Annotated in this window: 102 protein-coding genes, 4 tRNA genes and 1 pseudogene (1 of these 107 running past the window's edge); 83 read left to right on the top strand and 24 right to left on the bottom strand. The window is 34.8% G+C overall.

All coding sequences use genetic code 11. The features are described 5' to 3' along the window. From ACFX5D_RS08255 to hemL, 5 genes are all read left to right on the top strand, one after another. Nucleotides 1-1,560: the 3' portion of an ice-binding family protein gene (locus tag ACFX5D_RS08255; RefSeq protein ID WP_379857758.1), read on the top strand. Its footprint begins 36 nt before the window's first position; only the last 1,560 of its 1,596 coding nucleotides appear in the window; its start codon lies off the left edge, out of view; the stop codon is at nt 1,558-1,560. Nucleotides 1,561-2,036: 476 nt separating this feature from the next. Beyond that, the gene (locus ACFX5D_RS08250; protein WP_379857757.1) at nt 2,037-3,872 is read left to right on the top strand and encodes a T9SS type A sorting domain-containing protein; all 1,836 of its coding nucleotides are present in this window, start codon (nt 2,037-2,039) and stop codon (nt 3,870-3,872) included. Nucleotides 3,873-3,981: 109 nt separating this feature from the next. Beyond that, complete coding sequence (locus ACFX5D_RS08245; RefSeq protein ID WP_379857906.1) at nt 3,982-4,860, top strand: 1-aminocyclopropane-1-carboxylate deaminase/D-cysteine desulfhydrase; 879 nt, start codon at nt 3,982-3,984, stop codon at nt 4,858-4,860. Further along, entirely contained in the window at nt 4,853-5,791 is a 939-nt protein-coding gene (locus tag ACFX5D_RS08240; RefSeq protein ID WP_379857756.1) for a glucosaminidase domain-containing protein, read from the top strand. The genes ACFX5D_RS08245 and ACFX5D_RS08240 overlap by 8 nt, the downstream gene beginning before the upstream one ends. A 69-nt stretch (nt 5,792-5,860) precedes the next feature. Then, entirely contained in the window at nt 5,861-7,147 is a 1,287-nt protein-coding gene (gene hemL / locus ACFX5D_RS08235) for a glutamate-1-semialdehyde 2,1-aminomutase (protein WP_379857755.1), read from the top strand. A gap of 66 nt (nt 7,148-7,213) precedes the next feature. On the opposite strand, the gene ACFX5D_RS08230 is transcribed toward hemL, so the two are convergent. Then, nucleotides 7,214-7,681: a hypothetical protein gene (locus ACFX5D_RS08230; protein ID WP_379857754.1), complete on the bottom strand. Its 468-nt coding sequence runs from the start codon at nt 7,679-7,681 to the stop codon at nt 7,214-7,216. A gap of 183 nt (nt 7,682-7,864) precedes the next feature. On the opposite strand from ACFX5D_RS08230, the gene ACFX5D_RS08225 reads away from it, so the two are divergent. The 8 genes from ACFX5D_RS08225 to ACFX5D_RS08190 all read left to right on the top strand — a co-directional run bounded on the left by ACFX5D_RS08225 (nt 7,865) and on the right by ACFX5D_RS08190 (nt 14,910). Then, nucleotides 7,865-8,362, top strand: a complete 498-nt coding sequence (locus ACFX5D_RS08225; protein WP_379857753.1) for a c-type cytochrome — start codon at nt 7,865-7,867, stop codon at nt 8,360-8,362. A gap of 78 nt (nt 8,363-8,440) precedes the next feature. Beyond that, nucleotides 8,441-10,420, top strand: a complete 1,980-nt coding sequence (nosZ, locus tag ACFX5D_RS08220; protein ID WP_379857905.1) for a Sec-dependent nitrous-oxide reductase — start codon at nt 8,441-8,443, stop codon at nt 10,418-10,420. 61 nt (nt 10,421-10,481) lie between these two features. Then, nucleotides 10,482-11,501, top strand: a complete 1,020-nt coding sequence (locus tag ACFX5D_RS08215; protein ID WP_379857752.1) for a nitrous oxide reductase accessory protein NosL — start codon at nt 10,482-10,484, stop codon at nt 11,499-11,501. Between the two features lie 35 nt (nt 11,502-11,536). Then, complete coding sequence (locus ACFX5D_RS08210; protein WP_379857751.1) at nt 11,537-12,766, top strand: nitrous oxide reductase family maturation protein NosD; 1,230 nt, start codon at nt 11,537-11,539, stop codon at nt 12,764-12,766. Beyond that, nucleotides 12,763-13,476 carry an ABC transporter ATP-binding protein gene (locus ACFX5D_RS08205; protein ID WP_379857750.1) on the top strand — a complete coding sequence of 238 codons (714 nt, stop codon included), beginning with the start codon at nt 12,763-12,765 and terminating at the stop codon, nt 13,474-13,476. Before ACFX5D_RS08210 ends, ACFX5D_RS08205 begins: the two co-directional genes overlap by 4 nt. Beyond that, entirely contained in the window at nt 13,469-14,236 is a 768-nt protein-coding gene (locus tag ACFX5D_RS08200) for an ABC transporter permease subunit (RefSeq protein ID WP_379857749.1), read from the top strand. The genes ACFX5D_RS08205 and ACFX5D_RS08200 overlap by 8 nt, the downstream gene beginning before the upstream one ends. Beyond that, nucleotides 14,236-14,529: a cupin domain-containing protein gene (locus ACFX5D_RS08195; RefSeq protein ID WP_379857748.1), complete on the top strand. Its 294-nt coding sequence runs from the start codon at nt 14,236-14,238 to the stop codon at nt 14,527-14,529. The genes ACFX5D_RS08200 and ACFX5D_RS08195 overlap by 1 nt, the downstream gene beginning before the upstream one ends. Nucleotides 14,530-14,538: 9 nt before the next feature. Beyond that, the gene (locus tag ACFX5D_RS08190; RefSeq protein WP_379857747.1) at nt 14,539-14,910 is read left to right on the top strand and encodes a group III truncated hemoglobin; all 372 of its coding nucleotides are present in this window, start codon (nt 14,539-14,541) and stop codon (nt 14,908-14,910) included. A gap of 74 nt (nt 14,911-14,984) precedes the next feature. Here the strand turns inward: ACFX5D_RS08190 and ACFX5D_RS08185 are convergent, their stop codons facing one another. The 5 genes from ACFX5D_RS08185 to nadA all read right to left on the bottom strand — a co-directional run bounded on the left by ACFX5D_RS08185 (nt 14,985) and on the right by nadA (nt 20,046). Further along, nucleotides 14,985-15,539 (bottom strand): fasciclin domain-containing protein, encoded by a 555-nt coding sequence (locus ACFX5D_RS08185; RefSeq protein ID WP_379857746.1) that lies wholly within the window; start codon nt 15,537-15,539, stop codon nt 14,985-14,987. Between the two features lie 66 nt (nt 15,540-15,605). Continuing rightward, a complete protein-coding gene (locus ACFX5D_RS08180; RefSeq protein ID WP_379857745.1) occupies nt 15,606-16,838 on the bottom strand; it encodes a hypothetical protein in 1,233 nt (410 codons plus the stop codon). A 1-nt stretch (nt 16,839) separates the two neighbouring features. Next, the gene (locus ACFX5D_RS08175) at nt 16,840-17,433 is read right to left on the bottom strand and encodes a Crp/Fnr family transcriptional regulator (protein WP_379857744.1); all 594 of its coding nucleotides are present in this window, start codon (nt 17,431-17,433) and stop codon (nt 16,840-16,842) included. A 160-nt stretch (nt 17,434-17,593) separates the two neighbouring features. Beyond that, complete coding sequence (nadB, locus tag ACFX5D_RS08170) at nt 17,594-19,117, bottom strand: L-aspartate oxidase (RefSeq protein ID WP_379857743.1); 1,524 nt, start codon at nt 19,115-19,117, stop codon at nt 17,594-17,596. Then, nucleotides 19,117-20,046: a quinolinate synthase NadA gene (gene nadA / locus ACFX5D_RS08165; protein ID WP_379857742.1), complete on the bottom strand. Its 930-nt coding sequence runs from the start codon at nt 20,044-20,046 to the stop codon at nt 19,117-19,119. The genes nadB and nadA overlap by 1 nt, the downstream gene beginning before the upstream one ends. A 368-nt stretch (nt 20,047-20,414) precedes the next feature. On the opposite strand from nadA, the gene ACFX5D_RS08160 reads away from it, so the two are divergent. After that, a complete protein-coding gene (locus ACFX5D_RS08160; protein ID WP_379857741.1) occupies nt 20,415-22,229 on the top strand; it encodes a hypothetical protein in 1,815 nt (604 codons plus the stop codon). A gap of 172 nt (nt 22,230-22,401) precedes the next feature. Here ACFX5D_RS08160 and ACFX5D_RS08155 read toward each other — a convergent pair whose 3' ends face one another. The 8 genes from ACFX5D_RS08155 to ric form a co-directional block, all read right to left on the bottom strand. After that, nucleotides 22,402-23,358, bottom strand: a complete 957-nt coding sequence (locus tag ACFX5D_RS08155; protein ID WP_379857740.1) for a hypothetical protein — start codon at nt 23,356-23,358, stop codon at nt 22,402-22,404. A 135-nt stretch (nt 23,359-23,493) separates the two neighbouring features. Then, complete coding sequence (locus ACFX5D_RS08150) at nt 23,494-23,928, bottom strand: RrF2 family transcriptional regulator (RefSeq protein ID WP_073203605.1); 435 nt, start codon at nt 23,926-23,928, stop codon at nt 23,494-23,496. 64 nt (nt 23,929-23,992) lie between these two features. Continuing rightward, nucleotides 23,993-24,382: a hemerythrin domain-containing protein gene (locus ACFX5D_RS08145; RefSeq protein WP_379857739.1), complete on the bottom strand. Its 390-nt coding sequence runs from the start codon at nt 24,380-24,382 to the stop codon at nt 23,993-23,995. A gap of 86 nt (nt 24,383-24,468) precedes the next feature. Then, nucleotides 24,469-24,918 carry a CopD family protein gene (locus ACFX5D_RS08140; RefSeq protein WP_379857738.1) on the bottom strand — a complete coding sequence of 150 codons (450 nt, stop codon included), beginning with the start codon at nt 24,916-24,918 and terminating at the stop codon, nt 24,469-24,471. A gap of 55 nt (nt 24,919-24,973) precedes the next feature. After that, nucleotides 24,974-25,663 (bottom strand): anaerobic ribonucleoside-triphosphate reductase activating protein, encoded by a 690-nt coding sequence (locus ACFX5D_RS08135; protein ID WP_379857737.1) that lies wholly within the window; start codon nt 25,661-25,663, stop codon nt 24,974-24,976. Further along, nucleotides 25,647-25,811, bottom strand: coding sequence for an anaerobic ribonucleoside-triphosphate reductase (gene nrdD / locus ACFX5D_RS08130; RefSeq protein ID WP_131477748.1), 165 nt, complete (start codon nt 25,809-25,811; stop codon nt 25,647-25,649). Before nrdD ends, ACFX5D_RS08135 begins: the two co-directional genes overlap by 17 nt. Before the next feature lie 102 nt (nt 25,812-25,913). Further along, a complete protein-coding gene (locus ACFX5D_RS08125) occupies nt 25,914-28,025 on the bottom strand; it encodes a ribonucleoside triphosphate reductase (RefSeq protein ID WP_379857736.1) in 2,112 nt (703 codons plus the stop codon). 39 nt (nt 28,026-28,064) lie between these two features. Continuing rightward, complete coding sequence (gene ric / locus ACFX5D_RS08120; RefSeq protein WP_379857735.1) at nt 28,065-28,796, bottom strand: iron-sulfur cluster repair di-iron protein; 732 nt, start codon at nt 28,794-28,796, stop codon at nt 28,065-28,067. Between the two features lie 306 nt (nt 28,797-29,102). On the opposite strand from ric, the gene ACFX5D_RS08115 reads away from it, so the two are divergent. The 31 genes from ACFX5D_RS08115 (at nt 29,103) to ACFX5D_RS07965 (ending at nt 59,364) form a co-directional block, all read left to right on the top strand. Beyond that, nucleotides 29,103-29,537 carry a c-type cytochrome gene (locus tag ACFX5D_RS08115; RefSeq protein ID WP_103999634.1) on the top strand — a complete coding sequence of 145 codons (435 nt, stop codon included), beginning with the start codon at nt 29,103-29,105 and terminating at the stop codon, nt 29,535-29,537. Between the two features lie 11 nt (nt 29,538-29,548). Next, a complete protein-coding gene (locus tag ACFX5D_RS08110) occupies nt 29,549-30,976 on the top strand; it encodes a cbb3-type cytochrome c oxidase subunit I (protein ID WP_379857734.1) in 1,428 nt (475 codons plus the stop codon). Nucleotides 30,977-31,108: 132 nt separating this feature from the next. Continuing rightward, the gene (locus ACFX5D_RS08105) at nt 31,109-31,888 is read left to right on the top strand and encodes a CbbQ/NirQ/NorQ/GpvN family protein (RefSeq protein ID WP_379857733.1); all 780 of its coding nucleotides are present in this window, start codon (nt 31,109-31,111) and stop codon (nt 31,886-31,888) included. Between the two features lie 11 nt (nt 31,889-31,899). Beyond that, entirely contained in the window at nt 31,900-33,675 is a 1,776-nt protein-coding gene (locus ACFX5D_RS08100) for a nitric oxide reductase activation protein NorD (protein ID WP_379857732.1), read from the top strand. Between the two features lie 8 nt (nt 33,676-33,683). Further along, entirely contained in the window at nt 33,684-34,649 is a 966-nt protein-coding gene (locus ACFX5D_RS08095) for a DUF438 domain-containing protein (RefSeq protein WP_379857731.1), read from the top strand. Between the two features lie 22 nt (nt 34,650-34,671). Continuing rightward, nucleotides 34,672-35,253 (top strand): cytochrome c oxidase subunit 3, encoded by a 582-nt coding sequence (locus ACFX5D_RS08090; RefSeq protein WP_379857730.1) that lies wholly within the window; start codon nt 34,672-34,674, stop codon nt 35,251-35,253. A 3-nt stretch (nt 35,254-35,256) separates the two neighbouring features. After that, nucleotides 35,257-35,499, top strand: a complete 243-nt coding sequence (locus ACFX5D_RS08085; protein ID WP_379857729.1) for a cytochrome C oxidase subunit IV family protein — start codon at nt 35,257-35,259, stop codon at nt 35,497-35,499. A gap of 102 nt (nt 35,500-35,601) precedes the next feature. Next, the gene (gene nirK, locus ACFX5D_RS08080; RefSeq protein WP_379857728.1) at nt 35,602-37,071 is read left to right on the top strand and encodes a copper-containing nitrite reductase; all 1,470 of its coding nucleotides are present in this window, start codon (nt 35,602-35,604) and stop codon (nt 37,069-37,071) included. Between the two features lie 83 nt (nt 37,072-37,154). Next, the gene (locus ACFX5D_RS08075) at nt 37,155-37,595 is read left to right on the top strand and encodes a c-type cytochrome (RefSeq protein ID WP_379857727.1); all 441 of its coding nucleotides are present in this window, start codon (nt 37,155-37,157) and stop codon (nt 37,593-37,595) included. Nucleotides 37,596-37,614: 19 nt separating this feature from the next. Beyond that, nucleotides 37,615-38,397: a formylglycine-generating enzyme family protein gene (locus ACFX5D_RS08070; protein ID WP_379857726.1), complete on the top strand. Its 783-nt coding sequence runs from the start codon at nt 37,615-37,617 to the stop codon at nt 38,395-38,397. A gap of 29 nt (nt 38,398-38,426) precedes the next feature. Then, entirely contained in the window at nt 38,427-39,023 is a 597-nt protein-coding gene (locus ACFX5D_RS08065; RefSeq protein ID WP_379857725.1) for an SCO family protein, read from the top strand. A 2-nt stretch (nt 39,024-39,025) separates the two neighbouring features. Further along, nucleotides 39,026-40,288 (top strand): alginate export family protein, encoded by a 1,263-nt coding sequence (locus ACFX5D_RS08060; protein WP_379857724.1) that lies wholly within the window; start codon nt 39,026-39,028, stop codon nt 40,286-40,288. A gap of 205 nt (nt 40,289-40,493) precedes the next feature. Further along, nucleotides 40,494-41,663, top strand: a complete 1,170-nt coding sequence (locus tag ACFX5D_RS08055; protein ID WP_379857723.1) for a molybdopterin molybdotransferase MoeA — start codon at nt 40,494-40,496, stop codon at nt 41,661-41,663. 53 nt (nt 41,664-41,716) lie between these two features. Beyond that, complete coding sequence (locus tag ACFX5D_RS08050; RefSeq protein ID WP_379857722.1) at nt 41,717-42,046, top strand: winged helix-turn-helix domain-containing protein; 330 nt, start codon at nt 41,717-41,719, stop codon at nt 42,044-42,046. Continuing rightward, the gene (locus ACFX5D_RS08045) at nt 42,043-42,792 is read left to right on the top strand and encodes a sulfite exporter TauE/SafE family protein (protein ID WP_379857721.1); all 750 of its coding nucleotides are present in this window, start codon (nt 42,043-42,045) and stop codon (nt 42,790-42,792) included. Before ACFX5D_RS08050 ends, ACFX5D_RS08045 begins: the two co-directional genes overlap by 4 nt. Before the next feature lie 120 nt (nt 42,793-42,912). Continuing rightward, nucleotides 42,913-43,482 carry a molybdenum cofactor guanylyltransferase gene (gene mobA, locus ACFX5D_RS08040; protein WP_379857720.1) on the top strand — a complete coding sequence of 190 codons (570 nt, stop codon included), beginning with the start codon at nt 42,913-42,915 and terminating at the stop codon, nt 43,480-43,482. Next, nucleotides 43,479-43,721 carry a MoaD/ThiS family protein gene (locus ACFX5D_RS08035; RefSeq protein WP_379857719.1) on the top strand — a complete coding sequence of 81 codons (243 nt, stop codon included), beginning with the start codon at nt 43,479-43,481 and terminating at the stop codon, nt 43,719-43,721. Before mobA ends, ACFX5D_RS08035 begins: the two co-directional genes overlap by 4 nt. A 10-nt stretch (nt 43,722-43,731) precedes the next feature. Beyond that, complete coding sequence (locus tag ACFX5D_RS08030) at nt 43,732-44,787, top strand: ThiF family adenylyltransferase (RefSeq protein ID WP_379857718.1); 1,056 nt, start codon at nt 43,732-43,734, stop codon at nt 44,785-44,787. A 54-nt stretch (nt 44,788-44,841) separates the two neighbouring features. After that, complete coding sequence (locus ACFX5D_RS08025) at nt 44,842-45,288, top strand: molybdenum cofactor biosynthesis protein MoaE (protein WP_379857717.1); 447 nt, start codon at nt 44,842-44,844, stop codon at nt 45,286-45,288. Nucleotide 45,289: 1 nt separating this feature from the next. Beyond that, nucleotides 45,290-46,204: a bifunctional molybdenum cofactor biosynthesis protein MoaC/MoaB gene (gene moaCB, locus ACFX5D_RS08020; RefSeq protein ID WP_379857716.1), complete on the top strand. Its 915-nt coding sequence runs from the start codon at nt 45,290-45,292 to the stop codon at nt 46,202-46,204. Then, nucleotides 46,194-47,198 (top strand): GTP 3',8-cyclase MoaA, encoded by a 1,005-nt coding sequence (moaA, locus tag ACFX5D_RS08015; RefSeq protein WP_379857715.1) that lies wholly within the window; start codon nt 46,194-46,196, stop codon nt 47,196-47,198. Before moaCB ends, moaA begins: the two co-directional genes overlap by 11 nt. A gap of 426 nt (nt 47,199-47,624) precedes the next feature. Then, nucleotides 47,625-49,100, top strand: a complete 1,476-nt coding sequence (locus ACFX5D_RS08010) for an MFS transporter (protein WP_379857714.1) — start codon at nt 47,625-47,627, stop codon at nt 49,098-49,100. Between the two features lie 82 nt (nt 49,101-49,182). Next, a complete protein-coding gene (locus tag ACFX5D_RS08005) occupies nt 49,183-50,775 on the top strand; it encodes a magnesium transporter MgtE N-terminal domain-containing protein (RefSeq protein ID WP_379857713.1) in 1,593 nt (530 codons plus the stop codon). A gap of 121 nt (nt 50,776-50,896) precedes the next feature. Then, entirely contained in the window at nt 50,897-51,946 is a 1,050-nt protein-coding gene (locus ACFX5D_RS08000; protein ID WP_379857712.1) for an MFS transporter, read from the top strand. Nucleotides 51,947-52,025: 79 nt separating this feature from the next. Further along, the gene (locus tag ACFX5D_RS07995; protein WP_379857711.1) at nt 52,026-54,242 is read left to right on the top strand and encodes a molybdopterin oxidoreductase family protein; all 2,217 of its coding nucleotides are present in this window, start codon (nt 52,026-52,028) and stop codon (nt 54,240-54,242) included. 18 nt (nt 54,243-54,260) lie between these two features. Further along, nucleotides 54,261-54,830, top strand: coding sequence for a 4Fe-4S dicluster domain-containing protein (locus ACFX5D_RS07990; RefSeq protein WP_291249667.1), 570 nt, complete (start codon nt 54,261-54,263; stop codon nt 54,828-54,830). 11 nt (nt 54,831-54,841) lie between these two features. Next, a complete protein-coding gene (locus ACFX5D_RS07985) occupies nt 54,842-55,354 on the top strand; it encodes a QcrA and Rieske domain-containing protein (RefSeq protein WP_379857710.1) in 513 nt (170 codons plus the stop codon). Between the two features lie 28 nt (nt 55,355-55,382). Beyond that, nucleotides 55,383-55,628 carry a DUF6755 family protein gene (locus ACFX5D_RS07980; RefSeq protein WP_379857709.1) on the top strand — a complete coding sequence of 82 codons (246 nt, stop codon included), beginning with the start codon at nt 55,383-55,385 and terminating at the stop codon, nt 55,626-55,628. A 291-nt stretch (nt 55,629-55,919) separates the two neighbouring features. Next, on the top strand, nt 55,920-56,294 hold the full coding sequence (locus tag ACFX5D_RS07975; RefSeq protein ID WP_379857708.1) for a hypothetical protein: 375 nt from the start codon (nt 55,920-55,922) through the stop codon (nt 56,292-56,294). Nucleotides 56,295-56,430: 136 nt separating this feature from the next. Then, the gene (locus ACFX5D_RS07970) at nt 56,431-57,279 is read left to right on the top strand and encodes a hypothetical protein (protein ID WP_379857707.1); all 849 of its coding nucleotides are present in this window, start codon (nt 56,431-56,433) and stop codon (nt 57,277-57,279) included. Between the two features lie 87 nt (nt 57,280-57,366). After that, a complete protein-coding gene (locus ACFX5D_RS07965) occupies nt 57,367-59,364 on the top strand; it encodes a TonB-copper family protein (protein ID WP_379857706.1) in 1,998 nt (665 codons plus the stop codon). Between the two features lie 80 nt (nt 59,365-59,444). On the opposite strand, the gene lysS is transcribed toward ACFX5D_RS07965, so the two are convergent. Then, nucleotides 59,445-61,154, bottom strand: a complete 1,710-nt coding sequence (lysS, locus tag ACFX5D_RS07960; RefSeq protein WP_379857705.1) for a lysine--tRNA ligase — start codon at nt 61,152-61,154, stop codon at nt 59,445-59,447. 268 nt (nt 61,155-61,422) lie between these two features. Here lysS and ACFX5D_RS07955 point away from each other — a divergent pair, with 268 nt between their 5' ends. The 4 genes from ACFX5D_RS07955 (at nt 61,423) to lipB (ending at nt 64,488) form a co-directional block, all read left to right on the top strand. Further along, nucleotides 61,423-61,683 (top strand): hypothetical protein, encoded by a 261-nt coding sequence (locus tag ACFX5D_RS07955; protein WP_379857704.1) that lies wholly within the window; start codon nt 61,423-61,425, stop codon nt 61,681-61,683. A gap of 18 nt (nt 61,684-61,701) precedes the next feature. Beyond that, nucleotides 61,702-61,956: a hypothetical protein gene (locus ACFX5D_RS07950; protein WP_379857703.1), complete on the top strand. Its 255-nt coding sequence runs from the start codon at nt 61,702-61,704 to the stop codon at nt 61,954-61,956. Nucleotides 61,957-62,376: 420 nt separating this feature from the next. Continuing rightward, nucleotides 62,377-63,534: a glutathione-independent formaldehyde dehydrogenase gene (locus ACFX5D_RS07945; protein WP_379857702.1), complete on the top strand. Its 1,158-nt coding sequence runs from the start codon at nt 62,377-62,379 to the stop codon at nt 63,532-63,534. A gap of 222 nt (nt 63,535-63,756) precedes the next feature. Then, on the top strand, nt 63,757-64,488 hold the full coding sequence (lipB, locus tag ACFX5D_RS07940; RefSeq protein WP_379857700.1) for a lipoyl(octanoyl) transferase LipB: 732 nt from the start codon (nt 63,757-63,759) through the stop codon (nt 64,486-64,488). Here the strand turns inward: lipB and ACFX5D_RS07935 are convergent. Next, nucleotides 64,485-65,144: a ribonuclease HII gene (locus ACFX5D_RS07935; RefSeq protein ID WP_379857699.1), complete on the bottom strand. Its 660-nt coding sequence runs from the start codon at nt 65,142-65,144 to the stop codon at nt 64,485-64,487. The two genes, lipB and ACFX5D_RS07935, sit on opposite strands and share 4 nt — an antisense overlap. Nucleotides 65,145-65,304: 160 nt before the next feature. On the opposite strand from ACFX5D_RS07935, the gene ACFX5D_RS07930 reads away from it, so the two are divergent. The 7 genes from ACFX5D_RS07930 to ACFX5D_RS07900 all read left to right on the top strand — a co-directional run bounded on the left by ACFX5D_RS07930 (nt 65,305) and on the right by ACFX5D_RS07900 (nt 76,027). After that, complete coding sequence (locus ACFX5D_RS07930) at nt 65,305-68,373, top strand: SusC/RagA family TonB-linked outer membrane protein (protein WP_379857698.1); 3,069 nt, start codon at nt 65,305-65,307, stop codon at nt 68,371-68,373. 17 nt (nt 68,374-68,390) lie between these two features. After that, nucleotides 68,391-69,920 (top strand): RagB/SusD family nutrient uptake outer membrane protein, encoded by a 1,530-nt coding sequence (locus tag ACFX5D_RS07925; RefSeq protein ID WP_379857697.1) that lies wholly within the window; start codon nt 68,391-68,393, stop codon nt 69,918-69,920. Between the two features lie 266 nt (nt 69,921-70,186). Then, on the top strand, nt 70,187-72,145 hold the full coding sequence (locus tag ACFX5D_RS07920) for a putative porin (protein WP_379857696.1): 1,959 nt from the start codon (nt 70,187-70,189) through the stop codon (nt 72,143-72,145). A gap of 240 nt (nt 72,146-72,385) precedes the next feature. Beyond that, on the top strand, nt 72,386-73,747 hold the full coding sequence (locus ACFX5D_RS07915; protein WP_379857695.1) for a pyridoxal-phosphate dependent enzyme: 1,362 nt from the start codon (nt 72,386-72,388) through the stop codon (nt 73,745-73,747). 99 nt (nt 73,748-73,846) lie between these two features. Then, entirely contained in the window at nt 73,847-74,329 is a 483-nt protein-coding gene (locus ACFX5D_RS07910) for a 3'-5' exonuclease (RefSeq protein WP_379857694.1), read from the top strand. 133 nt (nt 74,330-74,462) lie between these two features. Beyond that, on the top strand, nt 74,463-75,734 hold the full coding sequence (locus tag ACFX5D_RS07905; protein ID WP_379857693.1) for a DUF2851 family protein: 1,272 nt from the start codon (nt 74,463-74,465) through the stop codon (nt 75,732-75,734). 65 nt (nt 75,735-75,799) lie between these two features. Next, nucleotides 75,800-76,027, top strand: a complete 228-nt coding sequence (locus tag ACFX5D_RS07900; protein WP_379857692.1) for a PspC domain-containing protein — start codon at nt 75,800-75,802, stop codon at nt 76,025-76,027. Nucleotides 76,028-76,107: 80 nt separating this feature from the next. Here ACFX5D_RS07900 and ACFX5D_RS07895 read toward each other — a convergent pair whose 3' ends face one another. After that, complete coding sequence (locus ACFX5D_RS07895) at nt 76,108-77,745, bottom strand: amino acid permease (RefSeq protein WP_379857691.1); 1,638 nt, start codon at nt 77,743-77,745, stop codon at nt 76,108-76,110. A 279-nt stretch (nt 77,746-78,024) separates the two neighbouring features. Here ACFX5D_RS07895 and ACFX5D_RS07890 point away from each other — a divergent pair, with 279 nt between their 5' ends. The 20 genes from ACFX5D_RS07890 (at nt 78,025) to ACFX5D_RS07795 (ending at nt 96,350) form a co-directional block, all read left to right on the top strand. Then, nucleotides 78,025-78,912, top strand: coding sequence for a ComEA family DNA-binding protein (locus ACFX5D_RS07890; protein WP_379857690.1), 888 nt, complete (start codon nt 78,025-78,027; stop codon nt 78,910-78,912). A gap of 197 nt (nt 78,913-79,109) precedes the next feature. Next, the gene (locus tag ACFX5D_RS07885) at nt 79,110-80,279 is read left to right on the top strand and encodes an acyl-CoA dehydrogenase family protein (protein WP_379857689.1); all 1,170 of its coding nucleotides are present in this window, start codon (nt 79,110-79,112) and stop codon (nt 80,277-80,279) included. Nucleotides 80,280-80,520: 241 nt separating this feature from the next. Continuing rightward, nucleotides 80,521-80,715: a 30S ribosomal protein S21 gene (gene rpsU, locus ACFX5D_RS07880; RefSeq protein ID WP_035670421.1), complete on the top strand. Its 195-nt coding sequence runs from the start codon at nt 80,521-80,523 to the stop codon at nt 80,713-80,715. A gap of 71 nt (nt 80,716-80,786) precedes the next feature. After that, complete coding sequence (locus ACFX5D_RS07875) at nt 80,787-81,680, top strand: tyrosine-type recombinase/integrase (protein WP_379857688.1); 894 nt, start codon at nt 80,787-80,789, stop codon at nt 81,678-81,680. A gap of 33 nt (nt 81,681-81,713) precedes the next feature. Beyond that, nucleotides 81,714-82,016 (top strand): ribosome hibernation-promoting factor, HPF/YfiA family, encoded by a 303-nt coding sequence (gene hpf / locus ACFX5D_RS07870; RefSeq protein ID WP_103999765.1) that lies wholly within the window; start codon nt 81,714-81,716, stop codon nt 82,014-82,016. Nucleotides 82,017-82,106: 90 nt separating this feature from the next. Continuing rightward, nucleotides 82,107-82,180 (top strand) — tRNA-Thr (locus tag ACFX5D_RS07865). Between the two features lie 33 nt (nt 82,181-82,213). After that, nucleotides 82,214-82,294 (top strand) — tRNA-Tyr (locus ACFX5D_RS07860). A gap of 85 nt (nt 82,295-82,379) precedes the next feature. Beyond that, nucleotides 82,380-82,451, top strand: a tRNA-Thr gene (locus ACFX5D_RS07855). Nucleotides 82,452-82,505: 54 nt separating this feature from the next. Then, nucleotides 82,506-83,693, top strand: a complete 1,188-nt coding sequence (tuf, locus tag ACFX5D_RS07850) for an elongation factor Tu (RefSeq protein WP_131477776.1) — start codon at nt 82,506-82,508, stop codon at nt 83,691-83,693. Between the two features lie 56 nt (nt 83,694-83,749). Further along, a tRNA-Trp gene (locus ACFX5D_RS07845) sits at nt 83,750-83,820 on the top strand. Between the two features lie 18 nt (nt 83,821-83,838). Continuing rightward, nucleotides 83,839-84,036 (top strand): preprotein translocase subunit SecE, encoded by a 198-nt coding sequence (secE, locus tag ACFX5D_RS07840; RefSeq protein ID WP_103999661.1) that lies wholly within the window; start codon nt 83,839-83,841, stop codon nt 84,034-84,036. 10 nt (nt 84,037-84,046) lie between these two features. Beyond that, nucleotides 84,047-84,598, top strand: a complete 552-nt coding sequence (gene nusG, locus ACFX5D_RS07835) for a transcription termination/antitermination protein NusG (RefSeq protein WP_103999662.1) — start codon at nt 84,047-84,049, stop codon at nt 84,596-84,598. A 67-nt stretch (nt 84,599-84,665) separates the two neighbouring features. Further along, on the top strand, nt 84,666-85,103 hold the full coding sequence (gene rplK, locus ACFX5D_RS07830) for a 50S ribosomal protein L11 (RefSeq protein ID WP_035619182.1): 438 nt from the start codon (nt 84,666-84,668) through the stop codon (nt 85,101-85,103). Between the two features lie 13 nt (nt 85,104-85,116). Continuing rightward, nucleotides 85,117-85,806 carry a 50S ribosomal protein L1 gene (gene rplA, locus ACFX5D_RS07825; RefSeq protein ID WP_379857687.1) on the top strand — a complete coding sequence of 230 codons (690 nt, stop codon included), beginning with the start codon at nt 85,117-85,119 and terminating at the stop codon, nt 85,804-85,806. A gap of 22 nt (nt 85,807-85,828) precedes the next feature. Further along, a complete protein-coding gene (gene rplJ, locus ACFX5D_RS07820) occupies nt 85,829-86,341 on the top strand; it encodes a 50S ribosomal protein L10 (protein WP_073203487.1) in 513 nt (170 codons plus the stop codon). Between the two features lie 90 nt (nt 86,342-86,431). Then, complete coding sequence (gene rplL, locus ACFX5D_RS07815; protein ID WP_039109063.1) at nt 86,432-86,800, top strand: 50S ribosomal protein L7/L12; 369 nt, start codon at nt 86,432-86,434, stop codon at nt 86,798-86,800. Between the two features lie 271 nt (nt 86,801-87,071). Continuing rightward, a complete protein-coding gene (gene rpoB, locus ACFX5D_RS07810; protein WP_103999665.1) occupies nt 87,072-90,884 on the top strand; it encodes a DNA-directed RNA polymerase subunit beta in 3,813 nt (1,270 codons plus the stop codon). A gap of 245 nt (nt 90,885-91,129) precedes the next feature. Beyond that, complete coding sequence (rpoC, locus tag ACFX5D_RS07805) at nt 91,130-95,443, top strand: DNA-directed RNA polymerase subunit beta' (RefSeq protein WP_379857686.1); 4,314 nt, start codon at nt 91,130-91,132, stop codon at nt 95,441-95,443. Between the two features lie 3 nt (nt 95,444-95,446). Then, nucleotides 95,447-95,758, top strand: coding sequence for a DUF3467 domain-containing protein (locus ACFX5D_RS07800; protein ID WP_379857685.1), 312 nt, complete (start codon nt 95,447-95,449; stop codon nt 95,756-95,758). Nucleotides 95,759-95,996: 238 nt separating this feature from the next. Further along, entirely contained in the window at nt 95,997-96,350 is a 354-nt protein-coding gene (locus ACFX5D_RS07795) for a hypothetical protein (RefSeq protein ID WP_379857684.1), read from the top strand. Nucleotides 96,351-96,431: 81 nt separating this feature from the next. Here the strand turns inward: ACFX5D_RS07795 and ACFX5D_RS07790 are convergent, their stop codons facing one another. Continuing rightward, nucleotides 96,432-98,021: a peptide chain release factor 3 gene (locus ACFX5D_RS07790; RefSeq protein WP_379857683.1), complete on the bottom strand. Its 1,590-nt coding sequence runs from the start codon at nt 98,019-98,021 to the stop codon at nt 96,432-96,434. 182 nt (nt 98,022-98,203) lie between these two features. Beyond that, nucleotides 98,204-99,643, bottom strand: a complete 1,440-nt coding sequence (locus ACFX5D_RS07785) for an alpha-amylase (protein ID WP_379857682.1) — start codon at nt 99,641-99,643, stop codon at nt 98,204-98,206. 729 nt (nt 99,644-100,372) lie between these two features. On the opposite strand from ACFX5D_RS07785, the gene ACFX5D_RS07780 reads away from it, so the two are divergent. From ACFX5D_RS07780 to ACFX5D_RS07760, 5 genes are all read left to right on the top strand, one after another. Beyond that, a complete protein-coding gene (locus ACFX5D_RS07780) occupies nt 100,373-101,800 on the top strand; it encodes a peptidylprolyl isomerase (RefSeq protein ID WP_379857681.1) in 1,428 nt (475 codons plus the stop codon). A gap of 79 nt (nt 101,801-101,879) precedes the next feature. Further along, a complete protein-coding gene (locus ACFX5D_RS07775; protein ID WP_379857680.1) occupies nt 101,880-102,833 on the top strand; it encodes an AAA family ATPase in 954 nt (317 codons plus the stop codon). 391 nt (nt 102,834-103,224) lie between these two features. After that, the gene (locus ACFX5D_RS07770) at nt 103,225-105,996 is read left to right on the top strand and encodes a bifunctional aconitate hydratase 2/2-methylisocitrate dehydratase (RefSeq protein ID WP_379857679.1); all 2,772 of its coding nucleotides are present in this window, start codon (nt 103,225-103,227) and stop codon (nt 105,994-105,996) included. 122 nt (nt 105,997-106,118) lie between these two features. After that, complete coding sequence (locus tag ACFX5D_RS07765) at nt 106,119-108,386, top strand: aconitate hydratase (protein WP_379857678.1); 2,268 nt, start codon at nt 106,119-106,121, stop codon at nt 108,384-108,386. Between the two features lie 781 nt (nt 108,387-109,167). Beyond that, nucleotides 109,168-110,643, top strand: a complete 1,476-nt coding sequence (locus tag ACFX5D_RS07760) for a LysM peptidoglycan-binding domain-containing protein (RefSeq protein ID WP_379857677.1) — start codon at nt 109,168-109,170, stop codon at nt 110,641-110,643. Nucleotides 110,644-110,917: 274 nt separating this feature from the next. On the opposite strand, the gene ACFX5D_RS07755 is transcribed toward ACFX5D_RS07760, so the two are convergent. Both ACFX5D_RS07755 and ACFX5D_RS07750 read right to left on the bottom strand, forming a co-directional pair. Further along, nucleotides 110,918-111,370, bottom strand: coding sequence for a VOC family protein (locus ACFX5D_RS07755; RefSeq protein ID WP_379857676.1), 453 nt, complete (start codon nt 111,368-111,370; stop codon nt 110,918-110,920). A 145-nt stretch (nt 111,371-111,515) separates the two neighbouring features. Further along, nucleotides 111,516-111,791 carry a T9SS type A sorting domain-containing protein gene (locus ACFX5D_RS07750; RefSeq protein ID WP_379857675.1) on the bottom strand — a complete coding sequence of 92 codons (276 nt, stop codon included), beginning with the start codon at nt 111,789-111,791 and terminating at the stop codon, nt 111,516-111,518. 114 nt (nt 111,792-111,905) lie between these two features. Between ACFX5D_RS07750 and ACFX5D_RS07745 the strand changes: the two genes are divergently transcribed. Further along, nucleotides 111,906-112,133, top strand: a complete 228-nt coding sequence (locus tag ACFX5D_RS07745) for a CDGSH iron-sulfur domain-containing protein (protein ID WP_379852078.1) — start codon at nt 111,906-111,908, stop codon at nt 112,131-112,133. A gap of 94 nt (nt 112,134-112,227) precedes the next feature. Here ACFX5D_RS07745 and ACFX5D_RS07740 read toward each other — a convergent pair whose 3' ends face one another. Continuing rightward, complete coding sequence (locus ACFX5D_RS07740) at nt 112,228-112,839, bottom strand: hypothetical protein (RefSeq protein WP_379857674.1); 612 nt, start codon at nt 112,837-112,839, stop codon at nt 112,228-112,230. A gap of 2 nt (nt 112,840-112,841) precedes the next feature. Beyond that, the gene (locus ACFX5D_RS07735; protein ID WP_379857673.1) at nt 112,842-113,333 is read right to left on the bottom strand and encodes a sigma-70 family RNA polymerase sigma factor; all 492 of its coding nucleotides are present in this window, start codon (nt 113,331-113,333) and stop codon (nt 112,842-112,844) included. A gap of 653 nt (nt 113,334-113,986) precedes the next feature. Between ACFX5D_RS07735 and ACFX5D_RS07730 the strand changes: the two are divergent. Then, a pseudogene (locus tag ACFX5D_RS07730) lies at nt 113,987-114,214 on the top strand (IS91 family transposase); the annotation flags it as partial. 227 nt (nt 114,215-114,441) lie between these two features. On the opposite strand, the gene ACFX5D_RS07725 reads toward ACFX5D_RS07730, so the two are convergent. Further along, the gene (locus ACFX5D_RS07725; RefSeq protein ID WP_379857671.1) at nt 114,442-114,984 is read right to left on the bottom strand and encodes a hypothetical protein; all 543 of its coding nucleotides are present in this window, start codon (nt 114,982-114,984) and stop codon (nt 114,442-114,444) included. Between the last annotated feature and the right edge of the window lie 359 nt (nt 114,985-115,343).

The following is a 115,343-nucleotide window of genomic DNA, read 5'->3' as shown; positions in this document are numbered from 1 at the left end:
CTTATAATTTCAGAAATGAGCAGTGCACAAGTAGGAATAGGTACTAGTAATCCCGACGCTTCATCAGTTCTGGATGTTAATTCTACCGATAAAGGATTTTTGATGCCGCGTATGACTACAGTGCAGCGAGATGCTATTAGTTCGCCTAGCACAGGACTTCTTATTTACAACACTACCACATCAATTGTTAATTTTTATGATTTGGGTTGGAAAGATTTTATTACAGGTTTAGTTTTGCCAATAAATGGGGGAACTGGAATAGCCAATAGTAACTCGTCAACGCTCACTTTACCAGGAGCATTTGCAACTACAATTACAACTACTGGATTAACAGACGTTGCGTTGCCTCGTTCTGGAACTTTATATGGAACAGAAACAGGAAGTACAACTTCAGTACAAATACAGAATTCATTGACTGATGAGACTGGAACCGCAAAGTTAGTTTTTTCAGATTCTGCAACCTTTACAGGAATACCGTTGGCTCCAACTGCAGCAATTGGGACAAATACGACACAATTAGCAACTACAGCCTTTGTACTGGCCAATTCAGATAATTTTAATTCGGTTAGTGCAACGGAGGAGATAGAAACTAATTCAAATACTGCTGTCGTAATCCCAAGAATGTCGTTAACTCCTGTGGCTGGAACTTATCTGGTTATGTTTAATGGTCAATATAGTATACCTTCCAGCTATACTTCCAGATCAGTAAATACGGCACAAGGCAAATTAGATTTAAAAACGGCATACGATCAGTTGATAGTTGTTCCTACCACTAATGCCATTCATGCACCTTCTTTTGGTAGTGGCGAGATTTTAGTAGCCGGAGTGTATGCAATTGGAGCTGCAGCATCTGTTGCAGGAACTTTAACTTTAGATGCTGAAGGAAATCCCAATGCAGTGTTTATTTTTAAAATTGGAGGAGCTTTAACTACAGGATCAGCAACTAATATTGTATTGGCTAACGGAGCCTCAGCATGTAACGTATTTTGGGTTGCAGAAGGAGCCGTCTCGATGGCCGCTTCCACTGTAATGAAAGGAACGGTTATTGCTAATAATGGAGCCGTTTTTATGGGCGCTAATGGAACTTTTGAAGGTAGATTATTCTCAACAACTGGGGCCATTAGTTTTGGTCCCGGAACAGCGTATATGCCCTTAAGCTGCTCTTATCTTAATTTAGGGACATTAGCTACTTTTGTTATATTCACTAGTAATGGTGCAGTTAGTAACACTGCAAATTCTTATTTGACTGGGGATATAGGTACGAATTTAGGTGATATTTCAGGTTTTGAATATTCAAGCGTGAATGGTTCTCTAATTAAACCTGGTATTACTTCTATAGCGACTACCAGCAAAGCATTAGCAACGCTTAGTATATATCAAAATGGAGTTGTAGTGCCTAACTCGAGTAGAACTTGCGCAAGTAATTTGAATACTGGATCAATTTCTTTACAGGCAATTGCAACAGTTTCCTCGGGGCAAAATATTGACATTAGATGGGAAATTGATTCAGATGCAATAATTCTGAAAAATAGAATTTTAACCATAATGAGTATTAGATAATAGTGTTGCAAAAAAAGATAAATTTGATTTTAGATTTTAATAAAAAAGATTTATAAACAAATTTAGCAGTGTCTATAAAAGTATTTGAAAATATTTGGTGTTTTGCCAGTTTTTATTTTTAGTTTTTAATATGAAAGTAAAGCTAGATTTTTGCGGTAGTTTTATTTTTACGTTTCGCTGTTTTTTATTTATTTTGTAGTTATAAAAATAACGTAAGAAATTATATATTTTAGGATAAAAAATACGTAGTTAAACGTTATATTGAGCTTTTTGAAGGTATTTGTCCCGGAGGTAATACTAATTTTTTTAACTTTAACTAAAATATTCAGATTGTGGTTTTAGTTTTCTGAAAATTGGGATTATAAACAAATCTGAATTTAGTTCGTATTCTAAAACGTTCATTGTTTATTACTGCGAATAGTTTACATGTAATTGAATTACTTTTAAAATTATAAATTAATTAAATGCACTTGTCTATGAGCTCAAAAATACATAATCGATTATCCCTGTTCATTGCGGTGTTTTTATTTCAGAGCTACGCCAATGCCCAACTTTTTGTAAGTGCAAATACAAATGTCTTTGTAAACAACGAAGTAGTGTACGTAACGCAAGATGTGGAGTTAGATGCTGCAACCAGTAATTTTTATTTACGGCAAGATGGGCAGTTACTTCAAGGTACTACAACAGCTGGTACGAATAAAGGACTGGGTAACTTATCGGTTTTTCAGGAAGGAACAACTAATAATTTTCAATTTAATTATTGGTGTTCCCCAGTCGGAGGGAACATTGCCGCTGCAGGGAATTCTCCTTTTGGGATTACCCAACTCAAAGATATTGTAAATTTGACAGAAAGCAATAATCCTACTATTTTAGCGATGAATAATTACAATGGTACAGCTAGCCCCTTTGCAATTGCGCCCTACTGGATAAATAAATTAGTAACTTCATCCGAATATTCCAGTTGGATTCAAGTGGGTTCCGCTTCTAGTATAAATGCAGGAGAAGGATTTACCATGAAAGGAACGTCTGGAACTAATTTAATCACCGTAAATGGGGTTCAAAACAATCCTGGTACTGCGCAACGCTACGATTTTAGAGGAAAACCAAATGATGGAACAATATCGATCCCTGTTGCCTTTCAGCAATTTACCCTAACAGGGAATCCATATCCTTCAGCTATTGACTTGTCCGCTTTTTTAACTGATGCGACTCATTGTACTGGGATTGCTTATTTTTGGGAACAGGATAAAACGGTAAATTCACATTATATCGCAGATTATAAAGGAGGCTATGGCGCTTTTTCTCCAGGTGCTCCGGATAGCAAAGGACTCTATGTACCTGCGACTTTTTATTCGTATGATGGTTCAGGAAATGAGGGAACGGCTACAGGGACGGGTGGAACTTATGAAAGACGATTTTGTCCTGTTGGACAAGGATTTATGATTGATGGAAACGCTAATGGAACAGTAGAAATGAAGAATATTTACCGAGTTTTCGTTAAAGAAGATAAAGTAAATTATTCTCAATTTGAAAAAAACGCAAATCAAAACAAAACAAAAAACACTTCTGGTTATTCCGCTAAAATTCAATCTGTTTCTGGATATGATTATACAAAAGTAAGTGTTGCTCCTACACCCCAAATTCGATTTAATACGTTGTTGAATAACCAAGGGGTCCGTCAATTAGCTTTGGCATTTATTCCCGAAGCTACCGATGGTGTGGATCATGCAATGGACGCTATGTCTTCAAATGATGATTCGGCCGCAGATGTATATTTTGTGCTGGAGGATTCCGAATTTGTGATTAATGCTTTAAAATTTGATATCGATAAAAGTATTCCTATCGGTTTTAGAAATACCGGAGAAGCGAATTATAAGATTACGGTTAAAGAAATTTTAAATTTTACTGATGCTTCCAACGTTTACTTACACGACAAGGTTAAAGATTTATTTTATGACATCAAGAATAGTTTTCACGAGTTGATTTTGCCTTCGGGAGTCAATAATAAACAATATGAAATTACTTTTAAGACTAAAACGTCTTTAGGTTTGGAAGAAAAAGCAATTCAAAATTTTGTAGTTTATCAAAATAACACCGAAAAAAGTCTAACAATAAGTAATACATTATTAATGGATCTTGCTACTTGCAGTTTGTATGATGTAGCTGGGAAGATACTTTTCAGCAAAAAAGATTTAGGTACAGAGGCCTCGTATAAATTTCCTACCTCGGGCTTAAGTGACGGTATCTATATCGTTAAGCTTGCAACAAAGGATAAAATCGAAGTAGGAAAAAAAATTGTCATCAAAAACTAAATTCGTTTTAAAACTAAAAACTAAAGTGCAATCTGTTAAGGTTGCACTTTTATTATTTATAAATTTTATCTTTGTCCAAAATTTTTTTGGTTTGAATCAACAATTAACAATGCAATTTCCAAACGCAATCACCGTACATGTCAAACGGGAAGATTTGCTTCATCCCTTTGTTTCTGGAAATAAGTTTAGAAAGTTAAAGTATAATTTACTTCAGGCAAAAGAAGAACAGCAAGAAACCTTGCTCACTTTTGGCGGTGCCTATTCTAATCATATTGCGGCAGTAGCTTTTGCTGGAAAAGAAAAAGGTTTTAAAACGATTGGGATTATTAGGGGGGAGGAACTACGAGATAAATTTTCGAAAAATCCAACCTTACAATTTGCCCAAAACTGTGGAATGAAATTCGAATTTGTAAGCAGAGAAACCTACCGTTTAAAGCAAGAAATTTCATTTTTAAATATATTAAAAGAAAAATTCAGCGATTTTTATCATATTCCTGAAGGAGGAACTAATAAGTTGGCAATCAAAGGGTGCGAAGAAATTTTGACTGAGGAAGATAGCGCATTTGACTATATCGGCTGTTCAGTAGGAACAGGTGGGACTATTTGTGGAATTATAAACAGTATTTTCTCACATCAAAAAGTTTTAGGATTTCCAGCGTTAAAAGGGGATTTTTTAAAAGAGGAAATTCGTAATATTGTAAATAATAATAAGTGGGATTTAGTGACTGATTATCACTTTGGTGGATACGGGAAAGTTACTATTGAGTTAATCGCATTTATTAATCAGTTTTATGCAGAAAATGGCATTCCTTTGGATCCTATTTATACTGGAAAGATGGTTTTTGGCGTTATAGACTTAATACACAAAAACTATTTCCCGCCAAAATCAAAAATTTTACTTATTCACACCGGTGGCATACAAGGAATTCAAGGAATGAATTTGAAATTAAGGAATAAACAATTACCAATAATAGATATCAATGTTTAAAAAATATGTACTGATTGCAGTAATACTGACCTTGGTTGGCTGTAATGCCACCAAGTCCGTTATTATAACGACGAAAAAAACACCTTCAAAGCCAAAAACGGAATTAGTTCGTACCGCTAAAAAGCCAATTATCACAAAAGTACTAGTTTCAAAACCAGTTCCTGCTAAACCTCCAGTAAAAAAGCCAGTTGTAGCTAATACATCCAAACGTGACCATCCTAATCAAGTAACGGAAGTAATAGTTTCAACGTCACAAACAGTTGTAAGTAGTGATGTTGTAGTTAATTATGTAACTCAATTTAAGAATGTCGCCATGGATAACATGAGGACTTACGGTATTCCGGCAAGTATTGTATTGGCTCAGGGAATTCTGGAATCTGGAGCGGGAAGAGGAGATTTAGCAGTAAATGCCAATAATCATTTTGGAATAAAATGCCATGAAGACTGGACCGGAGAAACTATCAAGCATGATGATGATTCCGCGCAGGAATGCTTTAGGAAATATGATAATGTAGCGGAATCTTTCAAGGATCACGCTTTGTTTTTAACAACCAGAGGACGATATTCTAATTTATTTGCTTTGCCAAAAGGTGATTATAAAGGATGGGCAAGAGGATTAAGAATAGCGGGTTATGCTACAGATTCAAAATATCCTAATAAATTGATTTCTTACATCGAACGTTATAATTTAAATCAATACGATGATCAGGTCTTAGGGAATGAGAATATAGTATTAGAAAAGCAATTAACCGGAAAAATCCCTTTGGAGACGATAAAAAATACAACTCGTGAAGTATCTTTTTACCAAGTTCAAAAAGGCGATACGTTATATTCTATTTCCAAAAAATTCAATTTAGGAATTAATGAGTTAAAAGAAAAAAATAATCTAGTAGTCAATACCCTTTCGGTTGGGCAACAGTTGAAAATTTAACTGTAGTTATTTGTTAAATTTATCAATCCATTCTTCATAAGAAGTCAAATATAAAATCCAAATTTTAAAATGTTATATACAAGAAGTAGTCAGCTTTTTGCTGAAGCAGAAAAAGTAATTCCAGGAGGAGTAAATTCGCCCGTAAGAGCCTTTAGAGCCGTTGGTGGAACCCCTATTTTTGTCAAAAGTGCCAAAGGTGCTTACTTATATGATGAAGATGGAAATCGTTTAATCGATTATATCAATTCATGGGGGCCAATGATTTTAGGACATGCTTATGAACCGGTGGTGCAAGCCGTGATTGAAAAAGCCAAATTAGGAACTTCGTTTGGGATGCCCACCGAATTAGAAACGCAAATTGCTGCTTTAGCCGTTTCTATGGTGCCAAATATTGATAAGATAAGATTCGTAAATTCCGGGACTGAAGCTTGTATGAGCGCCGTAAGACTGGCTCGCGGATTTACTAATAAAGATAAAATAATAAAATTTGCCGGTTGCTATCACGGCCATTCTGATTCTTTCCTAATTCAGGCGGGAAGTGGTGCAATTACTTTCGGGTCACCAAACAGTCCTGGAGTTACTGCTGGTACTGCAAAAGATACTTTGTTGGCAAAATACAATGATCTCGAAAATGTAGCGGAATTAATTGATGCCAATAAAAATGAAATTGCAGCGATTATCGTAGAACCTGTTGCAGGAAATATGGGTTGTATTCCGCCAAACAGCGGTTTCTTGGAAGGATTGCGTCAGCTGTGTACTGACAATGGAATTCTATTGATTTTTGATGAGGTAATGACTGGTTTCAGACTTGCTGCTGGAGGTGTTCAGGAATTATTTAATATCAATGCCGATATCGTTTGCTTCGGAAAAGTAATAGGAGGAGGCTTGCCGGTAGGAGCATTTGCTGCCCGTTCAGAAATTATGAATTATCTGGCTCCATTGGGTCCAGTTTACCAAGCAGGAACTTTGTCAGGAAATCCTTTGGCAATGGCTGCAGGATTGGCAATGTTAAAAGCATTAGATGCTGACCGTGCGATTTTTCAAAGATTAGAAGAAAAAACAGCTTATTTAGCTGCTGGAATGGAAAAAGTATTGAAAGCTAATAATGTGGTTTTTACAATCAATAGAATAGGTTCTATGGTTTCAGTTCATTTTGACGCTGATCCTGTTGTTGATTTTCAAACGGCTGCTAAAGGGGATAATGAAACCTTCAAAAAATTCTTCCACGGATTATTACAGGAAGGGATTTATATTGCACCATCGGCGTACGAAACTTGGTTCATAACGGATGCATTATCCTATGAAGACTTAGATTTTACCATTCAAGCGGTAGACAAAGTATCTAAAACATTTTAAACGAAAAAAAGACCCACATTTGGGTCTTTTTTTATGAAATAAGATGAAGTACTTCAAGTAAACGGATTATTTTTTGTCATCCATATTTGCTGGTTTTCCGTCATTATGGCGCATCATTCTGTTTTTCATTCCGTGATGTCTTTTCCCTTTCATGTCTTCCCATTTTTTAAATTGTTCTGGATTAAGAATTTTTTTCATTCTTTCTTTCATAGCAATTTGCTCATCCAGCATTCTGTTTTTTCTTGCAAACATTTCATCAGATGTGGGTTTTGTACTAGAATCTTCGTTAGCTTTAATTTCCTTTATTCTTGCTTCTCTTTTGGCACTTTTTTCAGAAATGATTTTACTCATTTCTTTCTGTTGTGATGCATTCAAATCTAATTCTAACGTCATTTTTTTTAACATCAATTGATTTTGTTGTTCCGGCGTGAATTTTTCCATTTCACCTCGATGGTGTCTTCCCATTTCTTTTTTGTCTTGAGCGAAGCTTGTCATTCCAACAACCAATAATGTGGCAATTATTAATTTTTTCATTTCTATTGTTTTTAAGTTATAGTTATAAGATGCGGATAGCTGACAAAGGTTTAACTGTTAACAAAAATTTGTCACGTAATTATTTAAAAAAAAAGAAAAGAAACAAATATAAGTATGATTGAAGTCATATTCAGTACGTTAATATAATTGGAAATTTGTTAAAGAAATTTTAAACTGATTCTTATGTACAAATTATCTTTTTTTGTAGTTGCATTTGTAATGCTAACTTCATGTGGTGATAAAAAAACCAAATCCGAGGAGAATGATCCAACAACCACTTCATCTGATGAAGGAATGCCTGCTGCTCCAGAAGCTGCTCCAGACGCTTCCACTTATGACCCAAATAGAGGTCTTGGAAAATTCACCACTGTTGATTTAGGCGATAAACTAGATGTGGCTATGGCTGCGGAAGGGGATAAAATTCAATCCGTAAAATGTTCTTCTTGTCACAAAATGACGGATGAAAAATTAGTTGGACCAGGTTGGAAAGGGGTTACTTCTCGTCATAAACCAGAATGGATTATGAATTTCATAACTAATCCAGACCCGATGATTGATAAAGATCCAAAACTTCAAGCTCAGTTGGAAATTTGTTTAGTTCGTATGCCGAATCAAGCCCTTAGCGATAAAGATGCGAGAAACTTATTAGAGTTTATGCGTAAAAATGATGGTGTAAAATAGTTTTTGGCAAACAATTTAATTATGTAATAGTAAATATGAAATCAAAGATTCATGAACACAATAAAAGCAATAGACACCATGAGTAAAAATAAATTAGTAAAAGTAACTTTTGCAATTATTTTAGCAAGCGCATTCTTTACTTCTTGCAAGCCCAAAGATTCCAGTGATGCCGTAAGTGGTGATGCTGCACAAAAAGTATATGTTGCTCCGGGTAAATACGATGAGTTTTATAATTTTGTTTCCGGAGGTTTTAGTGGTCAAATGAGTGTGTATGGTTTACCAAGTGCCCGTTTGTTAAGAGTTGTTCCTATTTTTTCCGTAGATCCGCAAAGTGGTTATGGATATAGTGAGGAAACAAAACCGATGCTGAATACTTCAAATGGATTTGTGCCTTGGGATGACCAACACCATTTAGATATGTCACAAACCAACGGTGAAGTAGATGGTCGCTGGATTTTTGCCAATGCGAATAACACTCCCAGAATCGCACGTGTGGATTTAAAAACGTTCAAGACAGCAGAGATTATAGAGTTGCCAAATAGTGCAGGAAATCACTCCTCTCCATTTATTACGGAAAACACAGAATATGTGGTGGCAGGAACTCGATTTAGCGTCCCTCCCGATAATGCCAATGGAGACGTTCCTATTAATACCTACAAGAAAAATTTCAAAGCTTATTTGAGTTTTGTAAAAGTAGGTGCAAAAGGAGAAATGGATATTGCCTTTCAAATTGAGGCTCCAGGGGTGAATTTTGATTTGAGTCATGCCGGAAAAGGTAAATCTCATGGTTGGTTTTTCTTCTCGTGTTACAACACAGAACAAGCCAATACGCTTTTGGAAGTTAATGCTTCTCAAAAAGATAAAGATTTTATCATGGCAGTGAATTGGAAAAAAGCAGAAGAGTATATCAAAGCTGGTAAAGGTAAAAAAGTAGCTGCGAAATATGCCCACAATACATGGGATGAAAAAACACATACTGCAAAATCAGAAATTAGAACGTCAGTTTTAATGCTTGATTCAAAAAAGTTGAAAGACATTTGTTACATGATTCCATGTCCTAAATCGCCTCATGGTTGTGATGTTGATCCTACTGGTGAATATATTGTAGGTAGTGGAAAATTAGCCGCTTTGATTCCTGTGTTTAGTTTTAATAAAATACAAAAAGCGATCGCTGCTAAACAATTTGATGGACAATATGAAGGTATTCCAGTCATTAAATACGAAGCTGCTTTACATGGGGAAGTTAAAAAACCAGGTTTAGGACCATTGCATACTGAATTTGACGGAAGAGGAAATGCGTACACTACTTTCTTCGTTTCTTCAGAAGTGGTGAAATGGGATATCAAGACATTGAAGGTTTTAGATCGTGCACCAACCTATTATTCTCCGGGTCACCTTTGTATCCCTGGCGGAGACAGTAGAAAACCATTTGGTAAATACATGATTGTTTACAATAAAATTACCAAAGACCGTTATTTACCTACTGGACCAGAATTGGCTCAAAGCGCACAGCTATTTGATATTAGTGGTGACAAAATGAAATTGCTATTGGATTATCCGACTATTGGAGAACCTCATTACGCTCAGGCAGCGCCAGCTGATTTAATCAGGAATAATGGACAATTGAAGTTCTATAAAATTGAAGAAAACAGCAATCCTTTTGTTACCAAAGGAGAGAAAGAATCAAAAGTGGTTAGACAAGGGAATCGAGTAGATGTGTACATGACTTCCATCCGCTCTCACTTTGCACCTGATAATATTGAAGGAATTAAGTTGGGTGACGAGGTTTATTTCCACGTTACCAACTTAGAGCAAGATTGGGATGTTCCACACGGATTTGCTATAAAAGGCGCTGATAATGCTGAACTTTTGATTATGCCCGGTGAAACTGCCACCTTGAAATGGACACCTAAAAAAGTCGGGATTTCTCCTTTTTATTGTACTGATTTTTGTAGTGCATTGCACCAGGAAATGTCAGGATATGTGAGAGTTTCTCCTGTAGGAAGCAATGTTCCGCTAACTTTTAGTCTGGGAACTAACTTGCCTGCTACTAAGTAATTATTAATTTTAAATAAAAAGGGAACATAATTATTATGTTCCCTTTTTTAAATCAATAAACATGAACAATTTAAAAATTTCAACACTTTCAAAAGGCGTACTTTTGCTAGTGATGGTACTATTGGTGTCTTCTATTTTTGTTCCAATGTGGCGAATTGAGTTATCCGCACCGCAGTATCCTGAAGGATTAGTGCTCAAATTACATGCTGATAAAATTGCGGGAGATGTTGATATTATCAATGGATTAAACCATTATATAGGAATGAAAACTCTGCATAAAGAAGATTTTTTTGAGTTCACAGTTTTGCCCTATATATTTGTGTTTTTTGGTGTTTTTGCTTTGGCAACAGCACTTATTGCAAAGAAAAAAGTACTTTATATTTTATTTGTTTCTCTTGTTCTTTTTGGAGTCTTAGCAGCTGTCGATTTTTACAGATGGAATTATGAATATGGCCATAATTTAGACCCGAATGCAGCGATACAAGTGCCCGGAATGTCCTACCAGCCACCATTAATCGGATACAAACAGCTCCTTAATTTTGGTGCTTATTCTATTCCTGATATTGGCGGATGGTTATTGGTTGTTTCAGGATTTTTGCTGTTTATTATTGTTGTTAGAGAATCGAATCTTTTGCAAAAATTTAGAAAAGCGAAAACAGCAACAGTTCTGTTATTCTTATTGTCTTTGTCCTTTTTATCTTGTTCGAATAATACTAAAGCGGTTCCCATAAAATTAAATGTAGATAATTGCGATTTTTGTAAAATGAGCATTGCCGATGGCAAATATGGAGCAGAAGTTTTAACCGAAAAAGGAAGGACTTACAAATTTGACGATATTATGTGTATGATGAATTATTGTAACGAAAATTTAAACACAAAAATCAGTGCTTACTATGTTAATGATTTTGCTCAGGATAATGTTTTAATTCCCGCTTCATCGGCTCATTTTATTTCAGGAGGCACTATTGAAAGCCCAATGAGAGGAGGAGTTATTGCTTTTTTGTCAGAAAATAATGCGAAAGAATTTGCAACTAAATTAGACGCCAAACGCATTGCTTGGAATACTATTTTGAAAAAATAAATGCATTATTATTAAAACAATTTCGACAAAGAATTATGAAAATAGTACTCTATATCTGTTTGTTGTTTTCTTCTTTACTTCAAGCTAATGTGATTGAAGTAGGTCGCAATAAACCTATAAAATCCATTAAAAAAGCCATATCTTTTGCTAAAGCTGGAGATACGGTTTTGGTTCATCAAGGATTGTACAAGGAAGGAAATATAATCATCAATAAAAGAATTGTATTTCTGGGTCAAGGTTTACCTATTTTAGATGGTCAAAAAAAATACGAAGTCCTTTCTATTAAAGCGGATAGTGTCGTTGTTAATGGTTTTAAAGTAATAAAATCGGGTTATGCTACACTAGAAGATCCTTGTGGAATAAAAGTATACAACAGGACTAATGTAGTGATTCAAAACAATATTCTGGATGATAATTTCTTTGGGATTTACATTCAAAACGGAAGTCGTTGTATGATCAAAAACAATAAACTTGCGGCTTATGGAACAGAAGAACAACAGTTAGGAAATGGAATCCATTGTTGGAAAAGTGATAGCCTGCAAATTATTGGCAACACTATTTCGGGACATCGGGATGGAATTTATTTTGAATTTGTAACCAATTCGATAATCTGGAGAAATATTTCAACCAGAAATATACGCTACGGATTGCATTTTATGTTTTCGAATGATGATGCGTACATTACCAATATTTTTAAGAATAACGGAGCCGGTGTAGCTGTAATGTTTACCAAAAATGTGAAGATGTTCAATAATTTTTTTGAAGAAAACTGGGGCGATGCCGCTTACGGATTGTTCCTTAAAGAAATATCAGACAGTTATATTATTGGAAATAAATTCAGCAAAAATACATCAGGAATTCACATGGAAGGAACCAACCGAATTCAAGTAGAAAAAAATGTTTTTGAAGCCAATGGTTGGGGAATGAAAATCCTGGCGAGTTGCTCCGATAATGAAATAAAAAACAATAATTTTTTAGGCAATACTTTTGATATAAGTACCAATGGAAGTTTGGTCCTCAATACATTCAATAATAATTATTGGGATAAATATGAGGGCTATGATTTAGACAAAAATGGAGTGGGCGATGTCCCTTTTCATCCCTTGAGTTTATTTGCCGTGCTTACCGAAACCAATCCTTCGGCCATGTTGCTTTTTCGAAGTTTCATGATCACACTTTTAGATAAATCAGAAAAGATTTTGCCCAGTATCACACCGGATAATTTCATTGATAATTCTCCTTTAATGCATTCTTTAGCTTTATGATTGAAATAAAAAATTTAAACAAAAAATTCGGAAAATTAGAAGTCTTAAGCGATGTGAATCTTACTTTCAAAAAAGGAGAATGCATCGCACTAATTGGACCTAATGGTTGTGGAAAAACGACATTGATAAAAAGTGTTTTAGGAATGATAATCCCTACTAGAGGTGATGTTTTATTTAATGAAAAGTCTATTCTAAAAGAATATCTGTATCGGGAACAAATAGGGTATATGCCTCAAATAGGACGTTATCCGGATTATATGACTATTGGTCAAATTATCGAAATGATTAAAAAGATTCGAAATTCAAATCAGACTTTAGATGAAGATTTATTAAAGGCTTTTGATCTCGAAAAAATATTCGACAAACAAATGCGAACACTTTCTGGTGGAACAACGCAGAAAGTGAGTGCTACATTGGCTTTTTTATTTAATCCTGAGGTATTGATTTTAGATGAACCAACAGCAGGTTTAGATCCTTTGGCATCTGAAATATTAAAAGATAAAATTATAAAAGAGAAAGAAAAGGGAAAACTTATTTTGATTACGTCACATCTTTTAAGCGAATTAGACGATATGATTACGCAGATTATTTTTATGCAAGACGGAAAAGTGCATTTTCATAAAACGATTGCTGATTTACTGGAATCGACTAATGAACAAAAAATATCGAAAGCAATTGCAAAAATTCTAAAAAACCAAAGCAATGAATAGAATTATTAGAATTATTTTTTTAGATATTTTAAAAAATAAAATTGTATTGGCTTACACTATAATTTTAGGCATACTTTCATGGAGTTCATTTGGGTTAGAAGATAATTCTGCCAAAGGATTGCTTACCATTTTGAATATAATTTTATTCACTGTTCCTTTAGTTTCGATCCTTTTTGCGACCATTTATTTATACAATAGTTCCGAGTTTATAGAACTATTGTTGAGCCAGCCTATTAAACGAAAAAAGATATGGTTCAGTTTATTTTTTGGATTGTGTTTGTCAATGATTTTGGCCTTTTTTATTGGTGCTGGAATACCGCTGTTAATTTATGCGCCAGATTCCGTTGGTATAATGATGTTAGTTGTAGGATGTTTAATCTCTTTGGTTTTCGTGGCATTGGCGTTCTTGAGTTCTATTGTTACAAGAGATAAATCAAAAGGAATTGGGATTGCTATAATGAGCTGGTTGTATTTTGCTTTGCTTTTTGATGGAATTGTATTGTTTTTATTATTCCAATTTTCAGATTATCCCATAGAAAAAGCAATGGTTGCCGTAACTGCGTTAAGTCCAATTGATTTAGCCCGAATTCAAATTCTATTACAGCTTGACGCATCGGCAATGATGGGTTATACAGGCGCTATTTTCAAAGATTTTTTTGGTACTTCATTGGGATTGTTAATTTCATTTCTGCTATTGTGTTCCTGGGTAGTTGTTCCATTTTTTGTTTCATTAATAAAATTTAAAAACAAAGATTTATAATGTTTAAAGAAATTTTTCAGAAATTAGAAAAGGCCGTAAATCCGGTAGCGCAGGTTGTACAGAACACCGCTTGCAGCAAAGTGATGGTTATTGCTTTCAAAAAAGGAATGATACTCAAAGAACATAAAACTGATGTTCGCGCTAAATTAGTGGTGATAAAAGGTAATGTGATCTATAAAGAGCAAAATCAACACGAAGAACTCTTTTTATACGATGAAATAAATATTCCGGTAGCAGTTCTTCATTCCGTTGAAGCTATCGAAGACAGTTTATGTTTATTATTTAAAGGATAAAATCTCCAAATGAAAACTGATATAAAAAACAGAACCGACATTGAAATACTCATAAATGCATTTTATGATAAAATAAAAACGGACTCCAAAATTGGTTATTTTTTTACTGAAATTGCTCATGTGAATTGGGAAAAACATTTGCCTAAAATGTATGATTTCTGGGAAAATGTTATGTTTTCTACAGGTGATTTTGTCGGAAATCCTATGGATAAACACAAGGAATTACATCAAAAAAGTACAATGACTAAAGCTCATTTCCTACATTGGAATGCCTTGTTTGATGAAACGGTTGACGAATTATTTGCAGGAGAAAAAGCAGCGGAAATAAAACAAAGAGCAGCAAATATTGCAACTGCTATGATGTATAAAACATTAGGTTAAAAATGTCCTTATGAAAAAAGTGTGAACTACTGCAATTCATGATTTTTTCAAAGTAGTAAGAAGAATTAATAATTTTATTTGGGAAGTAATACATCATTTATTACATGGATAATTCCGTTTGATGTTGGGATTGAGGCTACAATTTCAGAACCATTTACATATACTTTGTCTCCTTTTTTTGTGATTTTTACTTTACCACCATTCACTTGCTCAAATTCTTGGCCGTCTTGCATGTATTCTGTTTTTAATGCACCTACATAAGTGTGATATTCTAATATGTTTTTTAAATCGTCTTTTTTCTCTGGTTTTAATAATCCTTCCACTGTTCCCTTTGGAAGTTTATCGAAGGCAGTATTTGTTGGCGCAAAAACGGTAAATGGACCGGCATTGCTTAAAACGTCAACTAAACCGGCTGCCTTTACTGCCGTTACAAGGGTAGTGTGATCTTTGCTCGCAGAAGCAGTTTGAACGATGTTTGGACTGGATGATTCGTCCTTGACGGCGGATTGTCCAACACTTTGAGAAGGTGCCTCTTCTGTGGTTGTTGGAGGCATGGTTTCACTGTTTTGTTTGCAGCTAAAAGCGGTTAAGAAGCTAACGACTAATAGTAATTGAATAGATTTTTTCATAATAAGGTTACTTAAGTTTTATATAACAAAGTACTTTATTATCAGCGCTTTATTTTATGAGTGCAATCATAAAGGAGGATTGTTTTTAACTTTTTTTATAGAAAAATAAGCTGTGAATCCTATTCCGAAAAACAAAACGATTGCTACGGCAAAAAGAAGCTCATTTACATAAGGAATAATAGTATAGCTAAACGATGCAACACCTTGAATGGCCAGAACCAACTCGTTTAAAAAAACTCCAATAGAAAATAGAAACAATCCGATTTTTATTCTTTTGCTGATAAATATCAGGTGGTTCGCATAAATGTAAAACAGTAAAAATAAGCTGATAACAGCTAATAGAACTAAATGCAAGTAAGCAATTACAATAGGTCTGAAACCAAAAGCCAAATCACTTATGACTGGAATAGTGGAGCCCAGTTGTAGTACTAATTTTATACTCAATGCTAAAGTTGCGAAGAGTAAAATGTACCGCAATAGTGGAGAAAAGTTTTCTAAAAACTCCTTTTTGGCCGATATTAAAATAGAAAGAAGTTTAAACCAGGCAAAAACCTGAATTATTGCAGCAATAACAGTGATTACATATAAAAAAACTGGTAAATGTAACCAAAGCGTCGATAAAAAATAAGCCGGAATACAGGAAAATGCAAAGAGTTTATAGGACGTTTCATAAAAGGAATTCTCGGATTTTTTTAAGTTTAAGAACCCAAAAATTAAGCCCATACAACCAAAGAAAAACCAGCCATTATATTGAAAGTGAAGAAAATAATAGATAGACGATAAATAATAATCTTGAACAATATCTTTAGTCGCCATCATATAAGCCAAATAAAATGTGCCGAATGAAGAGATGATATTGAATAGAATAGCGGCTCTAAACCAGTTTATAGATAACAAATCACTGTCAATTTTTCTTAAATCTTTAATGTAAAAATAGCCAAAAATATAAGAAATTAAAATAGAAGCTGTAGAAGCGATTATAGAAGTCAGTCCGTAGCCTTCAATAATAAAAGAGACCAACATTACATAAGAAATGATCAAGTTGGCAATAATTATTTTTCGGTATTTGTTTACTTGAAAATCAGCTATTTTGTTTTGAAGATAATACACCATCAAAGTCATCAAAGTGTGACTGACCCAGCCAGAAAAAGCAAAATGAGAATGGGAATGTTGAAGGTATTTTTGGTCTAAATATGGAAATTCGAAACCAATTTTATACCGCATCAAAACGCCTAATGTGGCAACAATACATAGATTCAACAACGATAATTTTAACCAGAACTTTATATTTAATTTCATTTTAATAATAAATTTTATGATTGACGATTTCTAGTTTATTGCAAGTGTTCATTTTGCATAAAACGCGAATGACCGTTTCTACTCTCAAACCGGTAAAATTTGCTATTTCCTGCCGCGTGTACGGAATTAATACTTTCTCGTTACAACATTCGAATTTTTTCTTGTGTGTGTTCAAAAAAGCGACAATTCTAAACTCTGGTTTTTGATTTATAATCTCTTTTGAAGTGTTTGATTTAGAGTGGATTTTGTTTGCCAGTAAAATCAAAAAGGATTTTTCAATGGACGGGTATTCGTCAATAATTTTCAAGAATTTGTCTTTTGATAACTTTATAATTGTGCTATCCTGAATAGTGATTGCTGTTGATGGATACGGTTGGTCAATAAACAAAGGGGGTTCTCCAAAACTGTTTCCTTTACAAAAAAGACCCTGTGTAAACTCTTTTCCTTCATTGTTAGAATTAAACATTCTCACGCTTCCTTCAATGATTTGATAATAAAAATGTGCCACTTCATCTTCATCAAAAATGATTTCGTTTTTTTTGTATTTTTTGGCTACTGCACCCCACGAGAAAAGTAAATCTATGTCTATTTGCATGGTTCGTTTTTGAATTTATTATTTTCCTCTGAATTATACATAAACTAAAAAATAGAGCTACAATCTTATAAATGTACAATATTTTAAACTATGATTTAAATCATAAAAAAGGAGAATTAGTAATTTTTCATTTATATTTTTATTATAATGGTATTTATAATTAGTTATTTTTTTTAAAACTACCTTTATTCTCAATTCTTATCATAGATTGTTGAGCGATTAAATTCCCAATAGTAATCATATTGTACAATTCGTAGAGCTCGCTACTAATTTCATTATTTTCGGTTATAGTTTTTAATTCGTCTTGCCATTGCATCAGTTTTTCTTTTGCTTTACTCAAATCGTTGTCATAACGAATAATTCCGGCATTTTGACGCATTAAAAGCTGTAATAGCGCTTTGATCTTAGCAATATAATCGTGAGTAATTTTAGGCTTTTCGACGAATATCCAATTGGAAAGAATAGGGTTTAACTCTTTTTTTTTTAAAGTTGTATCTACCAAATAATTATAAATTTTGTCCGAATACACCAAAGCTTCCAGCAAAGAGTTTGACGCTAACCGGTTCGCGCCATGCAAACCAGTTCGGGAACATTCTCCACAAGCAAATAAATTATCGATAGCCGTTTTCCCGTTTTTATCAACTACAATTCCTCCACAAAGATAATGTTGAGCTGGAACCACCGGAATCCAATCTTTTGTAATATCAACTCCAATGCTTTTGCATCGTTCGTAAATCATAGGAAAGTGTTTTATAAAAGCCTTTAAATCCAAATGTGTGCAATCTAAATAAACACATTCGTCACCTGATTTTTTAAGTTCCAAATCGATACTTTGAGAAACAATATCCCGAGAAGCCAATTCCCCTCTCTTATCATAATCGAGCATAAATCGATTGCCGTTTTTAGTGCGCAAATACGCTCCAAAACCTCTAACTGCCTCCGAAATTAAAAATTTTGATCCAGTGGAAGTGTCGTACAATGCGGTAGGATGAAATTGAATAAATTCCATGTCTTTAATGGTCGCATTAGCACGAAAAGCCATTGCAATTCCATCGCCTGTCGCAATTATCGGATTGGTGGTATGTCCATAAAGATGCCCAATTCCGCCAGTGGCAAGTAGCGTAAAATGAGATTGGAAGGTGATAATTTCATTTGTTCTTTGATTTAAAACAAAAGCGCCTAGACACTGATTATCTTCTGTAATCAGATCTAGTGCAAAATGGTGGTCTAAAACCGTAATATTTTCTTTTTGATGCACTTGGTCTAAAATAGTGCGTTCAATTTCCTGGCCGGTTTGGTCTTTATGGTGTACAACCCTATTTTGAGAATGTCCACCTTCTTTTCCTAAATCAAAAAATCCTTTGGCAGTTTTATCAAATTTGGCGCCCCATGCTATGAGTTCTTTTAATCGTTTTGGGCCCTCAGTAACAACTATTTTAACGACTTCAACATCACACAAACCATCACCGCAAATAAGGGTGTCGTCAATGTGTTTTTGATAGGAATCTTCGGTTTCGTCAGTGACTATGGCAATCCCTCCTTGCGCATATTTTGTATTGGATTCATCGGCATTTGATTTGGTTACAATAGTCACTTTTTTGTCGGGAAAACGGTCTGCAATTTTTATGGCAAAAGTCAATCCGGCAACTCCTGAACCAATGATTAGGTAATTTGTAGTAATCATTATTTGGATAATTCTAGCATTCGTTCAATGGGAAGCAATGCTTTTTCTCTAATGTACGCTGGAACGATAATTTCGGGAGTTTCATTAAGCAAACAGTCATAAACTTTTTGTAACGTATTCATTTTCATGTAACCACATTCACTGCAAGCGCAGGTATTATCCTCTTTTGTTGGAGCCGGAATCAATATTTTATGCGGCACTTCCTGTTGCATTTTGTGAAGAATTCCCGCTTCGGTAGCGACGATAAACTTGTTGTTTGGGTTTGTTTTTACGTAATCAATCATTCCCGCTGTCGAACCAATGTAACTGGCGGTTTCCAGAATATGCGTTTCAGATTCGGGATGCGCAATGATTTTAGCATCGGGATGTAGTTTGTGGACTTCTATTAATTTATCCAAAGAAAAAGCTTCATGTACAAAACAAGAACCGTCCCAAAGTAACATGCCACGGCCCGTTTTGCTGATGATATATTTTCCTAAATTCTTATCTGGAGCAAAAATAATAGGCCTGTCTTTTGGTACTGCTTTTACGATTTTTACCGCATTAGATGACGTGCAAACAATGTCGCTTAACGCCTTAATCTCGGCAGAACAATTTACGTAGGTAATAACAATATGATCGGGATGCTGGTCAATAAATTTCTGAAACAAATCAGGTGGACAGGATTCGGCAAGCGAACATCCTGCTTTCAAATCGGGTAAAATTATTTTTTTGGTCGGGTTTAAAATTTTTGCGGTTTCGGCCATAAAATGGACACCGGCAAAAAGAATAATATCTGCATCTGCTTTCATGGCCTCTATTGACAATCCTAAACTATCTCCCACATAATCTGCTACATCCTGAATAGGGGCTTCCTGATAATAATGGGCTAAAATAACCGCATTTTTCTCTTTTTTTAATGCCAATATTCGTTCTTTAAGACTATTCATACTTTTTAATTTTTCTAGTTTTACTATTTAAATGCTACTGCTAAATTTAAAATCAGGTACTTCTGCTAATCAACGGTTGGAATGTGCCGTTAGGCACTGAATTTCAGTTGAGAAATGAATTAGAACAGATTTAGCGTGTTGTAGGGTACGCTACCAAATTTTAAACCTAATGACTACCTATATTTAGTGACTAACGTCACAAAAAAAGACTTTCAACCCTTTCGCAGTATTTCTTATTTTTCTGTTTTTAAGTTGTTTTAAAATCTATAAAAGTACTTTAATAACAGGCCACTGGATATGATATTTATCAGGTTTTAAACTATTCCCTTTTACGATATTTGTGACCTATTTATTAAATTATTTAATGCATGACAACAACAAAACCATTACATACTTTTCATATTCCCGTGATGGGACTTGCTTACACAATAGACAGTCCAATTCGAGTGGCAAAGTATGGAATATCCTCTGTGATTTCGATTATAGATGATGATCTGATAGAAAAAATGAATGCTTTTTACAGCGAAAAATTAAGCCTTCCATATCAGGAGATTTCTCAAAAAATGCACGATTATCGTGCAGAGCGCATTACGTCGTATTTAAATTTGGTAGACAAAATCGTAAAAGACAAATTCGAGAATTTTAAGAATGAACTGGCTGAAAGTAAATTGGCATTAGAGAATTATATTGCCATGTTGCCCAACAAGTCGGAGATAAAAAAAGGACTTCAGAATCTAATGGATGACGGAATTGCCTTTAAAGAAAATATTAAAAATTATCTTGAAAATAATTTGAGCGCGGGTGCGATTGATGTAAATATTATGACCAAAGTCGATAAGGACAATTTCATTAAAGACGAACAATTACCGGTAGCTTTTAATGATGCTCATGCTTCACTTCGTGGTTTTGCCAATAGCAACTTAACTTCTTCTGTAGTACTTTCGGCAGGAATGAATCCAAGATTGTACAGTTATTTCGAAAATTTCGATGCCTTTTTCCCGGACAGCAATAATACTTTAAAGAAGAAAATAATTCTAAAAGTAAGCGATTTCCGTTCGGCAATGATTCAAGGGAACTTCTTGGCCAAAAAAGGACTTTGGGTTTCTGAATACCGCATTGAATCCGGATTGAACTGTGGCGGACACGCTTTTGCTACTGATGGGTATCTGTTAGGTCCTATTTTGGAAGAATTTAAACAGAAAAAAGAACAATTGATTCAATCTGCGCATGATTTAATGGTGAAAGCTTTAGCGCAAAAGGGACTGCACGTTCCGGAACAGCCATTGGAATTAAAAATTACTGTTCAGGGCGGAGTGGGTACAGCCGAAGAACATGACTTTTTAGTGGATTATTATCATGTGGATTCTGTAGGTTGGGGATCTCCATTTTTATTGGTTCCCGAGGCTACTTCTGTAGATGAAGCCACGCGTAAATTATTGGCAAAAGCCAAAGAAGAAGATTTATACCTGAGTCATATTTCTCCTTTGGGAATTCCTTTTAATACCTTGAGAGGAACAACTAATGAGCACTTGAAGGAAAAACGTATTCATGATAATAATGCAGGAAGTTCTTGCCCGAAAAAGTTTTTGGCGTTAAGCAAAGAATACGGGGCAAAAGGAATTTGTTCTGCTTCCAAAAAATTCCAAGATTTAAAATTAGAAGAATTAGACAGTAAGAAAGATACTTTGACTGCCGAAATGTTCGAAAATGCGAAAAACAAAATCACCGAAAAATCCTGTCTTTGTGTTGGTTTAGCCAATGCTTCTTATCTGGAAAATGACATTAAGATTAAAGGACAGGCGCAAGGTGTTGTCATTTGTCCGGGGCCTAATATGGCTTATTTTGACCATGAAGTTTCACTTTCTGAAATGGTGCAGCACATTTATGGAAACACTTCAATATTGACTGTTACCAATCGTCCGAACATGTTTGTCAAAGAATTGAAAATGTATTTGGATTATTTAAAGAACGAAATTGCAACGGTTTCTGCCGAAATTACGGCGCCGCAAATAAAAAAATGGAACTTGTTCAAGAATAATTTGGCGGAGGGAATCGCGTATTATCAATCGCTGTTCTCTTCATCGGATGCTGCTGAAAACAAGAATCAAAGCACACAATACCTATTGCATTTTTATAAAGAGGAATTGTTTGGTATTAAAATTCCGGAACTGAAATTGGCATAAAACATATTTTAATATAGGTTTAAAAAAATAAACCCTCTTCGCATTCGTTTATCGAAAGGTGGAGAGGGTTTTTGATGTATTTGGTTAAGCCCTGACCTAAATTATTTAGAACAAACTTTAAATTAAGTACAAAAAATGCAATCGCGCAAAAACTTGTAATGGTTTATCTTTTTTATTTATCGATTGTTTCTATAATCCAATTTAGGCAAATATCAGAATCCATAATTGACCATGAATGTGGATTTTTTGAACCGTCTAATCTAATACCTTTTCCTTGACTAACTATTACTTTTGCATTTTCATTACCCATTATTCTTAATTGGTTTATCATTGAGATTATGTCAATTCCGTTCCAATCATTTAAATCGCGATGCCTTTGATTAATTAGCCAATCAGTGTCCAAATCAGTAAACATTAAAAGGGGCATTTTTTTTAAATATTTTGCATTTCCACCCTCTTTCGCTCCAAAAGAATAAATTGAGTTTTCTACATATTTTTCTGAAAATTTTTCGGGTGAACCACCATAAATACTATCACAATTATTTTTAATCCATTTTGCTTCATCTACTGCCGGTTGATAAATATTTTTTTCAATTTCTCTTTCGCAATATTTATAAAACCTTGCTTGATCTAAAGGAGCGTCTAAAGCAAAAATACCTTTTGGAATCAGGAAAAAATTTTCAGGTTTTTTGACTGATTTTTCCGCATAAGTTAAAGAAATCATTGCTCCACTTGAAAGCCCACCAATTATAAATTTGTCTTTTGATAATTTATGCTTAGAGACAACTTCCGTAAAAATTTTGTCTAACAATTTGAATTCTTCTTCTCGATTATCTGTTCCCCAATTTATAGATGGAACAATCACCAGAATACCTTTTTCTAATGCTATTTTGTGCAGTGTTATTTGTTTTAATGTGTTTTCGACGAGTTCTCCTCCAGATGGAATTATGACTAATACACCTCGAATGTTATTTTTTGGCACAAATTTATAATAGAATAGTTCTGTAGAATTTTCGTCATTTATATACAATTCTGAATTATCCGTTTTTGAAACAGTAATTTTTTCAAATTCTTGGGCATTACAAAATAAAAAATTTAAAAGTAAAGTAAAAATTAGTAGATTTTTCATTTATCGTGTTTTCGGGTAAAATATTGCAACGGGTTAAGGCTTAGCGATGCGAGGGTTTTTGAAAAACGGCGGTCTAACAAGTGTACCAATATCTTGTATTAGTTAAAGTTTTTGTAAATATAAGATTACTTTTGATTAATACCTCAAGAAAGTATCACCTGATTTTATTCCCATTGCTAATTCTTCCAGATTGGTGTTTTCGAGCATGAAAGCCAATTCATTTCTGATGGACTTGAATTTTTCGTGAACCGGACAAGGATGATCTTCGGAACAGTAACTTAATCCCAGACCGCAACCGGTAAAAACGCGATCTCCATCTAATGCAGTCACAATTTGGGATAGTTTTATTTGGCTCATGGTTTCTTTTGGAATTTCAAATCCGCCACCAACACCTTTGATAGAATGGATAATATTATTTTTGGATAGTATTTGTAAAATTTTGGCAGTAAAAGCCTCGGGAGAATCTATTTTTTTAGCAATATCTCTAAGCCCAACTCTATTATTTTGATAGGATTCTGATGCTATAAAAATGGTGGCTCGGATTCCGTATTCACAGGTTTTAGAAAACATAGTTGTTTTTTTACAAATTTAGAGAAATACTTGCTATCCTTTATTCTTTGGGTTGGCTATTTTTTTAAATCCAAAAAGGATCATCGTTATTCTCTGTAAAAGACTCTTCAGTATGAATTTCTTTAATTTTAGCCAATTGGTCTTGGGTGGCTATTTTTTGAATTTCAACAAATAAATTGCGTTCCTCAAAACGAATGTGTGCTTCCAATTCTTCTTCAATGAGTACTAAAGGCTTTTCTATATTGGTAGTTTGCTTGAATAAACGTTTCAAACGACGATGTTCCGTCAACGATCTTTTTACAAGGTCGTTTTCTGCACCTAAAATGGGAAAGACGTACTTTTCTTCCAATTCGAAATGTGGTTTCAAATGCGTTTTGTAAAACCAGTCCGAATATTTTTTGATGCGATCGGGTTCAATTTGCTTTGAAAAACCGGTTCGTATTTTCCAACACAATTACAAGCCATGATGATGATCGTGGCTTAAAGGTTGCAATTCCGGAGCTCTTTTTAATGGTTTATTTGATATCATAAGGTATAAATTTAAAACCCGCCAAAACGGATGTAAGAGCCAAAAATGAGCATCAATACACCAATTATCGTAACGGATAGTATATGAAAAGCCATTTCAGGCAACTTGTCTGGATTATTTTTAAGTTTGGGAATTACCCTAAACTGTGCGCTCAAGGCGAAGGCTACTGTCAAAAACAATAAAAGTAATTTTGTAGAAACCACTTTCTCAACAGGAGTGGCAAACTGGAACCAATATTCGATGCTAACGCCATATTTGTACGCCATTAAAATTCCGGTAACGACCAGTAAAACCAATGCTGTCATTCCTACAGGCTCATACTTTTTTTCGTAATTTAAAATAATGCTCGGGTCTTTCTCTTTAAGGGCTTGTGGCAAATGACAAAAGACTAGCAACAAATGGCCGCCAACCCAAACTGTAGCACTTAAAAGATGGATAATTAACAAAAAATGATGGTTCATGTAAAAATTTATTTATTTTTAAAGATACGTTTTTGTCAGCAACTCTACCTTAAAATCAACCTCTAAAATGTACTTTAATGCGTCCGGTAAAAAGATTTTCCTTTTCTAATTCCCTAACAGAATAGCCCAGTTTTTTTAACGTGTTCGCTCCATTTACAAAATGCTGGATGTAATAATTTCCCTGATAGTTTTGCTGCTCTAAATACTGTATCATGGCTTTCATGTGGTTCTGATCTATCAAGTCCGAATGTACCGTGGTGCGAACTTCAAACCGAAGCCCACTTTCTAATAATAAATGCAACGATTTTTCAAAAGGTAGAAAAAGATTAGACTGCGTTATTTTTTCAAAATGAGCGGGCATGGCTTTAAAATCCAGCGCCACATAATCGATTAATTGATTTTCAAGTAATTGTTGCAAAACTTCAGGTCGTGATCCATTGGTATCAATTTTTACTAAAAAACCCATTTTTTTAACTTCGGTTATGAGTTGAATGCTATTTTTATGCAATAAACATTCGCCTCCGCTAAAAACCACCGCGTCCAGCAAATTTTTTCTGGAATGAAGAAAAGTGAGCGCTTTTTCGAATGAAATTGTTCCTTTTCCAAGCACAATTTCAGGATTGTAGCAATACAAACAACGCATATTACAGCCTGTAAACCAAAGAATGCAAGCTGATTTATGCGCATAATCTAATAAAGTAAAAGGCGTTATGCTGTAAATGGGGTTACTAACATTTTCCTTCACTGAAATGAGTTCGCTGTTTGTGTTCTCCTTTTTTTCCAATATTAAAACTTTCTACGGGTCTGTGATACCCCATTACTCTTGTGTACACTAAACATTTTGTTCTCAAATGTTGGTTTTGTTCTAAAATTGGGTTGGTTTCTGTTTTCATATTTTTTTATGGTTTAAAAAATTAAAATTATTTTTTGAACCATTAAGAAATTTAAGTGTGATTTGGCTTAATGAAACTTAATTTCTTAATGGTTTTAAAGTTTTATAACTCAACTTTAAATTTTGAACTTTTTTCTTCAATTAGAATTTCATCGCATTTTGGGCAATATTCGTGTTCACCATTTAAATACCCATGAACCGGACACACACTAAACACTGGCGTAACGGTGATGTAAGGCAATTTAAAATTGGAGATTACTTTCTTTACAAACTGTTTGCAGGCTTCTGGCGAACTGATTTTTTCACTCATATACAAATGCAAAACCGTTCCTCCGGTATATTTACATTGCAATTCGTCTTGCAAAAATAACGCTTCAAAAGGGTCTTCGGTGTGATCTACCGGAATCTGGGAACTGTTCGTGTAATAAATATTGTCGCCCTGTCCAGCTTGTAAAATGTCTGGGAAACGTTTTTTATCTTCCTTGGCAAATCGGTAGGTAGTTCCTTCGGCTGGTGTGGCTTCCAAATTGTATAAATTTCCGGTTTCCTCTTGGAATTCTTTCATTCGATTCCGAATATGCTCGAAGATTTCAGTAGCAAATTCGATTCCTGACGATGAAGTAATAGCATCTTGATTTCCGGTAAAATTTGCAATCATTTCGTTCATTCCGTTTACACCAATGGTCGAAAAGTGATTTCTGAAATGTTGCAGATATCGTTTGGTGTACGGGTACAAACCTCGGTCGTACATTTCTTGGATAAAGACTCTTTTTTTCTCTAAAGTAGATTTAGAAATATATAATAAGCGATCTAATTGTTTAAATAATTCGGCTTTGTTTCCTTTGAATAAATAACCCAAACGTGCCATGTTAATGGTCACTACGCCAATGCTTCCTGTCATTTCGGCACTTCCAAAAAGTCCGTTTCCTCGTTTTAACAGTTCTCTTAAATCGAGTTGTAAACGACAGCACATACTGCGAACGGCATTGGGTTTATACGCGTTTTCGTTTTCTGTTTTATTGCCATTTTCATCCAAAATATATTGACTTCCAATGAAATTCTGAAAATAGGAAGAACCGATTTTGGCTGTATTTTCAAAAAGCAAATCGGAATTTTCTCCATCCCAATCAAATTCTTCGGTAATGTTTACTGTTGGAATAGGGAAGGTGAACGGCTGTCCGTTAGCATCGCCTTCGGTCATTACGGTGTAATACGCTTTGTTGAGGAGGTTCATTTCCTTTTGAAAATGCTCATACCGCAATTCGGTTACTTTTGTAACGCCTCTTTCCCTGGCTCGCAATAAGAGATCGTAATCAAAATTATTTTCAAAAAAATGAAAGTCATTTTTCGTCGGAATTTGGGTTTTCAAATCATCGGGAACAACCCAGTCCAAAGTAATATTTGTGAAAGGCGATTGTCCCCAACGCGCAGGAACATTCAAATTGTAAACAAAACTGCGAACGGCTTTCAAGACATCCTCAAAAGACAAATCATCTTTGAAAACATAAGGCGCCAAATAGGTGTCAAACGAACTAAAGGCTTGCGCTCCGGCCCATTCGCTTTGTAAAATCCCAAGGAAATTTGCCATTTGTCCCAAAGCCTCTCTAAAATGCGAAGGCGCTTTGCTTTCCACGCGTCCGCGAACACCATTAAAACCATCGTTGAGCAGCACCCGCAGGCTCCAACCGGCACAATATCCGGTCAAACAATCCAAATCGTGAATATGAATATCGCCATTGCGATGCGCATAACCCTCTTCTTTTGTATATACTTTGTCGAGCCAATAATTCGCAATAATTTTTCCGGCAACATTGTTGACTAATCCCGCATTAGAGTAGGAGGTATTGGCATTGGCATTGATGCGCCAATCCGTTTGTTCAATGTATTCTTCGATGGTTTGCGTGCTGTCAACATAAGTGGTGTCTTCGTTTAACCCATTCACATGTTCGCGTTGCAATTTGCGGGTATGTCTGAATAACATAAAAGAACGCATGACTTCGAAATATTGTTTTTCAAAAAGGTTTTTCTCGATTAAATCTTGAATTTCCTCCACGGCCCAGGTTTCTTTGGATTGTAAATCCTGAATAATTTTTTCGAAAAGAATTTCATCAAATGCTATGGAAATACTCTGAAAGCTTTTTTCAATTGCGTCTTTTATTTTGAAAGGCTCAAAAGGTTTGTATTCGCCGTTTCTTTTGATAACATATTTTTCCATAGCACGTGATGATTTTAAATTATAGAATTGGAGTGTATTTTATTCTTGTTCGGAGAATTTTTTTTCTAAAAGCATCGCGCTTGGAAACAAAATGTTGTTTTCCAAATGAATGTGTTTGTGTAAATCCTGCTCAAAATCAGCTAGCATCGCATAAGTCACGCGGAACGTACTGCAACCATCGGCCGGTGGCGTATAATTATTGGTTAATGCTGCTATTTTAACAAAACGATCGCCTTCGGTTTCATGCTCTTGCATCATCATGGCAATTGGGTTTTTAACAGTTCCAAATTGTGGTTTCACAATTTGTTCCTCGGTAAGCGCTGCTTTTGCCATTTTTTTGATAAAAGGAAACAACATCAGTTCTTCTTTTTTCATGTGTTGCGCTAATTCGCCTGCACAACCAATAAAGAGTTCATTGATTTCAAATAATTCAGGATGATTAGCGCCATGTACTTTGCACAGTTTATCTAAAAAAGGTAGTAAAATTTGCGTTTTTTCTTCTACATAACGGTGATGAGTTTTCTCAATGTAATCGGCCAATAAGTCCAAAGGCCATGTTTTGAAATCAATGGCACTATCATTTTTGGTTGCCAAAACCGTATTTATCTGGTCCATTAATTGATCCGTATCAACGCCTTTTTTTTCGCAAGCTTCCTCGATTGTTCTATTGCCTTTGCAACAGAAATCTATTCCGTATTTTGAAAATATTGCTGCGGTTCTAAAATCTTTTGCAACGTATTCTCCGATTGTTATTTTTTCTAAAGTTTCCATAAGATCTGTTTTCGATTAAAATTTATTTATACAAAAATAATCATTATTTTTAATAAAAGACAAATTTGTCCTTAATTAATTTTTTAATTTAATTTTATTTATAAAGTGCTAATTATAAGGTGTATGTATTTTTTAAAAATCATTTTTAATTAACATTAATGTTATAATTTAAAAAATAATAAAAAGATGATTTATATCATGTTTTAGCTTTTTTTAAAGTCATTAATTTGCAACAAACAAATAAAAGATACTTTTGTCCTTTATTAAAATTACAGTAAATTTATTAACAAACAAAAACAAATACTTATGCTTTCAAAATCACAGGCAAGAGCATTTTTTTTAGGAGGAACATTAGTCACCTTTTTAATCTTTATAGGACTGACTATTTATTCGTTCATGCCAAGGAATGATCAAACAAACTACAGTAAGATTACTAAAGAAGTAGTGAGAGGAAAAGAAATTTGGGAGACCAACAATTGTATGGGCTGTCATACTATTATGGGCGAAGGAGGCTATTATGCTCCCGAGTTAACAAAAGTAGTGGAGCGTCGCGGCGAAGGGTACATCAAAGCCGTTTTGATGTCGCCAATTCCTTGGGCACCAAATGGGCGAAAAATGGTGGCTTATAAAATGAATGAAGCGGATGCCAATGCCATGGTTGCCTATTTCGAATGGATTGGAAAATTAGATTTAAATGGTTTCGACCGCATCGTTTCCCCTTTAGCTAAAGAAAATAATTAAAATTTTTAAAAATGAAATATAAATCACAGAAAGTAGCCTACTGGTTTTTTGCATTGTGCATGCTTTTGTTCTCGCTGCAAATTGTCTATGGCTTTATCATGGGCTTTGACCGAATAGGAATTCAAGGATTACATGAAATTATCCCTTTTAACGTGGCGCGAGCGGTGCATACTAATTTGTTGGTGGTATGGTTGTTAACCGGTTTTATGGGTGCGGCATATTACATTATTCCCGAAGAAGCGCAACGCGAATTAATAAGTGTGAAATGGGCTTATGTACAACTGATTTCCTTAGCTATTGTTGGCGTTGTTACTATAATTGGTTTTCACTTCAACCATTGGGAAGGAAGAAAATTTCTTGAAATCCCAAGAGAATTAGACTATTTAGTAGTCATAAATGTACTGTTGTTCTTATTCATAATTTTGGGTACACTATATAAAGGAAAACGACAAACTACTACGGCTTTGGTACTAACAATGGGATTGTTTTTTGCAGCCCTGCTTTACATACCCGGAATGATTTGGTTTGACAGCCAGGTAATGGACTCCTTTTTCCGTTGGTGGGTGGTTCACTTGTGGGTTGAAGGTGTTTGGGAATTAATTATGGGAGGTATCCTTTCGTTCTTATTGATCAAGTTGACCGGAGTGGACAGAGAAGTTATCGAAAAATGGTTGTATGTAATTGTAGGTCTTACCTTTCTTTCCGGAGTTTTGGGAACTGGGCATCACTACTACTACATTGGAGTAAATAAAATTTGGTTAATCGTTGGTGGTATTTTCTCTGCATTAGAACCTTTGGCTTTCTTAGCGATGGCATTATTTGCTGTAAACATGTACAGAAAAGGGGAAAAAAGTCATCCTAACAAAATTGCTTTATTCTGGACTATTGGTTCAGCTATTGTTTCTTTTGTAGGTGCGGGATTACTTGGTTTTGCACATACTTTGCCACAAACAAACTTGTATACTCATGGAACTTTAGTTACTGCAATGCACGCTCATTATGCATTTTGGGGCGCTTACGCAATGATTGTTTTGGCGATGATTAGTTATGCTTTACCCAATCTTACGGGACGTAAACGTTACGAAACTACACAAGGGATGATGGCTTTTTGGCTGTCTAATATTGGAATCTTGGGGATGACAGTAGCCTTTGGTGTTGCCGGAGTTGCTCAAGTGTATATGGAACGAAAAATGAAAATGGATTTCATGGTTGTTCAAAGCGAAATCAGCATCCATTTTGTAGTGCTTCTTATTTGTGCCACCATGTTTACCATCGGCATCGGCCTGTTTATTTTTGATTTTATCAAATACGGCAGACCTACTGATGAAGCTTTAGATACCGACAATCAAGGACATAATGTAAATGGATATAAAATCGATGGCAATGTAATTGAAAATCTAACAGGAACAAGTGAGAAAAAAGGAAAAACAATGATTTAAAACTGAAACCTTTTTTGCGTAACGGAATACTTAAAATAAAATTTCCAGAATGCTTTAACCACCGTTTTTTAGAATTGCATTTCCGAAAAAACAATAGTTATCGTGTTCTGGTTTTTTTCTAAAACAATAAAAATGTTAGTAAATATCCCATATTATCACGCCGTAGGCAAAGAAAAAGAGGTCTTTGAACACGCCTATAAAAACAAAATTCCTTTCCTATTGAAAGGACCAACTGGAACAGGAAAATCCCGTTTTGTGGAATACATGGCACATCATTTGGATAAAAAAATCATCACGATTAGTTGTCATGAAGAAACGTCATCAACGGATTTAATTGGACGATTTATTATTAAAGGTGCCGAAACAGTTTGGCTGGATGGACCATTGACCACTGCCGTAAAAGAAGGAGCGATTATTTATTTGGATGAAATCGCCGAAGCGCGGCCAGATGTTATTGTTGCCATTCACTCCCTGACGGATCACAGAAGGGAATTATTCATTGACAAATTAGGCGAAACCGTAAAAGCGCATGACGATTTTATGTTGGTTGCTTCTTTTAATCCCGGTTATCAAAGAGGTTTTAAAGAACTAAAACCATCGACTCGTCAACGATTTATTGCGGTTTCTTTTGAATATCCGGAAACGAAAATTGAAATTGAAATTTTGGTAAAGGAAACTAGTGTTGATCCTGATGTTGCCAAAAAATTGGTAGCCATTGGAAATAAAATCAGAAACCTAACCGAATTAGGCTTGACAGAAACCGTTTCGACCCGTCTTTTAGTGGATGCAGCCAAAATTATTCATTCTGGTCTTCCAAAACGATTGTCGGTTCATGTGGCGATTGTAGAACCGTTAACCGATGATGTACAAACGGTCGAAGCATTGAAGGATTTGTGTGATTTGATGATATAAATCAAAAAAAAATGGGTTTCGAAATAGACGAATATATAGTTGGGAAGTTATTCAGACACTTAAAAAAAAGTAAAAAGATACATCCCGCAATTATTGCAAGAACTGTAACGCTTAGTGAAATAAAACCTCGATTGACTATTTTGGCTCGAGCTTTAACGGGGAAACCAATCGAAATTTTCCCTGCCGAAAGAGAAGGAGGATACAAAAACAATAATTTTTTTCTTCCTATTTCTTTTTCCAAATTGGCAACAAAAAAAGAGAACCTTACTTTTTATCTTTTTAGAATTTTGTATCTGAGCGTACAACAGCGGTTGAATTTGAATTGGACTTTAGAAGAAAAAGACCAGCCTTTAGCACTTTCACAACAAAGAGCATTTGAAACATCAGAAGCTGTTTTAGCCATTTTGTTTGAAGAATTTTCTATCGATAAAAAATTTCATACCGAAACAAAACTGCATTTTATTCAAAAGGAAAATGGAAAAAATGCTCCTGATTTTTCTTGGCTGTATGGCAAATGGATGCAAAATGAAATAGAAAAAAACAGCAATACCATTGTCGAAAATTTCTCTGATAAAACTAAAAAAGCAAATGAAAATCAGGCTTTAACTACTTTAAAAACAAAAGCGGTAGAAGAAGTGATTACTGTTGAGATCGATAAAAAACAACAAGAAGATTATGTTCTGCTTCACAATTTCGAAAAAGTGGAAACGGTTGAAGAATTCAATGGAACTTGGCGTGATTTTGATGGTTCGGACGAATTAGAAGAGCATCAGGAAGCATTGGAGGAGTTGAATATGAAATACACTGTTCGGGTAGATGATACGGCACATTCCGTTTATCAATCTGATTTTATTGAGAACACTTCCATCTCCGAAAGTGCCGAAATTGATGCCAAAGGATTCCATCTTACGTATAATGAATGGGATTTTAGCAAGCGTATTTATAAGGAGAATTTCTGTAAAGTATATCCGAAATCACAACAGAAAACGGATCCTAATTACTATAAAAAGGCCATTGCAAAAAATGCTTCGACTTTATTGGGTTTGCGAAAAATGCTGACCAATGTCAATAACAGAATGCAACAGCAAAAACGCCAGACACAAGGAGACGAATTTGATATTGACGCTATTACGGATTTGTATATCGATGTTCATTCGAAACGGACACCTTCGGAAAATATATACATTTCAAATCGGAAAAAAGAGAAGGATTTATCGATTTTAATCCTTTTGGATATCAGTCTTTCCAGTGATGGATATGCCGCAGGAAATCGTGTGATTGATGTGGAGAAAGAAGTTTCTATTCTTTTTGGAGAAATCTTAAACGAGTTCAATATCGATTTTTCCATTGACAGTTTTTACTCCAAAACCCGCAATTTTTCGACCTATTTAACGGTAAAGGATTTTGATGAAAATTGGAACATCGCTAAACATAAAATTGGAGCGATGGAACCGAATGGCTATACCAGAATTGGAGCCGCTTTACGTCACGCCGGTGCAAGACTTGATAAAAGAAACACCAAAAATAAATGGGTCATCCTGATTTCTGACGGAAAACCTAATGATTATGATAAATACGAAGGAAAATACGGCATCAATGATGTGAAACAAGCACTTCGGGAACTCAATAACAGGAATATTAATTCCTATGCATTGGCTATTGAAGCTCAGGCAAAATATTATCTGCCACAGATGTTTGGGCAAAATCACTATCAAATTCTAACAACACCAGTCGAACTATTGCGATCATTAGTGCAATTGTACGAAAAAATTAAACATCAAAAATAAATACTATAATGAACGATATTTCAAATACCACAACACTTCCCGAAGGACATCCGGTTCAGATTTACTTTCAGGAAAACGACATTATTCAGGCACTTTTAGAAAAAATATCAGCTGTAAATCCTGAGGATGATTTGCCGAAATATACTAATATATTCAATCAGCTTCATACAATCGAGAAACGATTTGCCCGTAAAGAAAATCAGCTTTTTCCGTTTTTAGAAAAAAAAGGATGGAACGGTCCTTCTCAGGGAATGTGGTCCTTTCATGATAATTTAAGAGAGCAATTCCGTTTAATTCAGTACTATCTTAAAATGAATAATCCAGAGAAAATTAGTATCAATACTCCTTTTCTGGTGAATGGAATCGACCGATTGATGCAAATGGAAGAGGCGGTTTTGTTTCCAAATGCCTTAGAACTCCTTACTGAAGCCGACTGGATTGAAATGCGTAAAGGCGAAGAAGAAATTGGCTGGATGCTGCCAGAAGCTCCTGCTCCTTATCCAAAACAAGAATACATTCACCCAAGTGAAGATTTTACCAAAAGAGAAATGTCTTTTTCACTGGAAAATACGGCTCATTACGATGAAGGATATATGACGGTGGAGCAGGTGAATTTACTTTTTAAAACGATGCCGTTAGATTTGACTTATGTTGATGAAAACGACAAAGTGATTTTCTATAATCGGGGAGAAGAACGCGTATTTCCAAGAAGTTCCGGTATTATTGGTCGTGAAGTCAAGTTTTGCCATCCACCAAAAAGTGTAGGAACCGTTCTTAAAATTCTGGATGAATTTAGAAAAGGAACAAAAAACGAATCTTCATTTTGGATTAATTACAAAGAACGCCTGATTTATATCCGCTATTTTGCGGTCAGGGATGTTGATAAGAATTACAAAGGCGTCATCGAAATGTCACAGGATATTACGGATATCAAGAAAATAGAAGACGAAAAACGATTGTTGGACTGGGATTAGATTTATCTTAAAATAGACAAAAATGGATACACTTAAAATCGATTACAAAAACATCTGCTACCCTCCGGGAGGAATACTGATGTGGATTATTATATTTCTGGAGCTCATTACTTTCGGGATGGCGATTGTTGCATTTGCTTTTTACGCAAGTGAAGAACCTGAATTATTTCATCATTCCAGAATGCAACTTAACAGTACATTTGGCGCTATAAATACCGTTTTTCTGCTGACAAGTGGTTTTTTTATGGCCAATGCTGTACTTGAGTTTAAAGAGAATAACTTGAAGAAATCCTCTTTATATTTTAAATTAACCATGCTTGGCGGAATGTTATTTTTAATATTAAAAAGCGTTGAGTATTACCATAAAATAGAAACTGGTATTACACCGGAAACCAATGTGTTTTTTACTTTTTATTGGTTGCTAACCGCTTTTCATCTTATTCATGTACTTATGGGTTTGGTTATTTTAATCTGTACCAACTATGGAATGATGAAAAAAAAATCGGATACAGGAGTTGAAGACGTCGAGGCTTGCGCCGCTTTTTGGCATATGTGCGATTTAATCTGGCTTCTTTTGTTTCCTGTTCTCTACTTAATTTTTTAGAAAATGAAAAAAACACTGCTTTTTACCTACGGGTTCTTGATTTTATTGACTATCAGTACCGCTTTGATTTCGAATTTAGTTGCAGTTTCAGGTCTTGCGGTTGGTTTAATTATGGGTTTATCAATGCTTAAATTTTTCTTGGTTTCTTTTCAATTCATGGAATTAAAAAGAGCAAATTCTTTTTGGAAGGGGAGTTTGATTTTTGTTTTAGGTGTGATTGTTTTAGTGCTTATTTCATTAAAATAAGGTCTAAATTTTTTTATATACATGATAAATATCATAATAAAGGATAAAATTGTCTTTTATTTTTGTGTTGTAAATTAAGACAATTTTAACACCTTTTTAATTATGAAAATTAAATTTAAAATCGCTGCTTGTGTGTTGGCAGCGACTGCTATTACAGCAGGATTATTCTCTTTCAGAGACAATTCACCACCAGACTATTCAAAAATACCTGTTGAAGGAGAAATAATCGCTGAACTTACAGCTCCTCCATTAGTTCCAAAACCAATAGGAAATCGTGCAGCTACGAAACTTATTGTTAACATGGAAATCAAAGAAATTGAAGGTGAAATGGTTGATGGTGTGAAATACACTTATTGGACATTCGGAGGGTCAGTTCCCGGAAGTTTCATCAGAACTCGAGTTGGGGATGAAGTGGAATTTCACTTAAAAAACCATCCTGATAATAAATTGCCTCACAACATCGATTTACACGCAGTAACAGGACCAGGTGGAGGAGCCACCTCTTCATTGGTTGCCCCAGGACATGAAAAAGTGTTCAATTTTAAAACATTAAATCCAGGATTGTATGTATACCATTGTGCGACTGCACCTGTAGGGATGCATATTGCTAATGGGATGTATGGGTTGATATTAGTTGAACCAGAAGCAGGATTACCAGCTGTGGACAGAGAATACTATGTTATGCAAGGAGATTTTTATACCAAAGGAAAATACGGAGAACAAGGTCTTCAACCTTTTGACATGGATAAAGCAGTAAAAGAAGATGCTGATTATGTTGTTTTTAACGGAAAAGTAGGAAGTATTACCGGAGATAATTCCCTTACGGCCAAAGTTGGAGAAACAGTACGTATTTACATGGGTAATGGTGGTCCTAATTTGGTTTCTTCTTTCCACGTGATAGGCGAGATTTTTGACAAAGTGCATATTGAAGGGGGTGATATGATTAATAAAAATGTTCAAACCACTTTAATCCCTGCAGGAGGTGCCGCAATTGTTGAATTTAAAGTTGATGTTCCCGGAACCTTTATTATAGTGGATCATTCGATCTTCAGAGCGTTTAATAAAGGGGCTATTGGAATGTTGAAAGTAGAAGGTCCCGCTGACAAAAAAATCTATTCTGGGACCACTCAAGAAGGAATTTATTTAGCCGAAGGAGGAACAATTCAAAACATGCCAAAAGTTAAAAATGAACCAAAAAATATAGTTGCCAAAACATTACCGCAACAGCTTAAAGCGGGGAAAGAGCTTTTTGGAGGGACTTGTTTTGCCTGTCACCAATCTGAAGGACAAGGAATACCTAGCGTGTTTCCTCCTCTTGCCAAATCAGATTACTTAAATGCAGATCCTAAAAGAGCCATTGATGCCGTTCTTCATGGTTTAAGTGGGGAAGTAAAAGTAAATGGGAAAAAATTCAATAACGTGATGACCAGTCAAAACCTTACGGATGAAGAAATCGCTAATACATTGACTTACGTGTATGATAGCTGGGGTAATAATAAAACACGAGTTACCTCTGCCATGGTAAAAGCCCAAAGAGCAAATTCAACACCACAATCTGGAGGAAGTCATTAAAATAAAAATCGGGAGCGGTTTAGATTAAAAGGAATAAACCGCTCCTATTTTAAATTCAAATAAACAAATTAAAAATTACGATTATGAAAAAGTATGTTTTAGCAATTGCAATAATTGCGTTAGTGTTACAAGGTTTTAGCACCCTGTCTAAAGATAAAAATGACGGATATATCACAAAAAAAGAAGCTAAAAAAGGAGTCTATTCAGGTGCTGATAAAGGAAAAAGTGTCTACAATCAAACCTGTGTAGCTTGTCATCAGGCTACCGGATCAGGAATACCGGGTGCTTTCCCTCCATTGGCTAAATCAGACTACTTGAATAAAGATGTTAATCGAGCTATTAAAGGCGTAGTAAAAGGATTATCAGGTGCAATAACCGTAAATGGGAAAAAATTCAATGGAAATATGCCTGCTCAAGCCCTTAGTGACGCACAAATAGCGGATGCATTGACCTATGTTTATGCTAATTGGGGAAATAATAAAACGGTAGTGACCACTGCTATGGTTAAAGCGCAAAGAAAATAATAATTTAAAACTAAACACGATGTTTGCAATACCAAAAGCGAAAATAATTTTACTACTATTTTCTTTATTAGTAACAACATCTATGCTTGCCCAAGATACTAAAATGGTTTTAATTAAAAGGGGGGCTTATGTTCCCCTTTATGGCACTACTGATAAAAAAACAGTAGAAGTGCAAGGTTTTAATGTGGATGTTTTTCCGGTTACGAATGCTCAATTTGTTGCTTTTTTGAAAAAAAATCCAGAATACAGCCGCTCCAAAATTAAAGGCCTTTTTGCAGAAAAAAGTTATTTGGCACATTGGGAAAGTGATTTCAATTACGGAAAGAACAATTTAAGTAATGCACCTGTGACCAATGTTTCATGGTTTGTGGCCAAAAAATACTGTGAGTGCCAAGGGAAACGGCTCCCTACTATGGATGAATGGGAATATGTAGCTATGGCCGATGAAAAACGAATCGACGCAAGAATAAAAGAATCTTTCAATCATTACATCCTAAGTTGGTATGAAAAACCAAAAACCTATGCCAATCCTGTAGGCGGCACTTTCAAAAATTATTGGGGAGTTTATGACATGCATGGATTAGTTTGGGAATGGACTTCAGACTTCAACAGTATTTTTCTATCTGGAGAATCTAGAAAAGATAAAGATACGGACAAAAACCTTTTTTGCGGAAGCGCCTCCATTAATGCCACTGACTTAATGAATTATGCTGCTTTTATGCGCTACGGTTTTCGAGCCAGTTTAAAAGCAAAATACACTACAAGGAACCTTGGTTTTCGATGTGCAAAAGATTTAAAATAGACACTGAGAATCTATATAAAACAACAAAAATGAAAAAAATATTTTTGGGATTACTCGTAATCTTTTTAACATTACAGAGTTGTAATTCAAACAAACCTAAACCAAATACCGTTAATAAGCCAATATCTGATTTGTCTATCTATAACCTTCCTTCAAAGTGGACCAATCAAAATGGGGAGAATATAGAAATGAAAGAATTGAAAGGAAAAGTCCTTGTCATGGTTATGATTTATACCTCCTGTAAATCTGCTTGTCCTCGTTTAGTGGCTGATATGCGTAATATCGAAGAGCATTTGCCAGAGAATATCAAGAACAATGTAAAATTAGTTTTAGTGAGTATCGATCCTGTTGTTGATACCCCAAAACGATTAAAATCCTTTGCTATCGAAAATAAAATGGATAGTGAACAATGGATTTTCTTACGCTCAACAGAAGAAAATACACGAGAATTTGCAGCAGTTTTGGCCGTGAATTACAAAAAAATAGCCCCTTTAGAGTTCTCACATTCTAATATAATAAGCGTCTTTAATTCCGACGGGGAATTAGCTTATCAACAAGAAGGTTTGGGTGTAAACTCTGACGAAACCATAAAAAAAATTACTGAAGAAGCTCAAAAATTAAATTAAACATGAAATTACTCAAAACAATTAGTTTATCATTGGTAACAATGGTAAGCATGGGAACTTACGCTCAAGAATTAGATGCAAATCTCCAAATCAGACCGCGTTACGAATACCGAAATGGTTTTAAAAGCCTGATGCCAAAAGGTGAAAATGCAACCTCATTTATTTCGCAGCGTTCCCGTTTAAATTTAAATTACAAACAAGATAAATTAAAGGCAAAATTAACGTTACAAAATGTCCGTACTTGGGGAGATGTCGCTACTACTACACAAGCCGATAAAAACGGAATCGCTTTATTCGAGGCTTGGGCACAGTATGATTTTGATGCCAATTGGAGTGCGCGTTTAGGACGTCAGGTATTGTCTTATGATAACCAAAGAATTTTAGGAGAAATTGATTGGGCACAGCAAGGACAAAGCCATGATGCCGCAGTGATAACGTTTCATCCCAAAAATCATCAATTGGATTTAGGTTTTGCTTTGAATGCCAATGCAGAAAATTTATTAGATCCTAAAACTGCGTACACAACTAATTACAAATCCTTGCAATATGCCTGGTATCACACTCAATTTAGTAAACTGAAGATGAGTTTGTTATTTTTGAATACCGGTTATGAGTTTGAAAAATCAATTGGTAATTTAGAAGTCGATTACAAACAAACTTTTGGAACATATCTTACATTTAACGATAAAAAATGGGATACTAATCTAGGTTTGTATGGACAAACTGGAAAAAGTAATGATAAAAGTGTGAGTGCCTGGTCTGCTAGTGCAAATCTGGGATATGCAGTTACAAATACATTTAAAGCTACTTTAGGATATGAATATCTTTCTGGTAAAGACCAAGATGATTCTGGTGCAAAAATAAAATCATTTAATCCTATTTTTGGGACAAACCATGGATTTAATGGATTTATGGACTATTTCTACGTGGGGAACCACCTGAATAGTGTTGGATTGCAAGATGGTTATTTGAAATTAAATTACACCCAAAACAAATGGCAATTTAATATAATTCCACATGTATTCTGTGCTCCGAATACTGTTTTGGATGCATCCAATAATAAAATGGATAGCTATTTAGGAACAGAACTTGATTTTACTGCCGGTTATACTTTTCAAAAAGATATTGTGGCTACTGGGGGATATTCCCAAATGTTTGGTTCAGCAACTTTAGAAAGAGTTAAAAATGTAGCGGACGCTTCAAATACCAATAATTGGGTTTGGGTAATGATTTCTTTTAGTCCCAAATTATTTACTTTAAAATAGATTGGGTTTAGATATTCGCTAATTAAATACTGTATTGGTTACACAGATGAGTTTGGAAGTAAGTTATTAGTTTGAAATGAGGCTGTGCTGGTTAGTACAGCCTTTATTTTTTTTAAAAATGAGATAAAGTCCAAAATATTATAGATAATACAAGATGAAAAATCATTTTTGAATCGTATTTTTGAATTTAAATAAAACACAAAATATGGTTTCAGTTCAGGATGCTTTTTCGATACTAAAAAATAGTTTACCAGAATCTAAAGAAGTAGAATATACTTTACTTCAGGTGCGGAATCACGTCTTGTCGCAGGCACTTTATTCGCCTATTAATATGCCACCATTCAGGCAATCAGCGATGGACGGTTTTGCGCTTTGTTTGCACGATGCTTTGGAATATAATATTATCGGGGAGGTAAAGGCGGGAGACACACACCAAATGACTTTGCTTCCGGGACAAGCCATAGAAATATTTACTGGAGCTGTCGTTCCGGATTCGGCTCAGACGGTTATCCAAATTGAGAAAACTTCGGTTAAAGAAGGAATAGTATATCTTCAAGAACAACCAAAGTTAGGTGTCAATGTAAGACCTATTGGAGAGCAAATTTCGGAAGGCGATTTGGCATTAGAAAAAGGAATTCTGCTCAATGCTGCCGCCATTGGTTTTTTGGCAGGTCTTGGTTTCACTTCGGTAATGGTTTATAAAAAACCAACTATTGGAATTGTTATCACGGGAAATGAATTGGTAAAATCCGGCAACGCCTTAGAATATGGAAAAGTATATGAAAGTAATGCAACCATGCTTCAATCAGCTTTAAACGACGCCTATTTTGAAGTGATTACATTATATGAAGTTAACGATGATTTTGAAAATACCAAAAACAAACTACACGATGCTTTATCTGCTAATGATGTAGTGTTGGTTTCTGGTGGTATATCCGTTGGCAATTATGATTTTGTAGCCCGTGCGTTAAAGGAGCTTATGGTCGAAACGCTTTTTTATAAAGTAAACCAAAAACCTGGCAAACCGCTTTTTGCCGGTAAATTGCAGGATAAAATAATTTTTGCCTTACCCGGGAATCCTGCCGCTTGCTTGACCTGCTTTTATGTGTATGTGTTGCCAACGTTATCGATACTTTCCGGAAAAGCAATCCACTACAATCAGTCCAAAAAGATTTCTTTAGCTCATGATTATTCTGTGCGTAATACCCGCAGTCAATTTCTGAAAGCAAGTATTGTTAATGATGAAGCAAGTGTTTTATCGCATCAAAATTCTTCTATGCTTAATACTTTTTCGGTGGCCAATGGTCTTTTGTACCTTTCTGAGGGTGAATACGAATTAGAAAAAGGAACAAAAGTTGATATATATCATATTTAAGCTACGGTTCTTTTCGTTATATTTGTAAAAGTATAACGCAACGAAATTTCGTTTTGAAAATAAAGAGCAAAATTTGGATTGAAACTAACGACAGTATTCTTATCAGTGAAGGTCGGGTTCGATTGTTAAAACTAATTGAAGAAAAAGGCTCGTTGAATAAGGCTGCCAAAGTTATGAACATATCTTATCAAAAAGCGTGGAAGCTTGTGGATGCCTCCAATAAGGCGGCCAAGAGTCCATTGATAGAAACGCAGGTAGGCGGAAACAAAGGCGGCGGTACAATACTTACTCCTTATGGAAAATCACTTATTAACTCTTTTGAAGCGATCAATTCAGCCTGTTGGGAATTTCTGGACGAACAACTCAAAAAACATTCCTTATGACGGTGGCTGATTTATTGAACATGCCTTTGCTGTTGCTGTTATTGCCAATAGTAGCTTTCTTGTATGCCAGTGTTGGTCATGGTGGAGCGAGCGGTTATTTAGCCTTGATGAGTGCATTCGCATTCCCTGTAACATTTATGAAACCAACTGCTTTAGTGCTTAATATTTTGGTTTCAGGAATTTCCTTTTATTTCTATTATCGGGAGAAAAAATTCAAATGGAATCTGTTTTATCCTTTTGCCATTACTTCTATTCCGTTCTCGTTTTTAGGAGGATATCTTACAGTTCCCACGTTTTATTATAAAGTAATTCTGGCAACAGTGTTGTTTTTTGCAGTACTTAGATTAGTAGGATTTTTGGGTAAAGAAAAAAAGGAGATGACGCCATTAAATTTATATGCCGCCGTAATTGTAGGTGCAATAATAGGTTTTTTATCTGGTTTGATAGGAATTGGAGGCGGAATAATTTTGAGTCCTGTAATTATCCTTTTGGGCTGGGGAACCATGAAACAAACAGCTGCCGTTTCGGCTTTATTTATATTAGTGAATTCCATTTCGGGAATTTCGGGTTTCCTGTTAAAGGGAGGCGTTTTGCCTGAATCATCGTTTCCGTTAATCGGAATTGTTTTTGTGGGTGGATTTTTTGGTGCTTATTTTGGAAGCAAGAAATTTAATTCTGTTATTTTAAAAAATGTACTCGCGCTTGTCCTTGGAATAGCAATTTACAAATTATACGCAACGGCTTAAAGTGAGAAGTGAATAGAAAGAGTAAATAGAAAAGTAGCTAAATATTTTATTACATAATACATTTCCATTTCGTCTCCCTTTCCTTCGGAGGGGGGTTAGGGAGAGGAAAAAAAGATACTAATGAAAGACAAAATAACAGCATTCATTCTGGCTGGAGGAAAAAGCCAGAGGATGGGAACCGATAAAGGCTTGTTGCTTTTGAACGGAAAACCATTTGTAAGTCATATTTGTGAGGCTGTAAAACCTATTGTGGGGGATAATATAGTAATTGTTTCTTCGAATGCTGATTATGATTTTTTAGGATATACCCGCATAGAAGACATCGTTCTAGAGAAAGGACCAGTAGGCGGAATTCATACCGCTTTGCAACAGACTAATACCAAGCTGAACTTTATCCTAAGTGTGGATGCGCCTTTAGTTACAACGGAACTATTGCTTTGGATATTAAAAAATCGGGAGGATTCTTATAGAATGACGCAGGGGCAACTGGAGGACAAAGCCTATCCTCTTATTGCAATTTACGACCATTCCTTAGGAAATGTTTTTGAAGAAAATTTAAAAAAAGATCAGCTAAGGTTGCGTCAGGTAATTAATGAAGTAACACACCAAACACTACTGATTCCGAAAAAATGGGGGGATCAGGTGCAAAATATAAATACTCCGGAAGAGTATCAAAAAATACAATTATGATTTTAAACATTAAATATTTTGGAGTATTGGCTGAAATAACCAAAAAGAAAGAAGAGCTGTTGGTGTGGGATGAATCCAATCTGACGGTGAATTCTTTGAAATCAAAAATAGAATCCGTTTATCAGGAATTGCAAAAAAACAGTTATTCCATAGCTTTAAATCAGACGATGGTGGGGATGGATGTAATTGTAAAAGATCAGGATGTAATAGCTTTTTTGCCTCCTTTTGCAGGAGGATAAAATATAGAAAATGAAAAATACAACACGCTATTCCAGACAAATAGTACTTCCGGAAATTGGACTTTTAGGGCAGCAAAAATTGCGCGACGCTCACGTTTTGGTAATTGGTGCAGGTGGTTTGGGCTGCCCTGTGCTGCAAAATCTGGCTGCTGCTGGTGTGGGAAGTCTCGGAATTGTGGATGGTGATGTGGTAGAGGAAACGAATTTGCACCGTCAGTTGCTGTACACCCTAAAAGATTGCGGAAAGGGTAAAGCAGCAACAGCTGCAGAAGCCGTTTTATTATTAAACCCAGACGTGAATGTTAATGTATTTTCTGAGTTTTTGAATAAACAAAATGCCTTCGAGATCGTGGGGGATAACCAAATCATTGTTGATTGTACCGATTCGATTGGGGTTCGCTATCTGATCAATGATGTGGCGGTGAGCAAAAATATTCCGGTGGTTTACGCTTCAATATATAAATTCGAAGGGCAGGTTTCGGTATTCAATTATAAAAATGGTCCGAGTTACCGGTGTCTTTTCCCCGAAACCGAAAGTTTAATAACCGTTCCAAATTGTGTTGCATCAGGAGTTTTAGGAATTTTACCCAATACGTTGGGGGCCTTTCAGGCTACCGAAGTGCTCAAAATTATCCTTGAAATTGGATCCGTGCTGTCGGGGAAATTATTGATTTATGATGGATTGCACTATCAAACACAGCTAGTCGATTTTGCCAAGAATCCAGCAGCAATAGAAAAAGGACGTATCAACGGATTGAAAATTTTAAACCAAGAAAATGCTGAATTACAGGCTTTAGATAGCGAAGCTTTTTTAGAAAAATGCCGTCAAGACGATTGTTTGGTTATTGACATTAGAGAAGCCTACGAAGAACCGGAATGGAAAGGAGCGAACGTTGTCAATGTGCCTCTTGTCGCATTAGAAAACTATTGCTGTCAACTTGATAAAGATGAATCCATCGTGCTGTTTTGCCAAAGCGGACAACGCAGTCAATTGGCCTTAGCCTATTTGAAAAAAGAAGGATTTACAGAGCTTTCGCATCTTAAAAATGGAATTCAATCCTTATAAAAAGCAATAGTCAATGGCTATAAATAAAAAATGAATAATTACAATGATTTATTAATGTCAACAACAAAACATAAAAAAACATCCTTTATTCAAGGCCCTATATCGGCGGAATTTATAGGAAATTCGATTGCAAAGCACCAAAGTAAAACAACTGTTGGCGCACATAATTTTTTTTTAGGACAAGTTCGCGCCGATGTGATTGGCGGAAAAACGGTTACAGCTATTGAATATACAGCTTACGAAGAAATGGCGGAGCAAACTTTCCATGAAATTCGCGAAGCGGCTTTCGCCAAATATGAGCTTTCGTGTTTGCACATTTACCACAGTCTGGGAACGGTAAAAACAGGTGAAATCTGTCTGTTTGTTTTTGTATCGGCACCAAGACGAAAAGTGGTTTATGAAGCATTGGAATTTTTGGTCGAAGAAATAAAAGAAAAAACATCCGTTTTTGGCAAAGAGTTGTTTGAAGATGCATCTTACACTTGGAAAAAAAACACATAAAATGGTAGATATCACCCATAAAATAATCACCCAGCGCACCGCAACCGCCCAAGCCGTTGTGAAACTAGGTTCGACGGAAACCATGCAAGCCATTTTGGATAAAACCGTCCCAAAAGGAGATGTGTTGGAAGTATCCAGAACGGCGGGTTTGTTTGCGGTAAAAAACACCTCCAATGCTATTCCGGATTGCCATCCGATGCCAATAGAATTTACCGGGATCCAGTTCGAATGTCTGGAAGATGAGGTTCGAATTGAAGTGACCGTGAAAGCGATTTACAGAACTGGCGTTGAGGTCGAAGCCATGCACGGTGCATCCATCGTGGCATTAACGATGTACGACATGCTCAAACCTATTGACAAGAAGGTAGAAATTTCGACGATAAAATTACTGCACAAAAAAGGCGGGAAATCCGATTATGGTAACAAAGAAGTTCAAAACCTTTCGGTTGCAGTTATGGTATGTTCGGACAGTGTTTCCAGTGGCAATAAAGAAGATAAAGCGGGAAAAGTAATTTTGGATAAAATTAAAAACTTAGGATTAGAAGTTTCCAATTATATTATTATTCCGGATGAGGTTTTGGATATTCAGAACACCATCAATACATTATGTGCTCAAAAAACGGATTTAATTATTATAACTGGCGGTACCGGATTGTCAAATAGAGATGTAACGCCCGAAGCCTTGATTCCATTACTCGATCGTCGTATTCCGGGTATCGAAGAAGCGATTCGTTCCTACGGTCAGGATCGTACGCCTTACGCAATGTTATCCAGAAGCGTGGTGGGTTTCAAAGGAAGTACACTGATTATGGCTTTACCTGGTTCCACTGCGGGAGCGGGCGAATCTATGGATGCCGTTTTTCCTTCGGTATTGCATTTATTTAAACTTCTAAATGGATATAACCATGGAAAATAACATTCAAATGCAAGATTCTCATGGACGCGGACACAGTTATTTGCGCATTTCGATTACTGAGAATTGTAATTTGAGATGCACTTATTGCATGCCAGCCGAGGGGATTGCGCTTACGCCAAAAGCGCATCTGATGACTGCAGATGAAATTATAGCCATTGCACAAACTTTTGTCAATTTAGGAATAAATAAAATTAGACTTACAGGCGGTGAGCCTTTAGTTCGAAAAGACGCCGCATCCATTATTCAAAGATTGGGAAAACTGGGAGTGGAGCTCACTTTAACGACTAACGGAATTCTGGTGCATGATTTTATAAGTACCTTCAAAGAAGCAGGAATAACCACACTGAATGTCAGTATTGACAGCCTACAGGAAGCGAAGTTCAACCAAATCACGCGCAGGAATTATTTCGATAAATTTTGGAAAAATCTGGAATTGCTTGACGCCAATGGGTTTCAACTGAAATTGAATGTGGTGGTGATAAAAGGGTTCAATGACAATGAAATAGTTGACTTTATAGAATTGACCAAAGAACGCAACATTCAGATACGTTTTATAGAATTCATGCCTTTTGACGGCAACCAATGGAACAAAGACAAATTGGTGTCTTACGCCGAAATCCTTACCCAAGTCAATGAAAAATATTCTGCCGAAAAAGTAGACCGATTGATAGACAAGCCAAACGATACTGCCAGGAACCATAAAATAGCATCCTACAAAGGAAGTTTCTCGGTGATTAGTTCCGTTACGAATCCTTTTTGCAGCACGTGCAACCGCATTCGACTTACGGCTGACGGTAAGCTGAAAAACTGTCTTTTCTCGAATACGGAAACTTCCCTGCTCGACACTTTAAGAGCTGGGGGAGACATAGAACCGCTGATTTACCAAAACATAAAATCAAAATTTGCGATGAGAGGCGGGATGGATGATGACGCCAAATTTCAAAATCCAAAATTGTTCTCGCAAAACAGGAGCATGATCAAGATTGGTGGATAATTTTTTGTACCGTAAAGAGCACAATAGTTTTTATAAAGGTCATGAGTGATTTTTTTGTTATTGTTTTCGTAACTATTAATCATGTTGAATTCGATCTACAACGACTGTTTTAGTAAGATGAAAATGAAACCATTCTGTTTCTTCATATTTTTCCCTTTTTTTACGAGTTTTTACTATTCTCTTCCACAATAATTCTTCAAAAAAAAATAAGGTTTACATAGAATAAAATTATTCAAGTAAAAAAAACTTTATTATTACCTGCATTAATTCTTAATTGTTTTGTTATTAATTATTTGTGTGTAAATTTCGATTAAAATTTAAAATATAAAAATCGCTAAGTAGCCCTTTTTATGGGCTTACTGACAAATATCATATTTTTGGTTGCGTCAACAGATTAATTTTACAGCATTATCAAATGGATATTTTATGAGTAGTTTATCGCAATCCCACAAAATTTTATTTCTGAACACATTATCATTTGCAATCTGTTTTGCCTGTTGGACGTTAAATGGTGTTTTGGTCACTTTTTTGGTTGATAAAGGTATATTCAATTGGAGCGTAGTGGAAGTGGGTTGGTTACTTGGAATCCCAATTTTATCAGGATCCATATTTCGTCTCCCAATTGGGATTTTGACTGATAAATACGGAGGTAAAATTATATTCTCTATATTATTGTTTCTCTGTGCCATCCCGTTATTTTTGCTTCCTTTTGCCGACACGTTTTGGAGTTTTGTAGTATTAAGTTTTCTTTTCGGGTTGGTAGGGACCAGTTTTGCCGTTGGTATCGGATACACTTCGGTTTGGTATCCACAAAATTGGCAGGGAAGAGCCTTGGGGATTTTCGGAATGGGAAATGCCGGTGCGGCCATCACTACTTTTATGGCACCTACCTTATTAAATAGATTTTCTGAGGGCGATCCCATAAATGGTTGGAAAATGTTGCCTATAACTTATGCTTCTGTATTAGTTCTTATTGGGATATTCTTTATTATATTCGCCAAAAATAAAAAACCGGCAGGCGATTCCAAAAATATTAAAACACTATTAACCCCATTGAAATCAGCTAGGGTTTGGCGTTTTGGAGCATACTACTTTTTAGTGTTTGGCTGTTTTGTCGCTTATTCACAATGGTTATTGCCGAATTTTATGAATGTATACCAAACATCTCTTGTAATGGGAGGAATGTTTGCCACAATGTTTAGTTTACCTTCTGGTATTATTAGGGCTTTTGGCGGATATTTATCTGATAAATTTGGAGCCAGAAAAGTGATGTACTGGGTTCTTGGTTCGTCTATTGCAATTAGTTTTTTGTTGATGTTTCCAAAAATGGAAATCCTTACTGCAGGACCGGGTGTTTTGGCTTCCGAAAGCGGCGTTATTACATCAGTGACTCCTTCTGAAATCATCATAAATGAGAAAATACAAAAAGTAAATCCAAAAACCGTTGTAGTTGGGAGTGAAGAGGCGATTTTACCCGTAAAAACTTCTTGGCAAGAAATTCTAGTTAAACAAAATCAAGAGGTAAAGAAGAAAGAGCTTTTGGCTAAAGGGATTACCCAGATTAAATTTAGTGCCAATATGTGGGTTTATGTTATACTGGTTATTCTTATAGGAATATCTTGGGGAATTGGTAAAGCAGCAGTGTTCAAACACATCCCGGAATATTTTCCTAATGAAGTAGGTGTAGTGGGAGGAATGGTTGGATTAATAGGCGGTTTGGGCGGTTTTATTGGGCCAATAATTTTTGGATACCTCCTTAATTTTACGGGATTGTGGACAAGTTCATGGATTTTTATCTTTATTATTTCTATTGTTTGTTTGTTATGGATGCATAGAACGATTATCAATATCATGAGAACTAAAATGCCTAATTTCACCAGAGGAATCGAACATAATCATTAAAAACGGCAATGTAAATTACAATATCAAGAGCAATTATAGCGTCAATCACAATAATTACAATATCAATTTAAAAAGAGAGAACATGAAAACTTGGCTAGACAAATGGGAACCAGAAAACGAAAAATTCTGGAATGAAGCGGGAAGTAAAATCGCTTGGAAAACCCTTACCATTACTACACTTACCCTTATCTTGTCCTTTGCCTCATGGTTTATTATGAGTGTGATCGTGGTTAAATTACCTGGACTGGGCTTTTCATATACAAAAAACCAACTTTTTTGGTTAGCTGCAGTTCCTGGATTAGCTGCAGGTATTTTAAGGATTATTCATACTTTTATTTTACCTATATTTGGAACTAGACATGTCGTGACCTTTGCTACATTAATTAAATTAATTCCCGTTATTGGAATTGGATTTGCAGTAATGAATCCAGCAACTCCTTTTTGGTTGTTTATGATTTTAGCCTTTGCAACTGGTTTTGGCGGTGGAGATTTTTCATCTTATATGCCGAGTACAAGTTTGTTTTTTCCAAAACGATTGAAAGGAACAGCCTTGGGGATTCAGGCTGGTATTGGAAACTTTGGGGTTTCATTGGCACAGTTTGTTACTCCTGTAGTTCTTAGTGTGGCTCTATATGGTGCTCCATCTACTTTTACCAAAATAGAAGTAAAAGAGGCAAAACAAATTTTTGCCACTACAAGCTTAGAAAAACAAGCCGAACTATTTTCCGCAATAGAGACGAAAAAACAAAAGGCTATTTTGTCTAATGTAGATGCAAAAGTAATGGACTCTATTTGTAAAGTAATCAATTCCAAAGACAATACCCAAGTTTTTGTATCATTACCATTGAATGTAAAAGCAAAAATAATTGATAATGCTAATCCGAAATTAGCTCAGATTTTTTTAAATAAGTTACATCCAGGTAATAATGCAGTAATTAATAAGGATATTTATATTCAATCCGCCACTTTTTGGTATGTTCCTTTTTTGATCATTATGACTATTTTGAGTTGGTTTTATTTGAGAAGTATTCCAATGAAAGCTTCTATTAAAGAGCAGATGGATATTTTTAGTAACAAACATACTTGGTATTGTACGATAACTTATGTAATGACTTTTGGAACTTTTGCTGGTTTATCTGCAGCCTTTCCGTTAATGATTAAATTTTTATATGGAGAATTTCCAGATGCACCAGATCCATTAGCATATGCTTTTTATGGACCGCTTATCGGATCTGCAAGCAGGATTTTATTTGGTTTCATTGCTGATAAAGTAGGTGGTGCAATTTTAACGACGATAACAGGTATAGGGATTTTAGGGGGTGCAATAATTTTAGTTACTCAGGGTCTTGTGGCGCCAACAAGTATGGAGCAATTTCCAATGTTTGTAGGGGTGATTTTAGTGATGTTTTTCTTTACAGGAATTGGTAATGCGGGTACTTTTAGACAATATCCTATTATCTTTTCTGAGAATCAACGCCAGGCGGCTGGGGTTATCGGATGGACTGCGGCAATTGCGGCATTTGGACCATTTATTTTTGCCTCGTTAATAGGAAAAAACATTACTGCTAATGGTGGTGCAAATCAATTTTTTATTGGCTTGATTCTTTTTACTATATTAGCGACAACAATCAATTGGTGGTTTTATAACCGCAAAGGTTGTGAAAAACCAAGTTAGTGTATGAATTCATATTCGTTTTTTAAAAAAAAAGAAATTATTTTATATACCTACAAGGTTTTAGGGTCTTGTAGGTTTCTTAACAAAACGACTTAGATACCACTTAGTAAATTTTAGCGAAATGAAAAACAGAACTTTTAATACCAAAGCTTTACTTATAGCTACTGGAATGTCAATATTTTCTATTGTGCTGGTATTCTTTGGTTCTAGAAATTTACAGAATTTTGATGCTGCATTAATTACCTATTTATTCGGAACCGTTTTTGCTTTTTTTGGCATCGTTTATCGATATTCTGTTTGGTTGCAAAGACCTCCAACATGGATTTATTTTAAGAGAGGGATAACGTATTTGGTTACCGGAAAAGTGTTTTCACATTTTTGGTTTGCTTCCAAAGAAACTATAGAAAATATCGCCTTTCAAAAATTTATTTATCCAAGAGGTAAATACCGATGGATGGCGCATTTCATGATTGCTATAGGGTGTACTTCGGCATTTTTAATTACCATTCCTTTGACCTTCGGATGGATCCATTTCACGATGGCTCCGAACAGCATATCGCTATATGAAGCTCATTTTTTTGGATTTAAAGTGATGGAGTTTAAACTGGATTCCATTATGGCGTTTCTAACTTTTCATGCGTTAAACTGGTCTTCTTATTTGGTTATTCTGGGTTCTTTGTATTACCTGAGAAGACGTTTGACGAATCCGGGATTGATAGCGACCCAATCCTTTGAAGGGGATTTATTACCACTTATTTTGTTGATTGCCATATCAGTTACAGGATTAGGATTAACCTATTCGTATCAGTTCATGAAAGGGTTCGCATTTGATTTCTTGGCGGTAATTCATGCGGTGACGGTTATCATGTTTTTGATTTGGATTCCTTTTGGGAAATTCTTTCACATCATTCAGCGTCCTGCCCAGATTGGTGCTCATATTTATAAAAAGGAGGGAATGAAACAAGGAATGGCAGTTTGTAAACATACAGGAGAAGAATACGCTACAAATATGCACATTAATGACCTTAAAATAGTAACCCAAGAACTTGGTTTTGATTTCAGTATGGAAGATGGCGGTTCTCATTTGGATTTGAGTCCTGAAGGAAAGCGTTCCCGTTTGGCACAAGCCCATTTGAAAGCAAGACTAGCGGGCGGAAATTTATTTGGATAGTTTTAGTAATCAGTATTCAGAAGCAGTTTATGATTAGCATATAAAACATAAAAAATCTAAGAAGAGAAAATATAAAAGCATGGCAAAATTACCTGTTTCAGCAGAAAAAATAATTGAAGATTTTGGTCCGCATCTTAATTATAGTCCAAAAGAGGGCTTTGATGGGAGAGACGAACCGGATGATGTGGTGAAAACCCATTGTTGCTTTTGTGGGATGCAATGCGGAATTCAATTGTTAGTTAAGAACAATAAAGTGGTTGGTTTTGAACCGTGGATGGAATTTCCTTTTAATGAAGGACGTCTTTGTCCAAAAGGAGTACAACGCTATTTGCAAAACAACCATCCTGACCGTTTACTGGGACCTATAAAAAGGGTGGAAGGAAAAGGTTTTGAGCCTACTTCTTGGGATGAAGCTATGGATAAAACAATTTCGGAAATTAAGCGCATTCAGAAAAAATACGGGAAAGATGCTTTTTCAATACTCTCTGGCGTTTCACTGACCAACGAAAAAAGTTACCTCATGGGTAAATTTGCCCGTGTGGCCGTAAAAACAAAAAATCTGGATTATAATGGTCGTTTATGTATGGTAAGTGCTGGTGCGGGTAACAAAAAGGCATTTGGATTAGACCGAGCTTCTAATAATTATTCGGATTTAGAATATGCTGAAGTGATTATTGTTGCTGGTGCCAATATCAGTGAAACTTTCCCAACATTGACACACTGGATTTGGAAAGCAAGAGACCGTGGAGCCAAAGTAATTGTAATCGATCCAAGAATGATTCCTCTTGCCAGAACAGCCGATGTTCATTTGGATGTAAAACCCGGAACCGATTCTGCGCTTTACGGAGCGATGTTGAAATATCTAGTGGATCACGACAAGCTAGATCATGATTTTATAGATAATTACACGTCGGGTTTTCAAGAAACAATAGAAGCCGTAAAAGATTACACGCTGGAATGGGCGGAAGAAATCACTGGAATTAAAAAAGAAAAAATAAAAGAAGCGGCTGAGTTATGGGGAAATGCCAAGACCAGTTTCTTGCTTCATGCTCGTGGAATTGAACACCATTCTAAAGGAGTAGATAACGTTTTAGGTTGTATTAATTTGGTTTTGGCAACAGGACGAATTGGTAAGCCATATTGCGGATACGGAACGATTACCGGTCAGGGAAATGGTCAGGGAGGAAGAGAGCACGGGCACAAATGCGACCAGTTACCCGGAAACCGAGATATCGAAAACCCGGAACATCGTAAATACATTGCGGATGTTTGGGGAATTGATGAAAAGGATATGCCTGGAAAAGGACTTTCAGCTTATGAAATTATTGAAGCAATTCACTGCGGCGAAATCAAAGGACTATTGTCTATTTGTTTCAATCCTTTGGTGTCATTACCAAATAGCAATTACGTTAGAGAAGCCTTAGAAAAATTGGAGTTTTACGTTTGTATCGATTTTTTTCTAAACGAAACAGCACGTCATGCCGATATTGTTCTAGCGGGTTCTTTGCAAGAAGAAGAAGAAGGAACAACCACATCAGCAGAAGGTAGAGTAATTCGAATTCGGCAGGCAGTAACCCCTCCGGGAGATGCTAGAACCGATACTTCTATTATTTTGGAACTGGCGAAACGTTTGGGTGAAGAAGATAAATTTACATATGATTCCAGCGAGGCAATTTTTAATGAATTGCGTGTTGCTTCAAAAGGAGGAACAGCGGATTATAACGGAATAACCTATAAAAGAATCGAAGACAATATGGGGATTTTTTGGCCATGTCCAACAGAAGACCATCCGGGAACTCCGCGTTTATGGGAAGATAAAAAGTTTAAAACGCCTGACGGTAAAGCCCATTTTAATCCAGCTCCCTACAAACTTCCAGGTGAAGTTACCGATGCGGATTATCCTGTAATTTTAACTACGGGACGTGTCGTTTCCCAATATTTAAGCGGAACCCAAACTCGTAGAATTGGTAAATTGGTGGATCAATTTCCGGAGCCATTATTAGAGATTCATCCTACTTTGGCCAAGCAATATGGTATTCAACAAAGAGAATTAATTAAGGTTTCTACCCGAAGAGGGGAAGGAATTTTCCCTGCCAATATAGTAGAAACCATTAGAGAAGATACTGTTTTTATTCCTTACCATTGGTCTGGAAAAAAATCAGCAAACCTATTGACACCCGGAACATTAGACCCGATATCAAAAATACCGGAATTCAAGGTATGTGCCTGTCATTTAGAACCAACGAAAAAAATAGCTCCTCCATCTAAAGAATCTAAGGCGTATGCCAGTGTTTAATCTATAAAAAACTAAAATATGAACTATACTAGTTTCAATACAAACGAAGAGTTTTTTGTAGATATGCAACGTTGCATTGGCTGTAAAGCTTGTGAGATGGCTTGTGCCGAATGCGAGACCAACGGCCAGGACTCCATGATTCATGTCAATTATGTTGATCGTGCTTCAACCGTTCAGACTACTGTTCAGGTGTGTATGCACTGTGATGATCCCGTTTGTGCCAGTGTTTGTCCCGCTGATGCTATATCGAAAGACGAATTCGGAATTGTACATACCGCCAATACTGAAAGATGTATTGGTTGTTCAAATTGTGTGATTGCTTGTCCTTTTGGTGTGCCAAAGAAAATTGAAGAATATGATTTGATGATGAAGTGTACGATGTGTTATGACAGAACGAGCGTTGGGAAAAAACCAATGTGTGCTACGGTTTGTCCGAGTGGTGCGTTGTTCTATGGTACAAAGGCAGAAATCGAAGAAATGCGTCCGAATAGCACTCCCGTGAATACCTTTGTTTTCGGAAAAGAGATTGTAAATACCAAAGTGAATATCATGATGCCAAAAGGCAGTACTGAGTTGATCATTTATTAAAAATAGACCCCATGTCAAAAGAAGATAATTTAGATAAAAACTGGAAAAAAGACTTTCCAATTTTAAAACAAGAAGCCACACAAGTCAGTCGTCGTGATTTTGCGAAGTTCTTAACGCTAGTTTCTGGAGGATTAATGGTTGGTAGCGGTTTGGTTGCTGCTAAAGCTTATTTATTGCCTAAAGAAGAAGTCGCTGGCGAGCATTTTGTTTGCAAGCAAGACGAAGTTCCGGTAGGAGGAACACGAGGTTTTGTTATCGAAGGAAGTACCGTTCCTTATATTTTGATTCATCTTGAAAATGGTGAATATAAAGCTTATGAGCAAAAATGTACACATCTTTCTTGTTCCGTTTTTTACAAACCGGGAACTGGTATTATCCATTGCCCCTGTCATGAAGGCTCCTTTGATGCTATGACTGGCGATGTAATTGCAGGTCCACCGCCAAGAGCTTTACCTAAACTAGATGTTTTTTTCAAAGACAATAATATTTACGTAAAAGCATCTGAAGAAAAAGAGTTTAGTTAGGAACCAATAATAATCAAATCTAATTGTTATGAGTAATTTTAGAACAAGCCAAAACAAAGCCAATCCAAATAAATTAAACAATATTCTATCGACGCTAATATTCATTTTAGTCTTAAATGTGACTATTCAGATTTGGTTGCTGTATGCCTCTTTGAATAATGCATTAGATAATAATAGAGAAATTCTTATTCCCGCATTTATTGCCTCCTTGATTTTGTTTTTGATAGGTTTCAGCTGGCTTTATTATTTGCCAAAAGGGAATTATAGAAAGTAGCATCGTTATGTAGACGATATGATTAAATCATGGAATTCGGTTAAAAATAATTTGCTCCAAGGAATGGCATATTATAAAGATTTATTTTTACACAATTCTTTTTTTTGAAAGCTATAAAATAGATTTTCAGTCAGTTTGATTTTTATGAAATGAAACTAAACCAGATTGAAATTCCTGAATTAAAATTGGCATAAAGTCTTCAAGTAATAGGTTTTGAATAGAATGATTTCATTGAGGATTATTCTATTCAAAACTACTTTTTATCAAACAATCATCTAGTAATTTTACATCGTGAAAAAAATAGCATTCATAATTGTATTGTTTATGTTTCTAAAACCACTATTACCGGTTTTAGAATATGCAGTTAATTATGAATATATTTCAAAAGTGCTTTGTGTAAATAAAGCAAAACCTGCGATGCATTGCAACGGAAAATGTCACTTGATGAAAGAATTGGTTAAAGCTTCTAATACTGAAAAACCTCTTTCTTCAGATAAAAAAGGAACTACTCCAATACTTGACGTACTCATTTTCGAGGAAATCAGATCTTTCGAAATTCTATCTTTTTGTTTTGGTACCAAAGAAAAAATAAACCCGTACTATTCTAATTTATACTTTCACTTGAATAGCGCTTCTGTTTTTCACCCACCCACTTTCATTTCTTAAATTTTTTATGCACATAGAGTGCTTTTATTAATCCGTTTTGTATAATGGATGAGTTTTTGTGTGGTTTTTTTGGAAATAAATAATCCGAAAATGGCATGCAAATCAATACCTAATATTTAAAATAAAATCTAAAGAAATGAAATTTCAATTAAAAAATATACTGGCTGTAGTGGCAGTAATACTTGCTTTTTCCTCCTGTTCCACAGATAGCGAAACTCCGGCCGTAAATGAATTGTCAGAACTGACCAAATTCAAAGAAATAACAAACACGAGCCATACGATCGAATTGTACGCTCATACGGGATCTTTAGAGCAAGGTTATAACGAAATCAGTTTAAGAATTAAAGACAAAGCAAGCGGACAGTACGTAAAAAATGCTACTGTTAGTTGGATGCCATTGATGCACATGACTACGATGACGCATTCCTGTCCTAAATCGGGAGTTGAGAAAGTAACGGCTGGTGGAACTTTATACAAAGGAAATATTGTTTTTCAAATGGCTCAAAACGCCACAGAATATTGGGATTTAAAAATAGATTATACGATTAATGGAACTGCTTACACGGCAACTTCAACGATTGATGTTCCGGCTGCGGCTAAACAAAGAGTGACTACTTTTACAGGTTCTGATAATGTAAGATATATTGTGGCTTATGTTGAACCACATCATCCAAAAGTGGCGCTGAACGATATTACCGTTGGTGTTTACAAAATGGAATCGATGATGAGTTTTCCAGTAATTGATAATTTAAAAGTTAAAATTGATCCAAGAATGCCAAGTATGGGGAATCATGGTTCTCCAAACAATGTTGATTTAACGCAGTCTACTTTAGACAAATTATATCATGGAAAATTATCATTGACCATGACCGGTTTATGGAAAATCAACTTGCAGCTTTTGAACGCATCTGATGTTGTTTTGAAAGGCGAAACCATTACGGATTTAGTTCCAGCAAGCAGTATTTACTTGGAGATAGAATTTTAATTCTGTTTCACTTTCTTAACTAAAAAAGGTCAAAAAAATCAAATGTAATTACAGCTGTTCTTTTGGCCTTTTTTTAATTTTTCTATGATGAAAAAGAAATTATATGGTTTTGTACTCTTATGTTTCACTTCGATAACTCTCTATGCACAAGACCAAGTTGCAGATACGGTCGTTCCAAAAAAATTAAATGAAGTGATTGTCATTGGAAAAAAAACCCAATTATATCAAAAACAAACCAAACCTCTCGCTACAGTGGAGGAGTATTTGCAACAGTCTGGAAAAGTTGGAATGATTAAAAGAGGCGGTTATGCATGGGAGCCAATTATTAATAGTATGGCTACCGAAAGAACGTTGATTACTATAGACGGAATGCGCGTTTTTGGGGCTTGTACGGACAAAATGGACCCGATAACTTCTTATGTTGAGGTTTCCAATTTATCGGAAGCTACAATCACATCGGGACAGCTGGGCGGTTGTCATGGAGCAACCATTGGTGGAGCTATTGATTTAAAAAGAAATCGCAGCGGATTTATAAATTCCGGTTGGGATGTTTCACTAAACTCGGGTTTTGAAAGTAACGGCAATCAAAAAATTATTGGATCAGCAGTCAAGTACGCAAACAATCGTTTTTATATTGATACTGATTTCATGTATCGCGATGCCGAAAATTATTCAGCAGGAAACAATCAAGAAGTTTTGTATTCACAGTTTAGAAAATTCAATATTTCTGCCACTTCTGGTTTTTCTTTTGATGAAAATAAAATGTTGGAAGCTTCATTAATCTATGACAAAGCAACTGATGTGGGATATCCGGCACTTCCGATGGATGTTTCTTTGGCGGAAGCTTTAATCACTTCGTTGAAATTTGAATATGTGCCAAAGTCCTCAAAAATCAAAAATTGGGAAACCAAAATTTATTACAACACCATTACACACATAATGGATGACACCAAACGTCCTTTTGTACCTGTTCGCATGGATATGCCGGGCTGGAGCGATACGTACGGATTCTATTCAAAAGTCAAAGGAGTTTATAAAAGCCATCATTTTATGGTCGATTTGAATTCGTTTTATAACCGTTCCATCGCCGAAATGACAATGTATCCGAGCGATCCAAAAGAAAGTTTGATGTTTATGTTTACCTGGCCGGATGTGCGAACACTTTATAATGCAGTGTTTCTGGTAGATAATATCATTTTGAACAGTGAATGCAGTTTGAGGTTTTCAGCTAGCGTTGCGAATCATTTTAATAAAGTTGCCGATGCGTTGGGACTGGAAAGTTTGCGGATTTTTTATCCAAATATGAAAGACGACAAAAATAGAATTTTAAAAAGCATTTCATCAAATTATGCGTACGATAAAAATGGGTTTCAGTACGGATTTGGACTTGCTTATGGTGAGCGTGCTCCATCTGTTTCTGAGGGCTATGGATTTTATTTATTTAATAGTTTTGATAGGTACGATTATATTGGAAACCCGGGGTTAAGAAACGAAAAATCAGCAGAAGAGAATGCTTTTGTTGGTTACAAATGCAAAAAAATAAGCACTAAAATCTCGTCTTCCTATTTTCATATCTCAAATTATATTGTTGGTAAACCAGCTGAGAATTTGATTCCGATGACTATTGACGCAAGCGGAATAAAAATATATACAGCACTTGATTATGCTACTATTTTTAATACTGATTTGAATATTGAATACCAATTTGACACGAACTTTAAATGGTCAGGGCAATTGGTTTACAGTTACGGACAGGATTATAAAAAAGAGAATTTACCTTTTATAAGTCCGTTGCGGTATTCGTCAACGTTGTTTTATAAACTAAATAAATTCTCTTCTGAAATCGCGGTTCAGGGAAATGCAGTTCAAACGCAATACAGTCCTTTTTACGGTGAAGACAGAACGCCGGATTATGCAATTTTAAATTTCGCATCGAGTTATTCATTTCAGATTGATAAAAGCAAATGGAATGTAAAAGCAGGAGTAGAGAATGTTTTAGATGCATATTATTCTACTTTTTCGGACTGGAACAATATACCTCGTAAAGGAAGAAATTTCTTTTTGAATATTAGTTTTGGGTTTTAGAAACTATCAGATTTATAGTTTGGAACAAAAAAGGAGCTCCAATATGAAGCTCCTTTTTATAAATATATTTTTCGAATAAATTACTCTTTCAATCTACACGCTTTAATTTCTCCTTCAACAACCACTTCAGTCAAGCCTAAAGAAGATAAATTTTTCATGGCCTTGTCCCATTTTTTACCACTCAATTCTGATTTTATTTTTAAAAGACCAAACTCCATTTTGCTGTCATTCGTTTTCAAGATTGCAACAATCAGTTTCTCATCATCTTCCAATTCAATTTGAACCTGTTTTTTCTCCGGTCGCATTTGAGGGAACAACAATACTTCTTGAATAGAAGCATTATTGGTCAGGAACATCATCAAACGGTCCATTCCAATTCCTAATCCGGAAGTTGGTGGCATTCCATATTCTAACGCTCTCAAGAAATCTTCATCAATTATTCCTGTAGCTTCGTCATCTCCTTTTTCAGATAATCTCATTTGCTCTTCAAAACGTTCTCTTTGGTCAATGGGATCATTCAACTCAGAATAAGCGTTCGCTACTTCTTTACCACAAACCATTAATTCAAAACGTTCCGTCAATTCTGGATTATCACGGTGCTGTTTACATAGCGGAGACATTTCTTTTGGATAATCAGTAATAAAAGTTGGTTGAATATAATTTCCTTCGCATTTAGCGCCAAAAATCTCATCAATCAATTTTCCCTTACCCATGGTTGCATCCACAATAATACCCATTCCTGTTGCTGCATCAAATAATTCCACTTCACTTTTTCCCGAAATATCAAAACCAGTAAATTGTTTGATAGAATCTGTCATTGTAACTCTAGCATAAGGCGCTTTGAAGTTTACATTGTGTTCCCCAAAAGTTGCTTCTGAAGTTCCGTTCACACTTATGGCGCAATGTTCCAACAAGTTTTCAGTGAATTTCATCATCCAATTGTAGTCTTTGTAGGCTACATATATTTCCATGGCGGTAAACTCTGGGTTATGGGTTCGATCCATTCCTTCGTTACGGAAGTTTTTAGAAAACTCATACACTCCATCAAAACCACCAACAATCAATCTTTTTAAGTATAATTCATTCGCAATACGCATGTACAAAGGCATATCAAGCGAGTTGTGGTGCGTAATAAAAGGACGCGCCGCAGCACCACCAGGAATTGGTTGCAAAACAGGCGTTTCTACCTCAAGATATCCTTTGTCATTAAAGAAAGAACGCATCGCATTGAACAATTTTGTTCTCTTGATAAACGTTTCTTTCACGTGATCGTTTACGGTCAAATCCACGTAACGACGTCGGTATCTTTGCTCTGGATCGGCAAAAGCATCGTGCGTTTTTCCGTCAGCATCCGTTTTTACAACAGGAAGTGGTTTTAAGGCTTTTGCCAAAACGGTCAATCCATAAACATGCACTGAGATTTCACCCACTTGTGTTTTGAAAACCGTTCCGCGAATCCCAATAAAATCACCAATATCTAATAGTTTTTTGAAAACTAAATTGTACATTGTTTTCTCCTCGTCTGTCGAAATATCATCTCTCGAAACATAGATTTGAATACGCCCTTCAGCATCTTTCAATTCTGCAAATGACGCCTTTCCCATGATGCGTTTACCCATCAAACGCCCTGCTAAAACAACTTCTTTTCCTTCGTACTTCTCGAAATTGGCTAGGATTTCGCTGGAATAAGCGGTTGTGATAAATTCGGCTGCTGGATAAGGTTCAATGCCTAAATTGCGTAATTCGGTAAGTGCTTCTCTACGTAATATTTCTTGTTCGGATAATGCCATTTTATGCTGTTTTTAAGAGCGCAAAGATACTATATAAGTTCTAAAGTTTAAAGTTTAAAGTTTACCGTTTTTTGGAGCATAACATTTCGTTTTTTCAAGACGATTTGTCCCGCTATTCGCTCTATCTTTTTTTCTTGTTCGAAAAAAACAAGAAAAAAAGGATGTCGCTGCTATCGGGGCTATACAACAACTTTTATTTTTTATAACAACATGAAAAATAGTATAAATCATGTATATATGAATTCAAATCATCACGCTAAATCTCTAAATGAAAAAATACACATTACTACTTTTAGTATTATTTTTAACAAGCTGTCAAATCACCGAAACCATCTATTTAAACCAGGACGGAACGGGAAAAATAGAAACTGAATCACTTCGCGATGAGCACAGTTACATGCAATTAGCGGAGGAGAATTATTCCAAAGAAGATGTTTTTAGAGATTCTACTTATGTTTTCAAAGATGTTTTAACAAAACATTCAGAAACTTTTTCCAGGTTGCCAGCGTTTGAAAAAGCCATTTTTTAAAAATTTAATACTGTAAAAGTGCATGTTAAGCAAAGTTCTTTCGAGAAAGAATTCCGCACAACAATCATTCAGAATTTTACTAAAATAGAGGAAGTTGCCGATTTATACAAAACCGAAGAATACGCGGATGATATCGAAAATAATTATGCATTGGTTGCCGAGGAGCATTATTACAGTGTGAATTACACTTTTAATGAAAGTGTTTTTAATAGGATAGTCAAAATTACAGATGCAGTTGAATTAAAAAAACAGCAGGATAAGATTGACGGGTAAAAAACGCAAGTTTCTAAATTCAAAATTACGAAAGACTATGTTTTAAAATATTATTTTTCTAGAAAAATATAGTCGGTTTCAAATCCAAAAGCAAAAATTATTGAAGACCGTAAATCCATGGAACTACAATTTTCTTTAACTGATTGTTTACAAAATCCTGAAATCACGTCTTTAGAAGTGATTTTAGAGTAGTTTTACTTCCGCAATTTTTTTAAAGGAAAGAAACAGTTTCAAGATTAAAACCTATTTTCAAGCATGATTTCACTTAAAATAAACAATAACATTACATTAACTAATTGACATATAAATACTTAAAAAAATAACTATAACTTTAAATCTTTATTAGATTCCAAAAATGTATTGAAACAAAAAGGAATAAATACCTTGATTAATAAGTATAACGATTTAAATATAGATAGTATGAAAGCAATTGTTTATTACGGCCCGCTCGATGTAAGGGTCACAGAAATGCCGGATGCCGTAATTGAGCAACCGACAGACGTATTGGTTAAAATAACCGCTACCAATATTTGTGGATCTGACCTCCATATGTATCAAGGTCGAACGGATATGGAATCGGGAAGGATTTTTGGTCATGAAAATATGGGTAGAGTTGTGGAAGTGGGTAAAGCCGTAACTCAAATTAAAATTGGGGATATGGTCTGTCTTCCATTCAATATTGGATGTGGTCATTGCCGCAACTGTGAAAGTGGTTTAACGGGTTTTTGTCTTACAATGAACCCAGGATTTGCAGGTGCTGCTTATGGTTTTGCCGGAATGGGCCCTTTCAGTGGAGGGCAGGCAGAATATTTGCGTGTTCCTCATGGCGATTTTAATTGTCTCAAATTACCGGAAGACGCAGTTGAAAAAGAAAATGACTATGTAATGTTATCGGATATTTTCCCTACTGGATACCATGCCACTGAATTGGCATGTGTACAGCCTGGGGATTCAGTAGTTATTTATGGCGCAGGTCCAGTTGGGCTTATGGCAGCACATTCGGCAAGCATTAAAGGTGCCAGTAAGATAATGGTGGTGGATAATCATCCTGACCGGTTAAAGCTTGCTGAAGAACTAGGTGCTATTGCTATTGATTTTTCAAAAGGTTCCGCGGTGGAACAAGTGCTGGAACTAACCAAAGGAATGGGTGCCGATAAAGGTTGCGAATGTGTCGGCTACCAATGTTGTGATAAACATGGTACAGAGCATTCTAATATAACGATGAACGAACTCGTTCAAGCCGTAAAAGCAACAGGTTGCATCGGAGTCGTAGGGGTTTTTGTGCCAAAAGATCCAAAATCTAAAGAAGAGTTACAAAAAGAAGGACACATGGATTTTGACTTTGGTCAATTTTGGATGAAAGGGCAAAAAATTGCCACGGGACAGGCGAATGTGAAATCGTATAACCGCCAACTTTCTACATTAATTTCTGTGGGTAAAGCAAAACCATCATTAATTGTCTCGCATGAACTTTCATTAGACGAGGCTCCTGATGCCTACAAACATTTTGATGCCCGTGACAATGGATGGACAAAAGTGATATTAAAACCAGAGATGGTTACGGGTAAAAAAGCATAAATTATTTAGTTATTTATTGTAGTAAGGACAAACTGGAACGTAAGTCTTTACAGTTTTTTGCTCGATTCCATGGAGGAATAAATAGATATTAATAATTCTAGACAATTAGGTTATTAATATCCATTTATTGTTCTTGTCATGTAAATTGTGGTCTAATTTTCAAAATTCATATTTCAAACCTTTGTACCTTTGCTCCTCAAAACCTTTGGAATCTCAAAAAAAATGAACAAAATAATCCGACTCAAAGATTTAGGAACGAAAGATTATAAAGAAACTTGGGAATATCAAGAAGGATTGTTTAAGGAAGTAGTTGACGTAAAAATTAAAAATAGGAGAGAAGAAACTAATTTGGAAACTCCCAATTACTTTCTTTTTGTGGAGCACCCTCATGTTTATACACTAGGGAAAAGTGGCGATTTAAGTAATTTATTGTTATCAGAAAAACAGCTCGAATCAAAAGGAGCTACTTTTTATAAAATCAACCGTGGTGGTGATATTACGTATCACGGACCGGGACAAATTGTGGGCTATCCAATTATTGACTTAGAAAATTTCTTTACTGATATTCATAAATACTTGCGTTTTCTGGAAGAAGCCGTTATTCTTACCCTGCAAGAGTATGGAATTGTTTGCGGAAGAAGCGAAGGGGAAACCGGAGTCTGGTTGGGTGAAGGAACTCCATTTGCCAGAAAAATTTGTGCCATGGGCGTACGTGCTTCCCGCTGGGTAACCATGCACGGATTTGCACTTAACGTAAATGCTGATTTGGGTTATTTTGACAATATTATACCGTGTGGGATTCGCGGTAAAGCGGTGACATCGTTAAATGTCGAGCTTGGAGTCGAAAAAGTAGATGAAGAAGAAGTCAAAGAAAAAATTCTGAAACATTTCTCAAAACTTTTTGAAGCGACTTTTGAGAAATCTGAAATTGTTAATCAGCAGTCAAAAATCTAAATTTCTAATTTTAACTGTTCCGGTAATAATCGAAATGTCATTCGATGGTATTTTGTTGTGCCGTATTTCCGTATTGCTTCCCGATGTTCTTTGGTGGGATAGCCTTTATTTTGTTTCCAATTATACATTGGGAATTCCTCATGAATGCGGTCCATATAGTCATCCCGATACGTTTTTGCCAAAACGGAGGCCGCAGCAATACTCATGTATTTAGAATCTCCCTTAACTATACTTTTATTTGGAATAGAATTAAGGATTTTGAGTTCAGCTTTAGTAAAAATTTTTCCTCCACGGTTTTTTATTCCATTTTTGTGAATAAGTGGCGCATTTCCATCTACTATTATATATTCCGGTTTTGGATCGAGTTTTAGAATGCTTTCTTGCATGGCTTTTATAGACGCATTCAGAATATTGATTTCGTCAATTACTCCAGGTTCAAGGTGTGTTACTGCAAACGCAATGGCATGTTGCTCGATAATAGGTCTTAATTTTTTTCTGATTTTTTCTGATAAAAGTTTACTGTCATTCAGGATTGTGTTTTCAAAACTGCATGGCAATATTATGGCTGCTGCAGTTACAGGACCGGCTAGACAGCCGCGGCCTGCTTCATCAGTTCCCGATTCAAGTATGTATTTTGAAAAATTACTTTCGAGCATTTTTTTCGACAAATATAGATAGAAAAGATTTTTTTGTTTTAGCTTATTTGTTTAACATAGTAATTAACAAATGTTAAAGTTTTAAATTTTCTTGTTAATTTTAGGTTAATTAAGTTTTTATCGTGAGTTTTGCCGGATAACTAATTCAAAATAATTTAAAATGAGATTAAAATTCAAATGGATTTTTTCGTTAGTATTGGCAATGTCAATGCAATTTATGTTTGCCCAAGAAAAAACAATCACCGGTGTTGTTTCAGATGGTAATGGAACATTACCAGGTGCAAACGTTTTGATTAAAGGTACTAAATCAGGTGTTCAAACTGATTTCGATGGTAAGTATTCTATAAAAGCAAAAACTGGAGACGTTTTGGTTTTTTCTTTTGTAGGAATGTCACAAACTACCAGAGTTGTAGGTTCTAGCACAACTATCAGTGTTAAATTGCAAGATGAAGCAAAAGCTTTGGAAGCAGTAGTTATTCAAGGGTACAGAACTGTTACGAAGAAAACAGCTGTTACAGCAGCAGCTACCGTAAACAGTAAAACAATTGAAAACCGACCAAATGCAAACGTTTTGAATACTATTCAAGGTCAGTTAGCGGGTGTAAACATTACTGCAAGTACTGGACAGCCAGGGGCTAAATCATCTATTATTATTAGAGGAGTTGGAACCGTAAATGGTAACACAGACCCTTTATATGTTATTGATGGTTTTCCTTCAAACAGTGATAGCTTTAGATCAATTAATCCTAATGATATCGCTAGTCTAGATGTTTTGAAAGATGCTGCGGCACTTTCTGAATATGGGTCTAGAGGATCGAATGGTGTAATCGTTATTAGAACTAGAAAAGGAAGTTACAGTGAACCAAAAACTACTTTTAGATATTCATCCTCTTTTGGAGTTAACGAATTGCAAAAGCCTAAATATAGTTATGCTAATGCAAAACAGTTATTAAAAATAGAAAAAAATTATGGTGCTGGTTTAGGATCTACACTAACTGATGCTCAAATTGCAGCATACGGTGTAAATACAAACTGGGTTGATTATTTTTTCAATCAAGGAACATCTACAAGCCATAATATTAGTATTCAAAACAATAATAAAAGTATAAATTCTTACACATCTGCTAGTTTTTATGATCAGCAAGGAGTTCTTGAATCTACTAATTTGAAGAGATTTACGGTTAGAAACAACTTAAACGGAAAATCGGATAACGAAAAATTCAAATATTCAATAAATACCGCTTTTGGTCACTCAAAAAATAATGAGGCTACTAACTTAGGTACTGGAGCGATTAACAGAAATTATGTAACTGGGGCTTACTTAGGTGCTCCTTATGTATCTCCAAATCAATATCAAAATTCTGCGCAATTATTTGAATTATATAAAGCGGATGGTACATTGTTGTACACTCCTTTGATGTTAGTTGATAAGTTGAAAAAATATAAAAATTTAACGGAAGAGACTAGAATAGATGTAGCTACTGAATTATCGTATGAGTTCGCAAAAGGATTCACTGGAAGAGTACGTACATCAGGACAATTATTATCTACGAGATTTCACCAAGCTGAATTTCCAGGTTCATTTAATGCATTATTGTTTTTACAGCCAGGTCAATTGTTTGGAGGTTTTGAAGATATTAATCAAAGAAGAGAGTTCTTATTCAATAACCTTTTTCAATTGGAATACAACAAGACTTTCGGAAAGCATACTTTTAATTTATCGGCAGCTTCTGAATACAATCACTCAAGATTAAATGTAAATAATTTTAGACAAAGAGGTTTAGATCCTAAAACTTTTGTACCGGATAGCGGTTCAGGATACATAGGGGATACTTCTGCAAATGATTTCTACGTACCACTAATTTCAGCACAACAGTTGAGAAATGATTTAATTGGTTATTTTACTTCATTTGATTATGATTTTGATAAAAAATATGGTGTTGTAGCTTCCTTTAGAAGAGACGGTTCAAGCCGATTTGTTGGAGCCAACCAATTTGGTAATTTTTGGTCCGTTGGTGGAAGATGGAATTTAGAAGAAGAAGGATTTATTAAATCAATAGATTTTATAAATGTCTTAAAGCTTAGAGGATCTATAGGTACCGTAGGTAACCAAAGGATTGTTGATGGTACTATTTATCAAGGTGTTAACCCGCCAGCTTTTACCGATATTTATTCTAGTTCAAACAATGCTTACAATAATGGAACTGGTTACAATATTGCTTTTGGTTATCCTGATTTAAAATGGGAAACAACGGAACAATATAATATTGGTTTAGACTTTGAATTATATAAAGGTAGAATTAGAGGGTCTTTTGATCATTATAATAAGAAAACAGTTAATTTGTTTTTGCAAGAGCCTATAGTTCCTGGAGTAGGATTTCCAGGAAATGCTTCACTTCCTGCAAATGTAATTCTAAAAAATTCAGATGCTACTGTCACCAATAAAGGATTTGAATTGAGTTTAGGTGTTGATGTTATCAAAAATCAAGATGTTACTTTAACATTACGTGCTAATGGTTCAGTAAATGATAATAAAGTAAATGGTATTAAAGCCAATAATGGTAGAATCTTAACAGGTACAGAACCTGTTTATATCACTCAAAATGGTGGCGGTATCAGAGAACCTTTTGTATATCATTATATTGGTGTAAATCCTGTAAACGGTAATCTGTTGTTTGAAGATATAAACGGAAACCCTACAGAAGCGCCTAAAGCTTCAGATCGAAAAGCATTTGGTAAAAACAATGTTCCTAAATATCAAGGTGGTTTTGGTTTCGATTTTGACTACAAAGGATTCTTTTTATCATCAACGTTTACTTTTGCACAAGATGTTTATAGATTTGATAATGATTTAGAAAATTTATATGACGCGGGTAATATTGGCACATTTAATGTAACAGATGATTTAGCTAACGCTTGGACTGCGACTAATACTACTTCAAATATACCGTCATTAAATGCTGCTAATTCAACAGCTGATAATAGTTCTGACCGCTTTTTGAGAGATGCGTCCTATGTTAGATTAAGAAATGCTCAGATTGGCTATAGAGTTCCTAGAGCTTTTCTAGAAAAAACTTTCTTAACTGATCTTTCTTTTACTTTGCAAGGTGAAAATTTATTTAACATCACAAAATGGAGAGGTTTTGATCCAGAAAGCTCAAGAGTTAATGATGTTTATCAATATCCAACGGCAAAACAATTTACTTTTGGTGTAGACTTGAAATTTTAATTTATAATTTTATAAAAATGAAAAAAATATTTATATTATTTATATTTACAGGTGCATTCTTTGTTTCTTGTAATAATGATTTGTTGGAGCCCTTTACTCCGGGTTCTTTAACTGAAGATGTGGCAATTACGGCTTCATCTGATTTACAAAGAGTAATGAATTCTACTTATGGCTTGCTAGCAAACCGAGAAGATATTATTTTTAGTTCTGTTTTTACGGATGAAGTTGGTATCGGTTTTGCAAATGGAGGTCAAGGAATTAGTGATAATTATGTTTTCTTTTTAAACACTTCTTCATTTTCACCAACTGAAATATGGAATTCTTCCTATTATGCGTTGTCAAGAGCTAATCGTGTTATTGCTTTTTCTGATAAAGTAACTCCAGTTAGTCCGGCAGATGCAGCTTTAATCTCTAGATTGAAGGCAGAAGCTTTAGTTGTTAGAGCTTTATGTCATATTAAGTTATTGTCTTATTTTTCTCCAGATCCTAAAAGCAATGATGCCTTAGCAGCGGTATTGGCTAATAAGATAATTTTATCCACGGATGCGGGTTTACCAAGAAGCAAAAATGGCGAGTTTTATACTTCTATTCACTCTGATTTAGATGCTGCATTGATAATATTTAATTCTTTAACTACTTCACCGTATACAGGTGCAGCTGTTACTTTATATCCTAATAAAAATTTAGCAAAAGCATTAAAAGCTAGAGCTTATGCTTTAAAAGGGGATTATGTAAATGCGGAGACTTGGGCTAATGACGTAATTACTACTTCTGGAATTGTTTTGGCAAATGATTCTAATTATAACAGTATTTTTCACACTGATAGTGAACCCGCTAATACTGAAGTAATTTTTAGATTAAAAAGAACAATCCAGCAGTCTGCGCAGGCTACAAATTTAGGGAATGGTTATGCGTCTGTTACCACTACAATCACAGGTTCTCCATTTTATGAAATTGGAAGATCTTTATACAATATTTTAGATGCTAATCCTACTGATGTAAGAAGGTCTGCTATTGTTCACCCATCATCGATTGCGGATCCTAATTATGCTACTTCAGCTGATTACAGAAATACTGACAAATTAATTATTGGGAAGCATCGTGGTTCTGGATCTGTTGGTAATTTAAATAGTGATTTTAAAATCGTTAGATTATCTGAAATGTATTTTATTAAAGCGGAAGCTAGAGTAGCTGCAGGTGATCTACCTGGTGCTGCAATCGCTATAAAGGCTATTTTGGATAAAAGATTTCCTGAAGCGCAAGTATTACCTGTTTACACTTCTGCAACTGATGCATGGAAAGCTATACTAAACCAAAGAAGGTTAGAGTTTGCATTTGAAGGTTACAGATTTATTGACTTAAAAAGACTTGGTGTTTTAGCCGGTGTAGGAATTGATAGAAATCCTGCGGATTATTCTTCAAGTTCTGCTAATTATCCTGCTGCAAATCCTACAAATTTACCTTTAACTAGTAGTAAATTTGCATTGCCAGTACCTCAAGATGAATTAAATGCGAATCCTGGAATTCAACAGAATCCTGGATATTAATTATTTTATCTTTAATTATTTAAACCGGCACTTGGTGCCGGTTTTTTTTGTTTTAAACCCTAAAATAAATAATATATTCGAAAATGGTTTCTTTAAACTTTAGTTATGCATCTTAGCAATCTACAGTCATTGTAATTTATTTGATCTAAGTAATAATTTATAGATTTGGAAAAGCTTCTTTCAACTGTTTTTTGTTTATGTGTTTTTTAATTTACCTTTGCTTTAGTATGACAGTAAAAATAATTGTCTAATTATACAATCTGCTAATGAGAATTCTCTTTTTTTTTATTTTTTTATCATTCTCCACTTTGCTCTTTTCTCAGGAAAAAAGTAGCAAGACTTTAGATTCCGACAGTAAATACAATAGTTCCGACTCCATAAAAAAACCAAAACAACCTTTGGCTACTATAGATCAGTACCGCGTTATTTCTTTAGATCGTGATACCACTTATATTGATACTTCATTGAGCATTCAAAGAGAATACAGTCATAATTACTTAAGAAAAGATACTTTTGGGCTTTTAGCTTTTGCTAATGATGGACAAACTTATAATACCCTGCAATATAGTCTAACGGATTTTTCCCCCTTTCCTGAATTTGGATTCAAAGCAAAACATTTCAATTTCCTAGAAGCAAATCAGGTGCGATACAGCTCTGTAGCAACTCCTGCGACGGAATTATATTTTAAAACTACCATTAAAAAAGGCCAGTCAGTAGATTCATTTATTACTTTGAATACCTCGGAAAACCTTAATTTTTCTATAGCTTACAAAGGATTACGTTCTGAGGGTTTGTATATAAATCAATTGTCAAGCACAGGAAATTTCAGATTTACGGTAAGTTACAACACTAAAAATAAAAGATATTTCTCCAATGCGCATTACACCTATCAGGATATTTTAAATCATGAAAATGGAGGAATTACAGCAGATATTGATTTTGAAAGTGAAGACCCAAAATTTAATAACAGACAACGGTTAGAGGTATTTTTGAATGATGCTAAATCATTTCTGAAAGGGAAAAGAGTTTTTTTAGATCATAATTTTAGAATTAATGCCACAAAAGGAGCTAATAATTTATATGTAAACCATCAGTTTAATTACGAAAACAAATTTTTCGAATACAATCAAGCTACAGTTGTATCCTCGGTAGGAGGAACGATAGTTTACCGTTTTGGTGAATCTTTTAAAAATACTGGTATAAATGATCAAACCCATTACAATAAAATGTATAATAAAATGGGACTAACTTATGAAAATACTACCTTGGGGAAATTTCAGTTTTTTGCAGATGATTTTAGATCGAATTATTATTACAGTCAAATTTTGATTTTTGATAGTAAGACGGTTCCAAGTTCTTTGAGCCAAAATATAAATAATATTGGTGGGCAATATGAGTATCAAAAAAATAAGTGGAATGGAAAATTTTTATATTCAAGATCCGTTACCAATCAATCGTTGTCGAATTTAGAGGCCAAGTTGAAATACAATTACAATGCGGAAGCGGAATTGACATTTCAATATCAAAACATAAATAAGTTGCCAAATAATAATTATGATTTATATCAAAGCAGTTACGTTCAGTACAACTGGTCAAATGCTTTTAAAAATGAAAAAATAAATGCTGTGTCTGTTAATGCAGTTACGCCGTGGGTCAATGCTTCGCTTCAGTATTCTGTATTAAATGATCATCTTTATTTTGCCGATGTTTCAACGGTAGCTCAAATATTGGTCCGCACACAAATAGTTGCGCCAACACAATACGAAAAAACCATAAATTATTTATCCATAAAAGCCAACAAAGAATTTAAATTTGGGAGTTTTGCTTTAGATAATACGATTTTATATCAAAAAGTGGGTCAGCAAGAGGATATCATAAATGTACCTGAGATTGTAACCAGAAATACTTTTTACTATTCAGGATATTTTTTCAAAAAGAAGGCATTGTTCTTACAAACCGGTATTTCACTGAATTATTTTACTAAATATTTTGGTAACGAATATAATCCGGTAATAGGTGAATTTTTTGTTCAAAATGAAAAAAAAATTGGAAACTATCCCAACCTTGATTTTTTTGTTAATGCAAAGATTCAAAGAACCAGAATTTACATAAAAGCCGAACATTTTAATTCAGCTTTGTCAAGTAATAATTTTTATTCTTCACCTAACAATCCTTATCGTGATTTTACAATTCGTTTTGGATTGGTTTGGAATTTCTTCAATTAATAAATATTAGTACAGCATTTTATTGTGAAAACATATTTATCATTCTTCCCGATATATTTTTATACATTAGGTAGAAAAATAAAAAATGTTGCTTTAAATGAAATTTACGTGATAATTGTATCATAAAAGTTTTGTGACGTAATGATTTATGCATAATTTGGTAATTCATATTATTTTGTAACAAAATACTATCTTTGTGTTGCGATTTGTAACAACTCACATTTTTAAATGAATAATAAAATGCACTACGCAGAAAACATATTAGGCACAATTGGCAATACACCCTTAGTAAAACTTAATAAGGTTGTTACTGGAATCGATGCTTTGGTACTTGCTAAAGTAGAAACTTTTAATCCAGGAAATTCCGTAAAGGACAGAATGGCTGTTAAAATGATTGAAGATGCCGAAGCAGATGGAAGATTAAAACCAGGAGGGACTATTATTGAAGGGACTTCGGGAAATACGGGAATGGGATTAGCATTGGTAGCTATTATAAAAGGATACAAATTGATTTGTGTAATCTCAGACAAACAATCCAAAGAGAAGATGGATATTCTTCGTGCTGTAGGCGCAAAAGTAGTGGTATGTCCTACGGATGTTGAACCAACGGATCCACGTTCTTATTATTCTGTTTCTAAAAGACTGGCCGAAGAAACACCGAATTCTTGGTATGTGAATCAGTACGATAATCCATCAAATGCATTAGCACATTACGAGCAAACAGGACCTGAGATTTGGGAACAAACAGAAGGTAAAATAACTCATTTTGTATCTGGTGTAGGGACAGGAGGGACGATTTCCGGAGTTGGAAAATACTTGAAAGAGAAAAATTCGAATATTAAAATCTGGGGGATTGATACCTACGGTTCTGTATTTAAAAAGTATCATGAAACAGGAATTTTTGACGAAAATGAAATTTATTCGTACAGTACAGAAGGAATAGGTGAGGACATTTTACCTGAAAATGTAAACTTCGCTTTGATTGATGGATTTACGAAAGTAACGGATAAAGACGCAGCAGTTTATACCCGTAAAATTGCTCTTGAAGAAGGGATTTTTGTTGGTAATTCTGCAGGAGCAGCGATAAAAGGATTATTGCAACTCAAAGAACATTTCAAACCGGAAGATGTCGTTGTGGTTCTTTTCCATGATTCAGGAAGCCGTTATGTGGGTAAAATGTTCAATGACGATTGGATGCGTGAAAGAGGTTTTCTTGAAGAAGAAATTACAAAGGCCGAGGATGTAATCAAAGACCATATAGACAAACCATTAGTAATCGTTCGTACGGAAGAATTAGTATCTCATGCTATTGAACGTATGCGTAAATATAAAATCTCTCAAATTCCAGTGATTGATATTACCGGATTTGTAGGTTCTGTGGATGAGAGTGATTTATTTCAAAGTTATGTAGATGACAAAAATTCAGCCGAAAGACCCATTAGAGAAATAATGGGAAAATCCTACCCAATTGTAAAATTAGGTACGCCAATCGAAGAAGTTTCTAAACTATTCAGCAAAGAAAATGAAGCTGTTCTGATCGATTTAGGGAACGGCAGACATCATATTATCACGAAATATGATATTATTGGGTCGATAAAATAAATTTTTGTTGTCCGAAATATTAAAATTTTTACAGCCATGAATTTGACGAGTTTATTTTGTTAAATTTGTGGCTTTTTAGATTTATAACAAATTTATAATATGACCTTTACCGCCATAGATTTTGAAACTGCAACCGCATTCCATCCCTGCTCTGTAGGTATTGTTACCGTAGAAAATGGTATTATTGTCGATGAGTTTGTGACACTAATCAAACCGCCGAATAATGAATATAGTCCCTTTACCATTCAAGTGCATGGGATTTACCCACGAGATACGGTCAACGCAAAATCATTTGCACAAGTATATCCTGAAATACAAAAACGGCTGAAAAATAGAGTAGTTGTGGCTCACAATGAAAGTTTCGATAGAAATGTTCTCGCTAAATCAATGGCGCTTTATAATCTCGATTATGCCGATTTGAATTTGGCGCCTCGTTGGGAATGTACGGTAAAAATTTATAAAGCCAAAGGATTAAAACCAACTAAATTAAGTGATTGTTGTAGGGAAATGAAAATTCAACTGAATCATCACGAGGCTTTATCTGATGCTCGGGCTTGTGCCAAATTGTATTTATTGAGGTAGTTGTAATTGAGAGGAACGAAGCAATCCCAATTAGTGGTATTACTTATATATTGTTTTTATTTTGTAAGGTAAGTTGTTTATTTTTTGAGTACTTTAGTCTTTCATTTTTAAGCTATTATATAAAAAATATTAAATGAAAGAAGATTTTCTACATTATCTCTGGAAATTCAAGAAGTTTGATGCCTTAAAATTGAAAACTTATAATGAAGAGGTAATCACAATCATTAATGTTGGACAATATTTGGAGTTGGCGGGTCCTGATTTTTTCAATGCTCAAATTGCCATTGGAGATCAAAAATGGGCTGGAAATGTGGAGATTCATCTTAAATCTTCGGATTGGTATGTGCATCATCATGAGAGGGATTCAGCGTATGAAAACGTGATTCTTCACGTTGTTTGGGAACATGATACAGAAATATTCAGAAGCAATAATACTGAAATTCCAGTTTTAGAGCTTAAAAAATATGTCGAAAAAGAAACTGTCGAAAACTATCAATCGCTCATCTCTCCAAAATCTTGGATATTCTGTGAAAAACAATTGATAGATATCGATGAATTTGCATTAAAAAACTGGCAAGAACGTTTGTTTTTTGAACGTTTAGAAAGGAAATCGCAACCAATATTCGATTTATTGGAACGAACCAACCAAGATTGGGAATCGGTTTTGTTTTGCCTTTTAGCTAAAAATTTCGGCTTGAACGCTAATGGTGAAATTTTTATAAAAATAGCGCAGTCAATTCCTTTTTCTATTATAAGAAAAGAAAGCTTTGAGGTCGAGAATTTAGAATCGTTGCTTTTTGGTAATGCTGGATTATTGGATTCAGATAAAGAAGATAATTATTTTAAAGATTTGAAATTTAGGTATTTTTATCTGCTGCATAAATATCAACTGGAGAAAAATTCAATTGAACCAGTTCAGTTTTTCAAGCATCGTCCTGATAATTTCCCAACTATTAGATTATCCCAATTAGCCAATTTATACCACAGTCAGCAAAATTTATTTTCGAAAATAAATACAGTGAATTCGTTAAAAGCTATTTATGAAGTGTTTCAAGTATCTGCGTCAGACTATTGGTTAAATCATTACCAGTTTGATAAGGAAAGCCCGAAGAAAAAGAAACTACTTTCTAAATCTTTTATTGATCTGATTATTATAAATACAATAATTCCACTGCAGTTTGCTTATGCAAAAAGTATAGGAAAGGAAATTTATGAAGATTTAATATATCTTTTAAATGAAGTATCTCCAGAGAAAAATGCTGTTATAGATAAATTTAATTTTTTTGGAATAGAGACAAAAAGTGCTTTTGAGACACAATCTTTATTGCAACTCAAAAATGAATATTGCAGTAAAAGTAAATGTTTAAAATGTGCTGTCGGGATTGAATTATTGAAAAAAAAATAATTACTAATTAGAAAATCGTGAACAGGATAATTTTGTAATTTTGTCTAAGTTCTTAATTCATAAAAATGGCTGCAATTATTAAGCTTAAGTTCTTCTTTGAAAAACATGGTTTTCATGTTTCTTCCCGTTTAGCGGACACATTAGGAATGCGTGCCAGTAGTGTACGATTGTTTTTTATTTACTTGTCATTTGTTACAGCAGGATTATGGTTTGCAGTTTATTTAACCTCGGCCTTTTGGATTCGTCTGAAGGATTTAATTCGGGCAAAACGCACTTCGGTTTTTGATTTGTAAAATAACTTCAATAAAAAAATGGATTATAAAGTACTTGAAATACTTCATAATCCATTTTTTATTGAAATAAATTACCTTAATTATCTTGTTTTTTTGTAGCTATAGGCATAAATAAATGAATGTATAGCAGCAAATATTAGAGCGAAATAAAACAGAAAGCTACCTTCCGCGCTTGGATCTAATTGATTGATATAGGCTACGAGAATCAATGTTAATACCATTCCCAAACCTATGGCCGAAACAGTTTTGTAGCTGTTTAAACCAAAATTTCCTTTGTTTAAAATACTGTGTTTCATTCCGTAGAATAAGTATAAATCAAATCCAATCATCATCCAAACAATAAGACGAATCCAAGTGTCTAAAGGTAAAAACACCATCATGAATAAGCATACTAAAACACCTGCAATTGGCACAAAAGGTACAAAAGGAGTTCTGAAAGCTCTTGGTGCTTCTGGCATTTTCTTACGCATAATAAGGACTCCAATACAAACCAGAATGAAAGCGAATAAAGTTCCAATACTCGTCATTTCTCCAACTACTCTTGCTGGGACAAACGCTGCAAAAAGACTCACAATTACCATAAACAATAAATTGTTTTTTGCTGGAGTTCTAAATTTCGCATGTACTTCTGAGAACACTTTTGGCATCAAGCCGTCTTTACTCATAGAGAAGAATACTCTACTTTGCCCCATCAACATCACTAAAATTACGGAAGAATAACCGCCTAAAATAGCTAGTAAAATAGCATTGTTTAGCCAAGGGTAGGCTGGTGTTATCATTCCGTTAGGACCAACAGTTCCCATTGCTTCAACTGCAATTGCAACAGGTGCAATTCCGTCTTTTCCTGCAAAGGCTTGGTAATTTACAACTCCTGTCATTACATGTGCAAATAGAATATAAAGAATCGTGCAGATTGCTAATGATAACAATATTCCAATTGGCATATCTCTTTTAGGGTTTTTAGCTTCTTGAGCGGCTGTTGAAACTGCGTCAAAACCGATATAAGCGAAAAATACTATTGCCGCGGCTCTAATTATTCCAGAAAATCCAAATTCTCCAAATTTACCTGTGTTTTCGGGGATATATGGTGTGTAGTTTTCAGGTCTTATGTATTGCCATCCCACTGCAATGAATACTAAAACTACAGTAACTTTTAATAAAACAATAATACCGTTTATTAATGCTGATTCTCGCGTACCACGAATTAAAATCAAGGACATAATCATAACGATACAAACAGCAGGAATGTTAATTATTCCGCCTTCAAAAGGCGAAAGCATATAAGCTTCGTCTATATGAATCCCATAACCGCCTAAGAATTTTCCAAAATACCTGGACCAACTAATTGAAACAGTTGCGGCGCCTACAGCATATTCTAAAACTAAATCCCATCCAATAATCCAAGCAACAAATTCGCCCATTGTTGCAAAAGAGTACGTGTAGGCACTTCCAGCAACGGGAATCATTGAAGAAAATTCGGCATAACATAAACCGGCGAAAATACATCCAAATGCAGCAACTAGAAACGAAATGGTTATTGCTGGTCCTGCATTCATTGATGCAGCAAGTCCAGTTATTGAAAATAATCCAGCTCCAATAATTGCTCCGATTCCTAGTGCAACCAATCCGGGTGCGGTTAATGTTTTCTTTAATCCCTTTTCAGAATCTGCAGCTTCTGCTAAAAGCTGAGCTAATGGTTTTCTTTTCCAAATAGACATGTTTTATGGTTTTTTTGTTATTAAGCACCAAATGTATTGTTTTTTATAAAAAATAAAAATAATAATTAGGATTTAAGTCATAAAATTATAATTCAGCAATGTTTTACTGTATTTGTTTTTTTTAAAATATGTTTTTTTATGGCCAAGTAATTTGCGTTTGCGCTTTATAGATGTCAATTGTGTCTTTGAATATTTTTTAAAGAAGCTGGAATGTCGTAAAATATTTCTTATTTTTAGATTTTAGAAAAAAATGAGATAACATTAATATAGTCACAAAGTATGAGTTTTAAAATAATAAGTGGGTACTTTATTTTTTCGCGAGAACAGCGTAAAGGCGTTTTTGTGTTGTGTGGAATCATCATAGTTTTACAGATTCTCTATTTTTTTGTAAATTTTAGCGCTTTGGCAAAAGAGTTTCCAGAAAAGCAAAAGTGGCTTTCGCTGCAATCTCAAATTGATTCCATGAAAATTGTAGGAAAAAAGGAGTTACCTAAAATTTATCTTTTCAATCCCAATTTTATTTCCGACTACAAAGGCTATAAGTTAGGAATGTCTGTTCAAGAGATTGACCGTCTGTTGGCTTTTAGAAAAGAGAATAAATACGTTAATTCCGCTAAGGAATTCCAAAACGTAACGCAGGTTTCGGATTCGTTATTAAATGCAATAGCTCCCCTTTTTAAATTTCCAGATTGGGTAAATAATAAGAAGCAGTTTAAATCTTATGAGAGATATTCAAATAAGGCTTTCACTGAAAAAGAAAAAATAATTTTTATCGATATTAATAATGCCACAAAAGAAGATTTGATAAATATTTATGGTATTGGCGAAGCAATTTCCATTAGAATCTTGAAGCAAAAGGAAAATCTTGGAGGATTTGTTTCTATGGAGCAGATGAAAGATGTTTGGGGGTTATCGCCAGAAGTTATCGCGAATTTGAATACTCATTTTAAGGTTTCGGTGATTCCAAATTTTAAAAAAATAGACATCAATAACGCTTCATTAAAAGAACTTTCTCAATTTTCCTATTTCAGGTTCCCATTGGCAAAAGAAATTGTAACGTTTAGAAGTATGCATGGAGATATTAAAAATATTGAGGATTTAACAAAAATTAAGGGGTTTCCTGTTGATAAAATAAAAATAATAGAACTATATTTGGTTTTTAATTAAAAGTGCCTAAATAAGTGGGTTGTTTATTTTTTGAATGGCTAAAAAAGTGTCTTATTACTACTGATTTTAGTTTTTCCAATTAGTAGAAATTCTATTGGTATAAGACACTAAAATTTGGAACAAAAAAACCTGTTTTTGTTTTTAATTAAAAAAATAGATGACCGCAACTTATTAAAATAAAAAAATTAATTAATTATATGAATTCAATATATTTTACAGAAGAACATCAATTATTTAGAGCAAGTTTACAAGGTTTTTTACTTAAAGAAGTTGTGCCTCATATTGAAAAATGGGAGAAAACTGGCACAATTGAGCGTTTTATATGGAAAAAGTTTGGAGAAATGGGCTTTTTCGGAATAAATTATCGCGAAGCTTATGGAGGATTGAATTTAGATTTATTTTACACCGTTATTTTTTTAGAAGAACTTCAAAAAATAAAATCATCTGGTTTTGCCGCTGCTATGTGGGCGCATTCTTATTTAGCAATGACACATTTGAATGCGGAAGGTGATGAGCGTATTAAACAAGATTATTTAGTACCAAGTATTTCTGGAGATAAAATAGGAGCATTGTGTATTACAGAGCCTTTTGGAGGTAGTGATGTTGCGGGTATGCGCACTACTGCTGTGAAAAAAGGAGATAAATATGTTATTAATGGTTCTAAAACATTTATAACGAACGGTGTTTATGCCGATTATTATGTAGTTGCTGCAAAAACGAGTCCGGATCTGGGAAATAAAGGAATTAGCATATTTTTGATGGATACCAACCTTAAAGGAGTTTCCACTGTAAAACTGGATAAATTAGGTTGGAGAGCTTCAGATACTGCTGAAATTGCATTTGATAATGTCGAAATTCCCGTTGAAAACTTGATGGGTGAAGAAGGCAAAGGGTTTCCTTATATTATGCAGCATTTTGCTTTAGAGCGATTGATTATGGCAATAAATGCTCATGCAAGAGCTGAGTATGCGATTGAATATACAATAGAATACATGTCACAACGAGAAGCATTTGGCAGAACAATAGATAAGTTTCAAGCGTTAAGGCATACATTAGTAGAGCATGCGACAGATGTTGAGCATTGTAAAGTGTTTAATTATGCTGCTGTAGCCCGATTAGATAAAGGAGAATATGTGGTAAAGGAGGCTACAATGGCCAAATTGAAATCTACAAAAGTGGCTGATGAAACAATTTATAGTTGCTTGCAAATGTTGGGAGGTTATGGCTATATGGAAGATTATCCGTTAGCACGTTTATTTAGAGATAGTCGTTTGGGACCTATAGGTGGGGGAACTTCAGAAATCCTTAAGGAGATTTTATCGAAAATGATAATTGATAAACAAAATTATAAGCCAGCGGTGGAATAATAACTTTTTTTGAATATAAAGAATAGAATATAGAGCCAAGAAGCAAGAAATTGTAACTTGGCTTTTTTCGTTATTAAAACAGTCAAGAAATACGTCTTTGAATTATAGATTAATCTATTTAGTCTGACAATTTAAAAATCTGATTGTCTCGAAATTTAATTAAAAAATAAATCTATATTCATAACTCATAATTCAAAATTTTGATTACTTTTGCAACCTAAAGAAAGGGGGTGTCTATATTATGTTAATTATACCAATTAAAGACGGAGAAAATATCGATAGAGCGTTAAAACGTTACAAAAGAAAATTTGATAAAACAGGAACTGTTCGTCAACTAAGAGCACGTACTGCTTTTATTAAGCCGTCAGTAACGAATAGAATCAAAATTCAAAAAGCGGCTTATATCCAAAATATGAGAGATAACTTAGAGAGTTAGTCAATATCTATTAAAATAAATTACCGTTAGTCATTAAAAGTTTTATAACTTTGATGCTAACGGTTTTTTTTATGAATAATAAAAATGCATTTCGGGATTATCTACAAATGGAGAAGAAATATTCTCCGCATACTGTAAATGCGTATTTGACTGATTTAGGATGCTTCGAGACATTCAATAAACTTCAATTTGATCAAGAGAATATAGATCAGGTAAACTACAATCAAATTAGAAGTTGGATTGTGTCGCTTGTTGATGATAACTTGTCAAATGTAACTGTTAATAGAAAGATTGCGTCCTTAAAAGCATTTTACAAATTTCTGTTAAAAACAAAACAAGTTGAAGTTAGTCCCCTATTGAAACACAAAGCGTTAAAGGTTCCTAAGATGCTTCAAATTCCATTTTCTGAAAAAGAAGTTGCAGATGCATTAACTCACATGCAAAACCCGATAGGCTTTGAAGAGATTAGAAATAAACTTATAGTCGATTTGTTTTACACTACTGGTATGAGAAGGACTGAGCTGATTCATTTAAAGTTAATGAATGTTAATTTGTCAAGTTGTGTGATAAAGGTTCTAGGTAAAAGAAACAAAGAAAGAATACTTCCGGTTTTGCCAATAATTTCAGAGCAATTCTCGTTGTATGTGCAAGAGCGATTGTGTTTAGAATCTATCGTAGATAATGATTATATTTTTCTAACAAAAAAAGGGTTAAAATTGAATGATACCTTTGTGTATCGGTTAATAAATTCTTACTTTAGTGCTGTCTCCGAGAAAGTAAAAAAGAGTCCGCATATATTGCGACATACGTTTGCTACTCATCTATTAAATAACGGGGCTGATTTGAATTCGGTGAAAGAATTATTGGGACATTCCAGTCTGGCATCAACACAAATATATACGCACAATAGTTTGTCAGAACTAAAGAAAGTATATAAAAATGCGCACCCAAGGAATCAGAAGTAATTCGAAAATGTTTAACTATTAAAAAAATTGATTATGAAGGTAAATGTTCAAGCGGTTAACTTTACTGTTGACAAAAAACTGGTAGATTTTGTTCAAGAAAGAATGGACAAATTAGAAAAATATTACGATAAAGTAGTATCGGCAGATGTTTTTTTAAAGGTTGAAAAGACGAGCGATAAGGAGAACAAAATTGCCGAGATTAAAATTAATGTTCCGGGCGATGATTTTGTAGTTAAAAAGCAGTGTAAAATTTTTGAAGAAGCAGTGGAGCTTTGTGCAGAATCTTTAGAAAGATTGTTGGTAAAAAGGAAAGAAAAAATAAGTTCACATATTTAATATAAATTTTTTTTAAAAAATGTTTTGAATCAAAGATAAAATCTCTACATTTGCAGTCCGTTAGAAATAGCGGACTTTTTTTATTGATTCGCCAGCGTAGCTCAGTTGGCTAGAGCAGCTGATTTGTAATCAGCAGGTCGTGGGTTCGAGTCCCTCCGCCGGCTCAAGACTGTAACGGTTTGACAATAATAAAAGTAGGGGAGATACTCAAGCGGCCAACGAGGGCAGACTGTAAATCTGCTGTGTAAACTTCGCAGGTTCGAATCCTGCTCTCCCCACAGAATAAAGTAGATGTTGAAATTAAGGTTTTAAATTTTTTTTTGAATCTGAAATCTCAAATCAAATTCTGACATCAAGGATTCTGCCGGTGTAGCTCAGGGGTAGAGTGCTTCCTTGGTAAGGAAGAGGTCTCGGGTTCAATTCCCGACATTGGCTCAAGTAAGCAGGAAATAGAAATTAATATATAACTAAGATTAAAAATTAAGTAAAATGGCAAAGGAAAATTTTAACCGTAACAAGCCCCATTTAAACATTGGAACAATTGGGCACGTGGATCACGGAAAAACGACATTAACTGCGGCAATTACAAAAGTATTGTCTGATGCAGGTTACTGTCAAGCAAAATCATTTGATCAAATTGATAATGCTCCAGAAGAAAAAGAAAGAGGTATTACAATTAATACATCTCACGTTGAGTATGAAACTGCTAATCGTCATTACGCTCACGTTGACTGTCCAGGTCACGCAGATTACGTAAAAAACATGGTGACAGGTGCTGCTCAAATGGATGGTGCTATTCTTGTAGTTGCTGCGACTGATGGTCCTATGCCACAAACACGTGAGCATATCCTTTTAGGTCGTCAAGTAGGTATTCCTAGAATGGTTGTATTCATGAACAAAGTGGATATGGTTGATGATGAGGAATTACTTGAATTAGTTGAGATGGAAATCAGAGACTTGTTATCTTTCTATGAATATGATGGAGATAATGGTCCTGTTGTTCAAGGTTCAGCTTTAGGTGGATTAAATAATGATCCAGTTTGGGTACCAAAAATTCTTGAATTGATGGCGGCTGTAGATTCTTGGATCGAAGAGCCAGTAAGAGATGTTGCAAAACCTTTCTTAATGCCTGTTGAAGATGTATTCTCAATCACTGGTCGTGGAACTGTAGCTACAGGTCGTATCGAAACAGGTGTTGCTAATACTGGAGATCCAGTTGAAATCATTGGTATGGGAGCTGAAAAATTAACTTCTACTATTACTGGAGTTGAGATGTTCCGTAAAATCCTTGATAGAGGAGAAGCTGGAGATAACGTAGGTATTCTTTTAAGAGGTATTCAGAAAGAAGACATCAAAAGAGGAATGGTTATTTGTAAGCCAGGTTCAGTTAAGCCACACGCTACTTTCAAAGCTGAGGTTTATATTTTGAAAAAAGAAGAAGGTGGTCGTCATACACCATTTCATAATAACTACCGTCCACAGTTTTACGTACGTACAACTGATGTAACAGGTATCATTACTTTGCCAACAGGTGTAGAAATGGTTATGCCTGGGGATAACTTAACAATTGATGTTGTATTGCTTAGTGCAATTGCATTAAGTGTTGGTTTGCGTTTTGCTATCCGTGAAGGTGGTAGAACAGTAGGTGCTGGTCAGGTAACTGAGATAGTAGCTTAATCCTATTAATAAATTATAAAGCCAGTAGCCGCTTTGGTTGTTGCTGGCTTTTTACTACGGGCGTAGTTCAAGGGTAGAATAGCGGTCTCCAAAACCGTTGATGGGGGTTCGAATCCCTCCGCCCGTGCAAATAAACTAAATCACAATGACAAAAGTTGTTAATTACATATCAGAAGCATTTGAGGAGTTGAAGTCAAATGTAACTTGGCCAGCTTGGGCTGAAGTACAACGTCTAACAATTATTGTGGCTGTATTTTCAGTAGTATTCGCCTTGGCAACTTGGGGAGTTGATGAAATTTTTGCAAAAGCATTAGCCGGATTTTTTAACTGGATAAAAGCATAATTTTTTTGTCATGGCAGATAGTAGTATAAAAAAGTGGTATGTCGTTAGAGCAGTAAGCGGACAGGAAAATAAAGTGAAAGCATACATCGAAACTGAAATCGCAAGATTAGGTATGGGTGATTATGTTTCGCAGGTTTTGGTTCCTACTGAGAAAGTGGTTACTGTTAAAGAAGGAAAAAAAATAATCAAGGATAAGGTTTATTTTCCTGGTTATGTTATGATTGAAGCAAACCTAATTGGAGAAATTCCTCATATTATTAAATCTATAACAAGTGTTATCGGTTTTTTAGGTGAAACAAAAAATGGAGAACCTGTTCCGTTAAGAGTTTCTGAAGTAAACAGAATGTTAGGTAAAGTTGATGAGTTGGCTGTTAACACAGATACTCGATCTATACCATTCAACTTAGGGGAAACTATAAAAGTTGTTGATGGTCCGTTTAATGGTTTCAATGGTACTGTTGAAAAAATTAACGAAGAGAAGCGTAAACTTGAAGTGATGGTTAAGATTTTCGGAAGAAAAACACCATTGGAGTTAAGTTTTATGCAAGTTGAAAAAGTATAATTTTTGTTACATCTATAATATCCACTACAATCGCTTCCAATGATTGTTGTGTTAAATTTTTTAAAAAATGGCTAAAGAAATTAGTAAGGTAGTTAAACTACAAGTTAAGGGAGGTGCTGCGAATCCATCGCCACCGGTTGGACCTGCTTTAGGAGCTGCTGGGGTAAACATCATGGAGTTCTGTAAGCAATTTAATGCTAGAACTCAAGATAAACCCGGCAAAATATGCCCAGTACAAATTACTGTGTATAAAGACAAATCATTTGATTTTGTTGTAAAAACTCCTCCCGCAGCAGTTCAGTTAATGGAAGCTGCAAAGCTAAAATCTGGTTCTGGTGAGCCTAATCGTAAAAAAGTAGCTAGTGTTACTTGGGAACAAATTAGAGCTATTGCTGAAGACAAGATGCCGGACTTAAACGCATTCACTATGGAGTCTGCAATGAGTATGGTTGCTGGAACAGCTAGATCTATGGGTATAACTGTATCAGGAGATTCTCCTTTTTAATTAAGAGAAAAACATGGCAAAATTGACAAAAAAGCAAAAAGAGGCTGCTTCAAAAATTGAAAAGAACAAACTATATTCTCTTAAAGATGCTGCGGCATTAATAAAAGTAGTTTCTTCCGCAAAATTTGATGAGTCTGTTGACATCGCAGTTCGATTGGGTGTAGATCCAAGAAAAGCGAATCAAATGGTAAGAGGTGTGGTAACATTACCTCATGGAACTGGTAAAGACGTTAAGGTATTAGCATTGGTTACTCCGGATAAAGAAGCGGAAGCTTTAGCAGCGGGTGCAGATTATGTAGGTCTTGACGATTATTTACAAAAAATTAAAGACGGTTGGACAGATGTTGATGTAATTATCACGATGCCTTCTGTTATGGGTAAATTAGGTCCATTAGGTCGTATTTTAGGACCTAGAGGTTTAATGCCTAACCCTAAAACAGGTACTGTAACTATGGATGTTGCAAAAGCTGTTCAAGAAGTAAAAGCTGGTAAAATTGACTTCAAAGTTGATAAAACTGGTATAGTGCATGCAGGAATTGGTAAAGTTTCTTTTGGAACTGAACAAATTGTTGACAATGCTCACGAAATTATTCAAACATTAATCAAACTTAAACCAACTGCGGCTAAAGGAACTTACATTAAAAGTATTTACCTAACTAGCACTATGAGTCCAGCAATTGCATTGGATCCTAAAGCGGTATAATTGGTAGTTAAAAATTTTTAGTATGACTAGAGAAGAAAAATCAATTGCGATTGAAGTTTTAACTGCACAGTTAGCTGGTACAAACATTGTTTATGTATCTGATATTTCTGGACTTAATGCAGAGACTACTTCAAATTTGAGAAGAGCTTGTTTTAAAGCAGGTATAAAATTAGAAGTTGTTAAAAATACTTTGCTTGCAAAAGCAATGGAAGCTTCGGCTAATGATTATGGTGATTTACCTTCAGTTTTGACTGGTAATAGCGCTATATTTATTTCTGACATAGCAAACGCTCCTGGTAAAATAATAAAAGATTTCAGAAAAAAATCAGCTAAACCTGTATTAAAAGGAGCTTATATTAATGCTGAAATCTATATTGGAGACGATCAATTAGATGCATTAGCAACTATTAAATCTAAAGAAGAGCTTATCGGCGAACTTATTGGATTATTGCAGTCACCGGCACAAAGAGTTATCTCTGCTCTTCAAAACCAATTCGCAAAAAGCGAAGAGGCTACAGAAGAAGTGGAAGCATAATAAAAATAGAGTTTTACTCTAGTTTTTATTTAAAAAAGCGCACAATAAATAAATTATATTTTTACAAATCATTTTAAAACGATAGAAAAAATGGCAGATTTGAAACAATTCGCAGAACAATTAGTTAACCTAACGGTAAAAGAAGTTAACGAATTAGCAACAATATTAAAAGATGAGTACGGAATCGAACCAGCTGCTGCAGCTGTAGTAGTTTCAGGTGGTGGTGAAGCTGCTGCTGAAGACGTTCAAACAGAATTTACAGTTGTATTAAAAGCAGCAGGTGCTTCTAAATTAGCAGTTGTGAAATTAGTAAAAGAACTTACAGGTTTAGGTTTGAAAGAAGCTAAAGATGTAGTTGACAGCGCACCAAGTAATGTAAAAGAGGGTGTTTCTAAAGAAGAAGCTGAAGGGCTTAAAAAATCTTTAGAAGAAGCTGGAGCTGAGGTTGAACTTAAATAGTTTAACTCTTTTTGAGAATTAGGTTTAGGTCTTGGATGCAAATCCAAAGACCTAAACCATTTTTCGTATAACAAAGTCTACCTTGTATTATTACAAATTAGTCTTTTATAATCAATTCATTTTACCCATTACGAGGAAAAAAAATTAACAGATAATAAGAAAGTAGTTATCTTAAATTGGTTTTTAAAGATGTAATGGTTGTAAAAGAACGTATAAGTAAATTAATATTTGTACAAAAAAATTACTTTTTTAATCAAAATTTTGTCCATTGATGATAACAAATCAAACTGAAAGATTGAATTTTGCCTCAACAAAAAATATTCCTGATTATCCAGATTTTCTAGATGTTCAGGTTAAATCGTTTAAAGATTTTTTTCAATTAGAAACTAAATCTGACGAAAGAGGCGACGAAGGGCTTTACAATACCTTCATGGAAAACTTCCCAATTACTGATACAAGAAATAACTTTGTATTGGAATTCCTTGATTATTTTGTAGATCCACCACGTTATACAATTCAAGAATGTATAGAAAGAGGTCTTACTTACAGTGTGCCTTTAAAAGCAAGGTTAAAACTGTATTGTACAGATCCGGAACATGAGGATTTTGAAACTATTGTTCAAGATGTTTATCTTGGTACAATCCCTTACATGACACCAAGCGGTACCTTTGTTATAAATGGTGCTGAGCGTGTAGTTGTTTCGCAATTACATAGATCACCTGGTGTTTTCTTTGGTCAATCATTCCATGCAAATGGAACAAAATTATATTCTGCCAGAGTAATTCCTTTTAAAGGTTCTTGGATAGAATTTTCTACAGATATAAACAGTGTAATGTATGCTTATATCGACAGAAAGAAAAAATTACCTGTAACAACTTTATTCCGTGCAATTGGATTCGAAAGAGACAAGGATATCCTAGAGATTTTTGATCTTGCAGAGGAAATTAAAGTTTCTAAAACAGGACTTAAAAAATATATCGGTAGAAAATTAGCTGCTCGTGTATTGAACACATGGCATGAAGATTTCGTAGATGAAGATACTGGTGAAGTAGTTTCTATCGAACGTAACGAAATAATTCTTGATAGAGATACAATTATCGATAAAGATAATGTGGAAGAAATCATTGATTCTAACGTTAAATCTATTTTGTTGCATAAAGAAGATGCTAATCAAGGGGATTATGCTATTATTCACAATACGCTTCAAAAAGATCCAACAAATTCTGAAAAAGAAGCTGTTGAGCATATTTACAGACAATTACGTAACGCAGAACCGCCTGATGAAGAAACTGCTCGTGGTATTATTGATAAATTGTTCTTCTCGGACCAACGTTACAACTTAGGTGAAGTAGGTCGTTATAGAATGAACAAAAAACTTGGTTTAGATATTCCAATGGAAAAGCAAGTGCTTACCAAAGAAGATATCATTACCATTGTAAAATATTTGATCGAATTAATTAACTCTAAAGCAGAGATTGATGATATTGATCACTTATCAAACCGTCGTGTTAGAACAGTTGGTGAACAATTGTCTCAACAATTCGGTGTTGGTTTAGCTCGTATGGCTAGAACTATTAGAGAGCGCATGAACGTTAGAGATAACGAGGTGTTTACACCAATAGATTTGATTAATGCTAAAACATTATCATCTGTTATCAACTCTTTCTTTGGAACAAACCAGTTGTCTCAGTTTATGGATCAAACAAACCCACTGGCGGAGATTACGCACAAAAGAAGATTATCTGCACTAGGACCAGGTGGACTTTCGAGAGAAAGAGCAGGTTTTGAGGTACGTGACGTTCACTATACGCATTACGGACGTTTATGTCCAATTGAAACTCCTGAGGGACCGAACATTGGTTTGATATCTTCTCTAGGTGTTTATGCTAAAGTAAACGGAATGGGTTTCATCGAAACACCTTACCGTAAAGTAACTAACGGAACTGTAGATTTAGTTTCTACTCCAGTGTACTTAAGCGCAGAAGAAGAAGAAGGAATGATGATTGCTCAGGCAAACATTCAAATGGATGCTACAGGAAAAATTACTGCCGAAGACGTAATTGCACGTCAAGAAGGTGATTTCCCGGTAATTGAACCAACAAGGGTAGATTATACTGATGTTGCTCCAAACCAAATTGCGTCTATCTCAGCTTCTTTGATTCCTTTCTTAGAACATGATGATGCGAATAGAGCCTTGATGGGATCCAACATGATGCGTCAGGCCGTACCACTAATTCGTCCTGAAGCTCCAATTGTTGGAACTGGTTTAGAGCGTCAAGTTGCTTCTGATTCTAGAGTTTTAATTAACGCTGAAGGAGATGGAGTTATTGAATATGTAGATGCAAATATTATCACTATCAAATACGATCGTTCTGAGGAAGAAAGAATGGTGAGTTTTGAGCCTGATGAAAAAACATACAACCTAATTAAATTTAGAAAAACCAATCAAGGTACAAGTATCAATCTAAAACCTATCGTAAGAAAAGGGGATAGAGTGGTTCCTGGGCAAGTATTGTCAGAAGGTTATGCTACTCAAAATGGTGAATTAGCTTTAGGTAGAAACCTAAAAGTTGCATTTATGCCATGGAAAGGATACAACTTTGAGGATGCGATTGTAATTTCTGAAAAAGTAGTTCGTGACGATATTTTTACCTCTATTCACGTTGATGATTATTCATTAGAAGTTAGAGATACTAAATTAGGTAACGAAGAATTAACGAATGATATACCAAACGTTTCTGAAGAAGCTACTAAAGATTTAGATGAAAATGGTATGATTAGAATTGGAGCCGAGGTTAAACCTGGCGACATTCTTATCGGAAAAATTACTCCAAAAGGGGAATCAGATCCTACTCCGGAAGAGAAATTGCTTCGTGCAATCTTCGGGGATAAAGCAGGTGATGTGAAAGATGCTTCATTAAAAGCATCTCCATCTTTACACGGTGTTGTTTTAGACAAAAAATTGTTCGCGAGAGCAGTAAAAGATAAACGTAAACGTACACAAGACAAGGACGCTTTAGGAGCACTTGAAATGGAGTTTGAAGTTAAATTTGTTGAATTAAAAGACAAATTAGTTGAAAAACTTTTCTTGATCGTAAACGGAAAAACATCTCAAGGTGTAATGAATGATTTGGGTGAAGAAGTTTTACCAAAAGGTAAAAAATATACTCAAAAAATGCTTTATGCTGTTGAAGATTTTGCTCACTTAAGTAAAGGTCAATGGGTAGCTGATGATGCTACTAATAAAATGGTTAATGATTTAATTCATAACTATAAAATTAAATTGAACGATTTACAAGGGGCTTTACGTAGAGAGAAATTCACAATTACTGTTGGTGATGAATTGCCAGCTGGAATTTTGAAATTAGCTAAAATTTATATTGCTAAGAAACGTAAACTGAAAGTTGGGGATAAAATGGCGGGACGTCACGGTAACAAAGGTATTGTTGCTCGTATTGTTCGTCATGAAGATATGCCTTTCCTTGAGGACGGAACACCAGTTGATATCGTGCTGAACCCATTAGGTGTACCTTCACGTATGAACATTGGTCAAATTTATGAAACTGTTTTAGGTTGGGCTGGACAGAATTTGGGTAGAAAATTTGCGACACCAATTTTTGACGGAGCAACTTTAGATCAAATTAATGAATTGACTGACGAAGCTGGAGTACCACGTTTTGGACATACACATTTATATGATGGTGGTACAGGAGAGCGTTTCCATCAAGCGGCAACAGTAGGAGTTATCTACATGTTGAAACTTGGACACATGGTTGACGATAAAATGCACGCACGTTCTATAGGTCCATACTCGTTGATTACTCAACAACCACTTGGAGGTAAAGCTCAATTTGGAGGTCAACGTTTTGGAGAGATGGAAGTTTGGGCACTTGAGGCTTATGGAGCGTCAAGTACTCTTAGAGAAATCTTGACTGTGAAGTCTGATGATGTTATCGGTAGAGCTAAAACTTACGAAGCAATCGTAAAAGGTGAATCTATGCCAGAACCAGGATTACCTGAATCATTCAATGTATTAATGCATGAATTGAAAGGTCTTGGACTTGACATTCGTTTAGAAGAATAAATAATATTTGTAGTAATCAGTCTCGGTTTTTATCGGGACTGATTACTCATTTATAAAAGTTTTTAGGATTTATACCCGTAACCCGTTCCGATTTTTTATTTAGAACCAAGAGGTTTTATAATTAGCACTTCAAATTTTTTTTGTTTGAAGTTTAGAGAAGTAATTCGAGGTAATAGTTTAATGATTTAAGTAAATCATAAATCTACAATCAATTTTTAATTGCAAATAAATCAATAGTAAAAGCTATGATGAATAATAGAAATAATAACAATAAAGATAAAAACCCTGTAAAAAGGTTTAATAAAATCTCAATCGGCCTTGCTTCTCCTGAATCGATCTTGAAAGAGTCAAGAGGTGAAGTATTAAAGCCAGAAACAATCAACTACAGAACGCACAAACCAGAGCGTGATGGTCTTTTCTGTGAGCGTATTTTCGGACCAGTTAAAGATTTCGAATGTGCTTGTGGTAAATACAAAAGAATACGTTACAAAGGAATTATCTGTGACCGTTGTGGTGTCGAAGTTACTGAGAAAAAAGTACGTAGAGACAGAGTAGGTCACATCAATCTTGTTGTACCAATTGCTCATATCTGGTATTTCCGTTCTCTTCCAAACAAAATTGGTTATATCCTAGGTCTTCCATCTAAGAAATTAGATATGATTATTTACTACGAAAGATACGTAGTAATCCAAGCAGGTATTGCTAAAAATGCAGAAGGTGAATCAGTACAAAGATTAGACTTTTTGACAGAAGAAGAATATTTAAATATTCTAGATACTCTTCCTGCTGATAACCAGTATCTTGACGATTTTGATCCTAATAAATTTGTTGCCAAAATGGGAGCAGAGTGTATTATGGACCTATTAGCAAGAATTGATTTAGATCAATTATCTTACCAATTAAGACACAATGCTAACAATGAAACGTCTAAACAACGTAAAACGGAAGCGTTAAAAAGATTACAAGTTGTTGAATCTTTCCGTGAGTCTAACTTGAACCGTGAGAACCGTCCGGAATGGATGATTATGAAAGTGGTACCAGTTATTCCGCCAGAATTACGTCCGCTTGTGCCACTTGATGGAGGTCGTTTTGCAACTTCAGATTTAAATGACTTATACCGTCGTGTAATTATACGTAATAACCGTTTGAAAAGATTAATGGAGATTAAAGCTCCAGAAGTTATCTTAAGAAACGAAAAACGTATGTTGCAGGAATCTGTAGATTCACTTTTCGATAATACGCGTAAAGCATCTGCAGTAAAAACAGAATCAAACAGACCATTAAAATCATTATCTGATTCCCTTAAAGGTAAACAAGGACGTTTCCGTCAAAATTTACTTGGAAAACGTGTGGATTATTCTGCTCGTTCGGTAATTGTTGTTGGACCTGAATTGAAATTATCTGAATGTGGTATCCCAAAAGATATGGCAGCAGAATTATACAAACCTTTCGTTATCCGTAAATTGATAGAAAGAGGAATTGTAAAAACGGTTAAATCAGCTAAGAAAATAATAGATAAGAAAGAGCCTGTAGTTTGGGATATCCTTGAAAATGTAATCAAAGGTCACCCAATATTACTGAATCGTGCTCCTACTTTGCACAGATTAGGTATCCAAGCATTCCAACCAAAATTAATTGAAGGAAAAGCAATCCAATTGCACCCCTTAGTTTGTACTGCATTTAATGCGGATTTTGATGGGGATCAAATGGCAGTTCACTTGCCATTAGGACCAGAAGCTATTTTGGAAGCACAATTATTAATGTTGGGTTCTCACAATATTCTGAATCCTGCAAATGGTGCTCCAATCACGGTACCTTCTCAGGATATGGTTTTGGGTCTATACTATATGACCAAAGAACGTTTATCTACTCCTGAGCTTAAAATTTTAGGAGAAGGAATCACTTTTTATTCTGCTGAAGAGGTAAATATTGCTTTGAATGAAGGCAGATTAGAATTGAATGCTCGTGTGAAAATTAGAGCAAAACATTTTAATGAAGCAGGTGACTTGGTTTTCCAAATCATACAAACTACTGCAGGTCGTGTATTATTTAATGAAGTAGTGCCTGAAGCAGCTGGATATATCAATGATGTATTGACTAAGAAAAACCTTAGAGATATTATCGGACACGTTTTAAGCGCTACCGATGTACCTACAACTGCGGCTTTCTTGGATAACATGAAAGATATGGGTTACAAATTTGCCTTTAAAGGTGGTTTGTCATTCTCTCTTGGTGATATTAGAATTCCAGATCAAAAACCAAAATTAATTGCAGATGCCAGAGAACAAGTTCAAGGTATTTCTGTAAATTATAATATGGGTCTTATCACTAATAACGAACGTTACAACCAAGTTATTGATGTTTGGACTTCAGCAAATGCTCAATTGACAGAATTAGCAATGAAAAACATTAGAGAAGACCAACAAGGTTTCAACTCGGTGTATATGATGCTTGATTCTGGAGCAAGGGGTTCCAAAGAACAAATTCGTCAGTTAACTGGTATGCGTGGTTTGATGGCTAAGCCAAAAAAATCTACTGCTGGTGGTGGTGAAATTATTGAAAACCCTATTCTTTCGAACTTTAAAGAAGGTCTTTCTATCCTTGAGTACTTTATCTCGACTCACGGTGCGCGTAAAGGTCTTGCGGATACGGCTTTGAAAACGGCAGATGCAGGATATTTAACAAGAAGACTGCATGATGTGTCTCAAGATGTTATTGTTAACATTGACGATTGTGGTACTCTTAGAGGTGTTGAAGTATCAGCATTGAAAAAGAATGAAGAAATTGTTGAAACTTTAGGAGAAAGAATTTTAGGACGTGTTGCATTGCAAGATGTAATCAATCCTTTAACTAATGATGTACTTGTTCGTTCAGGGGAGCAAATCACTGAGGCATTAATGAAACAAATTGAAGCTTCTCCAATTGAGAAAGTGGAAGTTCGTTCGCCTCTTGTTTGTGAAGCATTGAAAGGAATTTGTGCTAAATGTTACGGTAGAAATTTAGCTACCGGAAAAATGACTCAAAGAGGAGAAGCTGTCGGTGTTATTGCAGCGCAATCTATTGGAGAACCTGGTACACAGTTAACATTACGTACGTTCCACGTTGGTGGGGTTGCGGGTGGTATATCTGAAGAATCAAGTATCGTTACGAAATTTAATGGTAAACTTGAAATCGAAGATTTAAAAACTGTTAAAGGAGAAGATAGTGAAGGTAATGCAGTTGATATTGTAGTATCTCGTTCGACTGAGTTAAAATTAATTGATGAAAGAACAGGTATTTTATTAAGTACTAATAATATCCCTTACGGTTCAAGTATCTTTGTTAAAGACGGTCAATCTGTTGTTAAAGGAGATGTAATTTGTAAATGGGATCCATATAACGGAGTTATCGTTTCTGAATTTACCGGTAAAATTGCTTACGAAGAATTAGAGCAAGGTCAATCATACATAGTTGAAATTGATGAGCAAACTGGTTTCCAAGAAAAAGTAATTTCTGAATCTAGAGCTAAAAAATTAATTCCAACTTTATTGGTTTACGGTAAAGATAATGAATTGATTCGTTCTTATAACTTACCAGTTGGAGCCCACTTGATGGTTGAAAACGGGGAGAAAATTAAAGCAGGTAAAGTATTGGTGAAAATTCCACGTCGTTCTTCTAAATCAGGAGATATTACAGGAGGTTTACCAAGAATTACAGAGTTGTTAGAAGCTCGTAATCCTTCAAACCCAGCTGTTGTTTCTGAGATTGACGGTGTTGTTTCTTTTGGAAAAATCAAAAGAGGTAACCGTGAAATCGTTATCGAATCTAAATTTGGTGATATTAGAAAATACTTGGTTAAATTATCAAGTCAAATTCTAGTTCAGGAAAATGACTTCGTAAGAGCAGGTGTACCTTTATCTGATGGAGCTATTACTCCGGATGATATTTTAAGAATTCAAGGACCAGCAGCTGTTCAACAGTATTTGGTAAATGAAATCCAAGAAGTATATCGATTACAAGGGGTAAAAATCAACGACAAACACTTTGAAGTAGTAATACGTCAAATGATGCGTAAAGTAAGAGTACAAGATCCAGGTGATACTTTATTCTTAGAAGATCAATTAATTCACACTAAAGATTTTATCGTTCAAAATGATAAATTATATGGTATGAAAGTTGTTGAAGACGCTGGAGATTCTAGTACTTTGAAAGAAGGACAAATTATTACGCCTCGTGAGTTGCGTGATGAAAACTCTTTATTGAAACGTACTGATAAAAATCTTGTTGTGGCTCGTGATGTTGTTACTGCAACTGCAACACCAGTTTTACAAGGTATTACAAGAGCGTCACTTCAAACTAAATCGTTTATTTCTGCTGCCTCGTTTCAGGAAACTACTAAAGTATTGAATGAAGCTGCTGTTGCAGGTAAAATCGATTACTTAGAAGGATTGAAAGAAAATGTAATTGTAGGTCATAGAATTCCTGCCGGAACTGGTATGAGAGAATATGACAATACAATTGTAGGTTCAAAAGAAGATTATAATGATATGATGGCTAATAAAGAAGAATATATTTATTAAGGTATGAGTAATTCTAATCAACAACAGGAGCAAATCAACATTGAGTTGGATGAAAAAATCGCGGAAGGAATTTATTCCAACTTAGCAATAATTAATCATTCTTCTTCTGAATTTGTTCTAGATTTTGTAAGTATTATGCCAGGTATTCCTAAGGCTAAAGTAAAAGCAAGAATCGTCTTGACACCGCAACACGCCAAAAGATTATTGAAGGCTATCGGAGAAAATATTCACCGTTTTGAAGTCGCTTATGGCGAAATAAAAGACACTGAACAACCTCCAATTCCTCTTAGTTTTGGTCCTGCAGGTCAAGCTTAATTGTAATAGAATTGTAGAAAAGGCTCCAGAAATGGAGCCTTTTTTTGTGTCAATTATTTTGTTGTTTTTTGATTTGACTTTACCCAGTACTTTGATCATTAAGAAACAAAAAATATATTTTTTGTCGTTTAACCGATAAAAACGCTATTCATCGGAAATATTTTCTACTATTATTTTAATATTTTAGTTTCACAAAACATTAAAAGAGTACAGTTATCTTTTATAAAAGAATTATCTTATGAACAACTTTTCTAAGCAAGACAATAACAATAAAATTACCACTATTTTTATAGTGGTAGTTTTTGCTTTGTTTTTTAATGTTGCTGTTTTTGGTCAAACTTTAGAAAAGACTGAAATTGAGAATAGTACAATTGAAAGCAACTCTATTGTAAAACAAGAGAGCACACTTGATTCTTCAAATATAAATTTCGTTCTTTGGTTTATGGGGTCTAAACAAGATCCTAACAGAACGATTTCAACAGAATCTGTCAATACGAAAAAAGAAGTTATTACTTCTGGAATGGCTCCAAATCGTTTGTTAATTAAAACTTTTTTGAAAAAAGCTATAAATTTAGAAAGTACAATCGCATAAGTTTTAGATACAGACAATTAAACATAAAAAAAACGCTAATTTAATAAATTAGCGTTTTTTTATGAAGTACTATTTTGATAATTATTCAAATTCTGAAGTAAAGAATAATTTAACGTTCGGATATTTATTCTGTGTCATTTGAATTGTAAAATCAGAATCGGCTAGAAATACCAATTGCCCGTATTTATCATGCGCTAAGAATTTTTGTTTGATTCTTCTGAATTCTTTAAATTCATCACTTTTTGGATCGTTAGGTTTTACCCAGCATGCTTTGTGTACCGGAAAGTTTTCATAGGTACATTTTGCTCCGTATTCATGTTCTAAACGATATTGGATTACTTCATATTGAAGTGCACCTACCGTTCCAATGATTTTTCTGTTATTCATTTCTAACGTAAATAACTGAGCGACTCCCTCATCCATCAACTGATCAATTCCTTTATCAAGCTGTTTGGCTTTCATTGGATCTGCATTATTGATATATCTAAAATGTTCAGGAGAGAAACTAGGAATTCCTTTGAAACTCATGACCTCACCTTCTGTTAAAGTATCTCCAATTTTGAAATTCCCAGTATCGTGTAAACCTACAATATCACCAGGATAAGAAATATCTACGATTTCTTTCTTTTCAGCAAAGAAAGCATTTGGACTGGAGAATTTTAGATTCTTTTTTTGACGAACGTGGTAGTAAGGTTTATTTCGTTCGAAAGTTCCGGATACAATTTTTATAAAGGCCAGACGGTCTCTGTGTTTTGGATCCATATTAGCATGAATTTTAAAAACAAATCCAGTCATTTTCTCTTCTTTTGGATCTACTAATCGAGTTTCTGATTCTTTAGGCCGCGGAGAGGGTGCTATTTCTACGAAACAATCCAGTAATTCTCTTACTCCAAAATTATTTAAAGCAGAACCAAAGAAAACGGGTTGTAATTTTCCATCTAAATAATCCTGACGATCAAATTTTGGATATACTTCGTCTATTAACTCTAATTCTTCACGCAATTTATCAGCAGGTTTTTCGCCAATAATTTTCTCTAACTCAGGATTTTTGACATCTGAGAAAGCGATAGTTTCCTCGATATTCTTGCGGCTATCACCGCTAAATATGTTGATGTTTTGTTCCCAAAGGTTGTAAATTCCTTGAAAATCATAGCCCATTCCTATAGGAAAACTTAAAGGAGTAACTGTTAAGCCCAGTTTTTGTTCCACTTCGTCCATAAGGTCAAAAGCATCTTTTCCTTCTCTGTCTAATTTATTGATAAATACAATAATTGGAATTTTACGCAATCGACAAACAGCAACTAATTTCTCTGTTTGTTCCTCCACACCTTTGGCAACATCAATTACAACAATAACGCTGTCAACAGCAGTTAAAGTTCTAAAAGTGTCCTCAGCAAAATCCTTGTGTCCTGGGGTATCGAGAATGTTTATCTTTTTGTTTTTATAATTGAATGCCAAAACAGAAGTAGAAACCGAAATTCCTCTCTGGCGTTCAATTTCCATAAAGTCACTGGTAGCGCCTTTTTTTATTTTGTTGTTTTTCACAGCACCTGCTTCTTGAATAGCACCACCAAAAAGGAGGAGTTTTTCGGTAAGTGTTGTCTTTCCGGCATCAGGATGTGAGATAATCCCAAATGTTCTTCTACGTTGTATTTCTTTTAAAAAGCTCATGTATAATATAAATAGTCTGCAAAAGTACTATTTATAAATGCCAATTAAAAAAAATAGTGTACTCTTAATTGCTTGTGTGAATTTTGTTGTTTGATATTCCAGTAATTTTTAAATTAAGAATATTTATTTACCTATATAAAAAAAGGCTATCTTTTTTAGACAGCCTCGAGAGTATTTATATTTTACATGTTGATGGACCAAACAGAATATCCATTTGGTGGGCACTGGATTTTTACCCATTTATCTGCTTGGGTTGTAGGAATCCAAGTAGAGTTGCCGGTGAAATCCTTAATTTGTGCATTGGCCCAGTTAGTCTGGATCCATCTTTCTTGCCAAACGGAGGAATTGTTTATATATACTACTAATCCAGGATTTCCATTGTATCCGTTTCTTCTTGCAACATATTCATCATTATCTGCATATAAAATCGAAGTTGTTCCGGTCGCTTTATTATTATGGATCCAAATTAGATTGTTCATTTTTGTTTTATTCAACCATTCTTCATAATCTCTGTAGAAAATAGTTGGATAACCTTCATGCGTTAGAATATAAGCATAAGCCAATTCTTTTTTCCAAATTTCATCGGTGTCATGATTAGTAACGAAAGTAACCGCTTTGTACGGGTTTCTTTTCCACATCATGTCGTCATTCAAAAGAGCAAGATTATTACCGTCAAAAGCGTCGTTCATTTTGTAATAACAAGCAAAATCAAATACAGAGCTGTTGGCATTATTTGCCCACCATTCTAAAGTGTTTACATTAGAATCCCAGTATTCTCCAACGGAGAAGCCACCTACGTTTGCATTCCAATTGTTAATAACCCAGGGGCCAAAACCTTTTACGTAATCAAATCTCCATCCATCAAATTTCATCGTGTTTTTGTAGTATTTACCCACGCCGTCCGCTCTTAGCCACAGCCAGTTTTGAACATTAGGGACAACATGTGCTAAATCTGGAAAACCTCCAAAAGCTCCCTCATCATTATTAGCATAAGAATTTTTATAAAAATCTGCGCTGGTTCTTGGGAATTTTCCTGAAGCTACGCCAGTAAAATTGGTGTACGTTTGTGTTCCTGTAAAAGGATTGTTTTCTAACTGTCCTCCACTGTTGTGGTTAATTACGATATCAGCATACACTTGCATATTTTCAGTATGCGCCTTAGTAATTAAACTAACCAATTCTGTTTTAGAACCAAAACGCGTTTCAATTGAGCCATTCTGATTAAAATCGCCAAAATCAAAATAATCGGTAGGGTCATATCCCATAGAAAATTCGCCGTTTTGAGCTTTTGAAACGGGAGGTAACCACACAGATCCAATTCCAGCATTTGACCATTCGGTTACTTTTGTACTTACTATATCCCACCATGTTCCGCCAGCAGGAACATCCCAATAAAATGCTTGCATCATAACGCCACCTCCAGGATTTGCAACATATTTTCCTGTTGGGGAAGTAGTTACTCCGGTACTGAACGGATGTCCATCGTGATGGGTTACGTTTATTACTTTAAATTGTGAAGCTGCCGCGATTGAATCCGTAACAACATCATCATTTGAATTACAAGAATAAATACCAATTAAGAATGCTGTTAATGCATAAATTTTAAAATTTTGTTTTTTCATAAACTTAATAATTGAGGTTAGGTAATAGATTTGGTTAATGGTAATTTAATGAATTTTCTATTTAATATTAAAATCAAAAAATATCTGCTAAAAAAATAATGTTAATTTAACTATCAATTTTAAATCATATTATTAATTATCTAGCTAATTTATGCAAATAGTGACACTTCCTACATTGAGCGTTGTAATCTTTTTTGCGAAAACGTAATAGTGTTAAAAACTTTTTTAAAATGTAGTCTAAATGAGGATTTTATGAATTGTCAATCTCGTTTGATTCTAATTTCTATATAAACAAGGTTCGGTTTTCTATATAAAATAGCAACAATAAAATAAATTGATCATTGAACAATTACAGTAAGAGGATAAAATTCAAAAAAATAACAAAGGAGAAGTTGATTTTAATTCGTCATTCTTTGTCTATGTGCATCGTTATTTTATGTGCATTGATTTAAATAATAAGAGTGGTTATTTGACTTTTAGGAAGTATTTAAATTAATAAACTAATGCGTTTTACAAATTTTTGTTAATACTACTAAGGAAACTTGTATTATGTAATTGAATTGTTATTTTTGTTGGTTTTAAATTTAAAGAATTATAAGTATTTTTAATAAAAATGCAATTTATTTCTTGATTCTTAAAGTGTATATTTGGGCAAAATTACCAGGTTCTTTTTGAAATAAATTTAAACAGAATAACAACGACACATTACGCTAATAATAAATTATAAAAATGCCATTAAAAACAGTACAAATGAGATTCATAAACAATAAAATTGCACTATCTTTTTTTCTTTTAGTGTTTTCAAGTGCGATTATAAACGCGCAGGAAATAATTAAAGACAGTATAGTTGTTGCTGCTAAAAAAATACAGTCCAATCAAAAGCAAAAAATTGATGGTGTTATTGCTACAATTGGAGATTATATAATTTTAGATTCGGATATTGACAAATCTTATTTAGAATTATCAAGTCAGGGGAATTCCGTAAAAGACATTACGCGATGTCAAATGTTAGGAAAACTAATGGAGGATAAATTGTATGCGCATCAAGCAGTTCAGGATAGTGTCAAGGTTACTGACTCAGAAATAAAAGGGATGATGGATGATCGATTAAACTATATGACTGAGCAATTAGGATCTCTTGAAAAAGTAGTGAAGTATTACAAGAAAAATAATGAAGAAGAGTTTAGGACTTATTTCTTTGATATCTTGAAGGAACAGAAATTGACTTCAGAAATGCAAAAAAAGATTGTAGATGCAGTTGAAATTACACCAGAAGAAGTACGTAATTTTTTTAAAAAGATTCCTACTGCTGAACTTCCTCTTTTTGGTGCGGAAATGGAAGTAGCACAAATTATCGTGACTCCAAAAGTATCTGATGCTGACAAGCAGTTAGTTATTGATAAATTAAATGGCTTTAAAAAAGAATGCCAGGAAGGAGCCAGTTTCGCTACAAAAGCAGTTCTGTATTCTCAAGATCCCGGTTCTAGTACAAATGGTGGATATTACAAGATGAATCGTAGAACCCCATTTGTAAAAGAGTTTAAAGACGTTGCTTTTAGTTTGGCAGAAGGAGAAATTTCGGCACCGTTTGAAACATCTTTTGGTTTTCATATTATTTATGTTGAAAAAATAAAAGGACAAGAAATAGAATTACGTCATATATTATTGACACCGTCTGTTTCGGAAGCGTCTATGAAAGAAGCTAAGGAAAAAATTGATTTAATCAGAAAAAAGATTGAAAGCAAGGAAGTTACTTTTGGGGAAGCGGCAAGATCTATGTCAGACGAAAAAGAAACCAAAGTAAACGGAGGAGCGTTAATCAATCCTAAAACACAAGATACTCGTTTTGAATTAACAAAAATGGATCCTAGTTTATATAGTCAAGTTTCAAATTTAAAAGAAGGGGAAATTTCTTTACCATTATTGGAAGATGAACAAGGCAAGAAAAAATACAAATTAATTACTGTAACGAATAGAATAGACGAACACACTGCTGATTACGCCAAAGATTATATCAAAATAAAAGAATTGGCATTGAAGGAAAAACAAATTAAAACCATAGGGAAATGGTTTGACGAAAAAATTAAAGGAACGTACGTTAAAGTTATTGGAGAATACAGAGATTGTGCTTTCACGAACAATTGGTTGAAAAAATAATTTTTATAAAATAAATAAAAAGAGTTAGCTTTATGAATTCATATCGCTAACTCTTTTTTAATTTAATAAACAGTCGAAAATGTCTGACGTAGCTGCAATACATAATTTAGTTCAAAAAAGGAATGAACTAAAAAACGAAATAGCAAAAATCATTGTAGGTCAAGATGCCGTGGTAGATCAAATTTTACTTTGTATTTTTTCTGGAGGTCATGCGCTTTTAGTAGGAGTTCCAGGATTGGCAAAAACGTTGATGGTAAATACTTTGGCGCAAGCCTTAGGGCTTGATTTTAAAAGGATTCAATTTACGCCTGATTTGATGCCATCGGATATTTTAGGAAGTGAAATATTAGATGAAAATCGCCGATTCAAATTTATAAAAGGACCTGTTTTTTCAAATATTATTCTGGCCGATGAAATAAACAGAACCCCCCCAAAAACACAAGCTGCTTTGCTTGAAGCCATGCAGGAGCGTTCCGTTACTATTGCGGGTGAGAATTATAAATTAGATTTGCCTTACTTTGTTTTGGCCACTCAAAACCCAATTGAACAGGAGGGAACTTATCCCTTACCTGAGGCGCAGTTAGACCGATTTATGTTTGCCATTAAATTGGAATATCCATCGTTTGAAGAAGAAGTGCAAGTGGTGAAACGTACGACTTCAGACTTAAATAATACTATAAATCCGTTATTTACGGCGCAAGAGATCATTGATTTCCAACAATTGATTCGCAGGATACCAGTGGCGGATAATGTCATTGAATATGCTGTGACGTTGGTGAGTAAAACAAGGCCGGATAATCCGCTCTCTAACGAATTTGTGAAAAATTATTTGGATTGGGGAGCCGGACCTCGAGCTTCACAAAATTTAATTTTGGCAGCCAAAGCAAATGCTGCATTCAATGGGAAATTTTCACCGGATATTGAGGATGTAAAAGCGGTGGCTACAGGAATTTTGCGTCATAGAATTATCAAAAATTATAAAGCTGATGCTGAAGGAATTACCGAAGAAGTTATTATTCAGAAGCTGATGTAATAATTTTTAATATTGAGAAAAAAGCCAAACAAATTTCTAAAATCTGTTTGGCTTTTTTGTTTTTACTTACTATTTTAGTTGAACCAAAAAGAGTATTTAAAAATACAACGTTATAAGTGATAATTTAGAAAGGTTCTTAGCGGAAAGCAGTGTAAAATCTCACTCCCGAAGTAACATTAAATTTCAACTTTCGTTAAGAAAAGATTTTAAATTATTGATAATTCATTATTTTAATTTAAAATTGAATTTTTGATAATAAAAAGTAGCGAAGCTCTTTATTTAGTAATAATAATTTTTGAAAAAGCTACATCTGTTATATTTTTTTTAATTCTCGGCTTTAATTCCTAAATTTGCGTATAAAAAATAAAAATACCAAGAAAATACTTCTATTATGAATATTTATAAGGATTACATTCAAGAGATTGAAGAACGAAAAGGTCAGGGGCTTCACCCAAAACCAATTGATGGTGGCGAATTGTTAAGCGAAATCATTGCGCAAATTAGAGATTTAAATAATGAGTACAGAGCAGATGCTCTTAACTTTTTTATTTACAATGTTGTTCCAGGAACTACTCCTGCTGCTACTGTAAAAGCTAATTTTTTAAAAGAAATTGTTCTAGGTCAATCAATAGTTGCCGAAATCACGCCTGCTTTTGCTTTAGAGTTATTGTCGCATATGAAAGGTGGAACTTCTATAACCGTTTTACTTGATTTGGCTTTAGGTGATGCTGCTGCTATTGCAAAAGATGCTGCGGAAGTTTTAAAGACACAAGTTTTTCTCTATGAAGCAGATACAGATCGTTTAGAAGCTGCTTTCAAAAGCGGAAGCGGAATAGCGACAGCAATTCTAGAGAGCTATGCTAACGCTGAGTTCTTTACTAAATTACCAGAAATAGCAGAAGAAATTAAGATAGTTACTTTTATTGCTGGAGAAGGAGATATATCAACTGATTTACTTTCTCCAGGTAACCAAGCGCATTCAAGATCAGACCGTGAATTACATGGTAAATGTTTGATTTCTCCTGAAGCACAAGAGGAAATCAAAACACTACAAGCACAACATCTTGACAAAAGCGTGATGTTGATTGCTGAAAAAGGTACTATGGGTGTAGGTTCATCAAGAATGTCAGGTGTAAACAACGTGGCTCTTTGGACTGGTAAACAAGCAAGTCCTTATGTTCCATTTGTTAATTTTGCTCCAATTGTTGCAGGAACAAATGGTATATCTCCGATTTTCCTAACAACTGTTGATGTTACTGGAGGGATTGGTCTTGATCTTAAAAACTGGGTAAAAAAATTAGATGAAAACGGTACAGTTCTTCGTAATGAAAGCGGTGACCCTATTCTAGAGGAGGTATATTCTGTTGCTACTGGTACTGTTTTTACAATCAACACAAAGACAAAAAAACTTTATAATGGCGACAAAGAACTGATAGATATTTCTAAGGCATTCACGCCTCAGAAAATTGAATTTATAAAAGCAGGTGGGTCTTACGCTATTGTATTTGGAAAAAAACTTCAAACATTTGCATCAAAGACTCTAGGTATTGATATCGTACCTGTATTTGCTCCGTCAAAAGAGGTTTCTATTGAAGGACAAGGTCTGACGGCTGTAGAAAAAATATTTAATAGAAATGCGGTTGGTTCAACTCCGGGTAAAGTTTTACACGCTGGTTCAGATGTTCGTGTAGAAGTTAATATCGTAGGTTCGCAAGACACAACTGGTCTTATGACTTCACAGGAGTTGGAGTCTATGGCTGCTACGGTGATTTCTCCGATCGTTGACGGTGCTTACCAATCGGGTTGTCACACCGCTTCGGTGTGGGATAGTAAATCTAAGGCAAATATTCCTAGATTGATGAAATTCATGAATGACTTCGGTTTGATAACAGCTCGTGACCCGAAGGGTGTTTATCATGCAATGACTGATGTAATTCATAAAGTATTGAATGATATTACTGTAAACGAGTGGGCTATCATCATCGGTGGGGATTCTCATACAAGAATGTCTAAAGGCGTCGCTTTTGGTGCTGATTCAGGAACAGTTGCTCTTGCATTGGCTACTGGTGAAGCTTCAATGCCGATTCCTGAATCTGTGAAAGTAACATTCAAAGGAGAGATGAAAGGATATATGGATTTCCGAGATGTGGTTCATGCTACGCAGTCTCAGATGCTGAAGACTTTTGGTGGAGAAAATGTATTTCAAGGAAGAATTATTGAGGTTCACCTTGGAACTCTTAATGCAGATCAAGCATTTACGTTTACGGACTGGACTGCAGAAATGAAGGCAAAAGCTTCTATATGTATTTCTGAAGATTATACCTTGATTGAATCTTTAGAGATTGCGAAAGGTAGAATTCAGATCATGATTGACAAGGGCATGGACAACAAAAATCAAGTTCTTAAAGGATTGATTGCTATTGCTGATAAGAGAATCGCTGAGATTATTTCAGGTGAGAAACCAGCATTAAGACCAGATGCAAACGCTAAGTATTACGCTGAAGTTGTTGTAGATCTTGATCAGATTGCAGAACCAATGATTGCTGACCCTGATGTAAATAATGCGGATGTTTCCAAAAGATATACGCACGATACCATCAGACCTCTTTCTTTCTATGGAGGAGTTAAAAAAGTAGATCTTGGATTTATAGGTTCTTGTATGGTTCACAAGGGAGATATGAAAATCCTTGCGCATATGCTAAAGAATATTGATGAGCAAGAAGGTAAGGTAGAGTTCAAAGCGCCGCTAGTTGTAGCTCCTCCTACTTATAATATTGTTGATGAATTAAAAGCAGAAGGTGACTGGGAAATTTTACAAAAATACTCTGGTTTCGAATTTGACGATAATGTCCCTAAAGCTGCCGCCCGTACTTCGTATGAGAATATGCTATATTTAGAGCGTCCAGGTTGTAATCTTTGTATGGGTAACCAAGAAAAAGCGGCCAAAGGAGATACTGTAATGGCAACATCTACTCGTCTTTTCCAAGGAAGAGTTGTAGAAGATACGGAAGGTAAAAAAGGAGAATCTTTACTTTCATCTACACCGGTTGTGGTATTAGCTACAATTCTTGGTAGAACTCCAACACTAGAAGAATATAAAACTGCTGTAGAAGGTATTAATCTCACCAAGTTTGCGCCTTCTCATAAGTTATTAGTTAAATAATTCACATTATTAGTTAATTATAATTTAAAAGCATGAGTCTAAGGACTCGTGCTTTTTTTATACTCTATTTTTTTGTATCTTGTATGTTTAAAATAAAATAGTAACAATTATATATAAATCTTATGGCTTTTGATATTGAAATGATTGAAAAAGTGTACGCAAATATGACATCTCGTGTGGACAAAGCACGGGAGATTGTTGGTCGTCCACTGACTTTAACGGAGAAAATTTTATATAGTCACCTTTGGGATGGAACTCCATCTAAAGCATTTGTAAGAGGTGCTGATTATGTTGATTTTGCTCCAGACAGAGTCGCTTGTCAGGATGCAACGGCTCAAATGGCACTATTACAATTTATGCACGCCGGAAAGAAAACAGTTGCTGTTCCAACAACGGTTCACTGTGATCATTTGATTTTGGCTAAAAATGGAGCTGAATTTGATTTAGCGGCAGCCAACACACAATCAAAAGAAGTTTTTGATTTTCTTTCTTCAGTATCGGATAAATACGGAATTGGTTTCTGGAAACCAGGTTCAGGAATTATTCACCAAATCGTTTTAGAGAACTATGCATTCCCTGGAGGTTTAATGATTGGTACGGATTCACATACTGTAAATGCAGGTGGATTGGGGATGTTAGCTATTGGTGTTGGTGGAGCTGATGCAGTTGATGTAATGTCAGGAATGTTATGGGAATTAAAATTCCCAAAATTAATAGGTGTAAAATTAACGGGAAAACTTTCTGGTTGGACTGCACCAAAAGATGTTATCCTTAAAGTAGCTGATATTCTTACTGTAAAAGGTGGAACAGGAGCAATTGTTGAATATTTTGGAGAAGGAGCTACTTCAATGTCGTGTACTGGAAAAGGAACTATTTGTAATATGGGTGCCGAAATTGGTGCTACCACATCTACATTTGGTTATGACGAGTCCATGAGAAGATACCTTTCTGCAACAGGTCGTCAAGACGTGGTTGATGCTGCCGATAAAGTGGCTTCTTATCTAACTGCTGACCCAGAAGTTTACGCGAACCCAGAAACTTATTTTGATCAAGTAATCGAAATCAACCTATCTGAATTAGAGCCACACATCAATGGTCCTTTTACTCCAGATAGAGGAACTCCAGTTTCTAAAATGAAAGAAGAAGCTGCTGCAAATGGATGGCCAATTAAGGTAGAATGGGGATTAATCGGTTCTTGTACGAACTCTTCTTACGAAGATATGGCTCGTGCTGCGTCTATCGTTAATCAAGCCGTTGAATTGGGGATCAGTCCAAAAGCGGAATTTGGTATCAACCCAGGTTCGGAACAAATAAGATATACAATCGAAAGAGACGGAATCATCGCTACTTTCGAAAAAATGGGAACCAAAGTATTTACAAATGCTTGTGGACCATGTATCGGACAATGGGATAGAGTAGGTGCTGATAAAGGAGAAAAAAACACAATCGTTCACTCTTTTAATCGCAACTTCTCTAAACGTGCAGATGGTAACCCAAACACGCACGCATTCGTCACTTCTCCAGAAATGGTTGCTGCTTTAGCAATTGCGGGTCGTTTGGATTTCAATCCTATAACGGATACTTTAATCAACGATAACGGTGAAGAAGTAAGATTGAGTGCTCCTTATGGTGATGAATTGCCTAAAAAAGGATTTGCAGTTGAAGATGCAGGATTTCAAGCACCAGCTGCTGATGGGTCAAGAGTTCAAATCGTTGTAAGCGAAACGTCAGATCGCTTGCAGTTATTAGCGCCATTCCAACCTTGGGACGGTAAAAATATCTCAGGAGCTAAATTATTGATTAAAGCTTTCGGAAAATGTACTACGGATCATATCTCTATGGCAGGTCCATGGTTGCGTTTCCGTGGTCACTTAGATAATATCTCTAACAATATGTTGATCGGAGCTGTCAATGCGTTCACAGATAAAACCAATTCGGTTAAAAATCAATTAACAGGTACTTATGATGCAGTTCCTGCAGTTGCACGTGCTTATAAAGCGGCTGGAGTTCCATCTATTGTTGTGGGAGATCACAATTATGGTGAAGGTTCCTCACGTGAGCATGCAGCTATGGAACCTCGTTTCTTAGGTGTTAAAGCGGTATTGGTAAAATCATTTGCTCGTATCCACGAAACAAACCTCAAAAAACAGGGTCTTTTAGGATTGACATTTGCTAACGAAGCTGATTACGATAAAATCCTGGAAGATGATACCATCAACTTCACAGATTTAGTAGATTTTGCCCCAGGAAAACCATTAACGATAGAATTCGTTCACGCTGATGGAACCAAAGATCTTATCTTGGCAAACCATACCTATAACGAAGGACAAATTGGTTGGTTCAAAGCTGGTTCAGCGTTAAACTTAATTGCTGCTGCCAGTAACGCATAAGTAGGTAGTCAATGACTAGTTTAAAGTGGTCCGTTTAAAATAGTGTTTAGTAATTTAGTTTTCAGTAATTCAAGACTGCGACTGATTACTGAACACTTTTTTTATACTTATTCTAATTTTTTTTAGGAGCGATTTCCTGCTGACCGTTTCAAGCTTTTTCGTAAAATCGCTTTTTTCCAAGACAAAAAATGAGCTTCCGCTCGTCGCTTTTTTTTCTCAGGAAAAAATGCGATTTCAATTCAAAAGGCTTTCCACTTCCATCAGGGCTAGAACTAAAAATCTAGATTTTTCTTAAATTTCACCATTTTCCGTTAAAGCTAGAAATGGAGTTTTTTTATGAAAAATGAAATTTTTTGTTCCAAATTACCCTAAAAAATGCTGAAAAAAGCGAGTTTTGTTTTTTTAACACGTTAAAATCAAAAAAACTTATGGTTTTTTTGATTAAATCAGTTATATTAGCCTTTCTGAAATATCAAATTTGGGAGGAATTATTTTTTTGATTACTAGTAGGAATCGAACCTTCTTTTTAATTTTTTATTTTAAGCGCAACAATACATTAGGATTGTACTGCGTTACTGTTTAGGTTGCTTTTGCAATCTGAACAGAAATCACAAGTTTTTAAATTGTACGTATTACGCCCTCTTTTTAATAAAAGAGATAAGGTCTTTTTATGTTTTTTTAAGCAAATGATTTAAGCAAGAAACCATAGCGAGATTTAATAATTATATCCTGAAATCGCTATGCAGAATAAAATGGGGTAAGTAATTTGAAAAAAATAAATATGAGTTTAAGATTAGTTGTAACATTGTTTTTATTTAATAGTATTGTTCTTTTTTCACAGGAAAAAATCAAGAAACATACCATCGTAAAAGGGGAAACTGTTTCGAGTATTGCAGAAAAATACGAGGTTAAAGCCAGTGAAATTTATAAGTTGAATCCAAAAGCCAAGAATCTGCTAAAACTCAACTCGGTTCTGTTAATTCCTACAACTGCTGAAAAAAACAACAATACCAAAGCTAAAATTGCAACAAATTATTCCGAAAAAGAGCATGAAGTACTCGCCAAAGAAACACTTTACGGAATAGCAAAAGAATACGGAATCACTCTGAAAGAATTAAACCAAGCCAATCCAACATTAGAAACTTCAGGATTAAAAATTGGTCAAAAGATTACAATTCCCGGTAACGCAAAATCAAATACAGAAATAGCAGTTACCTCTCAATCCAAAAAGACTACGCAAAAAATTCCTGTAGGAACGGTATTTAAAACTGAAACTACAAATTCAAGTTCAGAATTCACTATAATAGAAGTTTTACCAAAAGAATCCAAATATTCAATAACAAGAAAATATGGAATTACCATTAAGGAATTCGATAAAATCAATCCTACACTTGGTGTTAAATCTCTTAGAGTGGGGCAGAAAATAAATATTCCGGTTACTGCGAATCTAAAAGTTGAAATTGCACCGGTGCTTGAAGAAAGTAAAGAGTCCAAGTTTCTGCTTGAACCGATAAAAGAAACAAAAGCAGAATTAGTGGTTTTAACAGCGACAACTGAAACTTTGGGAAACACAGCCGAAAATAGTGTTAGGGAGGTTTTGCCAAAAGAAACAAAATACGGAATTGCAAAGCAATACGGAATAACAGTTCAGGAATTGGAAAGGCAAAATCCAGAGATAAAAAATAATCTTCCCGTAGGTTATCTATTAAATATAAAATCAGGAAGTTCCGCTCGACAAAACGTTGCACTTATATCTGTTGAAAAAAAGGAAAAACAAGTAGAAATAATCACTGAAGATATCGAAGAGGATAGTGATTTTGAACCCAGAGGGAGTAGTGAATTTAAAAGTTTTTTAAAACCAGCTTCTAATCCTAATTTTTTGGATGAATTAATAGAAACGGCTTCTGCTAATATTGGAACCAGATATCAAATTGGAGGTTCCTCAAAGTCCGGGTTTGATTGCTCTGGTTTAATGTGTAATACATTCGGAGCTTTCGATATTAAATTACCAAGAACTTCCATAGAACAATCCCGTTTAGGCACTGTTGTCACGCCAGAAGACGCCCAAAAGGGTGATTTAATCTTCTTTAGAACAAATGGAAGAAGCCGTATCAACCATGTTGGAATGGTGGTTGAAGTATGCGACGGAGACATAAAATTCATTCATGCCTCTGTAGGTGGTGGCGTAGTAATTTCGTCGGTCAAAGAGAAATACTACGAAAAAAAATTAACTCAAATCAATCGCGTTTTACAATAACCACATTTTTTTAAAAAATAGTGTAATCTTTATAATGGAAACTCTTCAGGTAACTGGGCAGTTTTTTGGTTTTATCGATTCATATCTGTACAGAGAACACACAGCCAGGCTATTTGCAAGTTTTCTTAGGATGTAAATTTAGATCAAAGTAGAACTGAAATCTATGATACAAAGATGCGTAACTAACGCGAAATAAAGGTTACATTATTTAAAAGAAAAGTTTCATCTTTCACAGTTTTTATTAAAAAAAGGTAAAAAATATTAGATTGACTATTTAATCCAATGTCACACCATTGACTTCAATCCAATATCCATCTGGATCCTGAAAATAAATTTGTTTAATACCATCAGCGCGAACGTTAATTTTATGAAGTTCTCCTGGCCAGTCAGAATAAGTAATATTTCGTTTGACTAGTACTTGTATAAGCGAATCAAAATTAGCAGTTTTAAAGGCAAGATGTACCGCTTTATTTATTGTAACGGGTTCTTTAATAGTAGAAACGAGATGCAACTCTTTGCCATCTCCCAAAGAAACCCAACGAATTCCTTCTTTTCTGGTGAGGTTTGTGATTTCATGGAGTTTTAAAACGGTTGTATAAAAATCAATGGATTGATCCAAATCTTTTACAGAAAGTGCCACGTGATCCATCTTCAAAGAAAATGATTCCTGTGCCCACAGCGATCCGGTAAATACAATGGCAAGTAGGAGGAAGGTTGTTTTTTTCATTGGTAAACTAATTTTAATTTTATTAAAAGTTAAAAGTACATAATAATTCTTGATATATTTTTTGGTATTTTAATTTTAAGAAAGGTAAAAAAAAAATGCTACACTCTAATGAAAGAATCTAGTATTTTGAAGGAGAATTGTTGTTTTATTTTTTAACAATTTTATCGGTAAATAAAACTTTATTTTTGGCACTTAATACATAGATATAAACGCATCCTATAAGGTTACTTACGTTGATTTTAATCGCATTTTCAGTTGATGTCCCGCGAATTTCAATAGGTGATCCAACTAACATTCCAAAGACATCATATAGTTTCAATACCATCTGTTTTAGTACAGCTGTTTTTATAGTAATAATAACTAAATCAGTTGCAGGGTAAGGGGAAGCCACGACCGAAAGAAGCGGAATTGCGGTTGGCATTTTGCATAATATAGAATTAATGTAAATTAGTCTTTTGCAACATAAAAAAAATACTATTTCTAAACAGTCAGAATATATTTTGCAATCTTTGAACTCTAAAAAATAAAAGGTATTATGAGTAAGACAAAACTAACAATCAATCGCAACGGATCTATAAAAATAGAAGGCGATTTCGAAATAACTGACTGCGAAGGAAAAACATACGGATTAGAAGGAAGAACTTCTTTGGGTCTTTGTCGTTGTGGATTATCAGCCAATAAACCTTTTTGTGATGGTTCCCACCGCAATGGTTTTGAGCATGAATCAGCAGCATTTGACTTGCCGCCAGTGAAAACGAAGTAATATCGTTTTCTAATTCAATTAGATAGGAAAAGCTAAATCGTTACGGATTTAGCTTTTCCTATTTTGGGTCTGTATGTTACTGCATAAAAATCGCCTAATTATTTATAAAACACTGTTGTAAGTCCTGCAATAATTCTTCACTTTGTTTCACTGTTTTCTTGTAATATTTAGCTACCCACCTGGAGTAAAACAACAAAAATAAATATGCAAAACTAAAAGAGTAAATCCAAAAATATTTGATGCATGTAATATCTCTGCCGTCAAAAAATTTGGACATCAAAATAAGTATTGACACCAGAAGTAAGTAGCTTAAAACGGCATTTATTTTCTGCAATTTGAAAAATTGCAATTTTTGAGTAGCAAATATTTTCAGCGTTGCAGCGTAAGGTCTGTTTACATCTTCGGGAATGGTTAATTGTCGAAGACTTAAAATACTAAGGATAGAAAGTGTCACTAATAAAAAAATGGAAACAATACCCGCACCTTGCAAAAATGTAGTGTCTAATTTGTAGAAATTTATACCGATGAAGAGCACACTTATTAAACAAATGATTACGCCAATAATCTCGGGATAAGCTATTTTTTTAATTTTAGAATTGTATTTTTTTTGTGTCATTTGCGCAATCATTTTAGTTGTTAAATGCTGTTGTTGCTCTGCTGTATTGTTTGTATTATCCCAAGTGTTTTTTAACTCGTCTAATTCCATGGTTACTGTTTTTTGAAAATTTGTGTCTTTAATTTTTCTTTAATACGTGAAAGCTTTGTTCCGACATTGCTGGATGATATTCCAATAATTTCGGCAATTTCATCGTAACTTTTATTGTCTAAATAAAGCATTACGATTCCCTTGTCAAGTAAATTTAGATTGTCAATTTGCTGTCTGAATACTTGCCATTTCTCTTGCGTTTTGCTATTGTCATTTTCATGACAATTTAAAACCTGACCGTCTATCGGAACGATCAAAACTCTTTTTTTTGATACTTTGAGATGATAAATGGCAACATTCAAAGCAACACGATACATCCAAGTACTCAAACTTGACTTATGATTAAAAGAGTCAAATGATTTCCAAAGTTGGTAAATGATTTCCTGAACTAAATCATTTTTGTCATCTGTGTTATTGGTATAAACAGACGCAATTTTGAAAATGAAGCCTTCATTTTCTTTTATTGCTGCTATAAATGTTTCTTTTTTATCCACTAATAATTTACGATTATGTTTCCGATACTTGATTAGTGTACTACGTTATCAAAAAATCACACTTTGAAGAAAAGAAAATTTACTGGTTCTGTTTTTTTTGAAAAAACTCCGCCAGTTAATATCGTTTTCAATTTTCGCACGATTGCTGATCTATCACGGTTGTGGGTATAACCTGAAGGTGGTTAAAGATATTAAAAGATGCCAACAGCGAGCTCTGCCCAAATGAGAAGGAGAATCGCCAGTATAATCATGATAAAGACAATTCGAACTGGCGTTTTCATTACTTTCCGGATTACAAGATCAAGCAACAGACTTGTAACTAGTAGCAAGACACCAGCGGAAATAAAATCGGATAAAGTCCAATTCACTTCCTCTGTAAACTGCATGGCGATTAACGGGATAAGCAATAGGAGTGCTATTACGAGTACAATAATGACAAGTCTTTTATTCTGGATAATCATAAATTTTTTTATTAATTCTAGATTTAACTGCAATTAACTATAATCAAAGGTAGCATAAAAAAAACGACTACAAAACATAGCCTTTTGTTGTCGTTGCTTTTGGTTGTGGGCGCAAAGTCGGCAGGCATCGTGCAGCATAATCGATCGCGTTGCAAACGTTGCTATTGTGTACTAAATTAAAATTGATACTCGGTGAAAACGAGAGGCAGTGGGAGCAGCACTTGGAAGCGTCAAAAGCTGAAACTTTTGCAGGAAAGACTCAAAGTAAAAGTTCTGAAAAAAGTAGAAAAGAAGCCCTTTTTACCCAAGTGTCCTTGTTGTAAAACAGGCAATTTATACCGATTAGCAGTTTTTGACCAGCGCGGTCCGCCTGCTTGGTATCTTGGCGGTGGCCAAAACGCCATTCCCTATAAAAATTAATTTTATGGATAAGGGCGCGTATGCTCCAAAGTGAATAAAAACACTCAAAAAACCAAGGTTAAAATTACTCAAAAAAAAAGAGGACTAAATCCTCCTTAAATTCTCTCTCAAAACTTTACGATAACTCCATAGTGTTGACGGCAGGTACTCGGTTCCGTTCAACACGAGTTTCATTGTTCGCGCTACGCACGCAACGAAACTCTAGCTGTTAGCAGTAGGTTTTATTCTCATATTGTTGTCAATATTTGGTTATTCTTTTTTGCCAATTTATATTCTTCTTTCATAGTTGATGTCATTCCAGAACCAAAATAAACACCAGTCGGTTTAATAAAACCGTCATAAATAATATGGTCATTAAATGGCAATAGAGTGGTCTTTACGAGAACTGGAAAACGATCAAAAAATTGGTCAAAACTGTCACTTAATGCTTTTACTGCATAAAATCTATTGTCTTTTGTGTCAATAAAAACAGCGTTATTGGTTAAGCATTTAAAGATAACAAAGTCACTAGAAATTGTCTTTTTAAAACCTGTCAAAATTGAAATTTGTTCGGTTGTCAACTTGTCAAAATTTTCCGCGATATAGTCATCTAATAATTTTTTGTTGTCGAGTAAAAAGTCCCGACACTTTAATTTTATTGAAAAGTTTAAGTCAACAAATACATTAAAAATTATGTCGTCAGCAATGATTTTACTTTTGTGTCCAACGTAAAACAAAAGTTCAAGATGTGTCCTTAAAAATGCTTTGTATTCTATGTCTGTTAATGTCATATTCTATCGTTTTTAAACTTACTGCTAACAGGCGCGCGCTTGGCGAAGGCTTGGGAGTTTTCTCCAAGCGTGAGTTAGGCGAAGTGCGCGCCTGTTAGGTAAGATGCGTGCGCGCATTTTGCCTAACGTCCCGCTACTACAGCGGGTTTGGGACTAAATTAAGCCCTATTTTCGGATTTGCCAAATCTTCCAAATACAAAACCATCTTTCCATTAAGCCAATTGCCCAAATCCGTTGTAGTAGCTGTTGAACTAAACCTTCGGTAGCACTTACCGAGATTTTGTACCTTACGAAGATAATTAAAATTCGTAAATTATGACTACAAAAAAAAGCATCCCGATGCGTTAAGAGAAAACAAA

The organism is Flavobacterium fructosi (assembly GCF_042787335.1).
GTDB lineage: Bacteria > Bacteroidota > Bacteroidia > Flavobacteriales > Flavobacteriaceae > Flavobacterium > Flavobacterium fructosi.
Note: the sequence above shows the minus strand (reverse complement) of the source record. Positions and strands in the feature narration are given on the sequence as shown.

What these genes read in the sequence shown, in the direction of transcription:
- ACFX5D_RS08045 (WP_379857721.1), top strand. Translation starts at nt 42,043, where the DNA reads ATGACGGTGGCTGATTTATTGAACATGCCTTTGCTGTTGCTGTTATTG.
- ACFX5D_RS08140 (WP_379857738.1), bottom strand. Translation starts at nt 24,918, where the DNA reads ATGAACCATCATTTTTTGTTAATTATCCATCTTTTAAGTGCTACAGTT.
- ACFX5D_RS07745 (WP_379852078.1), top strand. Translation starts at nt 111,906, where the DNA reads ATGAGTAAGACAAAACTAACAATCAATCGCAACGGATCTATAAAAATA.
- rpsU (WP_035670421.1), top strand. Translation starts at nt 80,521, where the DNA reads ATGTTAATTATACCAATTAAAGACGGAGAAAATATCGATAGAGCGTTA.
- ACFX5D_RS07920 (WP_379857696.1), top strand. Translation starts at nt 70,187, where the DNA reads ATGAGAATTCTCTTTTTTTTTATTTTTTTATCATTCTCCACTTTGCTC.
- ACFX5D_RS07885 (WP_379857689.1), top strand. Translation starts at nt 79,110, where the DNA reads ATGAATTCAATATATTTTACAGAAGAACATCAATTATTTAGAGCAAGT.
- ACFX5D_RS08155 (WP_379857740.1), bottom strand. Translation starts at nt 23,358, where the DNA reads ATGAAAAATCTACTAATTTTTACTTTACTTTTAAATTTTTTATTTTGT.
- ACFX5D_RS08205 (WP_379857750.1), top strand. Translation starts at nt 12,763, where the DNA reads ATGATTGAAATAAAAAATTTAAACAAAAAATTCGGAAAATTAGAAGTC.
- ACFX5D_RS08180 (WP_379857745.1), bottom strand. Translation starts at nt 16,838, where the DNA reads ATGAAATTAAATATAAAGTTCTGGTTAAAATTATCGTTGTTGAATCTA.
- ACFX5D_RS08250 (WP_379857757.1), top strand. Translation starts at nt 2,037, where the DNA reads ATGAGCTCAAAAATACATAATCGATTATCCCTGTTCATTGCGGTGTTT.
- ACFX5D_RS07980 (WP_379857709.1), top strand. Translation starts at nt 55,383, where the DNA reads ATGAGTAATTTTAGAACAAGCCAAAACAAAGCCAATCCAAATAAATTA.
- rplL (WP_039109063.1), top strand. Translation starts at nt 86,432, where the DNA reads ATGGCAGATTTGAAACAATTCGCAGAACAATTAGTTAACCTAACGGTA.
- ACFX5D_RS07945 (WP_379857702.1), top strand. Translation starts at nt 62,377, where the DNA reads ATGAAAGCAATTGTTTATTACGGCCCGCTCGATGTAAGGGTCACAGAA.
- ACFX5D_RS07910 (WP_379857694.1), top strand. Translation starts at nt 73,847, where the DNA reads ATGACCTTTACCGCCATAGATTTTGAAACTGCAACCGCATTCCATCCC.
- ACFX5D_RS08190 (WP_379857747.1), top strand. Translation starts at nt 14,539, where the DNA reads ATGAAAACTGATATAAAAAACAGAACCGACATTGAAATACTCATAAAT.
- mobA (WP_379857720.1), top strand. Translation starts at nt 42,913, where the DNA reads ATGAAAGACAAAATAACAGCATTCATTCTGGCTGGAGGAAAAAGCCAG.
- ACFX5D_RS08030 (WP_379857718.1), top strand. Translation starts at nt 43,732, where the DNA reads ATGAAAAATACAACACGCTATTCCAGACAAATAGTACTTCCGGAAATT.
- ACFX5D_RS07890 (WP_379857690.1), top strand. Translation starts at nt 78,025, where the DNA reads ATGAGTTTTAAAATAATAAGTGGGTACTTTATTTTTTCGCGAGAACAG.
- nosZ (WP_379857905.1), top strand. Translation starts at nt 8,441, where the DNA reads ATGAGTAAAAATAAATTAGTAAAAGTAACTTTTGCAATTATTTTAGCA.
- ACFX5D_RS08125 (WP_379857736.1), bottom strand. Translation starts at nt 28,025, where the DNA reads ATGGAAAAATATGTTATCAAAAGAAACGGCGAATACAAACCTTTTGAG.
- tuf (WP_131477776.1), top strand. Translation starts at nt 82,506, where the DNA reads ATGGCAAAGGAAAATTTTAACCGTAACAAGCCCCATTTAAACATTGGA.
- ACFX5D_RS07965 (WP_379857706.1), top strand. Translation starts at nt 57,367, where the DNA reads ATGAAAAAGAAATTATATGGTTTTGTACTCTTATGTTTCACTTCGATA.
- rpoC (WP_379857686.1), top strand. Translation starts at nt 91,130, where the DNA reads ATGATGAATAATAGAAATAATAACAATAAAGATAAAAACCCTGTAAAA.
- ACFX5D_RS07800 (WP_379857685.1), top strand. Translation starts at nt 95,447, where the DNA reads ATGAGTAATTCTAATCAACAACAGGAGCAAATCAACATTGAGTTGGAT.
- ACFX5D_RS08100 (WP_379857732.1), top strand. Translation starts at nt 31,900, where the DNA reads ATGGGTTTCGAAATAGACGAATATATAGTTGGGAAGTTATTCAGACAC.
- ACFX5D_RS07790 (WP_379857683.1), bottom strand. Translation starts at nt 98,021, where the DNA reads ATGAGCTTTTTAAAAGAAATACAACGTAGAAGAACATTTGGGATTATC.
- ACFX5D_RS07930 (WP_379857698.1), top strand. Translation starts at nt 65,305, where the DNA reads ATGAGATTAAAATTCAAATGGATTTTTTCGTTAGTATTGGCAATGTCA.
- moaCB (WP_379857716.1), top strand. Translation starts at nt 45,290, where the DNA reads ATGGTAGATATCACCCATAAAATAATCACCCAGCGCACCGCAACCGCC.
- ACFX5D_RS08200 (WP_379857749.1), top strand. Translation starts at nt 13,469, where the DNA reads ATGAATAGAATTATTAGAATTATTTTTTTAGATATTTTAAAAAATAAA.
- ACFX5D_RS08005 (WP_379857713.1), top strand. Translation starts at nt 49,183, where the DNA reads ATGAAAACTTGGCTAGACAAATGGGAACCAGAAAACGAAAAATTCTGG.
- ACFX5D_RS08090 (WP_379857730.1), top strand. Translation starts at nt 34,672, where the DNA reads ATGGATACACTTAAAATCGATTACAAAAACATCTGCTACCCTCCGGGA.
- ACFX5D_RS07875 (WP_379857688.1), top strand. Translation starts at nt 80,787, where the DNA reads ATGAATAATAAAAATGCATTTCGGGATTATCTACAAATGGAGAAGAAA.
- ACFX5D_RS08185 (WP_379857746.1), bottom strand. Translation starts at nt 15,539, where the DNA reads ATGAAAAAATCTATTCAATTACTATTAGTCGTTAGCTTCTTAACCGCT.
- moaA (WP_379857715.1), top strand. Translation starts at nt 46,194, where the DNA reads ATGGAAAATAACATTCAAATGCAAGATTCTCATGGACGCGGACACAGT.
- ACFX5D_RS07725 (WP_379857671.1), bottom strand. Translation starts at nt 114,984, where the DNA reads ATGACATTAACAGACATAGAATACAAAGCATTTTTAAGGACACATCTT.
- ACFX5D_RS08085 (WP_379857729.1), top strand. Translation starts at nt 35,257, where the DNA reads ATGAAAAAAACACTGCTTTTTACCTACGGGTTCTTGATTTTATTGACT.
- ACFX5D_RS08055 (WP_379857723.1), top strand. Translation starts at nt 40,494, where the DNA reads ATGGTTTCAGTTCAGGATGCTTTTTCGATACTAAAAAATAGTTTACCA.
- ACFX5D_RS08245 (WP_379857906.1), top strand. Translation starts at nt 3,982, where the DNA reads ATGCAATTTCCAAACGCAATCACCGTACATGTCAAACGGGAAGATTTG.
- lipB (WP_379857700.1), top strand. Translation starts at nt 63,757, where the DNA reads ATGAACAAAATAATCCGACTCAAAGATTTAGGAACGAAAGATTATAAA.
- rplK (WP_035619182.1), top strand. Translation starts at nt 84,666, where the DNA reads ATGGCTAAAGAAATTAGTAAGGTAGTTAAACTACAAGTTAAGGGAGGT.
- ACFX5D_RS07780 (WP_379857681.1), top strand. Translation starts at nt 100,373, where the DNA reads ATGCCATTAAAAACAGTACAAATGAGATTCATAAACAATAAAATTGCA.
- ACFX5D_RS07795 (WP_379857684.1), top strand. Translation starts at nt 95,997, where the DNA reads ATGAACAACTTTTCTAAGCAAGACAATAACAATAAAATTACCACTATT.
- ACFX5D_RS08210 (WP_379857751.1), top strand. Translation starts at nt 11,537, where the DNA reads ATGAAAATAGTACTCTATATCTGTTTGTTGTTTTCTTCTTTACTTCAA.
- ACFX5D_RS07985 (WP_379857710.1), top strand. Translation starts at nt 54,842, where the DNA reads ATGTCAAAAGAAGATAATTTAGATAAAAACTGGAAAAAAGACTTTCCA.
- ACFX5D_RS08035 (WP_379857719.1), top strand. Translation starts at nt 43,479, where the DNA reads ATGATTTTAAACATTAAATATTTTGGAGTATTGGCTGAAATAACCAAA.
- ACFX5D_RS07925 (WP_379857697.1), top strand. Translation starts at nt 68,391, where the DNA reads ATGAAAAAAATATTTATATTATTTATATTTACAGGTGCATTCTTTGTT.
- ACFX5D_RS07915 (WP_379857695.1), top strand. Translation starts at nt 72,386, where the DNA reads ATGCACTACGCAGAAAACATATTAGGCACAATTGGCAATACACCCTTA.
- hemL (WP_379857755.1), top strand. Translation starts at nt 5,861, where the DNA reads ATGTTATATACAAGAAGTAGTCAGCTTTTTGCTGAAGCAGAAAAAGTA.
- rplJ (WP_073203487.1), top strand. Translation starts at nt 85,829, where the DNA reads ATGACTAGAGAAGAAAAATCAATTGCGATTGAAGTTTTAACTGCACAG.
- ACFX5D_RS08230 (WP_379857754.1), bottom strand. Translation starts at nt 7,681, where the DNA reads ATGAAAAAATTAATAATTGCCACATTATTGGTTGTTGGAATGACAAGC.
- hpf (WP_103999765.1), top strand. Translation starts at nt 81,714, where the DNA reads ATGAAGGTAAATGTTCAAGCGGTTAACTTTACTGTTGACAAAAAACTG.
- ACFX5D_RS08115 (WP_103999634.1), top strand. Translation starts at nt 29,103, where the DNA reads ATGCTTTCAAAATCACAGGCAAGAGCATTTTTTTTAGGAGGAACATTA.
- ACFX5D_RS07740 (WP_379857674.1), bottom strand. Translation starts at nt 112,839, where the DNA reads ATGGAATTAGACGAGTTAAAAAACACTTGGGATAATACAAACAATACA.
- ACFX5D_RS08110 (WP_379857734.1), top strand. Translation starts at nt 29,549, where the DNA reads ATGAAATATAAATCACAGAAAGTAGCCTACTGGTTTTTTGCATTGTGC.
- ACFX5D_RS08225 (WP_379857753.1), top strand. Translation starts at nt 7,865, where the DNA reads ATGTACAAATTATCTTTTTTTGTAGTTGCATTTGTAATGCTAACTTCA.
- ACFX5D_RS08000 (WP_379857712.1), top strand. Translation starts at nt 50,897, where the DNA reads ATGAAAAACAGAACTTTTAATACCAAAGCTTTACTTATAGCTACTGGA.
- nadB (WP_379857743.1), bottom strand. Translation starts at nt 19,117, where the DNA reads ATGATTACTACAAATTACCTAATCATTGGTTCAGGAGTTGCCGGATTG.
- secE (WP_103999661.1), top strand. Translation starts at nt 83,839, where the DNA reads ATGACAAAAGTTGTTAATTACATATCAGAAGCATTTGAGGAGTTGAAG.
- ACFX5D_RS08070 (WP_379857726.1), top strand. Translation starts at nt 37,615, where the DNA reads ATGTTTGCAATACCAAAAGCGAAAATAATTTTACTACTATTTTCTTTA.
- ACFX5D_RS07765 (WP_379857678.1), top strand. Translation starts at nt 106,119, where the DNA reads ATGGCTTTTGATATTGAAATGATTGAAAAAGTGTACGCAAATATGACA.
- ACFX5D_RS08175 (WP_379857744.1), bottom strand. Translation starts at nt 17,433, where the DNA reads ATGCAAATAGACATAGATTTACTTTTCTCGTGGGGTGCAGTAGCCAAA.
- ACFX5D_RS07995 (WP_379857711.1), top strand. Translation starts at nt 52,026, where the DNA reads ATGGCAAAATTACCTGTTTCAGCAGAAAAAATAATTGAAGATTTTGGT.
- ACFX5D_RS07895 (WP_379857691.1), bottom strand. Translation starts at nt 77,745, where the DNA reads ATGTCTATTTGGAAAAGAAAACCATTAGCTCAGCTTTTAGCAGAAGCT.
- ACFX5D_RS07750 (WP_379857675.1), bottom strand. Translation starts at nt 111,791, where the DNA reads ATGCCAACCGCAATTCCGCTTCTTTCGGTCGTGGCTTCCCCTTACCCT.
- ACFX5D_RS08060 (WP_379857724.1), top strand. Translation starts at nt 39,026, where the DNA reads ATGAAATTACTCAAAACAATTAGTTTATCATTGGTAACAATGGTAAGC.
- ACFX5D_RS07755 (WP_379857676.1), bottom strand. Translation starts at nt 111,370, where the DNA reads ATGAAAAAAACAACCTTCCTCCTACTTGCCATTGTATTTACCGGATCG.
- ACFX5D_RS07905 (WP_379857693.1), top strand. Translation starts at nt 74,463, where the DNA reads ATGAAAGAAGATTTTCTACATTATCTCTGGAAATTCAAGAAGTTTGAT.
- ACFX5D_RS08025 (WP_379857717.1), top strand. Translation starts at nt 44,842, where the DNA reads ATGTCAACAACAAAACATAAAAAAACATCCTTTATTCAAGGCCCTATA.
- ric (WP_379857735.1), bottom strand. Translation starts at nt 28,796, where the DNA reads ATGGAAACTTTAGAAAAAATAACAATCGGAGAATACGTTGCAAAAGAT.
- nadA (WP_379857742.1), bottom strand. Translation starts at nt 20,046, where the DNA reads ATGAATAGTCTTAAAGAACGAATATTGGCATTAAAAAAAGAGAAAAAT.
- ACFX5D_RS08065 (WP_379857725.1), top strand. Translation starts at nt 38,427, where the DNA reads ATGAAAAAAATATTTTTGGGATTACTCGTAATCTTTTTAACATTACAG.
- ACFX5D_RS07775 (WP_379857680.1), top strand. Translation starts at nt 101,880, where the DNA reads ATGTCTGACGTAGCTGCAATACATAATTTAGTTCAAAAAAGGAATGAA.
- ACFX5D_RS08195 (WP_379857748.1), top strand. Translation starts at nt 14,236, where the DNA reads ATGTTTAAAGAAATTTTTCAGAAATTAGAAAAGGCCGTAAATCCGGTA.
- ACFX5D_RS08095 (WP_379857731.1), top strand. Translation starts at nt 33,684, where the DNA reads ATGAACGATATTTCAAATACCACAACACTTCCCGAAGGACATCCGGTT.
- ACFX5D_RS08150 (WP_073203605.1), bottom strand. Translation starts at nt 23,928, where the DNA reads ATGTTTTCTAAAACCTGTGAATACGGAATCCGAGCCACCATTTTTATA.
- rpoB (WP_103999665.1), top strand. Translation starts at nt 87,072, where the DNA reads ATGATAACAAATCAAACTGAAAGATTGAATTTTGCCTCAACAAAAAAT.
- ACFX5D_RS08160 (WP_379857741.1), top strand. Translation starts at nt 20,415, where the DNA reads ATGACAACAACAAAACCATTACATACTTTTCATATTCCCGTGATGGGA.
- nirK (WP_379857728.1), top strand. Translation starts at nt 35,602, where the DNA reads ATGAAAATTAAATTTAAAATCGCTGCTTGTGTGTTGGCAGCGACTGCT.
- ACFX5D_RS07970 (WP_379857707.1), top strand. Translation starts at nt 56,431, where the DNA reads ATGAAATTTCAATTAAAAAATATACTGGCTGTAGTGGCAGTAATACTT.
- ACFX5D_RS08240 (WP_379857756.1), top strand. Translation starts at nt 4,853, where the DNA reads ATGTTTAAAAAATATGTACTGATTGCAGTAATACTGACCTTGGTTGGC.
- ACFX5D_RS08075 (WP_379857727.1), top strand. Translation starts at nt 37,155, where the DNA reads ATGAAAAAGTATGTTTTAGCAATTGCAATAATTGCGTTAGTGTTACAA.
- ACFX5D_RS07990 (WP_291249667.1), top strand. Translation starts at nt 54,261, where the DNA reads ATGAACTATACTAGTTTCAATACAAACGAAGAGTTTTTTGTAGATATG.
- lysS (WP_379857705.1), bottom strand. Translation starts at nt 61,154, where the DNA reads ATGGCATTATCCGAACAAGAAATATTACGTAGAGAAGCACTTACCGAA.
- ACFX5D_RS07935 (WP_379857699.1), bottom strand. Translation starts at nt 65,144, where the DNA reads ATGCTCGAAAGTAATTTTTCAAAATACATACTTGAATCGGGAACTGAT.
- nrdD (WP_131477748.1), bottom strand. Translation starts at nt 25,811, where the DNA reads ATGAAAACAGAAACCAACCCAATTTTAGAACAAAACCAACATTTGAGA.
- ACFX5D_RS08105 (WP_379857733.1), top strand. Translation starts at nt 31,109, where the DNA reads ATGTTAGTAAATATCCCATATTATCACGCCGTAGGCAAAGAAAAAGAG.
- nusG (WP_103999662.1), top strand. Translation starts at nt 84,047, where the DNA reads ATGGCAGATAGTAGTATAAAAAAGTGGTATGTCGTTAGAGCAGTAAGC.
- ACFX5D_RS07785 (WP_379857682.1), bottom strand. Translation starts at nt 99,643, where the DNA reads ATGAAAAAACAAAATTTTAAAATTTATGCATTAACAGCATTCTTAATT.
- ACFX5D_RS07760 (WP_379857677.1), top strand. Translation starts at nt 109,168, where the DNA reads ATGAGTTTAAGATTAGTTGTAACATTGTTTTTATTTAATAGTATTGTT.
- rplA (WP_379857687.1), top strand. Translation starts at nt 85,117, where the DNA reads ATGGCAAAATTGACAAAAAAGCAAAAAGAGGCTGCTTCAAAAATTGAA.
- ACFX5D_RS07770 (WP_379857679.1), top strand. Translation starts at nt 103,225, where the DNA reads ATGAATATTTATAAGGATTACATTCAAGAGATTGAAGAACGAAAAGGT.
- ACFX5D_RS08215 (WP_379857752.1), top strand. Translation starts at nt 10,482, where the DNA reads ATGAACAATTTAAAAATTTCAACACTTTCAAAAGGCGTACTTTTGCTA.
- ACFX5D_RS07955 (WP_379857704.1), top strand. Translation starts at nt 61,423, where the DNA reads ATGAAAAAATACACATTACTACTTTTAGTATTATTTTTAACAAGCTGT.
- ACFX5D_RS07900 (WP_379857692.1), top strand. Translation starts at nt 75,800, where the DNA reads ATGGCTGCAATTATTAAGCTTAAGTTCTTCTTTGAAAAACATGGTTTT.
- ACFX5D_RS08010 (WP_379857714.1), top strand. Translation starts at nt 47,625, where the DNA reads ATGAGTAGTTTATCGCAATCCCACAAAATTTTATTTCTGAACACATTA.